The sequence below is a fragment of the Pseudomonas sp. M47T1 genome (assembly GCF_000263855.1).
GTDB lineage: Bacteria > Pseudomonadota > Gammaproteobacteria > Pseudomonadales > Pseudomonadaceae > Aquipseudomonas.
The window spans coordinates 1-114411 of record NZ_AJWX01000017.1 but is presented as its reverse complement, the minus strand read 5'-3'; the positions used below and the strand labels follow the sequence as shown (position 1 = coordinate 114411).

The 114411-nt window shown below is 62.5% G+C and carries 98 protein-coding genes and 5 tRNA genes (1 of these 103 only partly in view); 50 read left to right on the top strand and 53 right to left on the bottom strand.

All coding sequences use genetic code 11. The features are described from left to right. The 3 genes in view from PMM47T1_RS18220 to thiO are tightly spaced (at most 24 nt apart) and all read left to right on the top strand, a layout consistent with a single transcriptional unit that may run on beyond the window. Positions 1 to 3052, top strand: the 3' portion of a protein-coding gene (locus tag PMM47T1_RS18220; protein ID WP_238536633.1) for a pilus assembly protein. It extends 95 nt beyond the left edge of the window; 3052 of the gene's 3147 nt are visible here — the last part of the coding sequence; its start codon lies off the left edge, out of view; its stop codon occupies positions 3050 to 3052. A 13-nt stretch (positions 3053 to 3065) separates the two neighbouring features. After that, positions 3066 to 3467 carry a type IV pilin protein gene (locus tag PMM47T1_RS18215; protein WP_008371566.1) on the top strand — a complete coding sequence of 134 codons (402 nt, stop codon included), beginning with the start codon at positions 3066 to 3068 and terminating at the stop codon, positions 3465 to 3467. A 24-nt stretch (positions 3468 to 3491) separates the two neighbouring features. Beyond that, positions 3492 to 4595: a glycine oxidase ThiO gene (gene thiO / locus PMM47T1_RS18210; protein ID WP_008371564.1), complete on the top strand. Its 1104-nt coding sequence runs from the start codon at positions 3492 to 3494 to the stop codon at positions 4593 to 4595. A gap of 120 nt (positions 4596 to 4715) precedes the next feature. Here thiO and PMM47T1_RS18205 read toward each other — a convergent pair whose 3' ends face one another. From PMM47T1_RS18205 to PMM47T1_RS18190, 4 genes are all read right to left on the bottom strand, one after another. Beyond that, positions 4716 to 6056: a sigma-54-dependent transcriptional regulator gene (locus PMM47T1_RS18205; protein ID WP_008371562.1), complete on the bottom strand. Its 1341-nt coding sequence runs from the start codon at positions 6054 to 6056 to the stop codon at positions 4716 to 4718. Between the two features lie 2 nt (positions 6057 to 6058). Then, complete coding sequence (locus PMM47T1_RS18200) at positions 6059 to 7651, bottom strand: sensor histidine kinase (RefSeq protein ID WP_008371561.1); 1593 nt, start codon at positions 7649 to 7651, stop codon at positions 6059 to 6061. After that, positions 7641 to 7874 (bottom strand): PP0621 family protein, encoded by a 234-nt coding sequence (locus PMM47T1_RS18195; RefSeq protein WP_008371559.1) that lies wholly within the window; start codon positions 7872 to 7874, stop codon positions 7641 to 7643. The genes PMM47T1_RS18200 and PMM47T1_RS18195 overlap by 11 nt, the downstream gene beginning before the upstream one ends. 286 nt (positions 7875 to 8160) lie before the next feature. Further along, positions 8161 to 9186, bottom strand: a complete 1026-nt coding sequence (locus PMM47T1_RS18190; protein ID WP_008371557.1) for an outer membrane protein assembly factor BamD — start codon at positions 9184 to 9186, stop codon at positions 8161 to 8163. Positions 9187 to 9335: 149 nt separating this feature from the next. On the opposite strand from PMM47T1_RS18190, the gene rluD reads away from it, so the two are divergent. From rluD to PMM47T1_RS18155, 7 genes are all read left to right on the top strand, one after another. Continuing rightward, on the top strand, positions 9336 to 10298 hold the full coding sequence (gene rluD, locus PMM47T1_RS18185; RefSeq protein ID WP_008371556.1) for a 23S rRNA pseudouridine(1911/1915/1917) synthase RluD: 963 nt from the start codon (positions 9336 to 9338) through the stop codon (positions 10296 to 10298). Beyond that, positions 10295 to 11029 carry a peptidoglycan editing factor PgeF gene (pgeF, locus tag PMM47T1_RS18180; protein WP_043301237.1) on the top strand — a complete coding sequence of 245 codons (735 nt, stop codon included), beginning with the start codon at positions 10295 to 10297 and terminating at the stop codon, positions 11027 to 11029. Before rluD ends, pgeF begins: the two co-directional genes overlap by 4 nt. A gap of 278 nt (positions 11030 to 11307) precedes the next feature. Next, entirely contained in the window at positions 11308 to 13872 is a 2565-nt protein-coding gene (gene clpB, locus PMM47T1_RS18175) for an ATP-dependent chaperone ClpB (RefSeq protein WP_008371554.1), read from the top strand. Positions 13873 to 14225: 353 nt separating this feature from the next. After that, positions 14226 to 14301: transfer RNA gene (locus tag PMM47T1_RS18170), tRNA-Asn, on the top strand. Between the two features lie 10 nt (positions 14302 to 14311). Further along, a tRNA-Pro gene (locus tag PMM47T1_RS18165) sits at positions 14312 to 14388 on the top strand. Positions 14389 to 14393: 5 nt separating this feature from the next. Next, positions 14394 to 14469, top strand: a tRNA-Lys gene (locus PMM47T1_RS18160). A gap of 97 nt (positions 14470 to 14566) precedes the next feature. Beyond that, positions 14567 to 14643, top strand: a tRNA-Pro gene (locus PMM47T1_RS18155). A gap of 164 nt (positions 14644 to 14807) precedes the next feature. Here PMM47T1_RS18155 and hutC read toward each other — a convergent pair. The 5 genes from hutC to PMM47T1_RS18130 all read right to left on the bottom strand — a co-directional run bounded on the left by hutC (position 14808) and on the right by PMM47T1_RS18130 (position 19798). Next, a complete protein-coding gene (hutC, locus tag PMM47T1_RS18150; RefSeq protein WP_008371553.1) occupies positions 14808 to 15524 on the bottom strand; it encodes a histidine utilization repressor in 717 nt (238 codons plus the stop codon). Continuing rightward, complete coding sequence (gene hutH, locus PMM47T1_RS18145) at positions 15521 to 17056, bottom strand: histidine ammonia-lyase (RefSeq protein ID WP_008371552.1); 1536 nt, start codon at positions 17054 to 17056, stop codon at positions 15521 to 15523. Before hutH ends, hutC begins: the two co-directional genes overlap by 4 nt. A 388-nt stretch (positions 17057 to 17444) precedes the next feature. Next, positions 17445 to 18740 carry an NAD(P)/FAD-dependent oxidoreductase gene (locus tag PMM47T1_RS18140; RefSeq protein WP_008371550.1) on the bottom strand — a complete coding sequence of 432 codons (1296 nt, stop codon included), beginning with the start codon at positions 18738 to 18740 and terminating at the stop codon, positions 17445 to 17447. Positions 18741 to 18803: 63 nt separating this feature from the next. Continuing rightward, positions 18804 to 18977 carry a DUF3094 domain-containing protein gene (locus tag PMM47T1_RS18135; RefSeq protein ID WP_008371549.1) on the bottom strand — a complete coding sequence of 58 codons (174 nt, stop codon included), beginning with the start codon at positions 18975 to 18977 and terminating at the stop codon, positions 18804 to 18806. 191 nt (positions 18978 to 19168) lie between these two features. Beyond that, a complete protein-coding gene (locus PMM47T1_RS18130) occupies positions 19169 to 19798 on the bottom strand; it encodes a DUF1780 domain-containing protein (protein ID WP_008371546.1) in 630 nt (209 codons plus the stop codon). Between the two features lie 111 nt (positions 19799 to 19909). On the opposite strand from PMM47T1_RS18130, the gene PMM47T1_RS18125 reads away from it, so the two are divergent. Both PMM47T1_RS18125 and PMM47T1_RS18120 read left to right on the top strand, forming a co-directional pair. After that, complete coding sequence (locus PMM47T1_RS18125) at positions 19910 to 20377, top strand: hypothetical protein (RefSeq protein ID WP_008371544.1); 468 nt, start codon at positions 19910 to 19912, stop codon at positions 20375 to 20377. Then, positions 20374 to 21051 (top strand): energy-coupling factor ABC transporter permease, encoded by a 678-nt coding sequence (locus PMM47T1_RS18120; protein WP_008371542.1) that lies wholly within the window; start codon positions 20374 to 20376, stop codon positions 21049 to 21051. The genes PMM47T1_RS18125 and PMM47T1_RS18120 overlap by 4 nt, the downstream gene beginning before the upstream one ends. A gap of 127 nt (positions 21052 to 21178) precedes the next feature. Here PMM47T1_RS18120 and yacG read toward each other — a convergent pair whose 3' ends face one another. From yacG to pilB, 5 genes are read right to left on the bottom strand one after another with little or no spacing between them, the layout of a single operon-like run. Further along, positions 21179 to 21382 (bottom strand): DNA gyrase inhibitor YacG, encoded by a 204-nt coding sequence (gene yacG / locus PMM47T1_RS18115; RefSeq protein WP_008371540.1) that lies wholly within the window; start codon positions 21380 to 21382, stop codon positions 21179 to 21181. Next, entirely contained in the window at positions 21379 to 22002 is a 624-nt protein-coding gene (coaE, locus tag PMM47T1_RS18110; protein WP_008371538.1) for a dephospho-CoA kinase, read from the bottom strand. The genes yacG and coaE overlap by 4 nt, the downstream gene beginning before the upstream one ends. Continuing rightward, positions 22002 to 22871: a prepilin peptidase gene (locus tag PMM47T1_RS18105; protein ID WP_008371536.1), complete on the bottom strand. Its 870-nt coding sequence runs from the start codon at positions 22869 to 22871 to the stop codon at positions 22002 to 22004. Before PMM47T1_RS18105 ends, coaE begins: the two co-directional genes overlap by 1 nt. Before the next feature lie 3 nt (positions 22872 to 22874). Continuing rightward, positions 22875 to 24098 carry a type II secretion system F family protein gene (locus PMM47T1_RS18100; RefSeq protein WP_008371535.1) on the bottom strand — a complete coding sequence of 408 codons (1224 nt, stop codon included), beginning with the start codon at positions 24096 to 24098 and terminating at the stop codon, positions 22875 to 22877. Between the two features lie 3 nt (positions 24099 to 24101). Then, complete coding sequence (gene pilB, locus PMM47T1_RS18095; protein WP_008371533.1) at positions 24102 to 25802, bottom strand: type IV-A pilus assembly ATPase PilB; 1701 nt, start codon at positions 25800 to 25802, stop codon at positions 24102 to 24104. Positions 25803 to 26027: 225 nt separating this feature from the next. On the opposite strand from pilB, the gene PMM47T1_RS18090 reads away from it, so the two are divergent. From PMM47T1_RS18090 to PMM47T1_RS18080, 3 genes are all read left to right on the top strand, one after another. Beyond that, a complete protein-coding gene (locus tag PMM47T1_RS18090; RefSeq protein WP_008371532.1) occupies positions 26028 to 26435 on the top strand; it encodes a pilin in 408 nt (135 codons plus the stop codon). Between the two features lie 56 nt (positions 26436 to 26491). After that, positions 26492 to 26938, top strand: coding sequence for a pilin (locus PMM47T1_RS29165; protein ID WP_337999158.1), 447 nt, complete (start codon positions 26492 to 26494; stop codon positions 26936 to 26938). Between the two features lie 68 nt (positions 26939 to 27006). Next, positions 27007 to 27082, top strand: a tRNA-Thr gene (locus PMM47T1_RS18080). A gap of 30 nt (positions 27083 to 27112) precedes the next feature. Here PMM47T1_RS18080 and PMM47T1_RS18075 read toward each other — a convergent pair. Continuing rightward, entirely contained in the window at positions 27113 to 27502 is a 390-nt protein-coding gene (locus PMM47T1_RS18075; protein WP_008371528.1) for a hypothetical protein, read from the bottom strand. Between the two features lie 290 nt (positions 27503 to 27792). Between PMM47T1_RS18075 and PMM47T1_RS18070 the strand changes: the two genes are divergently transcribed. After that, positions 27793 to 28569, top strand: a complete 777-nt coding sequence (locus tag PMM47T1_RS18070) for an EAL domain-containing protein (RefSeq protein ID WP_008371527.1) — start codon at positions 27793 to 27795, stop codon at positions 28567 to 28569. 104 nt (positions 28570 to 28673) lie between these two features. On the opposite strand, the gene PMM47T1_RS18065 is transcribed toward PMM47T1_RS18070, so the two are convergent. Both PMM47T1_RS18065 and nadC read right to left on the bottom strand, forming a co-directional pair. Further along, positions 28674 to 28937 (bottom strand): hypothetical protein, encoded by a 264-nt coding sequence (locus PMM47T1_RS18065; RefSeq protein ID WP_008371526.1) that lies wholly within the window; start codon positions 28935 to 28937, stop codon positions 28674 to 28676. 43 nt (positions 28938 to 28980) lie between these two features. Then, complete coding sequence (gene nadC / locus PMM47T1_RS18060) at positions 28981 to 29829, bottom strand: carboxylating nicotinate-nucleotide diphosphorylase (protein WP_008371525.1); 849 nt, start codon at positions 29827 to 29829, stop codon at positions 28981 to 28983. 365 nt (positions 29830 to 30194) lie between these two features. On the opposite strand from nadC, the gene PMM47T1_RS18055 reads away from it, so the two are divergent. From PMM47T1_RS18055 to ampE, 3 genes are all read left to right on the top strand, one after another. Next, on the top strand, positions 30195 to 32414 hold the full coding sequence (locus PMM47T1_RS18055) for a DUF1631 domain-containing protein (RefSeq protein ID WP_008371524.1): 2220 nt from the start codon (positions 30195 to 30197) through the stop codon (positions 32412 to 32414). A gap of 93 nt (positions 32415 to 32507) precedes the next feature. Continuing rightward, on the top strand, positions 32508 to 33071 hold the full coding sequence (gene ampD, locus PMM47T1_RS18050; protein ID WP_008371523.1) for a 1,6-anhydro-N-acetylmuramyl-L-alanine amidase AmpD: 564 nt from the start codon (positions 32508 to 32510) through the stop codon (positions 33069 to 33071). Beyond that, positions 33068 to 33904 carry a regulatory signaling modulator protein AmpE gene (gene ampE, locus PMM47T1_RS18045; protein WP_008371522.1) on the top strand — a complete coding sequence of 279 codons (837 nt, stop codon included), beginning with the start codon at positions 33068 to 33070 and terminating at the stop codon, positions 33902 to 33904. The genes ampD and ampE overlap by 4 nt, the downstream gene beginning before the upstream one ends. A gap of 40 nt (positions 33905 to 33944) precedes the next feature. Here ampE and PMM47T1_RS18040 read toward each other — a convergent pair whose 3' ends face one another. Together PMM47T1_RS18040 and cra are read right to left on the bottom strand one after the other, a co-directional pair. Further along, on the bottom strand, positions 33945 to 34727 hold the full coding sequence (locus PMM47T1_RS18040; RefSeq protein WP_008371521.1) for a TatD family hydrolase: 783 nt from the start codon (positions 34725 to 34727) through the stop codon (positions 33945 to 33947). Between the two features lie 3 nt (positions 34728 to 34730). Further along, positions 34731 to 35726, bottom strand: coding sequence for a catabolite repressor/activator (gene cra / locus PMM47T1_RS18035; protein ID WP_008371519.1), 996 nt, complete (start codon positions 35724 to 35726; stop codon positions 34731 to 34733). Positions 35727 to 36076: 350 nt separating this feature from the next. Here cra and ptsP point away from each other — a divergent pair, with 350 nt between their 5' ends. The 3 genes from ptsP to PMM47T1_RS18020 are packed head-to-tail and all read left to right on the top strand — an operon-like array spanning position 36077 to position 41636. After that, the gene (gene ptsP, locus PMM47T1_RS18030; protein ID WP_008371517.1) at positions 36077 to 38950 is read left to right on the top strand and encodes a phosphoenolpyruvate--protein phosphotransferase; all 2874 of its coding nucleotides are present in this window, start codon (positions 36077 to 36079) and stop codon (positions 38948 to 38950) included. After that, positions 38950 to 39891 (top strand): 1-phosphofructokinase, encoded by a 942-nt coding sequence (gene pfkB, locus PMM47T1_RS18025; RefSeq protein WP_008371516.1) that lies wholly within the window; start codon positions 38950 to 38952, stop codon positions 39889 to 39891. Before ptsP ends, pfkB begins: the two co-directional genes overlap by 1 nt. Before the next feature lie 11 nt (positions 39892 to 39902). Continuing rightward, on the top strand, positions 39903 to 41636 hold the full coding sequence (locus PMM47T1_RS18020; protein WP_008371515.1) for a PTS fructose-like transporter subunit IIB: 1734 nt from the start codon (positions 39903 to 39905) through the stop codon (positions 41634 to 41636). Positions 41637 to 41672: 36 nt separating this feature from the next. Here the strand turns inward: PMM47T1_RS18020 and PMM47T1_RS30395 are convergent, their stop codons facing one another. The 4 genes from PMM47T1_RS30395 to PMM47T1_RS18000 all read right to left on the bottom strand — a co-directional run bounded on the left by PMM47T1_RS30395 (position 41673) and on the right by PMM47T1_RS18000 (position 47498). Continuing rightward, positions 41673 to 41786: a toxin ChpB gene (locus PMM47T1_RS30395; protein ID WP_008371514.1), complete on the bottom strand. Its 114-nt coding sequence runs from the start codon at positions 41784 to 41786 to the stop codon at positions 41673 to 41675. 91 nt (positions 41787 to 41877) lie between these two features. Then, complete coding sequence (locus PMM47T1_RS18010) at positions 41878 to 42267, bottom strand: hypothetical protein (protein WP_008371513.1); 390 nt, start codon at positions 42265 to 42267, stop codon at positions 41878 to 41880. A gap of 419 nt (positions 42268 to 42686) precedes the next feature. Next, a complete protein-coding gene (locus tag PMM47T1_RS18005; RefSeq protein WP_008371512.1) occupies positions 42687 to 45068 on the bottom strand; it encodes a PepSY domain-containing protein in 2382 nt (793 codons plus the stop codon). Positions 45069 to 45194: 126 nt separating this feature from the next. After that, positions 45195 to 47498 (bottom strand): TonB-dependent receptor, encoded by a 2304-nt coding sequence (locus PMM47T1_RS18000; protein WP_008371511.1) that lies wholly within the window; start codon positions 47496 to 47498, stop codon positions 45195 to 45197. Positions 47499 to 47706: 208 nt separating this feature from the next. Between PMM47T1_RS18000 and PMM47T1_RS17995 the strand changes: the two genes are divergently transcribed. Next, positions 47707 to 48387, top strand: coding sequence for a Fe2+-dependent dioxygenase (locus PMM47T1_RS17995; protein WP_008371510.1), 681 nt, complete (start codon positions 47707 to 47709; stop codon positions 48385 to 48387). Position 48388: 1 nt separating this feature from the next. Beyond that, complete coding sequence (locus PMM47T1_RS17990) at positions 48389 to 49135, top strand: tetratricopeptide repeat protein (protein ID WP_008371509.1); 747 nt, start codon at positions 48389 to 48391, stop codon at positions 49133 to 49135. 44 nt (positions 49136 to 49179) lie between these two features. Here the strand turns inward: PMM47T1_RS17990 and PMM47T1_RS17985 are convergent, their stop codons facing one another. The 5 genes from PMM47T1_RS17985 to PMM47T1_RS17965 form a co-directional block, all read right to left on the bottom strand. Beyond that, a complete protein-coding gene (locus tag PMM47T1_RS17985) occupies positions 49180 to 50343 on the bottom strand; it encodes a type III PLP-dependent enzyme (protein ID WP_008371508.1) in 1164 nt (387 codons plus the stop codon). A gap of 395 nt (positions 50344 to 50738) precedes the next feature. Continuing rightward, positions 50739 to 51905: an osmoprotectant ABC transporter ATP-binding protein OsmV gene (locus PMM47T1_RS17980; protein WP_008371507.1), complete on the bottom strand. Its 1167-nt coding sequence runs from the start codon at positions 51903 to 51905 to the stop codon at positions 50739 to 50741. Further along, on the bottom strand, positions 51902 to 52555 hold the full coding sequence (locus PMM47T1_RS17975; RefSeq protein WP_008371506.1) for an ABC transporter permease: 654 nt from the start codon (positions 52553 to 52555) through the stop codon (positions 51902 to 51904). The genes PMM47T1_RS17980 and PMM47T1_RS17975 overlap by 4 nt, the downstream gene beginning before the upstream one ends. Beyond that, a complete protein-coding gene (locus tag PMM47T1_RS17970) occupies positions 52552 to 53466 on the bottom strand; it encodes a glycine betaine ABC transporter substrate-binding protein (RefSeq protein WP_043301236.1) in 915 nt (304 codons plus the stop codon). Before PMM47T1_RS17970 ends, PMM47T1_RS17975 begins: the two co-directional genes overlap by 4 nt. Positions 53467 to 53480: 14 nt before the next feature. Then, entirely contained in the window at positions 53481 to 54167 is a 687-nt protein-coding gene (locus PMM47T1_RS17965; protein WP_177323391.1) for an ABC transporter permease, read from the bottom strand. Between the two features lie 355 nt (positions 54168 to 54522). Between PMM47T1_RS17965 and PMM47T1_RS17960 the strand changes: the two genes are divergently transcribed. The 3 genes from PMM47T1_RS17960 (at position 54523) to PMM47T1_RS17950 (ending at position 57718) form a co-directional block, all read left to right on the top strand. Continuing rightward, positions 54523 to 55113 (top strand): hypothetical protein, encoded by a 591-nt coding sequence (locus PMM47T1_RS17960; protein ID WP_043301234.1) that lies wholly within the window; start codon positions 54523 to 54525, stop codon positions 55111 to 55113. 179 nt (positions 55114 to 55292) lie between these two features. Then, on the top strand, positions 55293 to 56036 hold the full coding sequence (locus PMM47T1_RS17955) for a phosphatase PAP2 family protein (RefSeq protein ID WP_008371499.1): 744 nt from the start codon (positions 55293 to 55295) through the stop codon (positions 56034 to 56036). A 98-nt stretch (positions 56037 to 56134) separates the two neighbouring features. Then, entirely contained in the window at positions 56135 to 57718 is a 1584-nt protein-coding gene (locus tag PMM47T1_RS17950) for a peptide chain release factor 3 (protein WP_008371497.1), read from the top strand. Positions 57719 to 57952: 234 nt separating this feature from the next. Here the strand turns inward: PMM47T1_RS17950 and catA are convergent, their stop codons facing one another. Genes catA through PMM47T1_RS17935 form a run of 3 tightly spaced genes read right to left on the bottom strand, consistent with a single transcriptional unit; the run spans position 57953 to position 60387 of the window. After that, positions 57953 to 58882, bottom strand: coding sequence for a catechol 1,2-dioxygenase (gene catA, locus PMM47T1_RS17945; RefSeq protein WP_008371495.1), 930 nt, complete (start codon positions 58880 to 58882; stop codon positions 57953 to 57955). Between the two features lie 52 nt (positions 58883 to 58934). After that, a complete protein-coding gene (gene catC, locus PMM47T1_RS17940; protein WP_008371493.1) occupies positions 58935 to 59225 on the bottom strand; it encodes a muconolactone Delta-isomerase in 291 nt (96 codons plus the stop codon). 13 nt (positions 59226 to 59238) lie between these two features. Next, entirely contained in the window at positions 59239 to 60387 is a 1149-nt protein-coding gene (locus tag PMM47T1_RS17935; RefSeq protein WP_043301232.1) for a muconate cycloisomerase family protein, read from the bottom strand. A 121-nt stretch (positions 60388 to 60508) separates the two neighbouring features. On the opposite strand from PMM47T1_RS17935, the gene PMM47T1_RS17930 reads away from it, so the two are divergent. Next, complete coding sequence (locus PMM47T1_RS17930; protein WP_008371489.1) at positions 60509 to 61411, top strand: LysR family transcriptional regulator; 903 nt, start codon at positions 60509 to 60511, stop codon at positions 61409 to 61411. A 36-nt stretch (positions 61412 to 61447) separates the two neighbouring features. Here PMM47T1_RS17930 and PMM47T1_RS17925 read toward each other — a convergent pair whose 3' ends face one another. The 13 genes from PMM47T1_RS17925 to PMM47T1_RS17865 form a co-directional block, all read right to left on the bottom strand. Continuing rightward, positions 61448 to 62539: a polyamine ABC transporter substrate-binding protein gene (locus PMM47T1_RS17925; protein ID WP_008371485.1), complete on the bottom strand. Its 1092-nt coding sequence runs from the start codon at positions 62537 to 62539 to the stop codon at positions 61448 to 61450. A gap of 85 nt (positions 62540 to 62624) precedes the next feature. Beyond that, positions 62625 to 64031, bottom strand: coding sequence for an NAD(P)/FAD-dependent oxidoreductase (locus tag PMM47T1_RS17920; RefSeq protein WP_008371483.1), 1407 nt, complete (start codon positions 64029 to 64031; stop codon positions 62625 to 62627). A 47-nt stretch (positions 64032 to 64078) separates the two neighbouring features. Further along, positions 64079 to 64861 carry an AraC family transcriptional regulator gene (locus PMM47T1_RS17915; protein WP_008371482.1) on the bottom strand — a complete coding sequence of 261 codons (783 nt, stop codon included), beginning with the start codon at positions 64859 to 64861 and terminating at the stop codon, positions 64079 to 64081. A 157-nt stretch (positions 64862 to 65018) separates the two neighbouring features. Continuing rightward, complete coding sequence (locus PMM47T1_RS17910) at positions 65019 to 65990, bottom strand: peptide ABC transporter ATP-binding protein (protein ID WP_008371481.1); 972 nt, start codon at positions 65988 to 65990, stop codon at positions 65019 to 65021. Continuing rightward, the gene (locus tag PMM47T1_RS17905) at positions 65990 to 66958 is read right to left on the bottom strand and encodes an ABC transporter ATP-binding protein (RefSeq protein WP_008371480.1); all 969 of its coding nucleotides are present in this window, start codon (positions 66956 to 66958) and stop codon (positions 65990 to 65992) included. The genes PMM47T1_RS17910 and PMM47T1_RS17905 overlap by 1 nt, the downstream gene beginning before the upstream one ends. Positions 66959 to 66968: 10 nt before the next feature. After that, a complete protein-coding gene (locus tag PMM47T1_RS17900; protein ID WP_008371478.1) occupies positions 66969 to 67880 on the bottom strand; it encodes an ABC transporter permease subunit in 912 nt (303 codons plus the stop codon). A 10-nt stretch (positions 67881 to 67890) separates the two neighbouring features. Beyond that, complete coding sequence (locus PMM47T1_RS17895) at positions 67891 to 68901, bottom strand: ABC transporter permease subunit (RefSeq protein ID WP_008371477.1); 1011 nt, start codon at positions 68899 to 68901, stop codon at positions 67891 to 67893. A 77-nt stretch (positions 68902 to 68978) separates the two neighbouring features. Next, positions 68979 to 70574: an ABC transporter substrate-binding protein gene (locus PMM47T1_RS17890; protein WP_008371475.1), complete on the bottom strand. Its 1596-nt coding sequence runs from the start codon at positions 70572 to 70574 to the stop codon at positions 68979 to 68981. A 99-nt stretch (positions 70575 to 70673) separates the two neighbouring features. Continuing rightward, positions 70674 to 72050 carry an OprD family porin gene (locus PMM47T1_RS17885; RefSeq protein WP_008371473.1) on the bottom strand — a complete coding sequence of 459 codons (1377 nt, stop codon included), beginning with the start codon at positions 72048 to 72050 and terminating at the stop codon, positions 70674 to 70676. A gap of 167 nt (positions 72051 to 72217) precedes the next feature. Continuing rightward, positions 72218 to 73819, bottom strand: a complete 1602-nt coding sequence (locus PMM47T1_RS17880; protein WP_008371471.1) for an ABC transporter substrate-binding protein — start codon at positions 73817 to 73819, stop codon at positions 72218 to 72220. Between the two features lie 295 nt (positions 73820 to 74114). Then, positions 74115 to 75728, bottom strand: coding sequence for an ABC transporter substrate-binding protein (locus PMM47T1_RS17875; protein WP_008371468.1), 1614 nt, complete (start codon positions 75726 to 75728; stop codon positions 74115 to 74117). Positions 75729 to 76155: 427 nt separating this feature from the next. Then, positions 76156 to 77757 (bottom strand): ABC transporter substrate-binding protein, encoded by a 1602-nt coding sequence (locus PMM47T1_RS17870; RefSeq protein ID WP_008371466.1) that lies wholly within the window; start codon positions 77755 to 77757, stop codon positions 76156 to 76158. Positions 77758 to 77869: 112 nt separating this feature from the next. Next, on the bottom strand, positions 77870 to 78577 hold the full coding sequence (locus PMM47T1_RS17865) for an SIMPL domain-containing protein (protein ID WP_008371463.1): 708 nt from the start codon (positions 78575 to 78577) through the stop codon (positions 77870 to 77872). A 214-nt stretch (positions 78578 to 78791) separates the two neighbouring features. On the opposite strand from PMM47T1_RS17865, the gene PMM47T1_RS17860 reads away from it, so the two are divergent. The 7 genes from PMM47T1_RS17860 (at position 78792) to garD (ending at position 87465) form a co-directional block, all read left to right on the top strand. Further along, positions 78792 to 80054 carry an ATP-binding protein gene (locus tag PMM47T1_RS17860; protein ID WP_043301231.1) on the top strand — a complete coding sequence of 421 codons (1263 nt, stop codon included), beginning with the start codon at positions 78792 to 78794 and terminating at the stop codon, positions 80052 to 80054. Further along, complete coding sequence (locus PMM47T1_RS17855) at positions 80047 to 80607, top strand: response regulator transcription factor (RefSeq protein ID WP_008371459.1); 561 nt, start codon at positions 80047 to 80049, stop codon at positions 80605 to 80607. The genes PMM47T1_RS17860 and PMM47T1_RS17855 overlap by 8 nt, the downstream gene beginning before the upstream one ends. A gap of 85 nt (positions 80608 to 80692) precedes the next feature. Then, positions 80693 to 82432 carry an ABC transporter ATP-binding protein/permease gene (locus tag PMM47T1_RS17850; RefSeq protein ID WP_008371457.1) on the top strand — a complete coding sequence of 580 codons (1740 nt, stop codon included), beginning with the start codon at positions 80693 to 80695 and terminating at the stop codon, positions 82430 to 82432. A gap of 69 nt (positions 82433 to 82501) precedes the next feature. Next, on the top strand, positions 82502 to 83248 hold the full coding sequence (locus PMM47T1_RS17845) for a FadR/GntR family transcriptional regulator (protein WP_008371455.1): 747 nt from the start codon (positions 82502 to 82504) through the stop codon (positions 83246 to 83248). 264 nt (positions 83249 to 83512) lie between these two features. Next, positions 83513 to 84424 (top strand): 5-dehydro-4-deoxyglucarate dehydratase, encoded by a 912-nt coding sequence (kdgD, locus tag PMM47T1_RS17840; RefSeq protein WP_008371454.1) that lies wholly within the window; start codon positions 83513 to 83515, stop codon positions 84422 to 84424. A 110-nt stretch (positions 84425 to 84534) separates the two neighbouring features. Beyond that, complete coding sequence (locus PMM47T1_RS17835) at positions 84535 to 85899, top strand: MFS transporter (RefSeq protein ID WP_008371452.1); 1365 nt, start codon at positions 84535 to 84537, stop codon at positions 85897 to 85899. Positions 85900 to 85911: 12 nt separating this feature from the next. Further along, positions 85912 to 87465: a galactarate dehydratase gene (gene garD / locus PMM47T1_RS17830; RefSeq protein WP_008371451.1), complete on the top strand. Its 1554-nt coding sequence runs from the start codon at positions 85912 to 85914 to the stop codon at positions 87463 to 87465. Between the two features lie 942 nt (positions 87466 to 88407). Here the strand turns inward: garD and PMM47T1_RS17820 are convergent. Beyond that, entirely contained in the window at positions 88408 to 89382 is a 975-nt protein-coding gene (locus tag PMM47T1_RS17820) for a hypothetical protein (protein ID WP_008371445.1), read from the bottom strand. 9 nt (positions 89383 to 89391) lie between these two features. Then, positions 89392 to 89880: an Hcp family type VI secretion system effector gene (locus PMM47T1_RS17815; RefSeq protein WP_008371444.1), complete on the bottom strand. Its 489-nt coding sequence runs from the start codon at positions 89878 to 89880 to the stop codon at positions 89392 to 89394. 259 nt (positions 89881 to 90139) lie between these two features. On the opposite strand from PMM47T1_RS17815, the gene PMM47T1_RS17810 reads away from it, so the two are divergent. Then, on the top strand, positions 90140 to 91081 hold the full coding sequence (locus tag PMM47T1_RS17810) for an AEC family transporter (protein ID WP_008371442.1): 942 nt from the start codon (positions 90140 to 90142) through the stop codon (positions 91079 to 91081). A gap of 56 nt (positions 91082 to 91137) precedes the next feature. Further along, positions 91138 to 92493 (top strand): amino acid permease, encoded by a 1356-nt coding sequence (locus PMM47T1_RS17805; protein WP_008371440.1) that lies wholly within the window; start codon positions 91138 to 91140, stop codon positions 92491 to 92493. On the opposite strand, the gene PMM47T1_RS17800 is transcribed toward PMM47T1_RS17805, so the two are convergent. The 6 genes from PMM47T1_RS17800 to gatC all read right to left on the bottom strand — a co-directional run bounded on the left by PMM47T1_RS17800 (position 92490) and on the right by gatC (position 97697). After that, a complete protein-coding gene (locus tag PMM47T1_RS17800) occupies positions 92490 to 92867 on the bottom strand; it encodes a carboxymuconolactone decarboxylase family protein (protein ID WP_008371437.1) in 378 nt (125 codons plus the stop codon). The genes PMM47T1_RS17805 and PMM47T1_RS17800 overlap by 4 nt on opposite strands. Before the next feature lie 14 nt (positions 92868 to 92881). Next, positions 92882 to 93934 (bottom strand): calcium/sodium antiporter, encoded by a 1053-nt coding sequence (locus PMM47T1_RS17795; RefSeq protein WP_043301241.1) that lies wholly within the window; start codon positions 93932 to 93934, stop codon positions 92882 to 92884. A gap of 56 nt (positions 93935 to 93990) precedes the next feature. Then, positions 93991 to 94362: a septal ring lytic transglycosylase RlpA family protein gene (locus PMM47T1_RS17790; protein ID WP_008371433.1), complete on the bottom strand. Its 372-nt coding sequence runs from the start codon at positions 94360 to 94362 to the stop codon at positions 93991 to 93993. A gap of 119 nt (positions 94363 to 94481) precedes the next feature. Next, on the bottom strand, positions 94482 to 95927 hold the full coding sequence (gatB, locus tag PMM47T1_RS17785) for an Asp-tRNA(Asn)/Glu-tRNA(Gln) amidotransferase subunit GatB (RefSeq protein ID WP_008371431.1): 1446 nt from the start codon (positions 95925 to 95927) through the stop codon (positions 94482 to 94484). A 12-nt stretch (positions 95928 to 95939) separates the two neighbouring features. Further along, complete coding sequence (gene gatA / locus PMM47T1_RS17780) at positions 95940 to 97391, bottom strand: Asp-tRNA(Asn)/Glu-tRNA(Gln) amidotransferase subunit GatA (protein WP_008371430.1); 1452 nt, start codon at positions 97389 to 97391, stop codon at positions 95940 to 95942. A gap of 18 nt (positions 97392 to 97409) precedes the next feature. Then, positions 97410 to 97697 carry an Asp-tRNA(Asn)/Glu-tRNA(Gln) amidotransferase subunit GatC gene (gene gatC, locus PMM47T1_RS17775; protein WP_008371428.1) on the bottom strand — a complete coding sequence of 96 codons (288 nt, stop codon included), beginning with the start codon at positions 97695 to 97697 and terminating at the stop codon, positions 97410 to 97412. Between the two features lie 222 nt (positions 97698 to 97919). On the opposite strand from gatC, the gene mreB reads away from it, so the two are divergent. The 8 genes from mreB (at position 97920) to tldD (ending at position 109066) form a co-directional block, all read left to right on the top strand. After that, a complete protein-coding gene (mreB, locus tag PMM47T1_RS17770) occupies positions 97920 to 98957 on the top strand; it encodes a rod shape-determining protein MreB (RefSeq protein ID WP_008371426.1) in 1038 nt (345 codons plus the stop codon). A gap of 154 nt (positions 98958 to 99111) precedes the next feature. Beyond that, positions 99112 to 100173, top strand: a complete 1062-nt coding sequence (gene mreC / locus PMM47T1_RS17765; RefSeq protein WP_081492678.1) for a rod shape-determining protein MreC — start codon at positions 99112 to 99114, stop codon at positions 100171 to 100173. Next, positions 100173 to 100664: a rod shape-determining protein MreD gene (mreD, locus tag PMM47T1_RS17760; RefSeq protein WP_008371421.1), complete on the top strand. Its 492-nt coding sequence runs from the start codon at positions 100173 to 100175 to the stop codon at positions 100662 to 100664. Before mreC ends, mreD begins: the two co-directional genes overlap by 1 nt. A gap of 52 nt (positions 100665 to 100716) precedes the next feature. Continuing rightward, the gene (locus PMM47T1_RS17755) at positions 100717 to 101322 is read left to right on the top strand and encodes a Maf family protein (RefSeq protein ID WP_008371420.1); all 606 of its coding nucleotides are present in this window, start codon (positions 100717 to 100719) and stop codon (positions 101320 to 101322) included. 88 nt (positions 101323 to 101410) lie between these two features. Further along, a complete protein-coding gene (gene rng / locus PMM47T1_RS17750) occupies positions 101411 to 102868 on the top strand; it encodes a ribonuclease G (protein WP_008371418.1) in 1458 nt (485 codons plus the stop codon). A 64-nt stretch (positions 102869 to 102932) separates the two neighbouring features. Beyond that, positions 102933 to 106751 carry a YhdP family protein gene (locus tag PMM47T1_RS17745; protein ID WP_008371416.1) on the top strand — a complete coding sequence of 1273 codons (3819 nt, stop codon included), beginning with the start codon at positions 102933 to 102935 and terminating at the stop codon, positions 106749 to 106751. A gap of 18 nt (positions 106752 to 106769) precedes the next feature. Next, positions 106770 to 107621, top strand: a complete 852-nt coding sequence (locus tag PMM47T1_RS17740) for a carbon-nitrogen hydrolase family protein (protein WP_008371414.1) — start codon at positions 106770 to 106772, stop codon at positions 107619 to 107621. Between the two features lie 2 nt (positions 107622 to 107623). Next, positions 107624 to 109066, top strand: coding sequence for a metalloprotease TldD (gene tldD, locus PMM47T1_RS17735; protein ID WP_008371412.1), 1443 nt, complete (start codon positions 107624 to 107626; stop codon positions 109064 to 109066). Positions 109067 to 109147: 81 nt separating this feature from the next. On the opposite strand, the gene yjgA is transcribed toward tldD, so the two are convergent. Then, the gene (yjgA, locus tag PMM47T1_RS17730; protein ID WP_008371410.1) at positions 109148 to 109669 is read right to left on the bottom strand and encodes a ribosome biogenesis factor YjgA; all 522 of its coding nucleotides are present in this window, start codon (positions 109667 to 109669) and stop codon (positions 109148 to 109150) included. A gap of 109 nt (positions 109670 to 109778) precedes the next feature. Here yjgA and pmbA point away from each other — a divergent pair, with 109 nt between their 5' ends. The 5 genes from pmbA to PMM47T1_RS17705 all read left to right on the top strand — a co-directional run bounded on the left by pmbA (position 109779) and on the right by PMM47T1_RS17705 (position 114205). Next, positions 109779 to 111125, top strand: a complete 1347-nt coding sequence (gene pmbA / locus PMM47T1_RS17725) for a metalloprotease PmbA (protein ID WP_008371408.1) — start codon at positions 109779 to 109781, stop codon at positions 111123 to 111125. Between the two features lie 242 nt (positions 111126 to 111367). Then, on the top strand, positions 111368 to 111763 hold the full coding sequence (locus PMM47T1_RS17720; protein ID WP_008371406.1) for a hypothetical protein: 396 nt from the start codon (positions 111368 to 111370) through the stop codon (positions 111761 to 111763). Next, complete coding sequence (locus PMM47T1_RS17715) at positions 111756 to 113132, top strand: class II fumarate hydratase (RefSeq protein ID WP_008371404.1); 1377 nt, start codon at positions 111756 to 111758, stop codon at positions 113130 to 113132. The genes PMM47T1_RS17720 and PMM47T1_RS17715 overlap by 8 nt, the downstream gene beginning before the upstream one ends. A gap of 28 nt (positions 113133 to 113160) precedes the next feature. Beyond that, a complete protein-coding gene (locus PMM47T1_RS17710; RefSeq protein WP_008371402.1) occupies positions 113161 to 113592 on the top strand; it encodes a hypothetical protein in 432 nt (143 codons plus the stop codon). 1 nt (position 113593) lies between these two features. After that, a complete protein-coding gene (locus PMM47T1_RS17705; protein WP_008371400.1) occupies positions 113594 to 114205 on the top strand; it encodes a superoxide dismutase in 612 nt (203 codons plus the stop codon). Positions 114206 to 114411: the final 206 nt, after the last annotated feature.

Here is a 114411-nt window from a genome sequence, read left to right as displayed (position 1 = left end):
CACGCCTATTACCGCGCCCCTGTTGAGTGCTGCCGCGGTAACCCCCAACGTCATGCTGCTGGTGGACAACTCCGGCAGTATGGACAGCATCATTGAGGACTCGGGGTTCGACTCCACGCTCACCTGGCCGGCGGTGTATTCAGCCAGTTATTCCTGCTTCCTGTTTTTCTGCGGGTATTCCTCGGGTAGCCAGATCGGAGGGGGCGCGGACTATGTATTCGTCGGCAACTTGAGCCAGGGTACCTGTAGCAGTGGCCAGTACGCTTTCTACCGCAGCAGCACTGCAGTAACCTGCCTGACCTTGCCCGACCCGCGTGGCAGCGGTCAGACCCGTTACCCGGTGGATTACCTTTCGTACCTGGTGAGCAAGTCCAACGCCGGCAGTGCAATTACCGTCACCAGCAGCACACGCATGCTCACGGCAATCAGCGTGGCCAAGACCCTGGTCACGGCGAACCGCAACCTGCGCATCGGCCTGTCGACCTTCAACCCTCCGACAAATGCCGACCGGGGCCCGGGCGGCAACATTACCCAGGCAATCAGCGATTTGCAGCCTGTTACTGCCTACGGCACCACCGGGCTGGTGCCAACCGTGACGCAAACCCAGGCCAACACCAACTACCAGGCCCTGATCAACGCCATTGGCGGGCTGAGTGCAAGCTCGAACACGCCGCTGGCGGAAACCTATTACGAAATCACCCGCTACATGCGTGGCATGTCGCCGTACTACAACTCGTCACCATCCACCTATACCAGCCCCATCCAGTACCGCTGTCAGAAAAACTTTGGCGTGGTGATCACCGACGGGCTGCCCACCTACGACCGCACCTTCCCCAAGAACGATCCGTTGGGGGGGACCAACCTGCCCAACTGGGACGGTATCAACAACGATGGCAACAACCTCAATGGCGATGATGAAGGGGATACGCTGTACCTGGATGACATTGCCAAGTTTGCCTATGACATCGACATGAAGGCCGTGGCCACCAACAGTACCGACGCCACAGGCAAGAGCTGGGGGGCGGCGGACTTCCCCAAGCAGAACATGTTTACCTACGCCATCGGTTTTACCGCCAGCAACCAGATGCTGATCGACACGGCCAGCTACGGCCATGGCAAATACTACCTGGCCACCGACAACGCCTCGCTGACCAGCGCGTTGTCTTCCGCGCTGAGTGACATTACCTCCAAGGCCGGCTCCGGCGGCTCCGGCACGGTCAGCGCCACTACCCTGACGTCTTCTTCGTTCTACTACCAGACACTCTACGATCCGGTTGACTGGCGCGGCATTGTCGAAGCCTTTCCCCTGAGTAGCACAGGGACGGCCAGTACCACGGCCAGCTGGAATACCAACACCACTATGGCGGTGGGCACGACGGCGCCAACCTTCGAGTCCTACAACACGGTGACGGCCGCACCGATCACCATGGCCTACGCCAACTATGGTGCGGCGCAGCAGACCGTATTGAATGCCAACCTGCCGACCGGTATAACCGGGACTAACCTGGTGAACTGGAGCAAAGGCACCAACATCACCGGGCTGCGCACCCGCACGGTGTTGCTGGGCGATATCATCAATTCGCCGCTGGTCCAGGCCGCCAAGACCGACCAGACGGCGTCGAGCCTGGTAGGGGATTCAAGCTACACCACCTACCTGGCCACGAAGTCAGTAGGGATGACCAACAGCCTGGTGGTCAACGCCAACGATGGCTTCACCAACGTCATCAACGCCAGCACTGGCGTGCGCAGCTATGCCTACATGCCGTCCACGGCGCTGGCATCGCTGTACAAGGTATCGGACACCGGTTACATCAACGGCAACTCTCATGCGTTTCTCAATGACGGCCCTATCGCGGTGTATGACGCCCAGATCAGCAGCGGCTGGAAAACGCTCGCCTTGAGCGGTACGGGGGCTGGCGGCAAGGCCTACTCGGCCATCCAGCTTTACGACGCAACCCTGGGCAACGTGGTCAAGGCATTGTGGGAGCTGCGCCCGGACAGCTTCTCTGCCAGCAGTTCCACCCCCTTTGCTGACTTGGGTTATGCCTACTCGACGCCCCAGGTGGCCAAACTGTCCGACGGTACCTGGGCGGCCTTTATTGCCAACGGTTATGGCAGCACCAAGGGCGTGGCATCCTTGTTCGTGGTCAACCTTGCGACCGGCGCGCTGATCAAGGAAATCGTCGCCGAGAGCAGCAATGGCAGCAACGGTCTGTCCACCGTAGCGCTCAAGGTCAATGCCTCCAACGTTGTACAGGCGGCCTACGGCGGTGACCTGCTGGGGCACATGTGGAAGTTCGACTTGAGCAGCACGTCCACGGCCAGTTGGGGCATGGCGTTTTCGGGCAGCCCGTTGTTCACCGCGCCGGGCGGCTCCAGCCAACCAATCACGGCCGCACCGTTGCTGATTACCAACGCTACCAGCGGCAAGATGGTCTATTTCGGCACTGGCAAGCTGAATGAAACAGCGGACAAGACCACTACCGCCGCCCAGGGCTTTTACGCCGTGTGGGACGCCGATACCAACACCACGGGCAACTACACCACCGCCAACCTGCAGTCCCAGGCCGTCACCGGCATCAACAGTGCGGGGTACGTGATCAGCACCAGCAATACCACGGACTACACCTCGCTGAAAGGCTGGTACCTGCCGTTGGTATTTGGTACTTCACTGACGGGGCATCGGGTTATCTATCAGGCGGCGTACAAGACCAGCCGGATCATCTTCACCTCGGCATTTGTCGATACTACCGACGCCTGCGCCAGCCAGGGTGCGGGTTACACCTTCGAGCTGAACGCGTTGAACGGCAGTATCCTCAGCTACCCTGTGCTCGACACCAATGGCGATGGGGTGGTCAACTCCAGCGACACCATTGTCAGCGGCATCTATATCTCCACGGGCATCCCCAACCTGAACGGCATCATTGATGTGGCTTCAACCAACAGCCAGGTGAAAATCATCAACGATTCGAGCGGCACCATCACCAAGCTGGTGGAGGCGGGCACCGGCACGGCGACCTTGGGGCGGATCCTTTGGCGACAAATTCAATGAGGGAACAGTGAACATGCAACGAAAGATTCTGGGTTTCACGCTGGTAGAGCTGATGGTTGTGGTGGCTATTGTCGGCATCCTCGCTGCAATTGCCTATCCGTCGTACACCAGTTATGTGCAGCGAACGCACCGTGCCGAGATCACCGAGCTGATGTCCGAGACTGCGCAGAACCTGGAGCGCTGGTATTCGAAGTACGGTACTTATGTCAACTTCACCTCCCCGGCCAGCAACGCCTGGTACACCGTGAGTTTTTCCGTTGCGCCTAGCGCTTCAGGTTACACCCTGCAAGCTGTGCCGATTGCCGGTACGCTCATGGCCAACGACGCCTGCGGTACCTTCACCCTTGCGCAGGACGGCACCCGCACCATCACTGGCACTGCCCCCATGACCGTCGCCAAATGCTGGGGCCGTTGAGTGCCCTCTGATCCTGGACCAACCATGCCCACACAACAAGAACTCATCATCATCGGCGGCGGCGTCATCGGCCTGCTGACCGCCCTGAACCTGGCCCCCCACGTGGCCCGCATCACCCTGCTGGACCGCGCAGGCGTAGGCCAGGAATCGTCCTGGGCCGGTGGCGGCATCGTCTCGCCGCTGTACCCCTGGCGCTACAGCCCGGCGGTGACGGCGCTGGCGCACTGGTCCCAGGACTTCTACCCGCAGTTGGGCGCGCGGCTGTTCGCCGACACCGGCATCGACCCCGAGGTGCACACCACTGGCCTGTACTGGCTGGACCTGCCCGATGAAGACGAAGCGCTGGCCTGGGCAGCGCGCCTGAACCGGCCCCTGAGCAAGGTGGATATTTCGGCGGCCTACGACGGCGTGCCGGTGCTGGGCGGTGGCTACCGCAGCGCCATCTACATGGCCGACGTGGCCAATGTGCGCAACCCGCGCCTGGTGAAATCGCTGAAAGCGGCGCTATCGGCGCAGCCGAACGTGACCGTGCGCGAGCACTGCGAAGTGCGCGGCTTCCTGCGTGATGGCCAGGCCATCGTCGGTGTCGACGCGGCGCAGGGCGAGCTGCGCGCCGATCAGGTGGTGCTGACGGCGGGTGCCTGGAGTGGTGATTTGCTGGAAAGCCTGGGCGTGCGTTTGCCGGTGGAGCCGGTGAAGGGGCAGATGATTCTGTTCAAGTGCGAGGCGGACTTCCTGCCGAGCATGGTGCTGGCCAAGGGGCGCTATGCGATTCCTCGTCGCGACGGTCACATTCTGGTGGGCAGCACGCTGGAGCATGAGGGCTATGACAAGACGCCTACCGTCAGCGCGCTGGAAAGCCTGAAGGCCTCGGCCATTGAGCTGCTGCCGGCGTTGGCCAATGCCACGCCGGTCAAGCACTGGGCGGGATTGCGGCCGGGTTCGCCGGAGGGCATTCCATTTATTGGTGCACTGGAGGGTGTCGAGGGGCTGTGGCTGAACTGCGGCCACTACCGTAACGGCCTGGTGTTGGCGCCGGCGTCCTGCCAATTGTTTGCTGACCTGATGCTGGGTCGCGAGCCCATCATCGATCCCGCTCCCTACGCGCCAGCAGGCCGTTTGGCGTAACCCGTAGCTGGCGCAGGCTGCTAAGAGGTTTGCAGGACCTTTGGCGGTGTCAGGTTGATCGCGGGCCCCCTGTGCGGGCCTTCGCAGCCTGGCAGCAGCTCCGGGGCGCAGGTGGGGGGGTTATTCCAGGCCGAGCTTTTTGAGGCGGTAGCGCATCGAACGGAACGACAGGTTCAAGCGCTGCGCCGCTGCCGTGCGGTTCCAGCGGGTTTCTTCCAGGGCCTGCAAGATCAGTTTGCGTTCGATGGTTTCCAGGAAGTCTTCCAGGTTGTCCACGTTGGTCAGGTCCGGCACGCCGTTTTCGGCCACCGGGGCCGATTCGGTGAGGCGCAAGTCGCTGGCTTCGATACGTTCGTTTTCACACAGGGTGTAAGCCCGCTCCAGCATGTTTTCCAGTTCGCGCACGTTGCCGGGGAAGCGATAGCCCTTCAGGGTTTCCAGCGCTGCCGGGCTCAGTTGCGCCGGCGGCAGGCCGCTGCCCTGGGCCAGGCGCTTGAGCACCTTGGTGGCCAGCAGCAGGATGTCCTCCCGGCGTTCGCGCAGCGAGGGCACGCGCAGTTCGATAACGTTGAGGCGGTAGTACAGGTCCTGGCGGAAGCGCCCGGCGGCCACTTCGGCGTTCAAATCCTTATGGGTGGCACACAGTACGCGCACATCCACCACCACTTCGCTCTGGCCGCCAATGCTGCGAATGGCCTTTTCCTGAATGGCGCGCAGCAGTTTGACCTGCATGGCCAGTGGCAGGTCAGCCACTTCATCCAGAAACAAGGTGCCGCCGCTGGCCGCCTGGAACAGCCCTGGCTTGTCCTCCATGGCACCGGTGAAGCTGCCTTTGCGATGGCCGAAGAATTCGCTTTCCATCAGCTCGGAGGGAATGGCCCCGCAGTTCACCGGCACGAACGGCAACTCGGCGCGCGGGCCCTGTTCGTGGATCAGGCGTGCTACCAGTTCCTTGCCGCTGCCCGACTCGCCACTGATGTACACCGGCGCCTGGCTGCGGGCCAGGCGGCCGATCTGTTTGCGCATGGCCAGCATGGGCGGTGAATCGCCCAGCAGCCGGTCATCGATGCTCTGCTCGCTACCCGCCGGGCCTTGCAGGCGCAGGGCGGTGGTGACCAAGTCGCGCAGGCGCGGCAGGTCCACCGGTTTGGTCAGGAAGTCGAAGGCGCCGGCCTTCAAAGCGTTGATGGCGGTGTCGAGGCTGCCGTAGGCGGTAATCATCGCCACTGGCAGTTGCGGAAAGCGTTGCTGCATGTGCTGCACCAGCTCAAGGCCCGTGCCGTCGGGCAGGCGCATGTCGGTCAGGCACAGGTCGAAGGGCTCGCGGGCCAGCCAGTCGCGGGCTTCTTTGACGTTGCGCGCGCTGCGCGTGTCGAGCTTCATCCGGCCCAGGGTGATTTCCAGGAGTTCGCGGATATCCGGTTCATCGTCGACGATCAGGATCTTCTGCCGTTGGCTCATGTTCAACTCAGCTTCCGTGCATGGGCGAACGTGATCCGCAGGCAGCTGCCACCGCGTTCACGTGGTTTGTAGTCTAGGTGCGCCTGGTTGCTTTCGCACAGCTCACGGGAAATGTAGAGGCCCAATCCTGTTCCTTTGGTTTCGGTGGTGAAGAAAGGTTCGAAGATGTGTTGCAGTTGATCGGCCGAAAACCCGGGACCATCATCCAGTACGTCGAGAATAGGCAGGCCGTTGGTCGGTTCCACGAATAGGTTCAGCCACACCTGTGCCTGGCCGTGGGCATGGGCGCTGTAGCGCAGCCCGTTTTCCACCAGGTTGGTCAGCACCTGGGTCAGGTGGTGCGGGTCCATGCGGGTTTCGATCGGCCCGTCGGTGACGTACAGGTGCAGGGCCTGGCGCGGGGTGGCGCTGGTGCGGAAGTGTTCCAGGAACTGTTGCACAAATACCGTCAAGTCCAGCATCTGGGGCTCGGCCTGGCGCCGGCGAGACAGTTGCAGCACGTTCTCGATGATCAGGTTCATGCGCTTGGACTGGTCCTTGATGATCTGGGTCAGGCGCAGGTCGGCCGGGTCCAGGCTCTCTGATTCCTGCAGCAGTTGGCCGGCATGACTGATGGCGCCCAGCGGGTTGCGGATTTCATGGGCAATGCTGGCGGTCAGGCGGCCCAGGGCGGCCAGTTTCAGCTGCTGGGCCTGCTGCGCGATTTGCGACAGGTCTTCGAGAAACACCAGGGTTTGTTGCTGGTCGCCACGGCGAAGGGCGATGAAGCTTGGCTGCACCGAAGGGCCGGTGGGGGTGAACTTGATACTGCGCAGGCGCAACGTGGGGTTGGTGTGCCATTGCAGCAGGCGTTCCACCAGTTCTGGCGAATAGGCAGCGATCAACTGGCCGCTGAGGTGATACTGGCCAATCAGCTTGAGCGCGCCGTCGTTGGCCAGTTGCACGCGGTTGACGGTGTCCAGCACGAGGATGCCGGTGCGCATGCGCTGCAGGATCAGTGCGTTCAGCTCTTCCAGGTTGGTGACGTCGCTGGCGCGTTGTGAGGCCAGGTTTTCGCTGACCCGCAGCAGCCGCGTCAGGGCCTGCACCATCAGCGCCACGGCAAAGCACAGCACGCCCAGGGTGCTGGCCTGTACGTAGTTGGTGACGTTGTTGGGCCGCAGGAAGTTCAGGTAGAAGGTCAGGTAGATGATGCCGATGCTGCCCAGTGCGGCAATCAGCAGGCCATTGCGCCCGCGCAGCAGCAGATTGCTCATGGCCACCGAGGCAATCATCAAGTTGCCGATGCCGCTGGGCGTGCCGCCGCCGGCGTAGAACAGCCCGGACAGCATCAGGATGTCGAACAGCGCCAAGGCGAACACGTGGCCGGGCGGGCGCAGTTTTTCCAGCAGTATCACAGCGGCGATGTTGAGCAGCAGGTAGGCCCAGCTGCCACTGCGGAACCAGACGCCATTGGCCAGCTCCAGCAGCTTGTCGTCCATGTCGCTGGAAATCAGCAGGATCAGGGTAATGCCGATGGTCAGGCGGTACAGGTGATACAGGCGCAGCATGCGCCGCGCCTGGGGGCCGCCGGGCTGGAAGGTCTCAGCGCTCACGTGGGGCCGGGCCCTCGTTGAGGTGAGCCTGGGTGCAATACCAGTGCTGGCCGTTGCTGAGGGCGCGGTCTTGCGGCAAGTGCACACCGCAGTGGGCGCAGCGCACCATCAACAGCGCCTGCTCGGCACCGCGCTGGGCGGGCTGGCGCGGGGTGGGCTTGATCTTGCGCCACAGCCACAACACGGCAAAGACAATGGCGATCCAGAAAATCAGGCGAATCATGGTCAACAGCTCAAGCAGGGAGAGATGCGGCAGTGTAGGAGCGGGTAGGGCGTGGGACAAGCGGCGATGGGTATCGGCGGTGATATCTTTTTGATGGCCTGGGTACGCCGATACCGGTAGCCGCTGCCGCCAGGCTGCGCTGGCCTGGTGCCTCGCTGAAAATCTCCCGTGTAAATGCGGGCCGGCGCAGCCTGGTGGCAGCGACTACAGATATTTCAGGGCGGCAATATATTTCTGCGGATACAAAAAAAGAGGCCCGAAGGCCTCTTTTTTACTGCGGTGCTGTTCAGTCGAACAGGCCGAAGGTCATGTAGCTGAAGATCGAACGGCTTTTCTTCGGCGCGTCGTCTACCGGCTTGGCAGCGTCTTCGGCGGTGCCGCCCTGGTCTTTGGGCAGCAGGTCGCGCGGGATGGCATCCTTGGCGTCCTGGAACTGCTTGACCACGTCCTGGTTGGCTCGGGTTTCACCCGGTGGCAGCGGAGCACTGGTTTCCACCAGGCCCAGCGTGGCCTTGGTCAGCCAGGAGCGGTTGTCCGCTTCCTGCTGCTGAGGCACGAACTTGTCGTCCACCAGTTGCGGGTGGTCCGGGTAGTTCAGCTTCAGGGTTTCCAGGCTGGTGTTGGCCAGATCGTCCAGGCCAAGGCGCTGGTAGGACTCGACCATCACGGCCAGGCCATCACCGACGGACGGTGTTTCCTGGAAGTTTTCCACCACGTAGCGGCCACGGTTGGCGGCAGCGACGTAGGCCTGACGGGTCAGGTAGTAGTCAGCCACGTGAATCTCGTAGGCCGCCAGCAGGTTGCGCAGGTAGATCATGCGCTGCTTGGCGTCCGGCGCGTAGCGGCTGTTGGGGTAGCGGCTGGTGAGCTGGGCGAACTCGTTGTAGGAGTCGCGGGCAGCGCCCGGGTCACGCTTGGTCATGTCCAGCGGCAGGAAGCGCGCCAGCAGGCCACGGTCCTGGTCGAACGAGGTCAGGCCCTTGAGGTAGTAGGCGTAGTCCACGTTCGGGTGCTGCGGGTGCAGGCGGATGAAACGCTCGGCAGCCGACTTGGCCGCTTCAGGTTCGGAGTTCTTGTAGTTGGCGTAGATCAGCTCGAGCTGCGCCTGGTCGGCGTAGCGCCCGAACGGATAGCGGGAGTCCAGCGCCTTCAGTTTGGCGGTGGCGCTGGTATAGCTGTGGTTGTCCAGATCGGCCTGCGCCTGCTGGTACAGCTCGGTTTCGCTCAGGTTTTCGTCGACCACTTCCTTCTTCGACGAACAGGCGGCCGTGAGTCCGAGGATGGCGATCAGCAGCAGGTGTTTCACTTGCATGGCGGCTTGCGTCCCTATGACGGCCGCTGTCTTGGGCGTGACCGTCCTGTTATGATGAGCGCCCCGTGGAAGCCTCGGGGCAAAAGACGCCGTATTTAACCACAAGCGTGCAGCCGAAACCAAAGGCTGTGCCGCCGCCTAGTCCGAGCATGTCCGAGATCATACAACTTAGCGCAGAGGTGCCGTCCGAATTGGGCGGCCAACGCCTCGATCAAGTCGCCGCACAATTGTTCGCCGAGCACTCGCGCTCGCGCCTATCCGCCTGGATCAAAGAAGGCCGCCTGACCGTGGACGGTGGCGTGCTGCGCCCGCGTGACATCGTTCACGGCGGCGCTATCCTGGCCCTTTCCGCCGAACAGGAAGCCCAGGGCGAGTGGATCGCCCAGGACATCGAACTGGACATCGTCTACGAAGACGACGACATCCTGGTCATCAACAAGCCTGCGGGCCTGGTGGTGCACCCGGCTGCCGGCCACGCCGACGGTACCCTGCTCAACGCCTTGCTGCACCACGTGCCGGACATCGTCAACGTCCCGCGCGCCGGCATCGTGCACCGCCTGGACAAGGACACCACCGGCCTTATGGTGGTGGCCAAGACCATCCAGGCGCAGACAAAACTGGTTACCCAGCTGCAAAGCCGTACCGTCAGTCGGATTTATGAGTGCATCGTGATCGGTGTGGTGACCGCCGGGGGCAAGATCAACGCGCCCATCGGTCGCCACGGCCAGCAGCGCCAGCGCATGGCGGTGATGGAAGGTGGCAAGCCTGCCGTCAGCCACTACCGCGTGCTGGAGCGCTTCCGTTCCCACACCCATGTGCGGGTCAAGCTGGAAACCGGCCGTACCCACCAGATTCGCGTGCACATGTCACACATCAACTTCCCGTTGGTGGGCGACCCAGCTTACGGTGGTCGCTTCCGCATTCCGCCGGCGGCCAACCCGAGCATGGTCGACGCGCTCAAGACCTTCCCGCGCCAGGCCCTGCACGCACGCTTCCTGGAGCTGGAACACCCCACCACCGGTGAGCGCATGAGCTGGGAATCGCCGCTGCCGGACGACTTCGTCTGGCTGCTGTCGTTGCTCAAGCAGGACCGCGAGGCGTTCATCGGGTGAGTGAGTTGATGCAGGACCTGATTTTCCCCGATTGGCCGGCACCGGCCAACGTCAGGTCCTGCGTCACCACTCGGCAGGGCGGCGTCAGCGTCGCGCCTTTCGAATCGTTCAACCTCGGTGACCACGTGGGCGACAGCCCGGCGTCGGTGGCCGATAACCGTGCGCGCCTGACCCGCCAGTTTGGTATCCAGCCGGCCTGGCTCAAGCAGGTGCACGGGGTGAGCGTGGCCCATGCCGACCCTGGGGGGATCGCTGAGGCGGACGCCAGCTGGACGTCGACGCCGGGCATTGCCTGCACGGTGATGACCGCCGACTGCCTGCCGGCCCTGTTCTGCGACCGCGCCGGTACCCGCGTGGGCGCCGCCCATGCCGGCTGGCGTGGGCTGGCGGCCGGGGTGCTGGAGGCCACGGCCAACAGCCTGGGTGTGCCGGCCAGCGAGATTCTGGTGTGGCTGGGCCCGGCCATTGGCCCGCGCAATTTTGAAGTGGGGGCCGAGGTGCGCGACATCTTCATGGCCAGCCACCCCGAAACCGCCGAAGCCTTTGTGCCAGGCGCCCAGCCCGGCAAGTACCTGGCCGACATTTACGCCCTGGCGCGCCTGCGCCTGGCGGCCATGGGCATTACTGCCGTGTACGGTGGTGGTGAATGCACCATCGAGGATCTACGCTTCTTCTCTTACCGGCGCGCGCCGCAGACGGGGCGCTTCGCTTCGCTGATCTGGCTGGGATAGTGGGAGCGGGCTTTGCCCGCGAATGTGCCGCCGCCTGACTGCTGGAGTGCGCGGGGTCCTTTTCGCGGGCAGAGCCCACTCCCACAACTAATTCCAAATGCGATCCCTTGTGGGACCGGACGAAGCTCGGGAACCAGGCGCCACCGAATCATGACCTGGGTCAAGCCACTGCCGCTTGAATCCTGAACAATCTCCCCCATCTATATCGGTATCTCAGGCAGGTTTTTCTTCATCAGGTGTGTCCATCGCTCCGGCCTGCCCCTATAGGAAGGTGACTCATGCGTATAGACCGTTTGACCAGTAAGTTGCAATTAGCCTTATCCGACTCCCAATCCTTGGCCGTGGGCATGGACCATCCGGCCATCGAGCCTGCGCATTTGATGCAGGCGCTGCTCGACCAGCAGGGCGGTTCCATCAAGCCGCTGCTGATGCAGACCGGCTTCGACGTGAACAGCCTGCGCAAGGAGTTGAGCAAAGAGCTCGACCGCCTGCCAAAAATCCAGAACCCCACCGGCGACGTCAACATGTCCCAGGACCTGGCGCGCCTGCTCAACCAGGCCGACCGCCTGGCCCAGCAGAAAGGTGACCAGTTCATCTCCAGCGAGCTGGTGTTGTTGGCTGCCATGGACGAAAACAGCAAACTGGGCAAGTTGCTGCTGGGCCAGGGGGTGAGCAAGAAGGCCCTGGAAAACGCCATCATCAACCTGCGTGGCGGCGAAGCGGTGAACGACGCCAACGCCGAGGACTCGCGCAAGTCCTTGGAAAAATACACCGTGGACCTCACCAAGCGCGCCGAAGAGGGCAAGTTGGACCCGGTGATCGGCCGTGACGACGAAATTCGTCGCACCATCCAGGTCTTGCAGCGCCGCACCAAGAACAACCCGGTATTGATCGGTGAGCCTGGAGTGGGCAAGACCGCCATTGCCGAGGGCCTGGCCCAGCGCATCATCAATGGTGAAGTGCCCGACGGCCTGCGTGGCAAGCGCCTGCTGTCCTTGGACATGGGCTCGCTGATCGCCGGCGCCAAGTTCCGTGGCGAGTTCGAAGAGCGCCTCAAGGGCGTGCTCAATGATCTGTCCAAGCAGGAAGGCCAGATCATTCTGTTCATCGACGAGCTGCACACCATGGTGGGCGCCGGCAAGGGCGAAGGCTCCATGGACGCCGGCAACATGCTCAAGCCGGCGCTGGCTCGCGGTGAGCTGCACTGTGTGGGCGCCACCACTCTGAACGAATACCGTCAATACATAGAGAAGGACGCGGCGCTGGAGCGACGCTTCCAGAAAGTGCTGGTGGAAGAGCCGAGCGAGGAAGACACCATCGCCATCCTGCGCGGCCTGAAAGAGCGCTATGAAGTGCACCACAAGGTGGCCATCACCGACGGCGCGATCATTGCCGCGGCCAAGCTCAGCCATCGCTACATCACCGACCGCCAGTTGCCGGACAAGGCCATCGACCTGATCGACGAAGCCGCCAGCCGCATCCGCATGGAAATCGACTCCAAGCCAGAAGTGCTGGACCGCCTGGAGCGCCGCCTGATCCAGCTCAAGGTCGAATCCCAGGCCTTGAAGAAAGAGGACGACGAGGCGGCCATCAAGCGCCTGGAAAAACTGACCGAGGAAATTACCCGGCTGGAGCGTGAGTACGCCGACCTTGAAGAGGTCTGGACCTCGGAAAAAGCCGAGGTGCAGGGCTCTGCGCAGATTCAGCAGAAAATCGAACAGTCACGCCAGGAACTGGAAGCCGCCCGCCGCCGCGGCGACCTGAATCGCATGGCCGAGCTGCAGTACGGGATAATCCCGGACCTGGAACGCAGCCTGCAAATGGTCGACCAGCACGGCAAGAGCGACAACCAGTTGCTGCGCAGCAAGGTCACCGAGGAAGAAATTGCCGAAGTGGTGTCGAAGTGGACCGGCATTCCTGTCTCGAAAATGCTCGAAGGCGAGCGCGAGAAGCTGTTGAAAATGGAAAGCCTGTTGCACCAGCGCGTCATCGGCCAGGACGAGGCGGTGGTGGCGGTGGCCAACGCGGTACGGCGTTCGCGCGCCGGGCTGTCCGACCCTAACCGCCCAAGCGGTTCGTTCATGTTCCTGGGCCCTACCGGCGTGGGCAAGACCGAACTGTGCAAGGCGCTGGCCGAGTTCCTGTTCGACACCGAAGAGGCCATGGTGCGCATCGACATGTCCGAGTTCATGGAGAAACATTCCGTGGCTCGCCTGATTGGTGCCCCACCAGGCTACGTCGGTTACGAGGAGGGCGGTTACCTGACCGAAGCCGTGCGTCGCAAACCGTACTCGGTGGTGCTGCTGGACGAAGTCGAGAAGGCGCATCCGGACGTGTTCAACGTGTTGCTGCAAGTGCTGGACGACGGACGCCTGACCGACAACCAGGGGCGCACCGTGGACTTCCGCAACACCGTGATCGTGATGACTTCCAACCTGGGCTCGGCGCAGATCCAGGAGTTGACCGGTGACCGTGAGGCTCAGCGTGCGGCCGTGATGGACGCGGTGAGCTCGCACTTCCGGCCGGAGTTCATCAACCGTATCGACGAGGTGGTGATCTTCGAAGCGCTGGCCCGCGATCAGATCGCCGGCATCACGCAAATCCAGCTTGGCCGCCTGCGCAGCCGCCTGGCCGAGCGCGAGTTGAACCTGACGCTGAGCGACGAGGCGTTGGACAAGCTGATTGCCGTGGGTTACGACCCGGTGTACGGCGCTCGGCCGCTCAAGCGCGCCATTCAGCGCTGGATCGAGAACCCGCTGGCGCAGCTGATACTGTCGGGGCAATTCCTGCCCGGCAGCACCGTGACCGCCTCGGTGGAAGGCGACGAGATCGTCTTCGCCTGACGGCATAGGCTACTGCTTTCGTGGGAACTGGCTTGCTGGTAAGCCAGCGCCCACAGGGGCTTGCCAGCGCTCTTCAAATTTTTTGAGCTAAATGCATGTTTCTATTTGCATTTCTCAAAAGCCTTTAGTAAAGTTCGCCCCGCTGTAACGGCAACCCACAGATCACCAGGCAACACGGCGGTCTGAAAATAGTTTGAAATTCAGTAAGTTGAATGAAAATTAGGGGTTGACAAGGGTTTTGAAGGTTGTAGAATAGCGCGCCTCAGAGGCACTAACGTAGCGATACGGGAAAGCCAACGAGTTCGAAGCGGTAGGAATACAGCTTAGAAACTTGCAGTACTGAAATTGATAGTTCCGTGATAGCTCAGTCGGTAGAGCAAATGACTGTTAATCATTGGGTCCCAGGTTCGAGTCCTGGTCACGGAGCCAAATTTCATATCGGGGTATAGCGCAGTCCGGTAGCGCGCCTGCTTTGGGAGCAGGATGTCAGGAGTTCGAATCCCCTTACCCCGACCATTTTTGGGTCGTTAGCTCAGTTGGTAGAGCAGTTGGCTTTTAACCAATTGGTCGTAGGTTCGAGTCCCACACGACCCACCATTTTTGACTCCAGTTCGCTGGGTCAGATCTTAAAAAGACCTGTCGAGTAACACCGCCAGGCATCAAAAAAGGCGCCTTATGGGTGCCTTTTTTGTACCGGGGTATAGCGCAGTCCGGTAGCGCGCCTGCTTTGGGAGCAGGATGTCAGGAGTTCGAATCCCCTTACCCCGACCATCTTCAGAAAAAAGGCGTCCCTTGTGGACGCCTTTTTTTATGCCTGCTGGTTTTGTTTTTTGCCTCTGTGGGGGCGAGCTCTGCCCGCGAAAACCACCATGCGGTCTGCCAGCGGGTTCGCAGTGCGGCCTTCGCGGGCAGAGCCCGCTCCCACAACACAAGAATCAGACTGACATGCGGCTACCCAGCCGGTACCGCGACGACGGATGCACCAACCGCACGTAGGTCACCGCCCGTTCCGCGTTCCAGGTGCGCCGCCGCAGCACCAGGCACGCCTCTTGCGCATCCATCTGCAACAGCCTCGCTTCCTCTTCGCCAGGGTGCCCGGCTTCGACAATATGTTCCATCTCGTCGGGCCGAATCACCTGCAACAAGTAACGTGCCGGTTGCAGTTGCGCACCGAAGTCCTGTTCCAGCAACTTCGGTATCAGCTCCGGGTTCACGTAGCGGTCTTCCAACTGCACCGGCACACCTTCTTCCAGATGCACGCACAGCAGATGAAACACCGATGCCCCCGTGGCCAGGCCCATGGCCGCGGCAACGGTCATCGACGCAGCTTCGCGGCCCATGTGCAGCATGCGGCACTCATAGGCATGGCCGCGGGCGAGAATCTCGTCGCCGATGTTGCTGATGCGCATCAGGTTCGACTGCGGCTTGTTTTCGGCGACGAAGGTGCCCACGCCGTTCACCCGTACCAAGCGACCTTCGTCCGCCAGCTCGCGCAGGGCGCGGTTGACGGTCATGCGCGACATGCCCAGGGTTTGCACCAACTGGTTTTCCGAGGCAATCAGGTCGCCGGGTTTCCATTGCCCGGCGTTAACCTTGTCCAGCACAAAGTCCTTGGCCTTCTGGTACAGCGCCTGTGCGGGGCGGCAGCTCATCCCTGGTACAGCTCGGCAAAGGCCAGCCAGCGGCCGAACGCGCCATCTTCCACCCAACTGCGAGCAGCGGCGATGTCGGGGGCGAAGTAGCGGTCTTCGTGGTAATGGGCCACGCCTTCACGAATGAAGACCATCACTTCGGTGAGCTTGGGTGAGGTTTTCAACGGTGCCAAGAGGTCGATGCCCTGGGCGGCGCCCAGCAGTTCGATGGCCACCACGGCGCTGCTGTTGCCAGCCATGTCCAGCAGGCGGCGGGCGGCGAAAGTGGCCATGGACACGTGGTCTTCCTGGTTCGCCGAGGTGGGCAGGCTGTCGATGGACGCCGGGTGGGCCAGGGTCTTGTTTTCCGAGGCCAGGGCAGCGGCGGTGACCTGGGCAATCATGAAGCCGGAGTTCAGGCCGCCTTCACGCACCAGGAAGGCCGGCAGGCCGGACAGTGCCGGGTCTACCAGTTGCGCGGTGCGTCGCTCGGACAGCGCGCCGATTTCGGAAATGGCCAAGGCCAGCACGTCAGCGGCCATGGCCACGGGTTCGGCGTGGAAGTTGCCGCCCGACAGTACGTCACCGTCGGCGCTGAACACCAGCGGGTTATCGGACACGGCGTTGGCTTCGCGCAGGAACACACCGGCGGCGAAGCGCATATGGTCCAGGCAGGCGCCCATCACCTGGGGCTGGCAGCGCAGGGAGTAGGGGTCTTGCACGCGCTTGCAGTCGGCGTGGGACTGGCGAATCTCGCTGGTGGCGCCCAGCAGGTCGCGGTAGTAGGCCGCGGCAGCAATCTGCCCCGGCTGGCCGCGCACGGCCTGGATACGCGGGTCGAACGGCACGGCCGAGCCTTTCAGGGCTTCAACGGTCAGGCTGCCGGCCACCACGGCGGCGCTGAACAGTTTTTCGGCGGCAAACAGGCCGCGCAGAGCCAGGGCGGTGGACACCTGGGTGCCGTTGATCAGCGCCAGGCCTTCTTTCGGGCCCAGCTCCAGCGGCGTCAGGCCAGCGATGGCCAGGCCTTCCACGGCGTCCATTTCACGCCCTTCATGACGCACGCGGCCCACACCGATCAACACGGCAGACATGTGCGCCAGTGGCGCCAGGTCACCGGACGCGCCCACCGAACCCTGGGACGGAATACACGGGAACACCTTGGCGGTGTACAGGCTGCGCAGCGCCTCGATGAGCTCCCAGCGCACACCGGAAAAACCACGGGCCAGCGACGCAACTTTCAGCGCCATGATCAGGCCCACACTGGCGTCATCCAGCAACGGGCCGGTGCCGGTGCAGTGGGACAGCAGCAGGTTGCGTTGCAGCTTGGCCAGCTTGTCGGTGGCAATGGAAGTGCGCGCCAGCAGGCCGAAACCGGTATTGATGCCGTACACCGTGCGTTCATTGGCGATGATCTGGCTGACGGTATTGGCGCTGGCCGCCACCACATCCCGGGCCGACGCGTCGAGCTCGAAGGGAGCCTGGTGCTGATAGATGGCGCGCAGTTGGTCGAGGTCGAAATGGCCGGGCAGGATGTGCAGGGTGGCGGGCATGGCGGTGTCCTGATGTCAGGTTGAGAGGGTAGCTATATAATCCTGTATATACAGGTATAGCAAGCACTCTGTGGCCGGTAAAGCGCAGCCTGTCGCAACTAAGACAGCAGCCACTGTCTTTGTGGGGGCGGTGTAGCAACTGTCTTCATGTGGGAGCGGGCTCTGCCCGCGAAGAGGACGGCGTGGTGGTTCAGATACTTCGCGGTGCTGTTTTCGCGGGTAGAACCCGCTCCCACAGGTGCGGGGTGGTGTCACGATGAATAGCGGTGCCTGTAGCAAGCTGCCGAAGGCTGCGTTGCGGCAAACGCGGGGTGTCAGAAAATACGGGGGAGTGACGCGGCCTGCGGCCGCTGCTACAGGGTAGTGGCGGCCGCAGGTTGGGCTGGGGTTAGTGCAGTTTCAGGCGCGGTTCGGTGCCGCGACCGATGCGGCTGCCCAGCATCAACATCATGGTTTTGAAGGTGCCATACAGCGCCATCTGGTGCATGCGGTACAGCGACACGTAGAACATGCGCGCCAGCCAGCCTTCCAGCATCACGCTGCCGGTCAGGTTACCCATAAGGTTGCCCACGGCCGAGAACTTGGACAGCGAGATCAGCGAGCCGTAATCCTTGTAGGTGTATTCCGGCAGATCCTTACCTTCGATGCGCAGCTTAAGCGACTTGGCCAGCAGCGAGGCTTGCTGGTGAGCGGCCTGGGCGCGCGGCGGCACGTTGCGGTCGGTGCCTTTCTGCGGGCAGGCCGCGCAATCACCGAAGGCGAAGATGTTCTCGTCGCGGGTGGTCTGCAGGGTCGGCAGCACTTGCAGCTGGTTGATGCGGTTGGTTTCCAGGCCGTCGATGTCCTTGAGGAACGCCGGCGCGCGGATACCTGCCGCCCACACTTTGAGGCTGGCCGGGATGACCTTGCCGTCGGCGGTCTTGAGGCTGTCGGGAGCCACTTCGCTGACCGAAGCGTTGGTCAGCACGGTAACGCCGAGTTTTTCCAGGGTCTTGTGCACCGGCCCGCCGATACGCTCGGGCAGGGCAGGCAGCACCCGTGGGCCGGCTTCGATCAGGGTGATGCGCATGTTTTCCGGCTTGATCTTGTTCAGGCCGTAGGCTGCCAGCTCGTGGGCCGCGTGATGTAGCTCGGCGGCCAGTTCCACACCGGTAGCGCCGGCGCCGACAATGGCTACGCTGATCTGGCTGTCCAGATCGGCAGTGGCGTGGGCGCGCAGGTAATGGTTGAGCAGTTGCTGGTGGAAGCGCTCGGCCTGCTTGCGGGTGTCCAGGAACAGGCAGTTCTGTGCCGCGCCCAGGGTGCCGAAGTCGTTGGTGGTACTGCCCACCGAAATCACCAGGCTGTCATAACCCAGGGTGCGTGCAGGCAGCAGCTCCAGGCCGTTCTCATCGAGGGTGGCGGCCAGTTGGATCTGTTTGGCGGCACGGTCAAGGCCGCTCATGCGCCCCAGCTGGAATTCGAAGTGGTTCCACTTGGCCTGGGCCACGTAGTTGAGTTCGTCTTCCGAGGAGTTCAGGGAGCCTGCGGCCACTTCGTGCAACAGCGGTTTCCAGATGTGCGTGAGGTTGGCGTCGACCAGGGTCACGCTGGCAGTGCCACGCTTGCCCAGGGTTTTACCCAGGCGGGTCGCCAACTCCAGGCCGCCGGCGCCGCCGCCGACAATCACGATACGGTGTGTCATTTAAAGTACTCATAAGGTTTACGGAATTCTGTGGGTCAGTGGGAAGGGCGAGCGCAAGGCAGCTCAAAGCACCAGGTAACTGATCAGGCGGCTCAACAGGCCAAGTCCTACGGTCACGGCCACCGTCAGCACCAGGAGCATCCACGGCCGAAAGGGCCGGCGCTCGACTTTGTGCTGGGGCAGTTGCAGGTATTCATCCACGCGTTGCTGATCTTCGGGATTCAGACGGCTGCTCATCGTGACCTCTTAAGGTAGACGCTTCTGACTGTGGGAAAAGTACAGTGTTCCCTGCGCAAATCATAACAGCCCAACCCCCTTGTAGCAGCTCTTGTGGGAGCGGGTTCTACCCGCGAAAAGAGCGCCACGGAGTATCTGAAGCACTGCGGTGTCGTCTTCGCGGGTAGAACCCGCTCCTACATAAAGCAGTGCTACAGGCTGATGCCCACATCAAACACAATACTGCGCCCCAGGTTGCTGCGCAGAAAATCCGGCGCATCGGGGTGGGCGAACAGCACGCGGGCGAAGGTGGGCCCCACCAGCGACAGCGAGCGCCAGCCCTGGCGAAGGTACTCGGTGGGCGGCGGGAAATGGCTGTTGAGGTCCAGCACCTCGCGCTTCAGGCTGGCGAACGCAATGATGTCCAGCTCGCCCAGGTCCAGCCCGCGTTCCTTGTAGTTGTGGGACTTCTTGCGCAGGGTTGGCGCCAGGCGCTGCAGCAGTTCCGGCGCCCCGATGCGCTTGGGCCGCGCTTCGCGACGCACCAACTGGGCCAGAGAGAAGGCGCTGCGGCGCCGCTGCAACTCCTCGCGCCATTCATCGTTGAGCCGCCGGCCCTCGTCGAGCACGAAGAACACCTCGAAGCTGGCCTCGCGGAACAGCACGTCGGGCGGCTCCTGGTTGGCCGGGTTGAACTCCTCGTTGCGGTAGGGGATGTTCAGCCCTTGCAGCAGGCGCTGGCAAACCCAACGCTCGCGCTCCCATTTGCGGGCATTGGACAGGAACGCATTGGCTTGTTCGGCCTGGATGGTAAGCAGGCGCAGGTAATCTGAGTCATCCATGCACACAAGCTTAGCGGGTCAAATGCGCTTTGCCGTGAATGACTTGCACACGCTGTGTCACGGTGTGGGGTGTAAACTGCCAACAAGCACATTCGCCAGAGGAACCTGCACATGAAGTTCTGGACCCTGTTGCTCCTCAGCCTGCTGCCCTGCTGGGCCATGGCCCTGGAGGTAGGTGAACGGTTGCCGCCGTGGACGCTGCTGGACCAGTTCGACGCGCCCTACAGCCTCAACGAAGACGCGCGCATTTTGCTGGTGGCGCGCGACATGGGCGGCGCCAAGCTGGTCAACGCCGCGCTGCAAGGCCAGCCCAAGGGCTACCTGGAAGGGCGCAAGGCGGTGTTCCTGGCGGACATCCAGCGCATGCCGGCCTTGATTGCCAGGATGTTCGCGCTGCCGTCCATGCGTTCCTACGACTACCGCGTGGTGCTCGACCGCGAAGGCCGCATCGCTCCCAACTACGGCGTGGCCGATGACTCGGTGCTGTGGCTGGAACTGGACCACCAGCGGGTGGTGGCCCAGCACGCGTTCACCGACGCCGCTGCGTTGAAGACGGCGTTGGAACAGGCGCAAAAATGATCAGCGCGCAGGTGCTGTCCGGCGCGACGCTAAGCGTGGGCTGGTGCCTGTATATACCGGTGTTGGGCTGGGCCGCCTGGCGCGCGCCCTGGGTTGAACTGGTCAGTGACAGCCGCCGCCAGCACCTGCTGTTCGGCACGGTGCTGGCGCTGTTCCTGCTGTGGCTGGTGCGGCGCGATTTCGACACCGGGGTGTCCTACCATTTCATCGGCATGACCGCCGTGACCCTGCTGCTGGACTGGCCGCTGGCGCTGCTCGGCGGCCTGGCCGCGCAGATGGGCCTGGTGCTGCTGGGGCGCCAGGACCTGCTGGCTGCCGGCATCAACGGCCTGCTGCTGATCGGCCTGCCAGTGCTGGTGACGGAAGTCTGTGCCGTGCTGGTGGAGCGCGCGCAGCCGAAGAATCCCTTCGTCTACATCTTCTGCTCAGGGTTCTTTCCTGCCGCGTTGGCGGCGTTGCTGTGCGTGTTCGCCGGGCTGGGGCTGTTGTGGCTGGACGGGCGCTTCGCCCTGCCGGAGTGGATCTGGGACTTTGTCGGCTATCTGTGGCTGGTGATCTTTCCCGAGGCGTTCATCAACGGGGTGATCGTCACGGCGCTGGTGGTGTTCTGCCCCGAGTGGCTGGAAACCTTTAACCGCACGCGGTACCTGGCGGCGCCGTGGAAGGATGAGTGATGCCCCCCGGATGGCGCGCGGAGTTCTGTAGCCGCTGCCGCCAGGCTGCGCTGGCCGGCGTGAACCCTGAAGATCTACAGTGGGGCACGAGGCCAGCGCAGCCTACGGCAGCGGCTACAGGGGTATGTCAGTGCTCGCTATAGGGCAGGTCACCCGAAAACAGCTCATCCTCTGCATCCGGCGCCACCGGGATCTTGTGCTCCTCGGCGGCCCAGGCGCCCAGGTCGATCAGCTTGCAACGGTCGGAACAGAACGGCCGGGTTGGGGTGGCCGCGGTCCATTCCACCGGCGCCCCGCAAGTGGGGCATTGTACGGTCAGGGGTTGGCTCATGATTGGCCTCCAGTCAACGTCAGGTAAAAATCATGCAGCCGCTCGACTTCGGCGCGCAAGGCGCCCAGGTCGCGGTCATTGACCAGCACATCATCGGCGTGGCGCAGGCGTTCCTCGCGGGTGGCCTGGGCCTTGAGGATGGCCTGCACCTGCTCAAGGCTGGTGTTGTCACGGCGCAGGGTACGCTCGATCTGCAGCGCCTGGGGCACATCGATCACCAGCAGGCGCTGGGCGAGCCGGTACTGGCCCGACTCCACCATCAGCGGCGAGACGAACACCGCATAGGGCGAAGTGCCCCTGGCCAGCGCCTGGGCAATCTCGGTGGCAATCAACGGGTGCAACAGGCCTTCCAGCCAGCGCCGTTGCTCGGCGTCCTCGAAAATCAGCCGGCGCAGCGCCGCGCGGTCCAGCGTGCCATCGGCCTGCAACACCCCGGGCCCGAAGTGCCGGGCAATCTCGGCCAGCGCCGGGCGCCCCGGCTCGACCACCCAGCGCGACGCCTGGTCGGCGTCCACCACGTGCACGCCCAGCTCGGCGAAGCGCTCGGCGGCGGCACTCTTGCCGCTGCCGATACCGCCGGTAAGGCCCAGGATCCAGGGCGTCGAAGAAGCTGTAGTCATCAGAAACCAGCAAACTGCATGTAGGAAGCGGTTATTTGACCACCCCACAGCAATGCGATCCAGCCCGCAATGGCCAGATACGGCCCGAAAGGGATCGGCGTGCTGTGCGCAGCATTGCGCAGGCGCAGCAGGATCACCCCGAGAATGGCGCCCACCAGCGACGACAGCAGGATGGTCAGCGGCAGCACCTGCCAGCCACCCCAGGCGCCGAGCATCGCCAGCAGCTTGAAGTCGCCATGGCCCATGCCTTCCTTGCCGGTCACCAGCTTGAACAGCCAGAACACCAACCACAGCGCCAGGTACCCGGCCACCGCGCCCCACAGTGCGTCGGGCAGCGTGGCAAACAGGCCGAACGCGTTGACGATCAAGCCCAGCCACAGCAACGGCAACACCAGCGTGTCAGGCAACAGCTGATGGTCGGCATCGATTATGCTCATGGCCAGCAGGCCCCAGGCCAGCAGCATCATTGCCCCGGCGGCCCAGCCAAAGCCGAAATGCCAGGCAACGAACGCGCTCAACAGGCCGCTGGCCAGCTCCACCAGCGGGTAGCGCTTGCTGATGGGGGCTTTGCAATGGCTGCACTGGCCCTTCAGCGCCAGCCAGCTGACCACGGGGATGTTTTCCCAGGCGCGGATCTTGTGCTCGCAGTGCGGGCAGGCCGATGCGGGGAGCATCAGGTTGTAGCGCGGGCCTTCGGGCTCGGCCGGCAAGCCAAGGATGTCACGGGCCTGGGCTATCCAGTCGCGCTCCATCATTTTCGGCAGGCGGTGGATGATGACGTTGAGGAAACTGCCCACTACGAGGCCCAGGATCAGGGCGCAGAGGGTGAAGGCCACGGGGGAGGTGGCCAGGTATTCGGATAGGGGCATGGGTTAGACGACTGAGCCGAGTTGGAAAATGGGGAGGTACATGGCTACAACCAGCCCTCCGACAACGACGCCGAGGATAACCATAATCATTGGTTCCATGAGGCTTGTTAGGCTATCGACCATGTTATCAACCTCTGATTCGAAGTAACTGGCGACCTTATCCAGCATGTCATCAAGGGCGCCAGATTCCTCGCCAATTGCAGTCATCTGAATTGCCATGCTTGGAAAAATTCCAGTGCTGCGCATGGAAAAGTTCAGCTGCATGCCAGTCGATACATCTTGCTTGATTTTGTTGACGGCATTCTTGAAAACGACATTGCCGGTGGCACCAGCAACCGAGTCAAGTGCCTCAACCAAGGGCACGCCAGCGGCGAATGTGGTCGACAAGGTCCGGGCATAGCGGGCCACGGAGGATTTGTAGATGATGCTTCCGACAATAGGGACTTTGAGTAAAAATCGGTCGATACCATCGCGCATCTTTTGGCTGCGTCTGTAGCTGTAGCGAAAGCCGAAAATGGCCCCAGCAATGACCGCCACCACGATGTACCACCACTCCTGAAGCATCTCCGAGAGGTTGATGACCAGTTGGGTAAATGCCGGAAGCTCAGCGCCAAACCCCTTGAATACATTCTGGAATTGAGGCACTACTTTAATGAGAAGAATGGCGGAGACGATAAAGGCAACTACAAGTACGGCAATAGGGTAGGTCATCGCCTTTTTTATTTTTGATTTTAATGCTTCGGTTTTTTCCTTGTAAGTGGCGACCCTATCAAGGAGTGCCTCTAATGCGCCTGCTTGTTCGCCCGCGTCGACAAGGTTGCAGTAAAGCTCGTCGAAATGTTTTGGTTGTTTGCGTAGGGCAGTCGCAAAACTGTTGCCCGAGGAGACTTCTTGTTTTAAATCGTCCACCAGTTTTCTCATGTTGGGGTTCTCGAAACCTTCCCCAATGATATCGAAGGACTGCAGGAGCGGCACGCCTGCCCTCATCATGGTGGCCATCTGTCGAGTGAATAGGGCGATATCCATCGGTTTGATGGATTTCCCCCTACTAAGTATTGAGGTGGATTTTTTCTTGATTTTACCTGGGGTTACACCTTGCTTTCGCAATTGTGCCTTCACTAACGGAATGCTTTGCGAATTTATTTCACCCGTGACTTTAGAACCTTTGCGGTCAATGCCCTCCCATGAGTAGGTATTGGTCTTGATTGCCGCCGCTTTCACCGCCATTGTTTAGTCCTTGGTCACCCGATTGACTTCTTCCAGACTCGTAACACCCTGCATGACTTTAATGAGTCCGGATGTTCGAAGATCGTTGAACCCTTCCTTTTTTGCCTGTTCTGCAATCTCGATGGAGTTGCCCTGTTCCATGATCAGTCGTTGGAGCGCCTGGGTATTGCGCACCACTTCATAGATGCCCTGCCGGCCCTTGTACCCGTGGTTGCATAGCTCGCACCCCACAGGTTCGAATATCTTGAAGGTGCCAATCCTGTTTTCGGGGAAGCCTTCTTGAAGAAGCGCTTCCCTTGGAATGTCAGCTTCTTTCTTGCAATGCGGGCAGAGCTTTCTTGCCAGCCTCTGCGCAATGATCAAGCTCACGGACGTGGCGATGTTGAAGCCGGCAACTCCCATGTTTTGCAATCGCGTCAGCGTTTCGGCTGCGCTGTTTGTGTGTAAGGTTGACAGGACCAAGTGCCCTGTCTGGGCCGCCTTGATAGCGATTTCCGCTGTTTCGAGGTCGCGGATTTCACCCACCATGATGACGTCAGGATCTTGCCGAAGGAATGAGCGTAGTGCCTGAGCGAAATCCAGGCCCTGTTTCGGATTCACGTTGACTTGGTTAATCCCCTCCATGTTTATTTCTACGGGGTCTTCAGCAGTGGAGATGTTGATGTCGATGGTGTTGAGGATGTTGAGGCCTGTGTAAAGCGAGACGGTTTTGCCTGACCCAGTCGGCCCAGTGACCAAAATCATACCTTGAGGCTGGCTTAATGCCTTTAGGTAAAGTTCTTTTTGCTCGGGCTCATACCCTAGCGCGTCGATCCCCATCTGTGCGCTGGACGGATCGAGAATACGCATGACAATTTTCTCGCCCCACAGGGTGGGCAAGGTATTGACGCGGAAATCAATGGATTTGCTTTTGGATATCCGCATCTTAATGCGACCGTCTTGCGGTTTGCGTCTTTCGGAAATATCCAGACTTGCCATTACTTTTAGGCGTGCTGCGATTCGGCCCGCAAGGTTTATGGGAGGTCTGGCGACCTCCCGAAGAATTCCATCCGTCCGCAGCCTTACTCGATAAATCTTCTCGTAGGGTTCGAAGTGAAGATCGGACGAGCCGCCGCGAATCGCATCAAGCAGCATTTTATTAACAAAACGAACCACCGGGGCATCATCGGCATCTTGTCCGGCAATCGCCTCGTCCCGGTCCGGATCGACTGACTGAACGTCCAATCCATCCAGATCGACGTCTGCCATCTCTTCCAGGCCCGTATTGCCACTGTCGAAAAACTTTTCGATGGCGTCCACCAGCTTGTCATCCTCGACAAGGATAGCCTCGGTGGTCAGCCCAGTGCTGAACTGGATATCAGTAATAGCTTGATGGTTGGTAGGGTCGGAAACGCCAACGAAAAGTTTGTTGCCACGGCGCCAGAGCGGCAGTGCATGATGCTGGCGCACCAGTTTTTCGCTGACCAGGCCTTTTGGTTGGCTCTCTTTATCCAGCATGGACAGGTCCAGGAATGACACCCCGAACTGCTCGGAGGCCACCTCAGCAATTTCTCGACTTTTTACCAGCTTGTTTTGTACCAGAAAATGAACAAGTGGTACGCGATTGCGTTGGGCCTGTTGATACGCCTGTAGCGCACCCTTTTCGGTAAGCAGTTCAGCTTGGACCAATTGTTTGGCCAAGCCGGTGAGGGCGATATCGTTCATTGGGGCACCGGTCATCTAGTCGGTGTTTTATAGCGTAGTCAGGCTTTACTGCCAAATCGAAGGAGATGGGGTGACAAAAAATGTCATAAAATGGCGGCAGCAGGCAGTGTGTTGGCGGCCTCAGTGCCCATTTGGTTCGATTTTATGGCTGTGATCATACTGGCACGCTGCTTGCTGAATCCCTTTCAGGTCTATCGGCCTCCTTGCACACCTGGAGACATACGTATGAAAGGGCAGAAAGGTTTTACCTTAATCGAACTGATGGTGGTGGTAGCCATTATCGGGATCTTGGCCGCGATCGCGATCCCGGCTTACACAAACTATCAAGCCAAAGCCAAGGTTACCGCTGGCCTGGCCGAAGTTTCCGCTCTGAAAACTCCCTTCGAAGATTTGATCAACCAAGGGACAGACGTCACTGCGGCTAACCTCGGCGCCAACGCCTCTGGTAACTGCAACTACACGACCACCACCGGTACGGCCTCTACAGGCGCTGGTACTCTGACCTGTACTCTGGTCAATGCCCCGCCCGCTGTTTCCGGCGTTACCGTGACCCTGACTCGAGCTTCCGGTACTGGCCTCTGGACTTGCGCCACAACTGCCGCAGCTACTTACAAACCGAAAAACTGCACGTAGTTGTTGCTCTGCAGGAGTGCTGGCCCCCCGGATTGTCGAGGGGCCTGCAACCCAGTATGGATGACGGGGGCTGCTTGCTTGCATGGATGAATAAAAGTAGAGGCTTCACCTTATCTGAGTTGATGGTGGTAGTTGCAATTGTTGGGTTGCTTTCCGCATTGGCTTTACCGCTATATTCTCGATATCAGGCTCGCTCCAAAGTATCGGCCGGGCTGTCGGAAATTTCTGCACTGAAAGTAGCATTGCAAATTAATCTTGATCAGGGAGTGGATACCGCCTCCCCGGCCGAGTTGAGCGGGGCTCTATCAAGCGGAAATTGCAGCAGCATTTCGGCGATTGCTGTGGCGGCGACAGGGGCCGCTTCAATCTCTTGTACCTTCACTAACGCCCCGGCGACTGTGAACGGGCAAACGATTACTTGGACCCGAACTCAAGCCTCAGGTTGGTCCTGCGCAACTACCGCACCCGCGGGCTTTGCACCTCAGAGTTGCCCGGGCATCTAAAGGCTGAGAGTAGGAGCATCGGTTGATGGCGAGGGTCCTGAGTGATAACTTAACGTTTAGGTATACCCGCCGGTGTAGCTCAGTCGGTAGAGCAGCGCACTCGTAACGCGAAGGTCGTAGGTTCGATTCCTATCCCCGGCACCATCTCCCCCGCGTCACCAGCACCTTCCTCCCTCAATGCCGCGATATGCGATTGTTCGTGGTCATGTTCGTGGTATCGATCAACCAGATCCACTGGTCATCCGCCTTCACGTTGTTGCACTTGTTGCCATACGCCGCGTAGTTCACGCACAGGGTGCTTTCGGTCACTTGCCAGCTGCCTTTCTGGGGCCCGGTGCCGCCCATGCTCAGTACGGCGGTGCCGTCGGGTTGGAAGGTCTCGCTGTAGGGTTGGCCGTCACGGTTGATGCCGCGGTGCGGGCGGCCTACCAGTGCGCTGCTGATGGCGTCGCCCTTGAGCTCCATGGCGTTGGCCGAAGGGTCGCGGGGGTCGTTGGTGCGTTCGTCGTGCATGGCGCAGCCGGCGAGCAGGATGACCAGGGCGGTCAAGCAGATCCCTTTCATGGTGAAGTACCTGTATTGGCTGGAGGGCCCACTGAGGGGAGATTTGCATATTCCAGCGTAGTCAGGGGAAGGGGCGGGGCTATGTTGATTGGCGATAGGGCGCGGGGTGGTGATGCGCAACGGTTCTGCATGTTTTCGGAACTAATCAGGGCGCGTGCGGTTCGGCAATGCGATGGCATTGCTATCGAGTTGATTGAAGAAAATTGCGCGCTGAACGTTAGTCAAATGCGAGGATGGCCAAGTGCTCCAGCTGCAAAATTATCCACGTGCCACGTTTTCAGGGGGGGCCTATGACCCGTACCTTTTTCCCGACGCCTTTCGAGCCCGCCAGCTGCGCCCAATGCCGCAACCTGGAAGCGCTGGATTTTGACTTCACCATGGCCTTCCAGCCCATCGTCAACGTGCGGACGGGCCTGCTGTACGCCTACGAGGCGCTGGTGCGCGGGCCCAATGGTGAGTCGGCGGCCAGCGTGCTGGGCCAGGTCAATGACGGCAATCGCTACCGCTTTGACCAGGCTTGCCGGGTCAAGGCCATCGAGACGGCTGCCAGGCTGGGCATAGTGGCTATCCCCGACTGCAAGTTGAGTATCAACTTCCTGCCCAACGCGGTGTACCGCGCCGAAACCTGCATCCGCGCGACGCTGGAGGCGGCCCGGGCCTCGGCGTTTCCGTTGGAGCGGCTGATGTTCGAGGTGACCGAGGGCGAGAAGGTGGAAGACCCGGAGCATTTGAAGTCGATCTTCAAGGCGTATGAACGCCAGGGGTTTACCACCGCCATCGACGATTTCGGTTCGGGTTATTCGGGGCTGAACCTGCTGGCGACGTTCCAGCCGCAGGTGTTGAAGCTGGACATGGCGCTGACGCGCAATATCGACAGTGACGGCGTGCGCGAGGCGATCGTGGCAGGGATCGTGCTGGTCGCGCAGCGGCTGGGGATAACCTTGCTGGCCGAGGGCGTGGAGACGGATGGCGAGCGCGATGCGCTGCTGGCGCTGGGCATTGAGTTGATGCAGGGCTATCTGTTTGCGCGGCCGCAGGTGGCTGTGCTGCCGCTCAAGCCACTGTAGCCGCTGCCGCAGGCTGCGCAGGCCTCATGCCTCATGCCTCGCTGGAAATCTCCAGCGTATATGAGGGCCAGCGCAGCCTGGCGGCAGCGGCTACGGGGGTGGCGTCAGCCTTCCTGGCGCCAACGCACGGTGTAGTGCGCCGCCACGCTGGTCATCTGCGGCTGGAAGTGGGTGTTGGTGATCAGGTACTTGTCCACCTGGCCGTCTTCACGGTGGTGCTCCAGGGTGTCGCCGGCGCCGGCGTTGAGGGTTACTTCGTAGATCAGCGCCTTGTTGGGTTCGACCCGGGTCTGGAAGGGCCCCAGGCGGGTGCCGTCGATGCGGATGATGTAGACCTTGTCGGCCCCGGGGTTGAGCGTGTTCGTCACAGCGAGTACTCCAATACCTTCGTTCATCTCGTGGGGTGGGGTGTCACAGACTCAGGCGCATCGACAGGTCGATGGCCTTGACGTCCTTGGTCATGGCGCCGATGGAGATGTAGTCCACACCGGTCTGGGCAATGGGCAGCAAGGTGGTTTCGTTGATGCCGCCGCTGGCTTCCAGCTTGGCCTTGCCGGCGTTCAGGCGCACGGCTTCGCGCATGTCGTCGTGGCTGAGTTCGTCGAGCATGATGATGTCGGCACCCGCGGCCAGGGCTTCCTTGAGTTCGCTCAGGCTTTCGACCTCGATCTCCACCGGCTTGCCGGGGGCGATGCGGTGCGCGGCGCTGATGGCCTGGGCAATGCCGCCGCTGGCGGCAATGTGGTTTTCCTTGATCAGGAAGGCGTCGTACAGGCCGATGCGGTGGTTGTGGCAACCGCCGCAGGTCACGGCGTACTTCTGCGCCAGGCGCAGGCCGGGCAGGGTCTTGCGGGTGTCGAGCAGCTTGACCTGGGTACCGGCGACCTTGTCGGCCAGCGCCTGGGCCTGGGTGGCCACGGCGGACAGCATCTGCAGGAAGTTGAGCGCGGTGCGCTCGCCGCTCAGCAGCGAACGGGCCGGGCCTTCCAGGTGGAACAGGGCCTGGTTGGCGGTGGCGCGCTGGCCGTCGACGACCTGCCAGTGCACGGCCACCCGTGGGTCGAGCTGACGGAACACCGCGTCTACCCAGGCGGTGCCGGCCACCACGCAATCCTGGCGGGTGATGATGGTGGCTTTTGCCAGGCGCTCGGCCGGGATCAGCTGGGCGGTGATGTCGCCGCTGCCCATGTCTTCCAGCAACGCACGGCGCACGTTGGCTTCGATCTCGGCAGTCAGGTCGGCGAGGCGTAGGTTCGGCATAGCAGGCTCCACAAGCAAAGTGGCCGGATTATAGGGCAGGCGATGCCCTGGCGCGAAGCCTTGCGAATGCGTTGTTGCCCGACGGCAGAAGGTGGCGAAATAGCGGCGCCTTGGGGAGCTTTTTCCCTATTTTGTTGTCCACTTGGCATCGAGTTGTAAATAACTCGTTCAGCAGCCCTAGCACTGTCACATGGTTTTGCAGATAATGAGCGCCTTGTAATTGGCGTCATGTCTTTGACGTCGGTCCCAATTGTTCTGGTTTTGCGTGCTGACGCTTACAAAGGCGATGCGCCATATAGCTGTGGGCGCGTGCTGCGAACCTGCATACTAGAGCAAGTGGGACCTCATTCTTTCAGGAGGACGGGATGCACAACGATGGGAAAGTCGTGCCCTTGAACAAGGCGGCTGCTGATCAAGCCAATCAGACGCCTTTGGCACGCCTGCCCGTTGTCCTCCTGCAAGTGCGTGACAAGGCCGCGCAGCAGCTCAAGCAAGGCTTGCAGGCACTGTTCGACAATGCCGACGATACCCTGTTCGAAATGGCCGACCGGGCCTGCAACAACGTCGAGCAGAACACTTTTTTCGAAGCCATGCGCGACCTGCGCCTCAAGCGCAAGAGCATCGAGCGCGGCTTTCTGGAAAGGCTCTACGAAGCCTTTGTTGCCATTGGCCAGTACGAGATCGTCGAGCCGGTGCTTGCCCAGCCCGTCAATTACGACAAGCTGGAACTGGTGGGCAACGACGACCTGGAGCGCACCGTGGCCCTGGACGCCATGGTGGGCAAGGTGCTGGCCCGTGACGGGTTCGCCTTGGGGCAACTGACCACGCGCCTGAACGCCCTGGTGCTCAAGCGCCTGGAAGACGCCAGCAACCCGCTGGGCCCGGCCATGTTGTGCGACTATTTTCTGCAGGCCGGGCGTAACCTGGGCGTGGAGATGAAGGTCAAGCTGATCGTGCTCAAGCTGTTCGAGAAGTACGTGCTCAGCGACAGTGACCAGTTGTACGCCGAGGCCAATCAGTTGCTGATTGCCACGGGCGTGCTGCCTGAACTCAAGGCCGCGCCGGCCCGTCGCAGTGCCGACCGCGCGCCGCCGCGCAGCCCTCGCCGTGAAGAAGCTGGCGGCAGTGGCGCGCAGAGCGCCGCGCACCTGGACGCCAACGGACAGGAAGTGTTCGGCGCGCTGCAAGAATTGCTGGGCCAGTTGCGCGGCAGCGTGGCGCCCAAGCTTGAGGCCGGCCACGAGGCGCAGCCCATTTCCACCAACGACCTGATGCGCCTGTTGTCGCACCTGCAACAGTATGTGCCGTCGTCCCAGGCGGCCCACGACGACTACGACCTGCGCCACCAGTTGGAACAACTGCTGACCCGGGTCAGCGTCAAGAGTGGCAAGTTCCGCGTGATCGGGGTGATGGACGAAGACGTCATCAACCTGATCGCCATGCTGTTCGAATTCATTCTCGACGACCGCATCCTGCCCGACTCGCTGAAGGCACTGATTGGTCGTCTGCAAATCCCCATGCTCAAGGTGGCGGTGCTCGACAAAAGCTTCTTCAGCCGTGGCAGCCACCCGGCCCGCCGCCTGCTCAATGAAATTGCCTCGGCGGCCATGGGTTGGGGCAACCGCGATGATTATCAGCGCGACAGCCTGTACCTGCGCATCGAGCAGATCGTGCAGCGCCTGCTGAATGACTTCGTCGACGACCCGGCCATTTTCGCCGAGCTGCTGGCCGATTTCCTGGCGTTTACCGCCGACGAGCGCCGCCGCAGCGAACTGCTGGAACAGCGCACCCGTGACGCCGAGGAAGGCCGCGCCAAGGCCGAGCTGGCTCGCCACCGGGTGCAGCAGGAACTCAATCGTCGCCTGCTGGGCAAGGTGTTGCCGCAGGTGGTGGTGCGCTTGCTGGAGGAGGCCTGGAGCAAGGTGTTGCTGCTGGTGTGCCTCAAGCATGGGGACGGTTCCAGCCAGTGGCAGGAAGGCCTGGCGACCATGGACGACTTGATCTGGAGCGTTGAGCCCCACGATGAGCCCGACGCCCATCAACGCCTGCTGGAGCGGGTGCCGGGGTTGCTCAAATCGTTGCGAGACGGCCTGACCAGCTCGGCGTTCGACCCGTTTGCCACCAGCGAATTCTTCAGCCAGCTGGAAATCCTGCACGTGCAGGCGCTCAAGCGCGACACCCTGAACCCCATGCCGCTGGCCGCAGGGCAGGAGGCGCCGACGCTGGTGGCGGTGGTGGAGGAGATTGTCCTGGCCGGCCACGGTGATGGCCCTGACGAACCTCAGTTGGTGCTGCCTGCGGACGATCCGGGTTTGTTGCAAGTGAACAAGCTGTACCCAGGCTGCTGGGTCGAAATTCAGGAAGATGAAGACCACAAGCTGCGCTGCAAACTGACGGCCATCATCGAGGCCACCGACAAGTACGTGTTCGTCAACCGCACCGGTATGAAGGTGCTGGAGAAGACCCGCATGGGCCTGGCCGTGGAATTCCGTCGCGGCTCGGTGCGCATCCTTGACGATGCCCTGCTGTTCGACCGCGCGCTGGATTCGGTGGTCACCAACCTGCGCCGGCTGAAAAGCAAATAGGTTGCCGGCGACACTCTTTCATACGTCATGGCTGCCCAGTGGTCTCGCGGCGGGGCATACTGGGTTATCGACGTGCGTTGCCAAGGAACCCTGATGAACATCGATCCCGCCACTGGCTGGTGCCAGCAGGCGCAGCACTGCCCCTCGCCGAACTTCAACGAGCGCCCCGAGGCGGAAATTTCCCTGTTGGTTATCCACAACATCAGCCTGCCGCCGGGCCAGTTCAACACCGGGCGAGTGCAGCAATTCTTCCAGAACCAGCTCGATACCAGCGCCCACCCGTTTTTCGGAGCCATCGCCGAGCTGCGGGTATCGGCGCATTTCCTGATAGAGCGTGACGGTGCCGTCACCCAGTTCGTCTCCTGTCTGCAGCGTGCCTGGCATGCCGGCGTGTCCAGTTTCGAGGGGCGCGAGACCTGCAACGACTTTTCCATCGGCATCGAGCTTGAAGGCACCGATTTCGAACCCTTCACCGACGCGCAATACCTGGCACTGGCACAATTGACCCGGCAACTGCAGGCGCGATACCCGGCCATTACCCCATCACGCATCTGCGGGCACAGCGACATCGCGCCGGTGCGCAAGACTGATCCAGGGCCGCATTTCGATTGGGCGCGCTACCGCGCCAGTGTGGCGGCCAACGAGGGCGAGCAATGAGTTTTTTGGTGTTGGTACTGGTGTTGTGGGTCGAGAAGTTCTCTGCCTTGCGCCACCGCCTGCAACGCGACCGCGTGTGGCTGGCCGAGTTGACGCGCTTGGAAGCCAAGCCACGGCTGGCCAGGGAACCCGCGCTGATACTGGCCCTGTGGGTGCTGTTGCCCGCCATAGTGCTGGGGGGGGTGTTGCTGGCGCTGAAGCCGGTGGCCTATGGGTTGTTGGCGTTCCCCATTCATTTATGGGTGGTGATCTACAGCCTGGGCCGTGGCGATATCAAGGCTTCCCTGGGGCCGTTCCGTGACGCCTGGCGCCGGGGTGACGAACAGGCTGCCGTGCACGTGGCCGAACGTGACCTGGGCCTGACCGGCGACGACGAGGCCAGCCTGCTGGCCAAGGTGCAGAACCACCTGTTGTGGCAGGCCTATCAAAGCTTCTTTGCGGTGATTTTCTGGTACGTGTTGCTCGGGCCGGTGGCGGCGTTGGTTTATCGCTTGCTGGCGTTGGCGGTTGCCCATTCCACGCACCCCGGCGTAGTGGCTCGCGCGGGCAGCATCCGCCATGCCTTTGACTGGTTGCCGGTGCGGGTGCTGGCGGCCAGCTTTGCCCTGGTGGGCAACTTCGTGGCGGTGGGCAAGGTCATGCTGCATGAACTGCTGCACTGGCACATTGGCGCCAAGCAGCTGATCGCCGACGTCGGTCGCGTGGCGGGCGAACTGCCCAGCTCGGCGGCAGGCGATGCCGGTGTGGCCAGCCTGGACAGCCTGTGGGAACTGCTGCTGCGCTCGGCGGTGCTGTGGTACGCCGTGATTGCGCTGTGGACGGTGTTGTTCTAACCCTACGGGCTGGCGGCAGCTCGTACGGGCGTTACATGGCTCACAGCGGCCACGCAAATACTTCGCAGGCATTGGCCGTGCTGGCCTGTGACAACGCCGCCACATCAACGTCCATCACCTTGGCCAACGCCTCGGCAATCTTCGGCAAATGCTCCGGGCTGTTGCGCTGCCCGGCGAACATCACCGGCGCCATGTCCGGCGAATCGGTTTCCAGCACTACGCCATCCAGCGGCAAGCGTGCCACGGTCTTGCGCAGCTTTACCGCCTGGGGCCAGGTGGCTGCGCCGCCCAGGCCCAGTTTGAAACCCAGCTTCAAGTATTCGCAAGCTTCTTCGTAACTGCCGGCAAAGGCATGGATGATGCCTGCGCGTTTCAGCTTGAAGCGCTTTAGCGCCGCAATGATCGGCGCATGGCTGCGGCGCACGTGCAGCAACACCGGCAACTCGAATTCGGCCGCCAACGTCAGCTGGGCCTCGAACAGTTGTTGCTGGCGCTCGCGGTCCAGGTCTTCCAGGTAATAGTCCAGGCCAAACTCGCCCACGGCGCACAATTGCCGATGCCCGGCCAGGCGTTCAAGCCAGCCGCGCAGCTGTAGCAGGTGTTCGGGCCGATGTTCTTCCAGGTAAACCGGGTGCAGGCCCAGGGCGGCGAACAGCTGCGCATCGCTTTGCACCAGGTCCCACACCCGCTGCCAGTTGGCCTGGTGCACGCCCAGCACCACCATGCGCCGCACCCCCAGGGCGCGGGCGTTGGCCAACAGGGCAGGGCGATCGACGTCGAAATCTGGAAAGTCCAGGTGCGTGTGGGTGTCGATCAGCCCCATGGCTCAGGCCTCGTGGATACGCTGCTTGAAGGTACGCGCGATAGCGTGCACGCCTGGCTGGTACTCGTTGCGCTCCACCGCCGCCAACGCCAGCTCCAGGGCCTTGCTGGCGATCAGGTCATGCTGCTGGCCCATGGCATTTATGGGCAGGGGGAGGAAGTCCAGCAACTGCGTGTCACCGAAGGTGGCCAGGTGCAGTGAGGGGAATTCGGACTGGTGGCCTTGCAGCACGTCAAACACGCCCTGCAGCAGCACATAAGAAGTGGTCACCAGCGCCTCGGGCAGGTGGCCCAACTGTTCAACCAGTTCCAGCATGGACTGGCGGCCGCATTCACGGCTGAACGATTCGCCTTCGGACACCAGTACCCTACCGCTGAAGCCTTCCACGGCCTGGTGGAAACCGGCGGCGCGCTCGCGGCTGATGCTCAGCTCGGGGCGCGCACCAATCAGAGCGATGTCTTTCGGCGCTGGGCGCAGGATGCTGCTGGTCAGTTGCAGCGCCGCATGGCGGTCGTCGCTGACCACCGAGCAGAACTGGCTGCTGTCCATTTCCCGGTCGATGGCGATGACGGGCACGCCCTTTTTCTGCAATTCCAGGTAACTGGTGTCGGTGGCCGGCAGGCAACTGGCGACGAACAGCGCGTCACAGCGGCGGGCCTTGAACAGCTGCTGCAGTTGCAGTTCGCTGGCCGGCTCGTCGTCGGAGCTGGCGATCAGCAACTGGTAGCCGTGCTCGCGGGCACGTTTTTCCAGGCGCTTGGCAATGCGCGCGTAGCTGGGGTTTTCCAGGTCGGGCAGGATGAAGCCCAAGGTGCGCGTGTGGCGGCTACGCAGGCCGGCGGCCTGGGGGTTGGGCGTGAAGCCATGCTCCTGCACCACTGCCTGGACGCGTTCCACGGTAGCCTTGCTGATGCGCTGTTGTTGCGCCTTGCCGTTGATGACATAGCTGGCGGTGGTCACCGACACACCGGCCAGGCGGGCGATATCACTGAGTTTCAACCGAGTATTCCTTGTTTTACGAAGCGCGGCACCGGGTCTGCAGGCGCTGCCCGGCGCATTCTTCACCATCTTTGCTGGCGGCGGCAGGCGACTATTGTCGCAGTGCCACCGGTAGGTTGGGCTTCAATGCCTGAAGATTATCGGGTAACGTGCCTGTCATTCTAGGTTAAACGATTCAGCTTGCAGGTTTTCTGCCGAAAAAAATCTGTCCGGTCCGTCAGGTAACGGTCCGCAGTGAGTGAGCTGATGGCGACACCCGGCCTGGGGCTGAACGGGCGATGATTTCAGCCCTATGCTGAACCCTTAAAACAAGACTTCTGCATCCACTGGATGCTGCAAAGGAGATTGCCATGCTCGAGCTCACTATAGAGCAGATATCCATGGGCCAGAGCGCTGTGGATAAGTCCGCGGCCCTGCACTTGCTCGCCGAGAAGCTGGTTGCCGATGGCCTGGTGGCCGACGGTTACCTGGCTGGCCTGCAAGCCCGTGAGGCCCAGGGCTCGACGTTCCTGGGGCAGGGCATTGCCATTCCCCACGGCACCCCCGAAACCCGCGACCTGGTGTTCGCCACCGGCGTGCGGTTGTTGCAGTTCCCCGACGGCGTGGACTGGGGCGACGGCCACATCGTGTACCTGGCCATTGGCATTGCGGCCAAGTCGGACGAGCATTTGCGCCTGCTGCAACTGCTGACCCGTGCCTTGGGCGAAACCGACCTGGGCCAGGCGTTGCGCCGCGCAGGTTCGCCCGAAGCGCTGCTGAAACTGTTGCAGGGCGCGCCACAGGAACTGGCCCTGGACGCGCAGATGATCAGCCTGAGCGTGCCCGCCGAAGATTTTGAAGAACTGGTGTGGCGTGGCGCGCGCCTGCTGCGCCAGGCCGACTGCGTCAGCAATGGCTTTGCCGCCGTGTTGCAGCAGGTAGAAGCGCTGCCGCTGGGCGATGGCCTATGGTGGTTGCACAGCGAACAGACCGTGAAAAAACCGGGCCTGGCGTTCGTCACCCCGCAGCAGCCGCTGCGTTACCTGGGCCAGCCACTGACCGGGCTGTTTTGCCTGGCCAGCCTGGGCGAGGCCCACCAAGCCCTGCTGGAGCGCCTGTGCGCCTTGCTGATCGAAGGCCGGGGCCAGGAACTGGGCCGCGCCACCAGCACCCGCGCGGTGCTGGAAGTGCTGGGCGGCGAAGTGCCGGCCGACTGGCCCAGCGCGCGCATCGCCTTGGCCAACGCCCATGGCTTGCACGCCCGCCCGGCCAAGGAGCTGGCGCAGTTGGCGAAAAGCTTCGAGGGCGAGATTCGCCTGCGCCTGGTGGACAGCCACGCACCGGCGGTGTCGGCCAAGAGCCTGAGCAAGCTGCTGAGCCTGGGCGCCCGACGCGGCCAGGTGCTGGAATTCATTGCCGAACCGACGGTTGCCGATGATGCCCTGCCGGCCTTGCTGGCAGCGGTGGCGGCGGGGCTTGGCGAGCACGTCGAACCGTTGCCGCCCATGGTCGAAACCACGGTGGTGCGGGTTGAAGAAACGCTGGTCGTCACGGCCAAGGTTCAGGCGCCGGTGGCGGGCCAGCAGATCAACGGTATTGCCGCCGCGCCTGGCATCGCCATGGGCCCGGCCCATGTTCAAGTGTTGCAGGCATTCGACTATCCGCTGCGTGGCGAGTCTCACGACGTCGAGCACCAGCGCCTGCAAAGCGCCCTGGTGCAGGTGCGCGAAGACATCGAAGGCTTGATCCGCCGCAGCCAGGCCAAAGCCATCCGCGAGATCTTTGTCACCCACCAGGAAATGCTCGACGACCCGGCGTTGACCGACGAAGTGGCCGCCCGCCTGAAGCAGGGAGAAAGCGCCCCGGCCGCCTGGATCAGCGTGATCGAAGCCGCCGCTGTGCAGCAGGAAAGCCTGCAGGACGCACTGCTGGCCGAGCGCGCCGCCGACCTGCGCGACATCGGCCGCCGCGTGCTGGCGCAACTGTGTGGCGTGGAAAGCGCCGATGAGCCGGACCAGCCCTACATTCTGGTGATGGACGAAGTGGGCCCCTCCGACGTCGCCCGCCTGGACCCGGCGCGAGTGGCCGGCATTCTCACCGCCCGCGGCGGCGCCACGGCCCACAGCGCCATCGTCGCCCGTGCCTTGGGCATCCCGGCCATTGTCGGCGCCGGTGAAGCGGTGCTGCTGCTCAAGCCCGGTTGCCCGTTGATGCTTGATGGCCAGCGCGGCCAATTGACTGTCGACCCCAGCGATGAGGTGCGTCAGCAGGCCATTGAAGAGCGTGAACAGCGTGCCGTGCGCCAGGAGGCGGCCAATGCCCGCCGCCTGGAAACTGCCGTCACGCGTGACGGCCATGCCGTGGAAGTGTTCGCCAACATCGGCGAAAGCGCCGGCGTCAAAGCCGCAGTGGAGCAGGGCGCCGAAGGCGTGGGCCTGTTGCGCACCGAACTGATTTTCATGGCCCACTCCCAGGCCCCGGACGAAGCCATCCAGGAAGCTGAATACCGCCGCGTGCTCGACGGCCTGGCCGGTCGGCCGCTGGTGGTGCGCACCTTGGACGTGGGCGGCGACAAGCCGTTGTCCTACTGGCCGATTGCCAAGGAAGAAAACCCCTTCCTCGGCGTGCGCGGCATTCGCCTGACCCTGCAACGCCCCGACGTCATGGAAAGCCAACTGCGCGCGCTGTTGCGCGCCGCCGACAACCGCCCGCTGCGCATCATGTTCCCCATGGTGGGCGGCGTCGAAGAGTGGCGCCAGGCGCGCGACATGACCCAACGTCTGCGTCAGGAAATACCGGTGGCCGACCTGCAACTGGGGATCATGATCGAAGTGCCGTCGGCGGCCTTGCTGGCGCCGGTGCTGGCCAGGGAAGTGGACTTCTTCAGCGTCGGCACCAACGACCTGACCCAGTACACCCTGGCCATAGACCGCGGCCACCCCACCTTGTCGGCCCAGGCCGACGGCCTGCACCCGGCGGTGCTGCAATTGATCGACATCACCGTGCGCGCCGCCCATGCCCATGGCAAGTGGGTGGGCATTTGCGGCGAGCTGGCCGCAGACCCGGTGGCCGTGCCGTTGCTGGTGGGCTTGGGCGTGGATGAATTGAGTGTCTCGGCGCGCAGTATCGCCGAGGTAAAAGCCGGGGTGCGTGAATTGACCCTGAGCCAAGCGCAAAGCCTGGCGCAGACTGCGTTGGGCCTGGGCAGCGCCGCCGATGTGCGCGCCCTGGTGGAGAAATCGTAATGGCCAAGATTCTGACCCTCACCCTGAACCCGGCGCTGGACCTCACCGTGGAGCTCAACAGCCTGCTGGTGGGCGACGTCAACCGCAGCACTGCCCTGCACAGCCATGCAGCTGGCAAGGGCGTCAACGTGGCCCAAGTGCTGGCCGACCTGGGTCATCAACTGACCGTGACTGGTTTTCTGGGCCAGGACAATGCCTTGCCGTTCGAGGCGCTGTTCAAGGCCCGTGGCTTTGACGATCAGTTTATCCGCGTGCCGGGCGAAACCCGCAGCAACATCAAGCTGGCCGAAAGCGGTGGGCGTATCACCGACCTCAACGGGCCGGGCGCTTTCGTTGATGAAGACGCCCAGGCGGCGTTGCTCGCCCGCCTGGAACAGATTGCTCCCGGCCACGACGCCGTGGTGGTGGCCGGCAGCCTGCCGCGCGGCATCACTGCGCAGTGGCTCCAAGCCCTGCTGGAGCGCCTGCGCGCCATGGGCCTGAGAGTGGCGCTGGACACCAGCGGCGCCGCCCTGCGAGCTGGCCTGGCCACCCAGCCCTGGCTGATCAAACCCAATACCGACGAGTTGAGCGAAGTGCTCGGCGAGCGCGTCGACACCCCCCAGCAGCAGGCCACCGTGGCCCGTCGCCTGCATGCCCAGGGCGTCGAGCATGTGGTGATTTCCCAGGGCGCCCAGGGCGTTACCTGGTTCAGTGCCCAGGGTACCTTGCAAGCGCTGCCACCCACCGTGGACATCGCCAGCACCGTGGGCGCCGGTGATTCGCTGCTGGCCGGCATGGTCCACGGCCTGCTGACGGGCACCACGCCAGAACAGGCGTTGGCCACCGCCACGGCCATCGCCGCCATGGCGGTCAGCCAGATCGGTTTCGGTATCAGTGACCACGCCTTGCTGGCGCGGCTCGAAAGCGGCGTCTGCGTACGCACGCTGACAGAACAATAAGAGGGATTGCGATGAAACTTGCCATTGTCACGGCCTGCCCCAACGGCCGCGTTTCCAGTGTGCTCAGTGCCCGCCTGCTTGATGCGGTAGCGCAGCGTCAGGGCTGGAGCACCAGCGTTGAAGTGCACGACCCGCAACGTCCGGAAAACCGCCTGTCGCCAGCGGCCATCGAGGCGGCCGACTGGGTGCTGGTGGTGAACACCGGCCCCATCGACCTCAGCCGCTTTGTGGGCAAGCGCCTGTTCCAGAGCACCCCGGCCGCCGCCCTGCAGGATGCCGAAGGCTTTCTGCGCCAGGCCGCCGAGCAAGCGCGTGTACATGAGCCTTCGCAGGCCACCACTGTGCCCGCGGCCGTTAGTGAGCGTGCCCCGCGCATCGTTGCCATCACCGCCTGCCCCACGGGCGTGGCGCATACCTTTATGGCCGCTGAGGCCTTGCAGACCGCCGCCAAGCAAATGGGCTACGACCTGCAAGTTGAAACACAGGGCTCGGTAGGTGCGCGCAACCCGCTCAGCGCCCTGGCCATCCAGGACGCCGACGTGGTGTTGTTGGCGGCTGACATTGATGTGGCCACCGAGCGTTTCGCCGGCAAGCGCATCTACCGTTGCGGCACCGGCATTGCCTTGAAACAAGCCAGGGCCACCCTCGACAAGGCGCTGGCCGAAGGCAAGCCTGAGGCGGCGGCCAACGCGGGCACAGCGCCGGCCAAACAGGAAAAGACCGGCGCCTACAAACACCTGCTCACGGGCGTGTCGTACATGCTGCCGATGGTGGTGGCGGGCGGCTTGATGATTGCCCTGTCGTTCGTGTTCGGCATCACCGCGTTCAAGGAGCCCGGCACCCTGGCCGCTGCCCTGATGCAGATCGGTGGTGACAGCGCCTTCAAACTGATGGTGCCGCTGCTGGCCGGCTACATTGCCTATTCCATCGCCGACCGGCCGGGCCTGGCGCCGGGCATGATCGGCGGCCTGCTGGCCAGCACCCTGGGGGCGGGCTTCATTGGCGGCATTGTCGCAGGCTTCATTGCCGGCTACGCCGCCAAGTCCATCAACCGGTACGCGCGGCTGCCCACCAGCCTGGAAGCGCTGAAGCCGATCCTGATCATTCCGTTGTTCGCCAGCCTGTTCACGGGCCTGGTGATGATCTACGTGGTGGGCAAGCCGGTGGCCGGCATGCTCGAAGCCCTGACCCACTTCCTTGACAGCATGGGCACCACCAACGCGATCCTGTTGGGTGTACTGCTGGGCGGCATGATGTGCGTGGACCTGGGCGGCCCGATCAACAAGGCCGCGTATGCGTTCTCGGTGGGCCTGCTGGCGTCACAAAGCTACGCGCCGATGGCGGCCACCATGGCGGCCGGCATGGTGCCGCCCATTGGCCTGGGCATCGCCACCTTCCTGGCTCGGCGCAAGTTCGCCCAAAGCGAGCGCGAAGCCGGCAAGGCCGCGCTGGTACTGGGCCTGTGCTTTATCTCTGAAGGCGCCATCCCGTTCGCCGCCAAGGACCCGCTGCGCGTGATCCCGGCCAGCATCGCCGGTGGTGCGCTGACCGGGGCGTTGTCCATGTACTTCGGTTGCAAGCTGATGGCGCCCCATGGGGGGCTGTTCGTGATGCTGATCCCCAATGCCATCAACCATGCGTTGCTGTATTTGCTGGCGATTACCGCAGGTGCGGTGGTCACGGCAGTGGTGTATGCGGTGATCAAGAAGGCTGAAGTGGTGGAACTGACGGCCGAGCCGGCTTAAACAAACCGAAACTAGCCGCGGCCGCCAGGCTGCGGCTTATTCAACGATGGCCTGCATTCGCGCCAAGGCGTCGTCAATGATCGCCTGCGGCACTTTTTCAATTCGCCTTGCCCCACGTGCATCCAGGTCCAGCGTGCGGACCTGGTTCACCCGTATTGCCCCCTGTGTGCCGCAACCGCTGCCGGCCAGCGGTGGGGGAGCCTTCTGAAAACCGCGTAGGCAGATACTCGCAACGTTAGGCTTATGGCAACGCCGTCTCCTGCAAATACAGCCACAGCGTCGCCGCCTCGGTCACCCGCAGCACCGCCACGGATAACCGCGCCCCGCGCTGGCCGTTCAGGTGCTGGATCTCGGTATAGCGCAACGTCACGGTCTGCCCGTCCACGGCCACGGTGCGAAAGTCCTCCAGCACAATGTCCAGCCCTGCGCGTGCGCCGATATTGGCGTTGAAGAATACCTCGGTCTGGGGGCGTGTCAGTTCCATGCCCTTGGGCGTGACCATGGTGAACTCGGGCGCGAAGCGGCTCATGAGTTCGGGAATGGCGACACCGTCCTTGCCGAGCACCTGCTGGATCAGTACGTGCACGTCGATGACGCTCTGGCGGGCTTTTGCGATCAATGTGTCCTGCATTGTTTCCTGCTCCTGCATGGTTGTAAGGCCTTGAGAATCGAAGTCAGACTTCATACCCAGCGCCAGCAACTGTACCTCAAACCCCGTGCTTTTCGTCGACGCCAGCGCACCGCTGCCCGACCTTCGCGACTGGCTGTTACCTGTGGCTTGAAACGGGGTGTGATACCTTGAATCTGTATGAGCAACCCATGCAAAGTGGAGAGATGTCCCGTTAAGCGTTCTCTTTGAAAACCCTCGCCGTTCCCACCCGCTGGCTTCACCCTCCCTACATCCCGATGCATATCGCAGGCTCGACCGTTGCGAGGCCCCTGCACGAATAGCTGCAGCCAACGGTATCGGCTACAGAGGTTTCGTACAGCAGCCAAAGGCTGCGTCTTGAGACTCGGTGTGTGACGCGGCCTTTCGGCCGCTGCTACAGGTCAATAAACGTCTCGGCGGTAACGTGCCTGCTCGGTGAGGGAGTCCACGGTGTCGTTGCCCAGTACTTCGCGCAGCACTGCGTCCACGCCGCCGGCCATGCCTTGCAGGCTGCCGCACACGTAGATAACCGCGCCGTCGGCGACCCATTCACGTAGCTCGCGGGCGTTTTCGCGCAGGCGGTCCTGGACGTAGATTTTCTTCGCCTGGTCGCGCGAAAAGGCCAGGTCCAGGCGTTGCAGGTTGCCATTGGCCAGCCAGCCTTGCAGTTCGTCCTGGCACAGGAAGTCGTGGGCGAGGTGGCGTTCGCCGAAGATCAGCCAGTTGCGCGCCTGGCCCTTGGCGATGCGCGCCTTGAGCAGGCTGCGCAGGCCGGCCAGGCCGGTGCCGTTACCGATGAGGATAACCGGCGCGTCGGGCTTGGGCGCGTGGAAGCCGGCGTTGCGCCGCACGTGCAGCCTGATGGCCGCGCCCAGCGGTGCATGTTCAGTGAGCCAGCCGGAGCCCAGGCCCAGGCTACCATCAGGGTGGCGTTCCTGGCGCACGATCAGTTCCAGTGGACCGTCGGCGGGCAGGGAGGCGATGGAGTATTCACGCGCCTGGGTGCTCAGCGGCACGTCGGTGCTCAGGCGCGGCATCATTTCAACCAGGTCGCCGGCTTCCCAGCTGTGCGGCGCCGGTGGCGTCAGGCCCAGCAGGAACACCGGGGCGCCTTGGCTGCCGGGGTTCAGCAGGCGCCGTTCGCTCAGCGTCCAGTTTTCATACAGCGGCGCCTGCCAGGCCATGATCGGCTGCGCGCCGGTGAGCTGGCCCAGTTGTTCCTGCCAGTGTTGCAGGGGCAGTGGATCGGCGCTATCGACTTCCACCGGGGCAAACGCGCTGCGTGCACCGCGCTCGGTCAACCAGTGGTGCAGGCGTTGGCCAAAGCCGCAGAAGTGCTGGTACTGGCGGTCGCCCAGGGCCAGCACGGCGTAGTTCAGGTGCGACAGCGACCAGGCTTGGCCGAGTACCTTGCGCTCGAAGCTGCGGGCGTGGTCTGGCGCTTCGCCGTCGCCGAAGGTGCTGACCACAAATAGCGCATGGCTGGCCTGGCGCAGGTCCTGTTCGGTGAGGCGCGCCAGGGGTTCCACGCGCACGGCAAGGCCGGCGGCCTGCAACTGACCGGCGCTTTGCCACGCCAGTTGTTCGGCGAAACCACTCTGACTGGCGAAGCCGACCAACCAGGCATTGCCTTGGGCCGCACCGCCATCAAGGCCTTGGCGCGCCACGCGCACCTGGCGCTTCTTGCGGCGGCGGTCCAGGTACAGCAACCAGCCAGTGATGAAGAACAGCGGCATGCTCATGGCCGCCACGGTGTTGAGGATACGCCCGGTCAGGCCGAAATAGCTGCCCACGTGCAGGGCGTAGACGCTGTCCAGCAACTGCCCGCCCAGGGCCTTGTCGGCGAAGCGTTCGCTGTGGCGGACCTTGCCCGACAGCGGCTCGATGATCAGGCTGTTGTAGGCGCGATCATGGGGTGCGTCGTTCAGCAGGTAGAACACCGTCAGCGGCTGGCCTTGCGGTGCCAGGCGCAGGTTGTAGGCGCGAAGCTCAGGGCCGGCCTGGTCGCGGATGCTGTCCCAGACTGCGTCGTAGTTGACTTCCACCGGGCCACTGGGCGGCATGGGGCGCTTGCCCCGGCCGCGCTGCTGGCCTTGTTCGTGTGCCTTGGGGGCATCGGTCAACAGTGAGGTCAGGCCCTCGCGCACCCAGTCATAGGACCAGCACAGGCCCGTGATCGACAGCAGCAGGTAGAACAGCAGGCACCAGGTGCCGGCCACGGCGTGCAGGTCCCAGTTGAAGGCACGGCCTTTCTTAGCCCATTCAAGCGTGAGCCAGGCGCGCCAGTTCAGTGCTTGGCGCGGCCAGCGCAGGTACAGGCCCGAGAGGCAGAAAAACACCAGTATCAAGGTGCAGGCGCCGGTGATGTTCTTGCCGATTTCACCCATGGCCAGGAAGCGGTGCAGTTGCAGGGTGAAGCCGAAGAAGCCGTCGCCGATCACATCGCCCAGCATTTCGCCGTTGTAGGCATTGAAGTAACGCAGCTCGCCCCGGCGCTCGCCCGGTGGCGGGGTGAAGAAAACACGTGATGCCAGGCCGGTGTCGGCTTCCACCCACAAGGCGGCGATGGACTTACCCTGGGCCGCTTCCAGCTTGGGCACCAGTGCCGCAGGCGGCAGCACGCCGCTGTCCTGCATCTGCACCTTGAGGGTGGTGGGGTTCAGGGCTTGCAGTATTTCATCCTGAAAAGACACCAGCGCGCCGGTCACGCCCATCAGGGCCAGGACCAGCCCTGCGGTGATACCGAAAAACCAGTGCAGTTGGAACAGTGTTTTCTTCAACACCTGAGATCACCTTGCTAAACCTGTGGCGCGAAACGCGGCGCGTAGTATGCCGCATTGGTTGCGAATAAGTCTCAAACACAAAAGCCCCGCTCAATGGGTGAGCGGGGCCTGGGCCACTTCTACGGGTTAGAAATGGAAGTTGGTGCTGAACAACACGGTGCGGCCGGCTGCCTGGTTGGCGAAGTGCGCGGCGTAGGCCTTGTCGTAGTAGACCTTGTCGGTCAGGTTTTGCACGTTGAGCTGGAAGTCGACGTTCTTGCTCAGCTTGTACGCGGCCATGGCGTCATAGCGGGTGTAGGAGGGTACGTACACGGTGTTGGCGGTGTCGCCCCACACTTCACCCACATAGAACGCACCGCCGCCGATGGTCAGCTTCGGCACCACCTGGTAGGTGGTCCACAGGCTGGCGCTGTGTTTGGGTGTGTTGGGCAGTTCTTTGCCGTCGGTGGTGGCGCCGCCGGTGACGGTGCCGCTGCGACCGGCCAGGCCACCGCTGACAATTTCGCTGTCCAGGTAGCTGTAGCCGGCGAACACTTGCCACTTGGCGGTGAGCTTGCCGGTGGCAGACAACTCGAAACCGTCGACGCGGGTCTTACCGGCGTTTTCGTAGGTGTTGGTGGCGGTCAGAACGTGGGTGTTTTCTTTCTCGGTACGAAACACGTCAGCGGTCAGCGACAGGCGGTCCTGAAGGAAGTCCCATTTGGTGCCCACTTCGTAGTTCTTGGTGGTTTCCGGTTCCAGGTCACTCTGGATGGCGCTGGTGCCAGCAGGCAGCGAGTTGTTGTCCACACCTTCGTTGAGCATCGAACCCGGCGGGGTGGCCGAGGTTGCGAACGAGGCGTAGAGGCTGCCGTTGTCGGTGGGCTTGAATACCAGGCCGGCTTGCCAGTTCCAGAAGTTGGAATTGTTTTTGGTCTTGCCGGTGGTGTCGCTGTCAGCCTTGGTGTCGAAACTGTCGTAGCGCGCGCCCAGGTTCAGCAGCCATTGCGGGTCCAGCTCGATGGTGTCGAAAGCATAGAGCGCGCGGGTGGTGCCGGTGGTCTTGGTGCCCAGGTAGTTGCGGGTGATGGTGCCGGTGTAGTCGTCGTTCGGATTAGGGTCGCTCAACGAGGTACAGGTGCCGCCGTTGGTTTCGCCTGGCTGGCAACCGGTGCCGCCTGGCGAGGTGGCGCCGGGGTTGCTGTTGGCCGGGTTGGCGAAGGTGTAGCCGGTTACATGGCTGACTTCACGGGTGAACTCAACCCCGGTGGAGTAGTTGTTCTTGAAGCCCAGCACGTTGAACTCGCCAAACAGGTCGGTCTGGTTGGTGGTGGTCTCGGTGGTGCTGACCCGGGCGTTGGCTCGGCGCCATACGGTGCCGTATTTGTTGACGTTCTTCTGGCTGTCGTCCGGCTGGGTGAGGACGTAGTCCTGGCCGGTGTTGCCGTGGCGCAGGGTGTTCTTCAGGGTCATGGTGTCGCTGAAGTCATGCTCGAACGAAAGGGTGCTGATGTCGGCGCGGGTCTTGCGGAAGTCGCGGTCTTTCAGGCCATAGAAGTTGTTGCTGTCGCCGCCGTCGGTGGGCTTGTCGTGCACGTGGGCGGTGGCGGCGGCGGAGCTGTAGCCGTAGGGAATGCCCGAGTCCGGCAGGTCGTTGCTTTCCACGTGGTAGTAGCTGAGGTTCAGGCGGTTCTCGGTGCCCAGGCCGAAGGTCACCGACGGTGCCACGCCCCAACGGTCATAGTTCACCGAGTCACGGCCAGACACATTCTGCTCGTGGCTCATCAGGTTCAGACGGAAAGCGGCGGTGTCGAGGAACTTGCGGTTCACGTCCAGGGTGTAGCGGCGAGTCTGGTCGGAGCCATAGGTGAAGCCGCCGTCGATGAAGTCGTGGTCCTTGGGCAGCTTGCTGATCAGGTTGATGCTGCCGCCGGCCGAGCCGCGGCCGCCGAACGCCGAGTTCGGGCCTTTGCTGACTTCCACCGATTCGATGTCGAAGATTTCCCGGGTCTGGGCGCCGGTGTCGCGCACGCCGTCCAGGTAGGTATCGCTTTGGGCGTCGAAGCCGCGGATGAACGGGCGGTCGCCTTGCGGGTTGCCGCCTTCACCGGCACCGAAGGTGATGCCGGGCACCGTACGCAGGGCATCCTGCAGCGAGGTGGCGGCAGTGTCCTTGATGACCTGTTGCGAGATGACGGTGACCGAGCGTGGCGTGTCGGTGAGCGGTGCAGTGTATTTGCTCGATGCCGATTTCTCGACCTGGTAGGAAGGCTCCTGCGCCTCACCGGTAATGCTGGTGGCGCCTAGCGAAATGGCACCGGCCTGCTTGGCATCGGTGTCTTCGGCAGCCTGAGCGAACTGGGCCACCGAGGCGGCGCCCAGGGCCATGCCGATGGCGGAAACCAGCAGGCGTGGCGAGCTGGCAGGAACGTAAACGTGTTGGCGTGACATTGTTTTTGGCCTTCCCCAAGGAGTTCGAGGCGGCGGAATGTAGGGTAAATGAAATTTGGTATCAATTGCGACAAGGTGCTATCTGCACTGAATTTACGTTCTTTACACTTTTGCCTTACGGTTTTTACACTTTCGAACGTCACAGGGTTGTACAGAGTCAATAAGAATCAATATCATTGGCATCTTTTCGCCCGCAGGTGCCTTTGCCATGCTGTTGCACATCCCCGGAATCTTCTCCGCAGACGAAGTGAGCCGCATTCGTCAGGCCCTGGAAGGTGCCGACTGGGCCGACGGTAAGGTCACCGCCGGGCATCAGTCGGCCAAGGCCAAGCACAACCTGCAATTGCCCGAAGGCCACCCGCTGGCAGTGGAAATAGGCGCGGCGATGCTGGAGCGCCTGTGGAAAAACCCGCTGTTCATGTCGGCGGCGTTACCGCACAAGGTATTCCCGCCGTTGCTGAACTGTTACACGGCCGGTGGCAACTTCGACTTCCACATCGACAATGCGGTACGCCAGGCACGCGGCAACCCGGAACGGGTGCGCACCGACCTGTCGTCGACGCTGTTCTTCAGCAACCCGGACGAATACGACGGCGGCGAGCTGGAAATTCAGGACACCTTCGGCACTCAGCGCGTGAAGCTGCCGGCAGGCGACCTGGTGCTGTACCCCGGCACCAGCCTGCACAAGGTCAACGCCGTGACCCGTGGCGCTCGCTACGCCTCGTTCTTCTGGACCCAGAGCCTGGTGCGCGAAGACAGCCAGCGCGCGCTGCTGTTCGAGATGGACGGCGCCATCCAGGGCCTGAGCCAGGATGTACCCGACCACCCCTCGCTGGTGCGCTTGACCGGCACTTACCACAACCTCTTGCGCCGCTGGGTGGACGTCTGACATGGGCTTCGAGCTGCGCCGCGAGGAAATCCTCGACGCCGAGCGCCTGAGCGCCCTGCTCAAGGACAACCCGGCGAGTGCCGCCCAGGCCATCCTCACCGCCGCCGGTGCGGGGTTGGCCGATGCCCAGGCGTTGCTGGGGCAGATCCTGCTAGACGGCCAGGGTATCGAGCGCGACCCGTCGCTGGCGCGCACCTGGTTCGGCATTGCCGCCGATGGCGGGCACCCCATGGCGCGCAACATGCTGGGACGCTGCCATGAACACGGCTGGGGTGGCCCCCAGGACGTTGAGCAGGCGGCGGTGCATTATCGAGAAGCGGCCGCCGCGGGGCTGGATTGGGGCTTGTACAACTACGCCAACCTGTTGGGCACTGGCCGCGGCGTGCCACTGGATCATGAACTGGCGCTGGCCTGCTATCGGCGCGCGGCGGACATGGGGCATGCCAAGTCCATGAACTTGCTGGGGCGCTACCTGGAAAACGGCATGGCCTGCGAGGTCGACGCGGCCCAAGGCCATGACTGGTACCGGCGCTCGGCGCAGGCGGGAGATTTTCGCGGCCAGTTCAGCCATGCGGCGGTGCTGGCGGAGGCGGGCAGGGTGGACGAGGCGTTGCATTGGCTGCAGGTGGCGCTGGACGGCGGCAACCTGAATTTCCTGCGGGTGAGCGGGCCGGCGCTGTTGCAGGCGACCGACCCCCGCATCCGCGCGATGGCCGCACAATATGCGGCCAAGGCGCAAACGCTGTAGGAGCGGAAACCGGACATCGCCCGGTTTTTCATTGCTGCGGCTTATTAGATGTAGAACGACTTCAGCGGCGGGAAGCCGTTGAATTCCACGGCGCTGTAGCTGGTGGTGTAGGCGCCGGTGGACAGCCAGTACAGGCGGTCACCGATGGCCAGGTTCAGGGGCAGGCCGTACTTGTAGTTCTCGTACATGATGTCGGCGCTGTCGCAGGTAGGGCCGGCGATGACCACTTCTTCAACCTCGCCTTTCTTCTCGGTCCAGATCGGGAACTTGATGGCTTCGTCCATGGTTTCGATCAGGCCGCTGAATTTGCCCACGTCGGTGTATACCCAGCGCTCGACGGCGGTGCGCGACTTGCGAGCAACCAGTACCACCTCGCTCACCAGGATACCGGCGTTGGCGATCAGCGAACGGCCCGGCTCCAGGATGATTTCCGGCAGGTCGTCGCCGAAGTCTTCCTTCAGGAAGCGGATGATTTCTTCAGCGTAGGTTTCCAGGCTGTTGGTACGGGTGATGTAGTTGGCCGGGAAGCCGCCACCCATGTTGATCAGCTTCAGGTGGATACCGTCTTCTTCCTTCAGGCGTTCGAAGATCACCTTCACCTTGGCGATGGCGGCATCCCACACGCTGATGTCGCGCTGCTGCGAACCCACGTGGAAGGAGATACCGTGCGGCACCAGGCCCAGGTCACGAGCCAGGATCAGCAGGTCCATGGCCATGTCGGTCTGGCAGCCGAACTTGCGCGACAGAGGCCAGTCGGCAGTGGTGGAGCCTTCCGTGAGGATACGCACGTAGACTTTCGAACCGGGCGCTGCCTTGGCGATGTTGCGCAGGTCGGCTTCGGAGTCGGTGGCGAACAGGCGCACGCCCTTCTCGTAGAAGTAGCGGATGTCCTTGGCTTTCTTGATGGTGTTGCCGTAGCTGATGCGCTCAGGGCCAACGCCCTGGTTCATCACCTTGTCCAGCTCGTAGATGGAGGCGATGTCGAAGTTCGAGCCCTTGTCACGCAGCAGGTCGATGATTTCGACGGCTGGGTTGGCCTTCACGGCGTAGTAGACCTTGGCGAATTCGAAACCGGCGCGCAGGTCATCGTAGGCCTGGCTGATCATCTGGGTGTCGATGAGCACGAAAGGGGTTTCTTGCTTGTCGGCGAACGCCTTCATTTTCTGAAAGGTTTCGCGCGCGAAATAGTCTTCGACCTGGATCGACATGCTGGGGACTCCTGCTGGCAAACGTAAAAATATTCATGGGTGAAGGTGGCACCCGGTGCACACCTCTCTTGACCGCCCTCCGTATCCCCACTTTGGTTCGCCTACTTCCCAAGGCATGTCGCCGAAAGCAAAAAGGCCATAGCAAAGCTGCTTGCCCATGGCCTGCTGTCTCGTCGTCAGTACTTGAGCCGGATGGATCGTTTCCAGCATGGACGGTCGGCGCGAACTTTAGGACGTGAGGGGCTCAAGATCAACAAAAAATGTCGCGTTTTGACACGCGTTCGTCGCTGAGCCTTGGGTACACCCTTATTAACCGACCTGCATGACAGGCTGATGTTCCCCTGGCGGGTGCGGTCTATGTGGCAGCGGGCTCTGCCCGCTCCCACAAAGGCCCATCAGGCGGTGGCCTGCTCCACAAGCTCGGCAGGCGAGACGATATTGGTCTTCATGCCGCGCGAACGGCCGGAGCTCAGGTACGCGGCGATGGACTCCTGGGTCACCTCACCCAAAAACACATTCTCTGCATTGAGCACCGGCAACCACGCGCGGTTGAACTCGTACATGCGCGACAGCAGGATGCGCAGGTGCTCGTCGTAGGCGGCGGTGGCGTTGAACGGGCGCAGGTAGTCCTGGCAGGTGCCCTGCTGGCGGTGCAAGTCGCGGCGGCGCACGTAGCCCATGGCTTTGTTCTGCGCGTCGGTCATCACCACGTAGCGGCGGTCGTGCTCGTCCATCAGCTCCAGGGCGTCGGCCACCGGGGTTTGCGGGCTGACGGACGGGGCGTTGTCGGCGGCATCTTCGGCTTTCACCAGCAGCAGGCGCTTGAGGGTGCTGTCCTGGCCCACGAAGTTGCTGACGAAGTCGTCCACCGGATGGGCCAGCAGGGTGTCCGGGTGGTCGATCTGCAGCAGTTTGCCGGCGCGGAAGATGGCGATCTTGTCGCCCAGCTTGATGGCCTCGTCAATGTCGTGGCTGACCATGATCACGGTCTTGTTCAGCGCACGCTGCATTTCGAAGAACTCGTTCTGGATCATCTCGCGGTTGATCGGGTCGACCGCGCCGAACGGTTCGTCCATCAGCAGCAGCGGCGCGTCGGCCGCCAGGGCGCGGATCACGCCGATGCGCTGTTGCTGGCCGCCCGACAGTTCGCGCGGGTAGCGGTGCAAGTACTGCTTGGGCTCCAGCTTGATCATGCTCATCAGCTCGCGGGCACGCTCGTGGCATTTGTGCTTGTCCCAGCCCAGCAGGCGCGGCACCACGGTGATGTTTTCCTCGATGGTCATGTTCGGGAACAGGCCGATCTGCTGGATCACATAGCCGATGTTGCGGCGCAGGGTCACTTCGTCCAGGCCCGTGGTGTCTTCACCGTTGATCAGTACCTTGCCCGAGGTAGGCATGATCAGGCGGTTGATCATTTTCAGTGTGGTGCTCTTGCCGCAGCCCGATGGCCCCAGAAACACGCAGATCTCACCTTCGTTGACGGTGAGGCTCACGGAATCCACGGCCTTTACGTCTTTGCCGTTGCTGGTGAAAGTCTTGGTCAGGTTCTGAAGTTCGATCATTTGAGTAATCCTTTTGGAGTCAGGGCGCGTTGCAGCCATTGCAGGGCGAGGTCGGCGATGATCGCCAGCACACTCACCAGCACGGCGCCGACGATAAGCATCGACATATCGCTGCGGCTGATAGAAGTGAGGATAAGTACGCCCAGGCCACCGGCACCGATGGTGGCGGCGATGGTCATGACACCGATGTTCATGACCACGGCGGTGCGCACGCCGGCCAGAATCACCGGTACGGCGATGGGCAGCTCGACCATGCGCAGACGCTGGCCGAAGGTCATGCCGATGCCGCGCGCGGCTTCGCGGATGCCCGGTTCCACGCCGGTCAGGGCCAGGTAGGTGTTGCGCATGATGGGCAGCAACGAGTACAGGAACACCGCCGTGATGGCCGGCAGCGGCCCCAGACCCTGGCCGAACTTGGAATAGAACGGCAGCAGCAGGCCGAACAGGGCAATCGACGGAATGGTCAGCAGTACTGTGGCGCTGGCCTGCATCACGCCGGCGGCGGACGGAAAGCGGGTCATGACGATGCCCAGGGGCACGCCCACCAGAATCGCCAGGCTTACGGCCACGCCCACCAGGGCAATGTGCTGGCCGGTCAGGTGGATGACCTGTGCCCAGTCCAGGTGTGAAAAGGTGTCGATAAAATTCATGGTTGCTCCTTCGCGGCGGCAGGAACCGGGTGATCACGCAGGAACTCTGTAGCCACGGCGTTCGGGCTCAGGTGCTGGACGTCGACCTTGGCGTTGAGCTGGCGCATGGTTTCATCGTCCAGCAGTTCGGCCAGGGGCTTGAGGTCTGCGGCCAGGTCCGGGTGCTTGTCGAGAAAGTCCTTACGCACTACGGGCGCTGCGGTGTAGTCCGGGAAATAGTGCTTGTCGTCTGCCAGCAGCTTGAGGTGGAAGGCATTCAGGCGGCCGTCGGTGGTGTACACCAGGCCTGTGAATACCTGGCCGTTGCGCAGGGCGGTGTACACAAGGCCCGCGTCCATCTGGCGGATGTCGCGGCGGGTGAACTTCAGGTCGTAGGTCTGGGTAAGGCCCACCAGGCCGTCGGAACGGTTGGCGAACTCGGTGTCCAGCGCCAGCACGTGGCCTTTGTCGGGCTCACTCATCAGCACCTGGTTGAGCTGGGTGATGGTGTTGACCTGTGGGTAAGCCTTGGCGATTTTCTCCGGCAGGGCCAGGGCATAGGTGTTGCTGAATTTCGAGGGGGTCAGCCACACCAGGCCCTTTTTGGCGTCCAGTTCCTTGACCCGCTGGTACGTCGCGGCGCTGTCGAGTTTCTCGGTGACGTGGTTGTAGGACACCAGCGACACACCGGTGTATTCCCACACCATGTCCAGTTGGTTGGTTTCCTGGGCACTGCGCGCCAGGTTACTGCCCAGGCCACTGGTGACCTGCACGTTGTAGCCTTTGGTGTTGAGGTATTGCGCGGTGATGGCGGCCAGCACCGACTGTTCGGTGAACACCCGGGCGCCCAGGCGGATCACCGGTTTCTCGGCAGCGTGGGCAGCGCCCGCGCACAGCAGGGCCAGGCCCAGCAGCATGCTTGATACTTTCATGAAGAATCCTTCGCTCAGCGAGTCAGACCGCGTTCCAGCCACAGGCGGCTGGCCATGGACACCATGCCGTCGAGCAGCAAGGCCAGCAGGGCGGTGCAGGCAGCACCCAGCAGCAGTTGCGGCTGGTTGTTCAAGGCAATGCCAGGGAATATCAGGCTGCCCAGGCTGTTGGCGCCGATCAGGAACGACAGCGGGGCGGTACCCACGTTGATGGCCAGGGCCACGCGCACGCCACCGATGATGATGGGTACGGCGTTGGGCAGTTCGACTTGAAAGAGCACCTGGCGCGGTGTCATGCCGATGCCGACGGCGGCTTCCTTGAGTGAGCCCTGAACGTTTTTCAGGCCTTCGTAGGTGTTGCGCACAATGGGCAACAATGACGCGAGAAACAGGGCGAAAATGGCCGGGCCGCTGCCGATGCCAAGTATGCCTAGGGCGATGGCCAGTACGGCCAAGGGGGGGACGGTGTTACCGATGTTGAAGATCTGCATGAAGCGTTCGGCGCGGCCAACCATGTTCGGTCGGCTCAGGGCAATGCCTGCGGGGATCCCCACCACCAATGCCGCCGCCATTGAGGCCACGACCAGTATCAAATGCGCTTGCAGGTAAAACAGTAAATCTTCACGGTACTGCTCGATAGTGCTGATGCCGATCCAGTGGACCAGCAGGGCCAGGATGACGACGACTGCCGCACATCCCATCAGCCCTTTGCCATAGCGAATAGCCACAGGCGGACTCCTTTATTTCAGTCGGCGTACGCACCGTGTGTGGCGACCGGCCATTCCTGGCGGTCAACGGTGGGTTCGCGAGAAGCAGCGCGCAGACAGCGATGAAAACAGTGTCGATGCGCGCCATAAGCGCAGCCTCGTCAGGCTGACTTGCCGGTGTTGCAACGCCCTGACGAATGGTCATATCAGGGGAATGGACGCCTCCACTTCCTGAAAGGTTCCCATGCACGACAGCATTTGGCCACCCTTGGGGAGGATTTTCCGATTTATACCGGTTTAATCAGCGGCGTACCGTAGGCCTTCAATCAATTGGCAGGGAGCCATGCTGATGCTTACATACCTACCGGAAAAATCGTTTGTCGCCACCGTAAAGTGCACTACGCCGGGGTTCGAAGGGTTTTGGGACCGCCATGAAGTCGAAGCTCACCCAGGAGGTGACGAGTTTGAAGGCGCGCGCTTGCGCTCGTCCCATTTGGTACTGAACAACTTCTACAGTTTTCCGGATGTGGGGGAGGAAGAACGATGCCGCTTTTTCTTCAAGTGTTACGTGCAGGGCGACGGCCCGCCGGTTTACAAAATCTGGGTGCGGGACGGTGACCGATATTTGCAACTGGACGTGACCAGAGAATTTGGAGCCCTGCGCTTTTACCCCACCGAACAGGCCACCGCACACTGGCATATTTACGTGAACGGCGAGCCTGGCGGACCGGCGGAGGAAGGCACGTATCAGCGCTTCAGCATCAGGTCGGCGATGAGCGGCATACCCTGGACTTATCTAGGGCAGCGCCGTCGGGACGGCAAGCTGACACCCACCGGGCGGCGGGACAGCGGCAAGTACTGGCATGCCTATGTAGATGCCGACGGAGGGCCAAGGGACGCTGAATTGATTGGCGACCTGCACGTGCTGAAGTTGGGCTGAGGTTCCTTAGCGGCCCTGCAATCCATGACATAGGATTGCAGGGCTTGCTTCTTTGACGCTTTTTTCACGGCGTGTTGACACGCTGTCCATGTCCAGGGGTTCACGCTGCGGCCCGCCCGCATCATTTTGAACTTCATCGCCAACGCGACGAAGTGCCGTCAATTCAATCTGGACCCCTCATGCCACCTACTGCGCTGCGTACCACGTCACGCCCGCTCAACCTGTGGATCTGCCTGGGCATTCCCGCCCTGATCGCCATTGCGTTGTGCCTGCTGGAACTGACCAACATCGACATGGACCTCGAAAAGCTGTTCTACAGCCCGGTCGAGCATGCTTTCGCTGGCAAGCACAGCTACTGGCTGGAAACGGTGTTGCATGACCAGGCCAAGCGTGTGGTGATTGCCATCGGCGTATTCGGTGCGCTGGGCTACTTGGCCAGTTTCTTGGTCAAGCGCCTGTTGCCGATCCGTCGCGAGCTGGCGTGCCTAGTGGTGGCCATGACACTGTCTACCAGCTACACCAACCCGTTGAAGACGCTGACCGGCGTGCAGTGCCCCTGGAGCCTGACCGAGTTCGGCGGCCATGAAACCTACAGCAAGCTGTTCGAACACCGTCCGGTGACCGCCGACCCAGGCCGCTGCTGGCCAGGTGGCCATGCGGCCACCGGCTTCACCCTGTTCTCGCTGTTTTTCGTGCTGCGTGACCGTCGTCCGCGCATGGCTCGCGCCGGCCTGATATTCGCGTTCGGCCTGGGCACGGTGTTCTCGGTGGGGCGCATGATCCAAGGCGCACACTTCCTCTCGCATAACGTGTGGGCGGCGATCTTCTGCTGGCTGATCTGCCTGGGCACCTACTACGTGATGTTGTACCGCCCGCAGGCGCAGACGGAAAAGTCGCCCGAGGCGGCGCTTGTCGCCACCTGACGAAGCGGCGACGGGTGAGTTGGACGCATGGTTCCAGCTCGCCCGCGCTTCAGCTATAATCGGCGCCCTTTTTTGAATCACCTCGCAGGCGATTTCCCATGACCCAACAGGCCGCCGAAGTCGCGAAACGCCGCACTTTCGCCATTATTTCCCACCCGGACGCCGGTAAAACCACCATCACCGAGAAACTCTTGTTGATGGGCAAGGCCATTGCCGTGGCCGGTACCGTGAAGTCGCGCAAGTCCGACCGCCACGCCACGTCCGACTGGATGGAGATGGAAAAGCAGCGCGGTATCTCCATTACCACCTCGGTCATGCAGTTCCCGTATCGCGACCACATGGTCAACCTGCTCGACACCCCTGGTCACGAAGACTTCTCCGAAGACACCTACCGCACCCTGACCGCAGTGGACTCGGCGTTGATGGTGCTCGACGGCGGTAAAGGCGTTGAGCCGCGTACCATCGCGCTGATGGACGTCTGTCGCCTGCGTGATACCCCGATCGTCAGCTTCATCAACAAGCTGGACCGCGATATTCGCGACCCCATCGAACTGCTGGACGAAATCGAAGCGGTACTGAAGATCAAGGCTGCGCCCATCACCTGGCCGATTGGTTGCTACCGCGACTTCAAGGGTGTTTACCACCTGGCCGGCGACTACATCATCGTCTACACCCCGGGCCACGGCCATGAGCGTACCGATGTGAAAATCATCGAGAAGCTGGATTCCGATGAAGCCCGCGCGCACCTGGGTGACGAGTATGACCGTTTCATCGACCAACTGGAGCTGGTGCAGGGCGCATGCCACACCTTCAACCAGGAAGAGTTCATGAACGGCCAGATGACGCCGGTGTTCTTCGGCACGGCGCTGGGCAACTTTGGTGTCGACCACGTGCTGGACGCCGTGGTGGACTGGGCGCCTCGCCCGCTGGCCCGCGTGGCCCGCGAGCGTACCGTGGAGCCGGTCGAAGAAAAGTTCACCGGTTTCGTGTTCAAGATCCAGGCGAACATGGACCCCAAGCACCGCGACCGTATCGCCTTCATGCGCATCTGTTCGGGCAAGTACGAGAAAGGCATGAAAATGCGCCACGTACGCACCGGCAAGGACCTGCGCATCGGCGACGCCCTGACGTTCTTCTCCTCCGAGCGTGAGCAACTGGAAGAGGCGTTTGCCGGCGACATCATCGGCTTGCACAACCACGGCACCATCCAGATCGGCGACACCTTCAGTGAAGGTGAAGCGCTGGGCTTCACCGGTATCCCGCACTTCGCCCCGGAACTGTTCCGCCGCGTACGCCTGCGTGACCCGCTGAAATCCAAGCAACTGCGCCAAGGCCTGCAGCAGCTGGCCGAGGAGGGCGCCACCCAGGTGTTCTTCCCAGAGCGTAGCAACGACATCATCCTGGGCGCCGTGGGTGTGCTGCAGTTCGACGTGGTAGCCAGCCGCCTGAAGGAAGAATACAAGGTGGAATGCTCCTACGAGCCGATCACCGTGTGGTCGGCCCGCTGGATCGACTGTGCCGACAAGAAGAAGCTTGAGGAATTCAAGACCAAGGCGGTGGAAAACCTGGCGCTGGACGGCGGTGGCCACCTGACGTACCTGGCGCCTACGCGAGTCAACCTCGCGCTGATGGAAGAGCGCTGGCCCGACGTGAAATTCCGCGCTACGCGCGAGCATCACTAAGCACAAGAGGGCAGCCCACGGGCTGCCCTTTTCATTACGCCGCATCCCCGCCTGTAGGAACAGCGCTTGTGGGCGATGGTGCCATGCCTGACCCTGCGCTTTTGTAGGAGCGGGTTCTACCCGCGAAAAGCACACCGCGCTGTACCTGACTCAACGCGCCGCGTGCTTCGCGGGCAGAGCCCGCTCCCACACGAGCATCGCGCGCAAGCGCTGCTCCTACGGGTTACATGTAAGTTACTCCTCCAGGGCGCGCACGCGCTCGCTGCGCTGTTGGGCCTTGGGCACTTCGGTGGATTGCAGGGTGAAGTCGAAGTCGATCTCGGCGAACCGCCCGCTCACGCCATGTTTCTGCGCTTGCACCGGGTCATCGCTGAAGCAGATCTCGGCCACCAGTTCGTCACGGGTGGCGTAGGCGAAGTCGTCGTACAGGTACTTGTCGCCAGCCAGGTTGATCTGGGTGGTGAGGTGACGATGGCCCGGTGCCGAGATGAAAAAGTGAATGTGCGCCGGACGCTGGCCGTGGCGGCCCAGTTGATCCAGCAGATGCTGGGTGGGGCCGTCCGGTGGGCAGCCGTAGCCCGAGGGCACGATGCTGCGGAAACGGTAGCGGCCTTCGCTGTCGGCCTCGATGCGGCGGCGCAGGTTGAATTCCGATTGCGATGGGTCGAAGTAGGAGTAGGTGCCGCCGGTGTTGGCCTGCCACACGTCGACAATGGCACCGGGCACCGGCTTGCCGTCGACGTCCTTGACCTGGCCCTGCATGAACAGCGCAGTGCCAGGGTCGGTGCCGTCGTCCAGGCGCGCCTCATATTTGCTCAGCGGCGCACCGGCCACGTACAGCGGCCCTTCAATAGTACGCGGGGTGCCGCCCAGTTGGCCGGCGAGTTCGTCCTGAGCGTCCAGTTGCAGGTCCAGGTAGTGTTCCAGCCCCAGGCCTGCTACCACCAGCCCGGCTTCCTGGCGAGCGCCCAGCACGTTGAGGTAGTTCACTGCGGCCCAGAACTCCTCGGGGGTAACGTCCAACTCTTCGATGATTTTCACCGAGTCGGTGAGAATGCGGTGGATCAGCGTCTTGACCCGCGGGTTGCCGGCGTCGTTGAACACGCCGCTGGCTTGCTTGAGAAAATGTTGTACCGGTTCGGTGTGCGCGATTTTGACAGTCATGGTTATGGCCTCATCTTATATTTATTAGTCAGTACGCCGGTTCGAGGGTTACTCAGCGGTCGTCTTCGTGGATTGAGGAGGGGTGGCGGCACAGCGCGTTCACCTCGATCGCCATGTAGGGGAACAGCGGCAACTGCATCAGGGTGTCGTGCAGTTCCTGCACGCTAGGCACGTCGAACACGCTGTAATTGGCGTAGAGCCCGGCAATGCGCCACAGGTGGCGCCATTTGCCTTCCTGCATCAGGCGCTGGCACAGCTCTTTCTCATCGGCCTTCAGGCGGGTGGCCTTGGCCGGGTCCATGTCCAGCGGCAGGTTAACGGTCATCTTCACGTGGAATAGCATGGCAGGCGTCTCCTCAACGGTGGCTATAGGCTTTGGTAGCCTTGTCGCGGCGGAAAAACGCCACGCGTTCTTCGTCCAATTCCAGGCCCAGGCCGGGAGTATTCGGCACGTGCAGCTGGAAATCCTTGTACAGCGGCGGGTTGGCGAGGATGTCCTCGGTGAGCAACAGCGGGCCGAACAGCTCGGTGTCCCAGGCCATTTTCGGCAGGGTAATGTAAGCCTGGGCCGACGCCAAGGTGCCGATGCCGCCCTCCAGCATGGTGCCGCCATACAGGCCGATACCGGCGGCGTCGGCGATGGCGGCGGCGCGCAGGGCGGCGCGCGGGCCACCGGTCTTGGCAATCTTCAGGGCGAAGATGGTGCCAGCGCCCAGGCGCGCCAGGTTGTAGGCATCTTCCACCGACTCGATGGCTTCGTCAGCCATGATCGGGATCGGGCTGCTGGCACTCAGGCGTGCCAGGCCCACGGCATTGCTGCGGTGAATGGGTTGCTCCACCAGATCGATGCCGTTGTCGCCCAGGATGCGGCAGGCGCGCAGGGCCACGGCTTCATCCCAGGCCTGGTTGACGTCCACGCGTACGCTGGCGCGATCACCCACAGCCTGCTTGATGGCGATGACGTGGGCCAGGTCCTTGCTGACCTCACCGGCGCCGATCTTGAGTTTGAAGATGCGGTGACGGCGCACGTCGAGCATCTTTTCTGCTTCGGCGATGTCACGGCCGGTGTCGCCACTGGCCAGGGTCCAGGCCACGGGAAGGCTGTCGCGCAGGCGGCCGCCCAGCAGCTCGCTGACCGCCAGGCCCCGGCGTTTGCCCTGGGCGTCCAGCAGTGCGCTTTCGATGCCGGATTTGGCGAAGGTGTTGCCGCGCACGCTGCGCTCGATACGCTGCATGGCCGCGTTGATGTTGTCGGCAGCCTGGCCAATCAGCAACGCAGTGATGTGCGTGTCGATGTTCACCTTGATGCTGTCGGGGCTTTCGTTGCCGTAGCTCAGGCCACCGATAGTGGTGGACTCGCCGATGCCTTCGATGCCATCGCTGCAGCGCAGTCGCAGCAGTACCAGGGTCTGGTGCTGCATGGTGTGCATGGCCAGCTTGTGCGGGCGAATGGTTGGCAAATCGACAATGATCGTTTCGAGAGACTCGATCGTGGGATGACTCATTTCGATACCCGTCAGGTTGTGTTCTTGTATGACCTGATAGTGATACGGCGTTTTCTTTCAATCCAATATAGAATTGGTCTGGCTTGATACCTGTTGGGTATTGTCGATCAAGAGGTTCATGATGGAACTCAGGCATCTTCGCTATTTCCAGGCGCTGGCCCAAACCCTTAACTTCACCCGTGCCGCCGAGCGCCTGCATATCGCCCAGCCACCGCTGAGCCGGCAGATCCAGCAGTTGGAGGAGGAGTTGGGGGTGAGCCTGATGGAGCGCGGCCGGCCGTTGCGGCTCACCGAGGCGGGCCGTTATTTCTTCGAGCACAGCGGCGCGCTGCTGCATCAACTCGATACCCTGTGTGAAAACACCCGGCGCATTGGCCTGGGCAAGAAAACCTGGCTGGGTATCGGCTTCGCGCCGTCGACCCTGTACGGCGTGTTGGCGGAAATGATCCGGCGCTTGCGCGGTGATGATGCCGAAATCGAGCTGGAACTGGGGCTGTCGGAAATGACCACGGTGCAGCAGGTAGAAGCCTTGAAGGCCGGGCGCATCGACGTGGGGTTTGGCCGTATCCATATCGACGACGCAGCCATCACCCAGACCGTGTTGCGCGAAGACCGCTTGATCGCCGTGCTGCCTGCCGGCCACCCGCTGTTGGGGCAGACCGCGACGCTGGCCCAACTGGCCCGCGAACCCTTCGTGCTCTACCCCGGCAACCCGCGGCCCAGTTACGCCGACCACGTATTGGCGCTGTTCTCGGCCCACGGCCTGAGCATCAAGGTGGCGCAGTGGACCAACGAACTGCAAACGGCCATTGGCCTGGTGGGGGCGGGCATCGGCATCACTTTGGTGCCCGAGTCGGTGCAGATTCTGCATCGCGATGACATTGGCTACAGCCCGCTGCAGGAGGCCAACGCTACCTCGCCGATCATTCTCAGCCGGCGGGTGGGGGATGTGTCGCCGGCGGTAGGGTATTGCCTGGCGGTCATCGAAGAACTCGTGGGAGCTGGCTCGCCAGCGAGCTTTTAGGGCTTCAACAAGCGCCCACAGGTGCGGCGGCCGGTGCTACAGGTGTTCGCCTGCCATCACCCTGGTCCATACCTGTGTCCGAATGCGGTCGATATCCGCCGGCATGGCCTCCAGTGCAAACAGCCGGCTCATGGTGTCTTCGTCCGGGTACACCACGGTGTTGCCATGCAGCGCCGGGTCGATCAGCGCATCGGCCTTTTCATTGCCATTGGCGTAGTGCACGTAGTTGCTGATGCCGGCGATGACCTTGGGCTCCAGCAGGTAGTTCATGAAGGCATAGCCGGCCTTTGGGTTGGGCGCATCCGCCGGCATGGCAACCATGTCGAACCACAGTGGCGCGCCTTCGCGAGGCACCGAGTAGCCGATGTTGACGCCTTTGTTCGCCGCCGTGGCGGTGGTCTGGGCCTGCAGCACGTCGCCGTTGTAGCCCACCACCACGCACACGTCGCCGTTGGCGAGGTCGTTGGTATAGCGAGCGGTGTCGAAGTAGGTCACGTAAGGCCGGATCTTCATCAGCAGTGCCTCGGCCTTTTTGTAGTCGTCGGGGTTCTTGCTGTGAGGGGGCAGCCCCAGGTAGTTGAGCGTGATGGGCAGCAGTTCCGGCCCGCTGTTGACGAGGGCGACGCCACAGGCCTTCAGCTTGCTGATGTTCTCGGGCTTGAAGATCAGGTCCCAGGAGCCCACCGGGGCATTGTCGCCCAGCACGGCCTTGACCTTGTCGATGTTGTAGCCAATGCCCGTGCTGCCCCACATATAAGGGAAACCATGGCGATTGCCCGGGTCGTTCACCTCAAGCATCTTGAGCAGCACCGGGTTGAGGTTGTCCCAGTTGGGCAATTTGCTGCGGTCCAGGTCCATCAGCGCCTGGGCCTGTACCTGCCTGGCCATGAAGTGGGTAGAGGGGAACACCACGTCGTAGCCGGAATTGCGGGCCATCAGCTTGTCGTTCAACACTTCATTGCTGTCGTACAGCTCATAGACGGGAACGATGCCGGTGCGCGCCTGAAAGTTCTTCAGGGTGTCGGGAGCAATGTATTCGGACCAGTTGTAGACCTTGACCGTCTCGGCGGCCTGGACGGTGCAAGCGGTGGCGGCCAGCACCAGGGTAGCAATGATCTTTTGCAGCATCAGGACGAGCCTTGCATGAAAGGGCTGCTACAGCATATGCCACGCTGGCGCGATTGGGCCAGCCGCTGCCGCCAGGCTGCGCTGGTCAGCGCATCAGGCTTTCCATGGCATTCGCCAGTTGGCTGGCCAGCCGCCGGCGCCACGGTGCCGCGCCGGGGTTGGCCAGGGTCTGGTCTTCGTGCACGAAGCTCTTGATGATGGCGTTGTAACCCAGCCAGCGGCAGGGTTCGGGTTCCCAGGTGCTGAGGTTGGCCAGCCCACCCTGTTGCCTGACCCACGGTTGGCGTACCAGTTCGTTGGGTTGTTGCAAGATGAGTGCGGCCAGGGTGCGGCCCCCCAGGTTGCTGGCGCCGACGCCCTCGCCGCCGTAGCCGCCAGACAGGGCCAGGCCGCTCTGGTGGTCGCAGAGCATGTGTGGGTGGAAGCGCCGCGCCATGCCCAGGTTGCCGCCCCAGGCGTGGCTGATGCGCACGTCCTTGAGCTGCGGGAACAGTTCGCCGAACAGGTAGCGGCGCAGGCCGATCTCGCTGTCGGTCAGGTTGAAATCCTGGCGCAGCCGCCCGCCAAACTGATACCCGCCGCGGGCGCCGAACACCAGGCGGTTGTCGGCGCTGCGCTGGCCGTAGGTGACCTGGCGGCTGGCCTCGCTGAACGCCTGGCCATGCTCCAGGCCGATGCTCTGCCACTGGGCGCAGGTCAGCGGTTCGGTGGCAATCAGCAAGCTTTGCACCGGCAGGTGATAGCGCCCCAGCGGTGGCAGGCTGACGCCGTAGCCTTCGACGGCCGGCACCACCCAGTGGCTGCGCACCGTGGCCTTGGCGGTGCGCACTTGGCGCGGTTGCCAGTGGGTGACCGGGCTGTTTTCGTACAGGCGAACGCCCATGCGCTCCACGGTGCGCGCCAGGCCACGTACCAGGCGCGCGGGTTGGAGGGTGGCCACATGCGGCGTGAAGATACCCCCGTAGGGGCGGGCAATGCGCAGCTGTTCGCTGAGTTCGGCGGCGCTTAGCCAGCGGTAATCCTGATGGGTCAGGCCCAGGCTGTGCAGGTGGCGCAAGTAGTCGCGCTGGCTGGCTTCCTGTTCCGGGTAGCGGGCCGCGCAATACAGCGCGCCGCCCTTGCGGTAGTCGCAGTCGATGCCTTCGAAGGCAATGACCTGGCCCACTTCATCGGGGATGCCGTGCAGCAGGTCGAACGAGGCACGTCGCTGTTCGGCGGGCAGTTTGGCCAGCAGGCGGTCGTCGTTGAGCAGATTGCCCATCAACCAGCCGCCATTGCGCCCTGAGGCGCCGAAGCCGGCGGTCTGTGCTTCGAGAATGGCGATATTCAGGGTGGGCGCCTGCAGCTTGAGGTAATAGGCGGTCCACAAGCCCGTGTACCCGGCGCCGATGATGGCCACGTCGACGTCCAGGTCATGCTCCAGCGCGGCACGCGCCTTCAAGGGTTCATCAAGCTGGTCCATCCACAGGCTGATGTTGCGCCACGCCGTCATGCCGTCACTCCAGTCGATGTTCGATAGCTCAATCGTAGTGGGTAAATTCAGGCTGTGTCGTGTGTGCGTGTCCGCGAAGAAAGCTGTTTCACATAAGCGGTGGGCGACAGGCCGGTGTGCTGGCGGAAGCACTTGTAGAACGCCGACAGCGAATTGAAGCCGGCGGCGAATGCCAGTTCGTCGATGCGCGCTTCAGGGGTGCTTTCCAGGGCGCGCAGCAAATGCCGCAGGCGTGCCTGGTTGACGTAGGGGTAGAAGCGTTGCCCCAGCACCTGGTTGAGCAGGTAGGACATCTGGTTGCGGCTGTAGCCACAGGCGCGGGCCACTTCCTGCAAGTCCAGTTCGGGGTTCAGGTAGGGTTGCTGGCGGTGGAAATACTGCTGCAGGTCTTCGGCCATCAACCCCAGTTGCCGGGGGGACAGGCCCAGGCGTGCGGTGGCCGGGCGCGGGGTGTCGGTAACGGCTTCGCGCACCAGGGTGGCGTATTCGTTGACTCGCCAGATCAGCCCGTCACGCACGGTGATGGCTTCGCTGGCGCGAAACGACACCAGGTCGGCGGCGCCCCGCAGGGTCAGGGTGTACTGGATGAAGGCGGTGTCGCCGTCCACGCGAATGCGGTCGCTGTGCTCCAGCGCCTCATCGGCGTTGCGCGGCAGGCTCGATTGTACGTAGTCACGCAGCTCGCCCAGGGCCAGGGTGCGGTGCTGGAAGAAGTCGTGGTACTGGATGTCCGGATGGTACAGCGCCATGACGCCGTCCAGGTCGCGGTGCTTCCAGCACAGGTGGTAGCGGGTGACGGTTGCGAGGGTAAGGCTGGAGTCGGTTTGCATCGATGCTCCGGTGATGGGTCTGACGCGGCAATGGCCTTCACACTGCCCCTGTAGGAGCGGACCGTGTCCGCGAAGGCCACACCGCGCAGTAGCTGATGCACTGCGGCATATGGTTCGCGGGCACGGCCCGTTCCTAAAGGGGGGGCACTACTTCCGGTCAGTTCAGGAATTGCTCGGCATAGTGGCAGGCCACCTGCCGGGTATCAACCTGGCGCAGTTCCGGCACTTCGCTGGCGCAGCGCTCGGTGGCGTACGGGCAGCGCTTGTGGAAGGCGCAGCCGGACGGCGGGTTGAGCGGGTTGGGCAGCTCGCCGACGATCTTGATCTTCGGCTTGGCCGGGTCAGGCTTGAGCGTTGGCGTGGCCGACAGCAGCGCCTGGGTATAAGGGTGCAGCGGACGCTTGTAGATATCCTCCTTGGGGCCCATTTCCGCCGGGCGGCCCAGGTACATCACCAGCACGTCATCGGCCACGTGGCGCACCACTGCCAGGTTGTGTGAGATGAACACGTAGGCGGTGTTGAACTCTTGCTGCAGGTCCATGAACAGGTTCAGCACCTGGGCCTGGATGGAAACGTCCAGCGCCGAAGTCGGCTCGTCCGCCACCAGCACCTTGGGTTGCAGCATCATGGCGCGGGCCAGGGCAATGCGCTGGCGCTGGCCGCCGGAGAACATGTGCGGGTAGCGCTGGTAATGCTCGGGGCGCAGGCCCACCTGCTGCATCATCGCCTGCACTTTCTCGCGGCGCTCGGCCTTGGTCAGGTTGGTGTTGATCAACAGTGGTTCGCCCAACTGATCACCGATTTTCTGCCGCGGGTTGAGCGAGGCATAAGGGCTCTGGAACACCATCTGCACGTCCTTGCGCAGTTGCTTGCGCTCGGCTTTGCTGGCGCCATGCACTTCCTGGCCGGCGATCTTCAGCGAGCCTGCGGTGGGCTCCTCGATCAGCGTCAGGGCGCGGGCCAGGGTGGATTTGCCACAGCCTGACTCGCCGACCACGGCCAGGGTCTTGCCGGCTTCCAGTTCAAATGACACGCCATTGAGGGCGCGCACCAGGGCGTGGCCTTTGAACAGGCCGCGGGACACTTCGTAGTGACGGGTGAGGTCGCGAGCGGTAAGTACGACGGCCATCAAGCCACCTCCTGATTCAGCGGGTAGAAACAGCGCGCCAGGCTGTGGGCTTTGGGGTCAAGGCCGGGGCGCTGGCTGCGGCAGTTGTCCTGGGCATAGGGGCAGCGCGGCGACAACAGGCAGCCCTGGGGGCGGTCGTAGCGGCCGGGTACGATGCCGGGCAGGGTGGCCAGGCGGGCGGCGCCTTCACTGTGCTCTGGAATGGCGGCCAGCAGCGCTTCGCTGTAAGGGTGGCCCGGCAGGTCGAACAGTTGCGGTACGTGGCCCACTTCCACGGCCTGGCCGGCGTACATCACGCACACCCGCTGGGCGGTTTCGGCCACCACGGCCAGGTCGTGGGTGATCAGGATCAGCCCCATGTCCTGCTCTTTCTGCAGGGCCAGCAGCAGCTCCATGATCTGCGCCTGAATGGTCACGTCCAGGGCGGTGGTGGGTTCGTCGGCGATCAGCAGCTTCGGCTCGCCGGCAATCGCCATGGCGATGGCCACGCGTTGGCTCATGCCTCCCGACAGCTGGTGCGGGTAGGCGTCCAGGCGGCTTTCGGCGCCCGGGATCTCCACCTTCTTCAGCAGCTCAAGGGCGCGCTGGCGTGCCTGTTTGTTGTTCATGCCCAGGTGCTGGCGCAGCACTTCCTGGATTTGAAAGCCTACGGTGTAGCTGGGGTTGAGGGCGGTCATGGGGTCCTGGAAAATCATTGCCAGGTCCTTGCCCACCACTTGCCGGCGTTGGCGCGCGCTGAGCTTGAGCATGTCGCGGCCATCGAAATTCAGCGAGTCGGCGGTAATGATGCCGGGGTGATCGATCAGGCCCATCAGCGCCATCATGGTCACGGACTTGCCCGAGCCCGACTCGCCGACGATGGCCAGCACTTCGCCTTTTTCCACCGACAGGTCGAGGCCATCGACCACCGGCACCGCCTTGGCATCGCCAAAGCGCACGTTCAGATTCTTGATATGCAACAGAGACATGGTCGTTCCCTCAGGCGGCATTCTTGAGTTTCGGGTCCAGCGCATCGCGCAGCCCGTCGCCCATCAGGTTGATTGCCAGCACGCTGAGCAAAATGGTCAGGCCAGGCAGGCTCACCACCCACCAGGCACGTTCGATGTAGTCACGGGCCGAGGCCAGCATGGTGCCCCACTCAGGGGTGGGCGGTTGTACGCCCAGCCCCAGGAAGCCCAGCGCCGCAGCGTCGAGGATCGCCGAGCTGAAGCTCAGGGTGGCCTGCACGATCAGCGGCGCCATGCAGTTGGGCAGCACGGTGACGAACATCAGGCGCAGCAGGCCGGCGCCGGCCAGGCGTGCGGCGGTGACGTAGTCGCGGTTCATTTCGCCCATCACGGCGGCGCGGGTCAGGCGCACGTAGGACGGCAGCGAGACCACGGCAATGGCGATCACGGTGTTGATCAGGCCAGGGCCGAGGATGGCGACGATGGCCACGGCCAGCAGCAGCGACGGCAGGGCCAGCATCACGTCCATCAGGCGCATGATGGCCGGGCCCATGATGCGCGGGAAGAAACCCGCCACCAGGCCCAGGAAGATCCCCGGGATCAGCGACATCACCACCGACGACAGGCCGATCAGCAGCGACAGCCGCGAACCGTGGATAAGCCGCGACAGCAGGTCACGGCCCAGCTCGTCGGTGCCCAGCAGGTATTGCCACTGGCCGCCTTGCAGCCATACCGGCGGGGTCAGCAGGGCATCGCGAAACTGCTCGCTGGGGTCGTGCGGCGCCACCCAGGGGGCGAACAGCGCGCAGAACACAATCAGCAGCATGAACGCCAGGCCGGCGACGGCGCCCTTGTTTTTGGCGAAGGCTTGCCAGAACTCTTTGTAGGGCGATGGGTAAAGCAGGCTTTGGTCGACAACGACCGGGGTAGTTGGGGTAGTCATGTCGGGAGCCTCAGCGCTGATGACGGATGCGTGGGTTGGCCAGGCCGTAGAGGATGTCCACCACGAAGTTGACCAGGATCACCAGGCAGGCGATCAACAGGATGCCGTTCTGCACGACAGGGTAGTCACGGGCGCCGATGGCTTCGATCAGCCATTTACCGATGCCCGGCCAGGAAAAGATGGTCTCGGTCAGTACCGCACCGGCCAGCAACGTGCCCACTTGCAGGCCGAACACGGTCAGTACCGGGATCAGCGCGTTGCGCAGGCCATGCACGAACACCACGCGCGCTGGCGACAGGCCTTTGGCCCGGGCGGTGCGCACGTAGTCTTCGCGCAGCACTTCGAGCATCGATGAACGGGTCATGCGCGCAATCACCGCCAGCGGGATGGTGCCCAGCACGATGGCCGGCAGGATCAGGTGGCGCAGGGCGTCGAGGAACGAGCCTTGCTCGTCGCTGAGCAGGGTGTCGATGAGCATGAAGCCGGTTTTCGGCTCGATGTCATATAAGAGGTCGATGCGCCCGGACACCGGGGTCCAGCCCAGGCTCACCGAGAAGAACATGATCAGTATCAGCCCCCACCAGAAAATCGGCATCGAATAGCCGGCCAGGGAGATGCCCATGACCCCATGATCGAACAGTGACCCCCGCTTGAGTGCGGCAATCACCCCCGCCAGCAGCCCGAGGATGCCGGCAAAGATCAGCGCGGCAATCGACAGCTCCAGGGTGGCCGGGAACAGCGACAGGAATTCGTGCCACACGCTTTCGCGGGTGCGCAGCGATTCGCCCAGGTTGCCATGCGCCAGGTTGCCGATGTAGTCCAGGTACTGGGCATAGAGCGGTTTGTTCAAGCCCAGGCGCTCCATTGCCTGGGCGTGCATTTCAGGGTCGACGCGACGTTCGCCCATCATCACTTCTACCGGGTCGCCCGGAATCAGGCGTATCAGTGCAAAGGTCAGCAACGTGATGCCGAAGAAGGTGGGGATCAGCAATCCCACACGGCGGGCTATAAAACTAAACATCTTGGGTGGTACCTCGTCAGCCGGTTAGGCAGTTCCCGCCCGCTGCCCGTTTGGGGCGCGGGTGGGCGTTTTTCTTGTTACTTCACCAGGGTGGTGGCGAAGTTGTTATTGGTCAGGGGGCTAATGTGATAACCCTCGACGTTCTTGCGTACTGCGGTGAACAAGCGTGGGTAGGCCAGGCTCAGCCAGGGAATGTCCTTGGCAAAAATGGCCTGGGCCTGCTTGTAGTCTTCAGCGCGTTCGGCCGGGTCGCTGCTGGCGCGAGCCTTGGCCAGCAAACCGTCGAAGTCCTTGTTGCACCAGCGCGCCGAGTTCTCGCCACTCTGTGCCGCTTCGCAGCTCAGGTTGGGGGTAAGGAAGTTGTCCGGGTCGCCGTTGTCGCCGGCCCAGCCGTAGAACGTCAGGTCGTGCTCGCCCAGTTTGATGCGCTTGACCATTTCGCCCCATTCGAGCACGCGAATATCGAGCTTGAGGCCAATCTTGGCAAGGTCTGCCTGCAATAACTGCGCCGCCAGCGTGGGGTTGGGGTTGGTGGCGGCGCCGCCGTTGCGGGCAAACACGGTGAAGGTGGTGCCCTCTGGCACACCGGCTTCCTTGAGCAGGGCGCGGGCCTTGTCCAGGTCGCGGGGCGGGTCGCGCAGGTCCTTGTCGAAGCCCAGCAGGGTCGGCGGGTAAGGGCCGGTGCCGGTGGTCGCGCCGCCTTCGCCGAACAGGGTCTTGACCAGGGTGGGCTTGTCCAGCGCCAAGGCGATGGCCTGGCGCACGCGGATGTCGCCCAGGTATTTGTGCGAGGTGTTGATGGCCACGTAGCTGGTCATCAGCGCTTCCATCTCGTCGATGCGCAGGTTCGGGTCGGCCTTGATGCTGGGAATATCGTCAGGCTTGGGGTAGACCGCGATCTGGCATTCGTTGGCGCGCAGTTTCTGTAGGCGCACGTTACTGTCGGTGGTGATGGCGAAAATCAGTGCTTCGCTGGGTGGCACGCCCTTGTAGTAGTCGGGGTTGGCTTTGTAGCGCACCATCGCGTCCTTGCTGTAGCGCACCAGAATGAACGGCCCTGTGCCGATGGGCTTGCTGTTGATATCGCCGGTTTTGCCGGCCTTGAGCAACTGGTCGCCGTATTCGGCGGAGTAGATCGACGCAAAGCCCATGGCCATATCCCGTAGGAAGGGTGACTCGGGACGCTTGAGGTTGAAACGAACAGTGTAGTCGTCGACCTTGTCTATGCTGGCGATCAGGTCTTTCATGCCCATGGCTTCAAAGTACGGGAAGCCCATGGGCGCCTTGTCGTGCCAGGGATGCTTGGGGTCGAGCTGGCGCTCGAAGCTCCATATCACGTCATCGGCGTTGAATTCGCGGTGGGGCTTGAAGTAGTCCGTGGTCTGGAACTTCACGCCGTGGCGCAGGTGGAAGGTGTAGGTCTTGCCGTCATCGCTGATGTCCCAGCTTTGCGCCAGGTCCGGCTCGATGTCGGTGGTGCCGGGCTTGAAGCTGGCCAGGCGGTTGAAGAGGGTTTCCGAGGAGGCGTCGGCGGTGACGGCCGCCGTGTACTGCACAATGTCGAAACCTTCCGGGCTGGCTTCGGTACAGACCACCAGGGGCTTGGCCGAAATGCCGACGGCGACGCTGAACAGTGCTGCCGCGACTGCGGCACGTAGGGGAAGCGCTTTCATATAGACCCTCCGGGAGTTGGAAGCTTTAAGCTGCAAGCTGCAAGTAAAAGCACACCGCGAACGGCTTCAGCTTGTAGCTTGCAGCTTGAAACTTGACGCTTAGAGAATGTTGAACGGAACCGTGGTAACGATCCGCAGTTCATCCAGGCTGCCATCAGCCTGGTTGGCACTGGCGCGGTGGGCGGTGTAGGTCGCCCGCACGCTGGTGTCTTTCAAGGCGCCGCTCTGAATCACGTAGGAGGTACCCACGCCGTATTCATAGTGATGCTCGCCGTCCATCTGGTTCACTTTGTAGGCAGTACCGGTGTAGTGGGTGCCGTCGATGCCCCAACCGCGGGCACTGTAGACATTGAACTTGAGGCCCGGCACGCCGTATTGCGCCATGTTCAGGCCGTAGGCCACCTGGAATGACTTCTCGTTCGGCCCGTTGAAATCCGAAAGCAAGGAGTTGGCCAGAAAGATGCCGTTGGTTTCGTGCAGGTAGTCGAAGTACTCGTTGCCGTTGATTTGCTGGTAGGCGAACGTGAGGCTGTGGGCCTGGTGGGTGGCGGTCAGCGACAGGCTGCCGGCCTGGTTATCGATCTCGCCCATTTTGCGGGCGCCGGTGTCGCGGGTCTTGTAGTAGTTCAGGCCGGTGGTCAGGCTCACCACCGCGCTGTCACCCACCACGTGGTTGGCGCCGAAGTAGTACTGGTTCCAGAAGTCTTCGACCTGGGTGGCGAACAGCGTGGTGGTGACACTTTCGAACGGCTGATAATTGACCCCGGCGGTGGTGACTCGGTCGGTTTCAACACCGGTGGCGCCGTATTCGGAGCGGAACTTGCTCAGGCTCTGTTCGGTACGCGGCGACACGCGGTCGAAGGTGCCCGCCTGGAACGACAGGTTGTTGAACTCTTTGCTGTCGATGGCCACGCCTTCGAAGCTGGAGGGCAGGGCGCGGTTGCCGATGGTGGCGACCATGGGCGTGTCCATGGCCTGGCGGCCGAAGGTCAGGGTGGTGTTTGACACTCGCGCCTTGAGGTTACCCAGGCCCAGCTTGCTCCATTGGCCAATGGTGTCGCCGTCGCTGTCTGCCAGGGTGCGGTTGTTGGAACCGCCATTGCGCGCGCTGCCACGCTCCAGCGCCACCACGTTGTACAACGCCGCTTCCACGCCGAAGCCCACCGTGCCCTGGGTAAACCCGGAGGTGTAATTGACGGTGGTGCTTTGCAGCCAGTTGGTGCGGTTGTTCATGGGCTCGCGCGTACCGTCCTTGCTATGGGTGAACAGCGGCCCACGTTTGGACTGTTCGCGGGCGTACCAGTTGCGGGTCCAGCCCGTCAGGCTCTGGTCCTCGACAAACCCCTTGGCATCGGCCTGGGCGCTGCTGGTCTGCAGCGAGGTGGGCGTGAATGCCTGGCTGGCATCCTCCGCGTTCGCCATGGCCGACAGGCTGCTGATGGACAGGGCAAGCATGGTTTTTCTTGTTAGTTTCATGGGTGAAGCTCCTTGGTATTTTCTTTTTTTTATGCCGAACACATTCAGGTGCTCGGTCAACTTCTGGGTACAACTATGTTTGCAAACGTTTGGCTTGGTTCAATTGGCCGAAGTTTGCCTTTGCGGTGATGCGTGCAAGCCAAAGCTTGGGCATCGCTGCGCTGGGGTCAGTCGATCAGGGACACTCCGGAGAAAACGCTGCGCCCGAACGGGCTGACCTTGAAATCCTGCACCTTGGTGCTCAGGGGCTGGCTGACAGTGGAGTGGGCGATCGGGGTGATCGGCACCTGTTCCTTGAGGCGTTGCTGGGCCAGGCGGTACAGCCCGCTGCGGGCTTCGCGGTCGTTGAGGGTCTTGGCCTTCTTCACCAGGCCGTCATAGGTGGCGTCGCACCACATGGCGGTGTTGTTGCTGCCAATGGCGTCACAGCTGTACAGCGTGCCCAGCCAGTTGTCGGGGTCGCCGTTGTCACCGGTCCAGCCCATCAGTGCCACGTCGTGTTCGCCGCTCTTGATGCGCTTGAGGTATTCGCCCCACTCGTAGCTGACGATGCGCGCCTTGATGCCTACCTTGGCCCAATCGGCCTGGAGCATTTCGGCCATCAGCTTGGCGTTGGGGTTGTAGGGGCGTTGCACGGGCATGGCCCACAGGGTGATCTCGTGGCCCTCCTTCACGCCGGCTTCCTTGAGCAACTGGCGAGCTTTTTCCGGGTTGTACGGCGCGTCCTTGATGCTGTCGTCATAGGACCACTGGGTCGGCGGCATGGCATTCACGGCCAATTGCCCGGCACCCTGGTACACCGACTGCAGGATGGCCTGCTTGTTCACGGCCATGTCCATGGCCTGGCGCACCTTGAGCTGGTCGAAGGGCGGGTGCTGCACGTTGTAGCCGATGTAGCCGAGGTTGTAGCCTGGGGTCTGGATGACCTGGAGCTTGTTGTCGGCCTGCAGTTTTTCCAGGTCGGCGGGACGCGGGTTGAGGGTGACCTGGCACTCGTTCTTGCGCAGCTTTTGCACGCGAACCGACGGGTCGACGTTGATCGAATACACCAGTTGCGCCACCTTCACCTGGTCGGGCGCCCAGTAGTCCTCGTTGGCCTTGTAGCGAATCTGCGAGTCTTTCTGGTAGCGCTGCAGCACGAAGGGCCCGGTGCCGATGGGCTTGTGATTGATGTCGCTGGCAGTGCCGGTGGCAAGCAAGTGGTCGGCGTATTCGGCAGACAAAATGGCGGCGAAGCTCATGGCGATATTCTGCACAAAGGCGGCGTCCACCGAGGCCAGGGTGAAGACCACGGTCATGGGCCTGCTCTTGGTCACGCTGACGATGTTCTTGTCCAGGCTCATGGAACCGAAGTAAGGGAATTCGGTGGGGTAGGCCTGGGTGAACGGGTGGTTGCGATCCATCATGCGATGGAAGGTGAACAGCACGTCGTCGGCATTGAAATCACGGCTGGGGCTGAACCCCTTGTTGCTGTGGAACCGTACGCCTTCACGCAGGTGGAAGGTGTAGGTCAGTCCGTCCTCGGACACGTCCCAGCGGGTGGCCAGGGCTGGCTCTACGGCAGTACCGCCGCGCTGGAACTGGGTGAGGCGGTTGTACAGCGGTTCGGCGGCGTCGTTGTCGATGCCCCCGGTGAATTGGGCGATATCAAAGCCCCCCGGGCTGCCTTCCGAGCAGAACACCAGGGTCTTGCTGTTGGCGTGGCTCAGCGGTATCTCGGCCAGCAGGCCGAGGCTCAGTAGCGATGCAACCAGATGGTGTTGACGCATAACGGTCGTTTCCTTGGTGTCTGGATCGAAGTGCCCGCGAATTGCTGTGGGCCGGGCTTCGAAACTAGGGGTGTCAGCCTTGACCGTAAATGCGCGAAATCTCTGCGACTTGTAGGAAAAATCTGAAATGTGCGAAGGCCCTGCGTGAAAATGCAGTAATCGATGTCTTCAGGGGATTCCTACATGTCGTCGTGGGGGCGTTGGCTTGCCAGCGAGCTTTTCAGCGCTGCCAAAGGCTGGCGGACAAGCCAGCTCCCACAAGCGCCTGCTGCCACCGGGCAGCAGGCGTTCACGGCTACTTTTTGCTTTCGTCGATGCCCACGCCGTAGAACGAGTTCAGGCCGAAGGGGCTGATCTTGAAGTCCACGACGTTGTTGCGCATCGGCTGGTAGACCGTGGAGTTGGCGATCGGGGTGATCGGCACCTGGTCTTTCATGCGGTGTTGAGCCTGCTTGTACAGGTCAATGCGCTTGTTCTGGTCGGAGGTGGCCTTGGCCGCCTTGATCAGCTTGTCAAAATCGGCGTCGCACCATTTGCCGAAGTTGTTGCCGTTGATGGCGTCGCAACCCAGCAAGGTACCCAGCCAGTTGTCCGGATCACCGTTATCACCGCTCCAGCCGATCAGCATGGCATCGGTTTCGCCGTTGTGAGCGCGCTTGATGTACTCGCCCCACTCGTAGCTGACGATGTTGGCCTTGATGCCGATCTTGCCCCAGTCCGACTGCAGCATTTCGGCCATCAGCTTGGCGTTGGGGTTGTAAGGCCGTTGCACCGGCATGGCCCACAGGTTGATGGTGGTACCTTCCGGCACGCCCGCTTCCTTGAGCAGGGCCTTGGCCTTGTCGGGGTTGTACGGTGCGTCCTTGATGGTCGGGTCGTAAGACCACTGGGTGGGCGGCATGGCGTTCTGCGCCAGCTGGCCTGCGCCCAGGTACACCGACTTGATGATCTGCTCCTTGTTCACGGCCATGTCCAGGGCCTGGCGGAACTTGAGGTTGTCGAACGGTTTGTGGGTCACGTTGTAGGCGATGTAGCCCAGGTTGAAACCGGCCTGTTCAGGCATTTTCAGGTTTGGGTCGGCCTTGAGCGGGTCGATGTCGGCCGGGCGCGGGTAGGCGGTGATCTGGCACTCGTTTTTCTTCAGCTTCTGCATGCGCACCGAGGCGTCGGTGGTGATGGCGAAGATCAGGTTGTCGACTTTGACGTCTTCAGGCTTCCAGTAGTCCTTGTTGCCCTTGTAGCGGATCTGCGCGTCTTTCTGGTACTTGCTGAACACGAAAGGCCCAGTGCCGATGGGCTTCTGGTTGAGGTCCTGGGGCTTGCCTTCCTTCAACAGCTGGGCGGCGTACTCGGCCGACTGGATGGAGGCGAAGCTCATGGCCATGTCCTGGATGAACGCGGCGTCCACGGTCTTCAGGTCGAACCGGACGGTGTGGTCGTCGACTTTCTCGACCTTGGTGATGTTGTCGTTCATCCCCATGTCGGTGAAGTATGGGAACTCGGTGGGGTAGGCCTTGCGGAACGGCATGTCCTTGTCGAGCATGCGGTTGAAGGTGAACAGCACGTCGTCGGCGTTGAAATCACGCGTTGGTTTGAAGTAGTCGGTGGTGTGGAACTTGACCCCTTCACGCAGGTGGAAGGTGTAGGTCAGGCCATCCGGGGACACGTCCCAGCTGGTGGCCAGGCCAGGAACGACGGCGGTGCCGCCACGTTCGAACTGGCTAAGGCGGTTGAAGATGGTCTCGGCCGAAGCATCGAAGTCAGTGCCGGTGGTGTACTGGCCCGGGTCGAAACCCGCCGGGCTGCCCTCGGAACAGAACACCAGGCTGGTGGGTGCTGCCAGGGCAAAAGGAGCGCTGGCGAGCATGCCGGCGCCGATCAGAAACGGAATGACCGCGTGTTTGAGCATGGTGGCCTCAGTTGTTGTGTTTTTTGATTGAGGGGACCTTGTGGGTCGACTCACTGATACTTATGCAGGCGGCATACCCAAAGCAATACTTTGGCGTCAGTGAAAGTACAAACAGTGGAACTGACGTACAAGAATGTCGCGTGGATATAAAAAACCATCCATTTGAACGTTTGCGTACGTTTTTAATGGTGCACAAAGCGCCCGAAAACTGATCATTCGGTCAGGTATGCGCACCAATATGGTGCCTTGGCGGTTTCGTAGGCGCTGCCGACAGGCAGGGGGAAGGTTTGCAGGGCCTTGGGCGGTGTGATGTTGATCGCGGGCCCGCTGCGCGCGCCTTCGCAGCCTGGCCGCAGCTCCTTGGCCTGGCGGCAGCTACGGCCTGGCGGCAGCTCCTTGCCCGGCGGTAGCTCCGAGTAGGGGGTGGTTACGGCTTTACGCTCACGCCATAGAACGGCGTCAGGCCGAACGGGCTGATGCGGAAGTCCTGCACTTCCTTGCGCATGGGCTGGAACACCGTGGAGTTGGCGATCGGGGTGATCGGCACTTGCGCCTTGAGGATGTGCTGGGCCTGCTGGTACAGCTTGACGCGCTCGTCGCGGTTGCTGCTCAGCTTGGCCTGCTGGATCAGCTTGTCGTAGGCAGGGTCGCACCATTTGGCGTAGTTGCTGCCCTTTACCGCCGCACAGCTGTAGAGCACGCCCAGCCAGTTATCAGGGTCACCGTTGTCGCCGGTCCAGCCGTAGATCATTACGTCATGCTCGCCGGCCTTGGCGCGCTTGATGTACTCGCCCCATTCATAGCTGACGATGTTGGCCTTGATGCCGATCTTGGCCCAGTCGCTCTGGATCATCTGCGCCGACATGCGCGCGTTGGGGTTGGACGCCCGTTGCACCGTCATGGCCCACAGGTCAATGCTGGTGCCTTCTTTAACCCCCGCCTCCTTCAGCAGTTGCCGAGCCTTGTCGGGGTTGTAGGGCGCGTCCTTGATGGTCGGGTCGTAGGACCATTGCGCAGGCGGCAAGGCGTTTTGCGCCAGTTGCCCGGCGCTCTGGTACACCGCCTTGATGATGGCCGGCTTGTCGATGGCCATGTCCAGGGCCTGGCGCACCTTTAGTTGGTCCAGCGGTTTATGGGTGACATTGTAGGCCAGGAAACCGAGGTTGAAGCCCGGCTGGCTGAGCACGCGCAGGTTGGGGTCCTGCTTGGCCACTTCGATGTCTTCGGGGCGTGGGTAGCCGCTGACCTGGCACTCGCCGCGCTTGAGCTTCTGCAGGCGCACGGCGGCGTCCGGGGTGATGGCGAAGATCAGGTTGTCGAGCTTCACGTCCTCCGGCTTCCAGTAGTCCTTGTTGCCCACGAAGCGAATCTGCGAGTCCTTCTGATAGCGCTTGAACACGAACGGGCCGGTGCCCACCGGCTTCTGGTTGATGTCGGCGGCCTTGCCTTCACGCAGCAACTGGTTGGCGTATTCGGCCGACTGGATGGAGGCAAAGCTCATGGCCAGGTTCTGTACAAAGGCGGCGTCGATGTGGCTGAGGGTGAACACCACGGTGCGGTCGTCGGCCTTGATCACCGACTTGATGGTGGTGTTGAGGTCCATGTCGTTGAAGTACGGCGACTCGGAGGGGTAGGCCTGGCGGAACGGCTGCTGCGGGTTCAGCAGGCGCTCGAAGGTGAACAGCACGTCATCGGCATTGAAGGTGCGCGTCGGGGTGAAATAGTCGGTGGTGTGGAACTTCACCCCATCGCGCAGGTGGAAGGTGTAGGTCAGGCCGTCCTTGGACACGTCCCAGGAAGTCGCCAGGCCAGGCTCCACCTCGGTACCGCCGCGCTTGAACTGGGTCAGGCGGTTGAACACGGTTTCGGCGGAGGCATCGAAGTCGGTACCGCTGGTGTATTGGCTGGGGTCGAAGCCGGCGGGGCTGGCTTCCGAGCAGTAGACCAGGGTGCCGGCGGCCTGTGCCAGCGGCGCGCCGGCCAGCAAGGCGGCGGCGAGCAGCAGCGGGGTGAAGGCAGATTTGTCCATGAAAGCCTCTAGGGTACGTTGTGAGGCTGATGGTACACACCCCGTGGCCGCTGCCGCCAGGCTGCGCTGGCCGGCATGAGCGCTTACGCTATCGCGCACACGGCCGCAGGCGTCAGGGCATCTGCACTTCGATGGTGCCGTCGGCGTTCATGCTGACCTGGCTGGTGCCGGCTTCGACTTCAGGCGTTGGCGCCGAGTCGGCCATGGCGGACTTCATCATCATGGCCGCCCGCGGGAACGGCTGCTGATAGCCGCTACTGTTGAGGTTCATGCTAACCACCTTGTAGCCCTTGCCACCCAGCGCCTCGGTGGCCAGTTGCGCGCGCGCCTTGAAGGCGGCCACGGCGTCCTTGAGCAGGGCGTCTTCGCTCTGGGTGCGGGTCTTGGGCGAGATGGTGAAGCTCATGCCGCCCATTTTCAGGTCTTGCAGCAACTGCCCGGTCAAGGTGGACAGGGCCGGGAAATCGGCACTTTCCAGGCGCAGCTCGGCGCGCTCGCGCCAGCCGGTGATCTTCTGGCCCTTGTCATCGTAGATAGGGTAGCTGTTACGGCTACCCTGGCTGATCTTCACTTCCTTGACCGCGCGGGCCTTGCCCAGCGCCTTGTTCATGGCCTCGGTGACCTGTGCGGCCAGCTTGGCCGGGTCGGCGTTCTGTTCTTCGCTGTACAGGGTGACCAGCATCAAATCACGTGGCACCTCCTGGCTGACCTCGGCGCGCAGGGAAATCTGGTTATAGCGCGGCTCATCGGCCAGGGCGGGCAGGCTGACCAGCAGACCGGCGCCCAGGACAAGGGCGGCGCTGCGACTGAGGGTGTGCATGGGGGGACTCCTTGTGGGCAAACCGATGAGACTGTAGTACCAGCGTGCCAGTTCACCACGCATGTGTAACCGTTTGTGCCTCAACCGGCCGGCAGCGGTTCCGAATTTTACGGAGCCTGTGGGCGCTGTGGCGCTTTGCCGCACATTTGTCTGTGCGGGCCGCGAGTTTGTTACACTTGTAACGATCTGCCTGGAGCGCTCATCAGGAGAGCTCATGCTCGCCCCATCTATGCCGTTGTCCGCTACCCGCCAGAATCTCTGGCGTCTGACTTTTATTCGAATTCTGGTGCTGGCCGCCCAAGCCGGCTCGGTGGGTTTTGCCTACCTGACTCATCTGTTGCCGCTGCCCTGGCTACAGCTCAGCGCCACCCTGGCGGTGTCGCTGGTGCTGTGCACGGTCACGGCACTGCGCGTGCGTGCCTCGTTGCCGGTGACCGAGCAGGAATATGCCCTGCAACTCACCTGCGACCTGCTGCTGCACAGTGCGCTCCTGTATTATTCGGGCGGCTCTACCAACCCGTTCGTGTCCTACTACCTGGTGCCGCTGACCATTGCCGCGGTGACGCTGCCGTGGGTGTACTCGGTGGTGCTGTCCGGTATCGCCCTGGGCTGCTATTCGGTACTGATGGTGCGCTTCTATCCGCTGCCAACCTTGCCGATTGCCCGGGAAAACCTGCAGAACTATGGGATGTGGCTGAGTTTTGCCATGACCGCCGGGGTGATCACCTTCTTTGCCGCGAAGATGGCCGAGGAGCTGCGCCGCCATGAACGCATGCGGGCACAGCGCCGCGAGGAAGGCCTGCGCGACCAGCAATTGCTCGCCGTGGCCACGGAGGCGGCGGGCGCCGCCCATGAACTGGGCACGCCGCTGGCCACCATGAGCGTGCTGCTCAAGGAAATGCAGCAGGACCATCCCGACCCGGCCTTGCAGGAAGACCTGTCGGTGCTTCAGGACCAGGTTAAGTTGTGCAAGGAAACCTTGCAGCAACTGGTGCGCGCCGCCGAAGCAAACCGCCGCATGGCGGTGATGGAGCAGCCGGTCACCAGTTGGCTGGACGAAGCGCTGAACCGCTGGCACCTGATGCGCCCCGAAGCCACCTACCGCTTCCAGCGCCTGGGCCAGGGCGAAGTGCCCGAGTTGGCGCCACCGCCCGATTTGACCCAAGCGCTGCTCAACCTGTTGAACAACGCCGCCGATGCCTGCGCCGAAGGCCTGGAAGTGCACCTGGACTGGGACGCTGAAGATATCTTCATCGTGATTCGCGACCACGGCCCCGGTGTGCCTCTGGCTATCGCCGAGCAAATCGGCAAACCTTTCTTTACGACCAAGGGCAAAGGCTTCGGCCTTGGCCTGTTTTTGAGCAAGGCCAGCGTGACACGCGCGGGCGGCTCGGTAAAACTCTATAGTCATGAGCAGGGCGGTACACTCACCGAGTTGCGCCTGCCCCGTGACGCCCGAGGAGACAGACATGAGTGATGAAAACCAGGTCGAAGGCGAAGAGCTGCCGCATCTGTTGCTGGTAGACGACGATTCCACCTTTACCCGCGTGATGGCCCGCGCCATGGCCCGTCGCGGCTTTCGCGTGAGCACTGCCGCCAGCGCCGACGAAGGCTTCAAGCTGGCTCAGGACGATATTCCTGACTACGCCGCCCTGGACCTGAAAATGGAAGGCGACTCGGGCCTTGTGCTGCTGCCCAAGCTGCTTGAACTGGACCCGGAAATGCGCGTGGTGATTCTCACCGGTTATTCGAGCATTGCCACTGCGGTGGAAGCCATCAAGCGTGGCGCCTGCAACTACCTGTGCAAGCCGGCCGACGCCGACGACGTACTGGCAGCCCTGCTGTCCGAACACGCCGACCTGGACACCCTGGTGCCGGAAAACCCGATGTCGGTGGACCGCTTGCAGTGGGAGCATATCCAGCGCGTGCTGACCGAGCACGAAGGCAACATTTCCGCCACTGCCCGCGCCCTGGGCATGCACCGGCGCACCCTACAGCGCAAACTTCAGAAGCGCCCGGTTCGTCGCTGAGTCGCCGACCCCATGAGTCATTTCTCCGCGCCGGTGGATCAGGATCGATCTGCCCTGCGCGGCTATTCACCATCGAGCCTGTCCAATGAATCAGAACGCTGAATATTCCGCGGTCAACGATGCCGTGCGTGGTCATTTTTTTCGAAGGGTTTGGCAACTGATCTGGCCTTACTGGCGCAGTGAAGAGAAGGGCAAGGCCTGGCTATTGCTGGCGTCCGTGATTGGTCTGTCGCTGTTCAGCGTATGGATTTCGGTGTGGATGAACAGTTGGTACCGTGACTTCTACAACGCCCTGCAGAAGAAGGATTTTGCTGCCTTTACCCACCTGATCCTCTATTTCTGCGGCATAGCCGCCGTGGCGATCCTGGGGGCGGTGTACCGGCTGTACCTGACTCAGATGCTGACCATTCGCTGGCGCCGCTGGCTGACTCAGCGGCATTTCAACCGCTGGCTCGACAACAAAAGCTATTACCAGATGGAGCAGGGCGGCTACACCGACAACCCTGACCAACGGATCAGCGAAGACCTCAACAACTTCACCTCCGACACCCTGAGCCTGGTGTTGGGCCTGATTCGCACCGTGGTTAGCCTGGTGTCGTTCTCCGTCATTCTGTGGGGCGTGTCGGGCAGCATTGAAGTATTTGGCGTAACTATCCCGGGCTACATGTTCTGGTGTGCACTGGTGTACGCCATTGTCGGCAGTTTCCTGACCCGCTGGATTGGTAGCAGCCTGATCCCACTCAACAACCAGCAGCAGCGGTTTGAAGCCGACATGCGTTTTTCGTTGATCCGCGTGCGTGAGAATGCGGAAAGCATTGCGCTCTACAACGGCGAACCCAATGAGAAGGAACGCTTGACCAGCCGCTTTGGCAAGGTATGGAGCAACTACTGGTCGCTGATGAAAGTCACCAAGCGCTTGACCTTCTTTACGGCGGGCTACGGCCAGGCGGCGGTGATTTTCCCCTTCGTGGTGGCGGCGCCGCGTTATTTCGCGGGCAAAATCGAACTGGGCGAGCTGATGCAGATCAACTCGGCGTTCGGCAATGTGCAAGGCGACATGAGCTGGTTCATTGACAGTTTTTCGACCATCGCCGGCTGGAAGGCCACCTGCGATCGTTTGATCAGTTTCCGCCAGGCCATGATCGACAACGAGGGGCATAAACCCGCCATTGGCGTGGAAGAGCAGGGCGAGTCATTGAGTGTGGATAACCTCAACCTGGACCTGAACGACGGTCGCAATCTGCTGGCCGGTGCAAACCTCAGCGTGGCGGCCGGTGAGCGCTTGCTGCTCAGCGGCCGCTCGGGCAGCGGCAAGAGTACCTTGCTGCGCGCCATGGGCCGTCTGTGGCCGACCGGCCATGGGCACATTCGTCTGCCGGCAGGGCGTTCACTGTTCCTGCCGCAAAAGCCTTACCTGCCTATTGGCACCTTGCGCGATGCGTTGAGTTATCCACAGCCGGGCGATACCTATAGCCAGGAACGTTACGTGCAAGTGCTGCAGGCATGCCGCCTGCCGCACCTGATAGACCGCCTGGACGAGGGCAATCACTGGCAGCGCCTGCTGTCGCCTGGCGAGCAGCAGCGCCTGGCGTTCGCCCGTGCCTTGTTGTTCGCGCCCAAGTGGCTGTATATGGACGAAGCCACATCGGCCATGGACGAAGAAGATGAGGCAGCGCTGTACCAGGCCTTGATCGATCAGATCCCGGGCTTGAGCATCATCAGCGTCGGTCACCGCAGCACGCTCAAGCGTTTCCATTCGCGGCACGTGCGCATCGAGGGCGGACATCTGGTGAATCAAAATGCCAGCGCGCCGTCAGCGGTGTGACCTGTGGTCGTACGACTGGAATGCGCTATGATGCGTCAATCAACGTGATTTCGAGATAAGAAGTTCGCCATGGATACCCCAACCGCCGCGCCGCGCGGGCGCCGAAAGCCCCGCAGTCTTGCTCAGGAACTGGTTACCGTGCTGACCGAGCGCATCCTCAAGGGTGAGCTCAAGCGCGGCGACAAGTTGCCCACCGAGTCGGCGATCATGCAGGAACAGGGGGTCAGCCGCACGGTGGTGCGCGAGGCCATCTCGCGCCTGCAAGCGGCGGGGCAGGTGGAAACACGCCATGGCATCGGTACTTTCGTGCTCGACACGCCGAGCCCCAGCGGCTTTCGCATCGACCCGGCCACCATTGTCACACTGCGTGATGTGCTATCGGTGCTGGAGTTGCGCATCAGCCTGGAAGTGGAGTCGGCAGGCCTGGCGGCCCAGCGTCGTTCGCCCGAACAGCTGGCGGCCATGCGTGCCGCGCTCGATGCGCTGGCTGAAAGCGCGGCCCACGCCTCGGACGCGGTGGCCTCGGACTTCCAGTTCCACCTGCAGATTGCCCTGTCCACGGGTAACCGCTATTTCACCGACATCATGACCCACCTGGGCACCAGCATCATTCCGCGCACGCGGTTGAACTCGGCGCGCCTGGCCCATGATGACCAGCAGCACTACATGAACCGGCTGAGCCGCGAGCACGAAGAGATCTATGAGGCTATCGCCCGTCAGGACTCCGACGCTGCCCGCGCGGCCATGCGCCTGCACCTGACCAACAGCCGCGAGCGGTTGCGCCAGGCCCATGAAGAGGCGCAGGCCACGGCCTGACCGTGTAGGTTCTTCGCTGGCAAAGTGGGGGCGGGCTCTGCCCGCGAACAGAACACTGCGCAGTAGTTGATGCACTGCGGCGCGTTTTTCACGGGCAGAGCCCGCTCCCACATTGCCTACTCGAAACCAATTTTTGCTCCGTACTGCCGCCCCATGACATTTCGTCGCATGCCCTATTGAGCATTCATCATTACAGTTGTACGATGACGTACGACATCAGCGAAGGCTGAGCGCACATTCCACGCAAACCAGGGTGTTCGAATAATGAATCCACAAGAACTGAAGTCCATCCTCTCCGCCGGCCTGCTGTCTTTCCCGGTGACCGATTTCAATGCCCAGGGCGACTTTGATCGCTCGGGTTACATCAAGCGCCTGGAGTGGCTGGCCCCGTACGGCGCCAGCGCGCTGTTCGCCGCTGGCGGTACCGGTGAGTTCTTCTCCCTGGCGGCCAGCGAGTACTCGCAAGTCATCAAGACTGCCGTTGATACCTGCGCCAAGAGCGTGCCTATCCTGGCCGGCGTCGGCGGTGCTACCCGCCAGGCCATCGAATACGCTCAGGAAGCCGAGCGCCTGGGCGCCAAAGGCCTGCTGCTGCTGCCGCACTACCTGACCGAAGCCAGCCAGGACGGCGTTGCCGCCCACGTGGAAGCCGTGTGCAAATCGGTGAACATCGGCGTTATCGTGTACAACCGCAACGTCTGCCGCCTGAATGCCACGCATCTGGAACGCCTGGCCGAACGCTGCCCGAACTTGATCGGTTACAAAGACGGCCTGGGTGACATCGAACTGATGGTGTCCATCCGCCGTCGCCTGGGCGACCGCTTCAGCTACCTGGGCGGCCTGCCAACCGCCGAAGTCTATGCCGCTGCCTACAAGGCGCTGGGCGTGCCGGTGTACTCCTCGGCGGTGTTCAACTTCATCCCGAAAACCGCGATGGACTTCTACCACGCCATTGCCCGCGACGATCACGCCACCGTTGGCAAGATCATCGATGACTTCTTCCTGCCGTACCTGGACATCCGTAACCGCAAGTCGGGCTACGCTGTCAGCATCGTCAAGGCCGGCGCCAAGATCGCCGGCTACGACGCAGGCCCGGTGCGCACGCCGCTGACCGACCTGACCGGCGAAGAGTACGAAATGCTGGCTGCGCTGATGGACAAGATGGGCCCGCAGTAAGCTGGAGCGCTCCTGCAAAGGGCCTGTGGGGGCTGGCAAGCCAGCTCCCACTGTTACACCGTGAATGAAAGACCCGCGTTAAAAAAAATAATCAGTGGGAGTACATCTTCATGCAAGCCGCCAAGCAGACGCACGTCCGCTATTTGATCCTGCTCATGCTGTTTGTGGTGACCACGATCAACTACGCCGACCGTGCGACCATCGCTATTGCCGGTTCCAGCCTGCAAAAAAGCCTCGGCATTGACGCCGTAACCCTGGGTTTTGTCTTCTCCGCGTTCGGTTGGGCCTATGTGGCCGGGCAAATCCCCGGTGGCTGGTTGCTGGACCGTTTCGGTTCGAAGAAGGTGTATGCACTGAGCATTTTCACTTGGTCGCTGTTCACCGTGCTGCAAGGCTTCGTCGGTGATTTTGGCGTATCCACGGCCGTGGTCGCGCTGTTCATGCTGCGCTTCCTGGTGGGCCTGGCCGAAGCGCCATCCTTCCCCGGCAACGCGCGGATCGTCGCCGCCTGGTTCCCCACGGCTGAACGCGGCACCGCCTCGGCGGTGTTCAACTCCGCGCAATATTTCGCCACCGTGCTGTTCGCGCCGCTGATGGGCTGGATCGTTTTTACGTTCGGCTGGCAGCACGTGTTCATGATCATGGGCGGCATCGGCATCGTCTTTTCGTTGGTGTGGCTCAACGTTATCCACAGCCCGCGCCAGCACCCCATGATCAACCAGGCCGAGCTTGAGCACATTGCCAGTAACGGCGGTATGGTCGACATGGACGACAAGCCCAAGGGCAAGCGCGAAGGCCCCAAGTGGGACTACGTGCGCCAGTTGCTCACCAACCGCATGATGCTGGGCGTGTACCTGGGCCAGTACTGCATTAACGGCATTACCTATTTCTTCCTGACCTGGTTCCCCGTGTACCTGGTGCAGGAGCGTGGCATGACCATTCTCAAGGCTGGTTTCGTTGCCTCGCTGCCGGCCATCTGCGGTTTCATTGGCGGCGTGTTGGGCGGCATCATTTCCGACTGGCTGCTGCGCCGTGGCCACTCGCTTACTTTCTCGCGCAAGGCCCCCATCATTGGCGGCCTGTTGCTGTCGACCACCATCGTGGCCTGCAACTACGTGGACATTGAATGGATGGTGGTGGGCTTCATGGCGCTGGCATTCTTCGGCAAGGGCGTGGGCGCTCTGGGCTGGGCGGTGGTGTCCGATACCTCGCCCAAGCAGATCGCCGGCCTGAGCGGTGGCCTGTTCAACATGTTCGGCAACATCGCCTCGATTACCACGCCAATCGTCATTGGCTACATTATCAGCACCACCGGCTCGTTCAAATGGGCCCTGGTGTTCGTCGGCGCCAACGCGCTGGTGGCGGTGATCAGCTACCTGGTGATTGTCGGCCAGATCAAACGGGTCGAGCTGACCGAGCCGCCGAGCAAAGGCTCGCGCAAGCCGGTAGACCAGCTGTCCCCAGCCAAAATTTGAGGAGCGCGTTTCATGCAGTTAATTGAGCACGCTGACTCGCCGCGGGTGATACGCCTGCACGAGCGCGACAACGTTGAAGTGATCGTCAATGACCAGGGCGTACCGCAGGGCACCGAGTTGCCTGGCGGCCTGGTGACCCTGGAGCACGTGCCGCAAAGCCACAAGGTCAACCTGGTGGACATCCCCGAAGGCGGCGAGGTTATTCGTTATGGCCAGGTGATCGGCTATGCGCTCAAGTTCATCCCGCGCGGCACCTGGGTGCGCGAAGACCTGCTGCGCATGCCCACTGCGCCGGCGCTCGACAGCCTGCCCATGTCCGACAAGGTGCCTCAGGCGCTGCCGCCGCTGGAGGGCTTTACCTTCGAGGGCTACCGCAACGCCGACGGCACCGTGGGCACGCGCAATATCCTCGGCATCACCACCACCGTGCAGTGCGTGACCGGGGTGCTGGACCATGCGGTCAAGCGTATCCGCGATGAGCTGCTGCCCAAGTACCCCCATGTCGATGATGTGGTTGCCATTACCCACAGCTACGGCTGCGGCGTGGCCATTACCGCCACCGACGCGTATATCCCCATTCGTACCGTGCGCAACCTGGCGCGCAACCCCAACCTGGGCGGCGAAGCGCTGGTCATCAGCCTAGGCTGCGAGAAGTTGCAGGCCGGGCAGGTGATGCACGAGAACGACAGTTCGGTGGACCTCAGCGAGCCGTGGTTGTACCGCTTGCAGGACTCCAGCCACGGCTTCACGGAAATGATCGAGCAGATCATGGAGCTGGCCGAGACGCGCTTGAAGAAACTCAACGAACGCCGCCGCGAAACTGTGCCGGCCAGCGAGCTGATCCTGGGCATGCAGTGCGGCGGCAGCGATGCCTTCTCCGGCATCACTGCCAACCCGGCGCTGGGCTATGCCAGCGACCTGCTGCTGCGCGCCGGTGCCACGGTGATGTTCTCGGAAGTGACCGAGGTGCGCGACGCCATCTACCTGCTGACCTCGCGGGCCGAAACCCCGGCCGTGGCCGACGCGCTGGTGCGCGAGATGGACTGGTACGACCGTTACCTGGCCAAGGGCGAGGCCGACCGCAGCGCCAACACCACGCCGGGCAACAAGAAGGGCGGGCTGTCGAACATTGTCGAGAAGTCCTTGGGCTCTATCGTCAAGTCGGGCAACAGCGCCATCAACGCGGTGGTGGGGCCAGGCGAGCGGGTGCAGCGCAAGGGCCTGATCTTCTGTGCCACCCCGGCCAGTGATTTTGTGTGCGGCACGCTGCAACTGGCGGCGGGCATGAACCTGCATGTGTTCACCACCGGGCGCGGCACGCCTTACGGCCTGGCCATGGCGCCGGTGGTGAAGGTGTCGACCCGCACCGAGCTGGCCCAGCGCTGGCCGGACCTGATAGACGTCGACGCCGGGCGCATTGCCACCGGCCGGGCAAGCATCGAGGACCTCGGCTGGGAGCTGTTCCACTACTACCTGGACGTGGCCAGCGGCAAGCAGCAGACCTGGGCGGAGAAGCACAAGCTGCATAACGATATCGTGCTGTTCAACCCGGCGCCCATCACCTGACCTGTAGCCGCTGCCGCCAGGCTGCGCTGGCCCTGATGCCCGCTGGAGGTCTCCAGCGGGTAGGACGCCAGCCCCGTCATTTGTGCAGGGTTGGATCAGCTGAACAGCTTTTATTGCTTTGAGTACGTTAATAGAATAGCCACACTACGCTGCCTGCTGGAGATTATTTCAAAGTTTTGTCAATAAAATATCCAGGCTGCAAGTAGTGCTATAGAGTTTAACGTCGTATGATGGGTGATTATTTTTAGGAGTGTTTTAAGTTGGTGCGGTATTTTTTCAATGTCTTTATTGCTGATGAACATATCTCCTTCTCGTTCTGGGTGTTTTAATACCAGCCAAACGGCATTTAGTCGTTGAATTCGAAAGTTTGGGTTTCTTCCGGGAAATATTACTTTGCTTAGTTGGATGAGTGCGCAGTTGTGCATGCATGATTCAATTTTATCCAATCTGAAGTATAGGTAATGCAATAGCATGCATAGGTTGATCGTGAAGGAAATGGCCAGGGCGCCAAAAAGAAATAGGCCAACGGTAGCCTTCGTCACGGGGTTGCCTCAGGTGGTATTGTGTGGGGGGCGTATGTGTTTTAATAAAATATCCATATCGCGATTATAGATGTTAAGTTGATTGCACCTAGATAGTTTATTATGTAAATTTGGGTTTTCAGTGTTTTTGGGATTTTGAGCAGATCCTCCTTGCTTAGATAAATGTCGCCTTTTAGAAATTTGGAGTTCAACAGCACAGTGCATACGGCAGAAAATCTGCGCGATCTGTCAATAGGGTCGCGCCCAGGATAAATCGCTCTACTTTGTTGTATGAAAATGCAGTTCTCCATAAAGGGTTCTATCTTTTCCAGTCTGAAATAAAGGTAGTGGATTAGCAAGGCGAAGTCGATCAGGAGAGATAGAGAGAGTAAGCATGTAATGTTTTGCTCGATGGTCAGACTCAATTTTCAAAGGCCTCGTAAAGAATGGTGCCCATGCGCTCACCTAGTCCTTTTCCTGCTTCTCCTCCAGCCCAGCCACCCAAGGCCCCTCCTATGACGCCGCATCCAATAAGCGAAACTCCTCGCGTGACAGTTGCAAACCGAATACATGCAGCCGTCCCGGCATTGTTCCCGAGTGTCCCTCCACGGGTCCCACCGATTAGCCCGAACATAAGCTTGCCGCCTTCAATGAACTTCGCTTTGCGACATTCACTCTCCCGGCCCGTTGAACACGCCTCCTCAATCTCCAGCGCGCTGCCCACAGTATCCAATAGCCAACCCACCTGAGTACCCAATTTCAACGCGTTGGCCGTCTCAGATATCCTCCTCATCTTTGCTGCATACCGTTTGATTTCGCCCTGATGTTCATAACTGCGCGTGGAAATATTGAGCATCTTCTTGATCGAGTTATTATGCCTCAAGCCCGAGCCATAGCGCGCCATCCCTCTAAGTTGATCCTCAAGCCGGGCGAACAGCTCGGCGCGCTTGGCAAGGAAAGTGTTTCTCGATCCATTGGCCCCTTGGCCAAGGAATGTTTTATGCAGAGCTTCAACCTTTCCTAGGGTTTCATTAATGCCACTCAGGTGTGCGCTCCAGCCACCCGATGCTGCACCCACGCCAAGCGCAGTGTTCCCCAGCATACTCTGCAAAAAATCATAGTTGCGCAGGGCGAAGCCATCGCCGCTGGGGCCGTTGGTCATGATGGAGTGCTTCACTTCCCGCGCATAGCTCATTAGCTGGGCCTCTTGCGCCGTGCACAGTGATGTGGAGGTGTCCGGGACCAGTACAAGTTGCCCGGGCAGCACCACGAGGTTTTGGATATGTGCATTGAGGATGTCGAATTTCGCCCCGGCGCTTTGGCTCAGATCCAGCCGGGATTTGATCGCCATGTAAGTCTGCATGGGTTCATTGATAAATGCATAGGGGGTGGCCATGGGGTCACCTCACGCGAAGATTTTGTTGGCGATGCGATCCCAGCCACCCAGCACGCTGCCGCCTGCGCCGCCATCGCTGCGGGTCTGAAGGGTGTAAACGGTTTTGATGCGGCCAAAATTGAGTTGCACGATCTCCAGTGGCTCGCCCTGCGCGCCACTTTGGGTGTAATCAGACACCATGACTTCCTCGAGCTGGATTTCCATGTATTTCAGCTTGTCGCCGCCCGCGCGATGAAGTTCAACCACCACCTTGGGGATGTGTGTGCCCGCGCAATTGGCTTCAAACAGCTTGGCGCTGGCTTTGTCCAAGACCTTGGTAAAGGAAAAATCGGTGAGGGTCGGGCGGCCTGATGTTGCGCCACCTGCCGAGCTGGCGGTCGCCGAGGTGCGTTGGTGGGAGCCAAACTGGTAGCTGGTGATCTCGATCCAGTCTTGATGGCTGGCGTCGAGGGATTCGCCCGGAATGCCGTCAATGTTGATGTAAGCGTCGAATGCCATGGATGCGCTTCCTTGATGTGAGGGAGGGCACATCGAAGCAGCCTGCGATGCGGTCTGCCTAGAGGAAAAGTCCTGGTTTTGAAAAATCAGATCAGTCCTACCGCCCTGGGTAAACTGTCCTACTGAAATTCCTTTTCCGGCACCCCCGTACAGGGCGAAACGGCCTTTAAAAGAGCCACGCTTACGGTAAAACCCCAGCAGCGCAAGCCTGCAAGGCTTATCATTAGCCCCCTAAAACGGGCAATCAGGTTCCCTTGGCATGCTGGCCATTTTCATACAGACGCTGAACATCACCGCACCGGTGTTCGCCATGCTGTTTCTCGGTGTGTTCCTCAAACGCATCGACTGGATCAACGACAACTTCATTCATATCGCCTCGGCCCTGGTGTTCAACGTCTGCATGCCGGCGCTGCTGTTTTTGGGCATTTACCACGCCGACCTGCACGCGGCCATGAAGCCCGGGCTGCTGGTCTATTTCGTGGTGGTGACCTTCGCCAGTTTCGCCGCCGCTTGGGGCATGGCCCTGTGGCGCAGCCCGCCGGCAGACCGTGGCATCTTTACCCAGGGCGCGTTCCGCGGCAACAACGGTGTGGTGGGCCTGGCGCTGGCGGCCAGTATGTACGGCGACTACGGCATCTCCCTGGGCGCAATCCTCGCCGGCCTGGTCATTTTGCTCTACAACAGCCTGTCCACCGTGGTGTTGGCCATCTACAGCCCCAACATCAAGTCCGACCCCTGGAGCATCTTCAAGAGCGTGCTGGCCAACCCGCTGATCATCAGCGTGCTGGCGGCCGCGCCCATGAATTACCTGCAGATCGGCCTGCCCAACTGGCTGCTGGCCAGTGGTGATTACCTGGCGCAGATGACCCTGCCCCTGGCGCTGATCTGCATCGGTGGCACCCTGTCACTGGCAGCCCTGCGCGAAAGCGGCCAGCTGGCCCTGAGCGCCAGCCTGGTGAAAATGGTCTGGCTGCCGCTGTTCGGCACCCTGGGCGCCTGGTTGTGCGGCTTTCGCGGTGCCGAGCTGGGCATTCTATTCCTGTACATCGGCAGCCCGACGGCGGCAGCCAGCTATGTCATGGCCCGCGCGGCCAACGGCAACCATCAACTGGCGGCGGCGATCATTGTGATTACGACCGTTGGTGCCGCAATTACAACCAATATCGGCATTTTCCTATTGCAGTGGGGCGGCTGGATCTAGATCCTGTGCGCCTTTGTGCTGCCATCATGCAGTCATCCAGGCTCAAGGAAGCTTACATGGACCAGACATCCGCCCCCGAGGGTTTGCATCGGGGCCTCAAGAACCGCCATATCCAGCTGATCGCGCTGGGCGGCGCCATCGGTACCGGGCTATTCCTGGGCATTGCCCAGACCATCAATATGGCCGGCCCATCGGTGATCCTCGGCTACGCCATCGCCGGCCTCATGGCCTTTTTCATCATGCGCCAGTTGGGCGAGATGGTGGTGGATGAGCCGGTGGCCGGTTCCTTCAGCCACTTCGCCAGTCGTTACTGGGGGGGCATGGCCGGTTTCATGTCGGGCTGGAACTACTGGGTGGTGTACGTGCTGGTGGGCATGGCCGAACTGACGGCGGTGGGCATTTACGTGCAGTACTGGTGGCCGGGCGTGCCGACCTGGGTGTCCGCGGCGGTGTTCTTCGTGCTGATCAACCTGATCAACCTCACCCAGGTGAAGGTGTTCGGCGAGATGGAATTCTGGTTCTCGCTGGTCAAGGTGGCGGCCATCATCGGCATGATCGCCTTCGGCGGCTGGCTGCTGGCCAGTGGCAACGGCGGCCCGGACGCGTCGGTGGCCAACCTGTGGCAGCACGGCGGTTTCTTTCCCAATGGCATCGGCGGCCTGGCCATGGCCATGGCGGTGATCATGTTCTCGTTCGGCGGCCTGGAACTGGTGGGCATTACCGCCGCCGAGGCCGATGACCCCAAACACAGCATTCCGCGCGCCACCAACCAGGTTATCTATCGCATCCTGCTTTTTTATGTGGGCGCCCTGGCGGTGCTGTTGTCGCTGTACCCGTGGCAGAAAGTGGTGACCGGCGGCAGCCCGTTCGTGCTGATCTTTCATGCGCTGGACAGCAACCTGGTGGCCACCCTGCTCAATGCCGTGGTGCTGACCGCGGCGCTGTCGGTGTACAACAGCTGCGTGTACAGCAACAGCCGCATGATGTTCGGCCTGGCCGTGCAGGGCGATGCGCCCAAGGCCATGCTCAAGGTCAACAAGCGCGGCGTGCCGCTGGCGGCGCTGGGTGTGTCGGCCATGGCCACTGGCCTGTGTGTGCTGATCAACTACCTGATGCCGGGGCAGGCCTTCGGGCTGCTGATGGCGCTGGCCGTGGCGGCGCTGGTGATCAACTGGGTGATTATCAGCATCACCCACCTGATGTTCCGCAAGGCCAAGCGCCAGGCCGGCGAGGACACCTTCTTCAAAAGCTGGGGTTACCCGGTCACTAATTACCTGTGCCTGCTGTTCGTGGCCGGTATTGTGCTGGTGATGTGGCTGACCCCGGGCATTCGCATCTCGGTGATCCTGATGCCGATCTGGCTGGTCGCCTTGGCGATTGCCTATACCTTGAAGCGCCGCGCTCGCGCTTAAGGTTTCTGATAGCTGTCGATGACTTCCTGCGCCGCACGGAAGGCATCGATGGCCGCCGGCACACCGGCGTACACCGCGCAGTGCAGCAGCGCTTCGCGGATTTCCTCTACCGTACAGCCGTTGTTCAAGGCGCCACGCACGTGGCCCTTGAGCTCTTGCGGGCACTTGAGCGCGGTAAGCGCCGCCAGGGTGATGAGGCTGCGGGTCTTGAGTTCCAGCCCAGGCCGGTTCCACACACTGCCCCAGGCGTGCTCGTTGACGAAGTCCTGAAGTGGCTGGGTGAACTCGGTGGCATTGCCCAGGGCGCGGTCGACGAAGGCGTCGCCCATTACCTGGCGGCGCATTTCGACGCCTGGCTTGTTGTTGTCGGTCATCGGCTTCTCCTTTCTCAATGTTGACGGCGCCAGGCCAGCAGCGTGCTGATCAGCACGAACAGCGCCAGCACTGGCAGTACGTAAAACAGCATCAGGTGTTCCAGCCGGCCGGCCAGGGGCATGCCGGTGGTGAAGGTGATCACGTGCAGGCCATAGGCGGCGAACAGCCCCAGCAGCACCAGGCCTTCGGCGCGGGTGATGCGGTAGCCCGAATAGAACAGCGGCAGGCACAGCACGGCCACGCCCAGCATGACTGGCAAGTCGAAATCCAGGGCATTGGGCGAGACGGACAGGGGTGTCGGCGCAATCACCGCTGTCAGGCCCAGCACCCCTAGCAGGTTGAACAGGTTACTGCCGATCACGTTGCCCACGGCAATTTCCCGTTCGCCGCGCACGGCGGCGATCAGCGAGGTGGCCAGTTCGGGCAACGACGTGGAGACGGCGACGATGGTCAAGCCAATGATGCGGTCGGAGAAACCGAAGTGGGTGGCCAGGTCTACCGCCGCGCCCAGGATCAGATGCCCGCCCCATATCAGCAAGCCCAGCCCGGCGACGGCCATGGCCGCACCGCTCAGCCAGCGCGGCGGGCCCTGGCGCGGCGCCGCCGGCGTGCGCGGGTGGGGCCGGCCGTAATGGCGTGATTGCCGCCACAACAGCACGCAATAACCCAGCAAGGCCAGCAACAACAGCACGCCTTCGCCGCGGCCGATGGTCTGGTTCAGGGCCAGGGCGAACACCAGGGCGCTGGCGCTGATCATCAGGGGTATATCCAGGCGCACCAGTTGGCGCGAGACCCGCAGGGGAATGATCAGCGCACACAGCCCCAGCGTGACCAGCACGTTGAAAATGTTGCTGCCGATGACGCTGCCCACGGCGATGTCCGGGGCATGGCTGATGGCCGCTTGCAGGCTGACGGCCATTTGCGGGGCACTGCTGCCCAGGGCGACCACGCTCAGGCCGATGATCAGTGGCCGCACTTTGTAGCGCGCAGCCAGACGCACCGCGGCCCGCACCATTAGCTCGGCGCCGAGGATCAGCAGCACCAGGCCTGCGGCCAGTTGCAGCAGGTTCAGGGTGGTGGGGGTGTCCAGGGAAAAAATGGTCAAGCTCCAGTCGATTAGGCTCAGTCGCTCAGACTTTGTACCCGCACGCGCGCGGATCCGCTACCGATCATGCCCAATTGTTCTGCGGCGGCATGTGACAGGTCGATCAGGCGCCCACGGGTGTGTGGGCCGCGGTCGTTGATGCGCACTTCTACCTTGCGATTATTGGTCAGGTTGGTGACCAGTACGCGGGTGCCGAACGGCAATTGGCGGTGGGCGGCGGTCATGGCGTGCTGGTCGAAGCGCTCGCCACTGGCGGTGCGTTTGCCCTGGTGCTTGGCGCCATAGAAGGTGGCCATGCCGGTTTCGTCATAACCGCGGGGGTCAATGTCGTGGGTGGCGCAGCCGGCGAGGAAGGTGAGTAGCACAAGGGGCAGGGCCAGGCGCAGCATGCAGCGTTCTCCAGCAGGACAGTGGGCGCGCCATCGCTCAATCGTGGGAGCGGGCAGAGCCCACTCCCACAAGAGGATGTGCACCCGTCCCGTTTAAGGGCAGGTGCAGGCTTGGCAGATCAGCCTTCGAGTTTGCTTTTCAGCAATTCGTTCACCTGTTGCGGGTTGGCCTTGCCCTTGGAGGCTTTCATGGCCTGGCCCACGAAGAAGCCGAACATCTTGCCGCGCTTGGCTTCGTCGGCGGCGCGGTACTGTTCGACCTGCTCGGCGTTGGCGGCCAGCATTTCGTCCAGTACCTTTTCAATGGCGCCGCTGTCAGTCACCTGCTTCAGACCGCGGGCTTCGATGACCTGGTCGGCAGTGCCTTCACCGTTGGCCATGGCTTCGAAGACCATCTTGGCGATCTTGCCGCTGATGGTGTTGTCCTTGATGCGCAGCAACATGCCGCCCAGTTGCTCGGCGCTGACCGGCGACTGTTCGATTTCCACGCCCAGCTTGTTCAGCAGGCTGCCCAGTTCCACCATGGTCCAGTTGGCCGCCAGCTTGGCGTCGCCGCTGATGCCCACTACCTGTTCGAAGTAGTCGGCCTGCTCGCGGCTGGAAGCCAGCACGCTGGCGTCATAGGCCGACAGGCCGAACTGGCTCTGGAAGCGCTCGCGCTTGGCCGGTGGCAGCTCTGGCAGGGTGGCGCGGATGGTGTCCAGGAACGCGTCCTCGATCACTACCGGCAGCAGGTCAGGGTCGGGGAAGTAACGGTAGTCGTTGGCTTCTTCCTTGCTGCGCATGGCGCGGGTTTCGTTGGTGTTCGGGTCGTACAGGCGCGTTTGCTGGATAACCTTGCCGCCGTCCTCGATCAGTTCGATCTGACGGGCGATTTCGCTGTTGATCGCCTTCTCGATGAAGCGGAACGAGTTGACGTTCTTGATCTCGCAGCGGGTGCCGAACTCGACCTGGCCTTTGGGCCGGATGGAGACGTTGCAGTCGCAACGCAGGCTGCCTTCGGCCATGTTGCCGTCGCAGATGCCCAGGTAGCGCACCAGGGCGTGCATGGCCTTGACGTAGGCCACGGCTTCCTTGGCGCTGCGCATGTCCGGCTCGGAAACGATTTCCAGCAGCGGTGTGCCAGCACGGTTGAGGTCAACGCCGGTCAGGCCGTTGAAGTCTTCGTGCAGGCTCTTGCCGGCGTCTTCTTCCAAGTGCGCGCGGGTCACGCCGATGCGCTTGACGGTGCCATCTTCCAGGGTGATGTCCAGGTGGCCCTTGCCGACGATAGGCAGTTCCATCTGGCTGATCTGGTAGCCCTTGGGCAGGTCTGGGTAGAAGTAGTTCTTGCGGGCGAACACGTTGTGCTGGCCGATCTCGGCGTCAATGGCCAGGCCGAACTTGACCGCCATGCGCACCGCTTCCTGGTTCAGCACCGGCAGCACGCCGGGCATGCCCAGGTCTACCAGGCTGGCCTGGGTGTTGGGCTCGGAACCGAACGTGGTGGAACTGCCGGAGAAAATCTTCGACTGGGTGGTGAGCTGGGTGTGAATCTCCAGCCCGATGACGACTTCCCATTGCATACAAGTTTCTCCTTAGAAGCCTTCGGGCGAGCGGGTGTGCCAGTCAGTTGCCTGCTGGTACTGGTGCGCGACGTTGAGCAGGCGGCCTTCCTGAAAGTACGGGGCCAGCAATTGCACGCCCGCCGGCAGACCGTCGACGAAGCCTGCGGGCATGGACAGCCCCGGCAGGCCGGCCAGGTTGGCGGTGATGGTGTACACGTCTTCCAGGTACTCGGCGACCGGGTCGGCGTTCTTGGCGCCGATTTTCCAGGCCGGGTTCGGCGTGGTCGGGCCCAGAATGACGTCCACGTCGTGGAAGGCAGTCATGAAGTCGTTCTTGATCAAGCGGCGGATTTTCTGCGCCTGCAGGTAGTAGGCGTCGTAGTAACCGGCCGACAGGGCGTAGGCACCCACCATGATGCGACGCTGCACTTCAATGCCGAAGCCTTCGCCACGCGAACGCTTGTACAGGTCGGTGAGGTCGGCCGGGTTCTCGCAGCGGTAGCCGAAGCGCACGCCGTCGAAACGCGACAGGTTGGACGAGGCTTCGGCCGGGGCGATCACGTAGTACGCCGCAATGGCGTGCTGCATGTTCGGCAGGCTGATTTCCTTGACCGTGGCGCCCAGTTTTTGCAGTTCCTTGACGGCGTTCTGGATCAGGTCGGCAATGCGCGGGTCCAGGCCGGCGCCGAAGTATTCCTTCGGCAGGCCGATGCGCAGGCCTTGCAGCGAGCCGTTCAGGCTGGCGCTGTAGTCCGGCACGGGCTCGTCAATGCTGGTGGAGTCCTGCGGGTCGAAACCGGCCATGCCTTGCAGCAGCAGGGCGCAGTCTTCGGCGGTGCGGGCAAAGGTACCGGCCTGGTCCAGGCTCGACGCGTAGGCGATCATGCCCCAGCGCGAAACGCGACCGTACGTCGGTTTCAGGCCCGTCAGGTTGGTAAAAGCTGCCGGTTGTCGGATGGAGCCACCGGTGTCGGTACCTGTCGCAACTGGCAGCAGGCGAGCTGCCACTGCAGCGGCTGAACCGCCCGACGAACCGCCCGGTACGTGAGCCAGGTTCCATGGGTTCTTCACCGCGCCGTAGAAGCTGTTTTCATTGCCCGAGCCCATGGCGAACTCGTCCATGTTGGTCTTGCCCAGGGTGACCATGCCGGCCGCGGCCAGGCGCGAGACCACGGTGGCATCGTAGGGGGCGGTGAAGTTGTCGAGCATCTTGGAGGCACAGCTGGTGCGCACGCCCTGGGTGCAGAACAGGTCTTTGTGAGCCAGCGGGGCGCCCAGCAGGGCACCGGTTTCACCGGCGGCACGGCGGGCGTCGGCGGCCTGGGCCTGGGCAATGGCCAGGTCGTCGGTGACGGTGATGAAGCTGTTGAGCTGCGGGTCCAGCTGGGCAATGCGCGCCAGCAGGGTGCGGGTCAGCTCTTCGGCGGAAAACTTCTTGTCGGCGAGGCCACGGGCGATCTCGGCCAGAGTCATTTGATGCATGGCAGGCTCTTTTCCCTTTTAGTCGATGACTTTCGGAACCAGGTACAGGCCGTTCTCGACCGCAGGCGCGATGGCCTGGTAGGCCTCGCGATGGTTGCTTTCGGTGACCTGGTCGGCGCGCAGGCGCTGACTGGCTTCCAGGGGGTGGGCCAGGGGCTCGATGCCGCTGGTGTCGACCGCCTGCATCTGGTCGACCAGACCCAGGATACTGTTGAGTGCATCGGTGGTGCGTGGCAGATCGGCTTCATTCAGGCCCAGGCGGGCCAAATGAGCGATTTTTTCCACGTCGGAGCGATCAAGCGCCATGGGTATCTCCAGTGGAAAACAGCACGGAATCGGATCAACTGCCGGTCCGTGTGTTAGATTGTCGGAACAGAACGCCAATTCTACGGTCATATGGCCGCGATTGAGTGAGGGCCTGCTCGGAAAAACAGCCAATTTAACATATTGGCGCCTTGCCCAAAATCCCCGCCGTTGTTAGAGTTTGCCGCACTTTTTTACCCACGCGTTGCCTAGGGTCACTTTCCCATGTTCAAGAAACTGCGTGGCATGTTTTCCAGCGATCTTTCCATCGACCTGGGCACTGCCAACACCCTTATTTACGTGCGTGAGCGCGGTATCGTCCTGAATGAGCCATCGGTTGTGGCCATCCGGACCCACGGAAATCAGAAAAGTGTTGTTGCCGTCGGTACTGAGGCAAAGCGCATGCTGGGCCGTACACCGGGCAACATTGCAGCCATTCGTCCGATGAAGGACGGCGTCATCGCCGACTTCAGCGTCTGTGAAAAGATGCTTCAGTACTTCATCAACAAGGTTCACGAGAACAGCTTCCTGCAACCAAGCCCGCGGGTGCTGATCTGCGTGCCGTGCAAATCCACCCAGGTGGAGCGTCGTGCCATTCGTGAATCGGCGCTGGGCGCTGGTGCTCGCGAAGTGTTCCTGATCGAAGAGCCAATGGCCGCCGCCATCGGTGCCGGCCTGCCGGTAGAGGAAGCACGCGGTTCGATGGTGGTCGACATCGGTGGTGGTACTACCGAAATCGCCCTGATCTCCCTGAATGGCGTGGTCTACGCCGAGTCCGTGCGTGTGGGCGGCGACCGTTTCGACGAAGCGATCGTGACCTACGTGCGCCGCAACTACGGCAGCCTGATCGGTGAATCCACCGCTGAGCGCATCAAGCAGGAAATCGGCACCGCCTACCCGGGCGGCGAAGTCCGCGAAGTGGACGTGCGCGGCCGCAACCTGGCCGAAGGCGTTCCACGTGCCTTCACCCTGAACTCCAACGAAGTGCTGGAGGCTCTGCAAGAGTCGCTGGCAACCATCGTTCAGGCCGTGAAAAGCGCCCTGGAGCAGTCGCCGCCGGAACTGGCGTCCGACATCGCCGAGCGTGGCCTGGTGCTGACCGGTGGTGGCGCATTGCTGCGTGACCTCGACAAGCTGCTGGCTCAGGAAACGGGCCTGCCGGTGATCGTCGCCGAAGACCCGCTGACCTGCGTGGCTCGCGGTGGTGGCCGTGCCCTGGAAATGATGGACAAGCACACCATGGACCTGCTCTCCAGCGAATAACTTCGCTGGCGGCAACCACGGGGCCCGGTCTACAGTTTGCGCTGTCGACCTCGGGCCTGCGCCTGTCGTTGGCGCATTTTCTGTCAATCTGCATCCGGGCCGGTTTGAAGCCGTATGAATGAGCCAATGAACATCAGCCTGGGAGGAGCGGCTTATTAAACCGCTTTTCTCCAAGGGCCCCTCGCTGGGCGTGCGCCTGTTGGTGCTGGTCGTGCTGTCCATCAGCCTGATGGTGGTCGATGCGCGCTTCACGCTGCTGCAACCCGTGCGCAGCGAGATGTCGCTGGTGCTGATGCGGGCGTACTGGATCACGGACCTGCCCCAGCGTCTGTACCAGGGCGTGGCCAGCCAGTTCGGCAGCCGCACCGAGCTTGTCGCCGAAAACGAAAAACTCAAGACCGAAGCCTTGCTGCTGCAAGGTCGCCTGCAGAAGTTGGCGGCCCTGACCGAGCAGAACGTGCGCCTGCGCGAGTTGCTCAACTCCTCGGCACTGGTCAACGAGAAGGTCGAAGTGGCCGAGCTGATCGGCATGGACCCCAACCCCTTCACCCAGCGCATCCTGATCAACAAGGGTGAGCGCGACGGTGTGTTCCTCGGCCAGCCGGTGCTCGACGCCCGCGGCCTGATGGGCCAGGTGGTGGAGTTGATGCCGTACACCGCGCGGGTACTGTTGCTGACCGACTCCACCCACAGCATTCCGGTGCAGGTGAACCGCAACGGCCTGCGGGCCATTGCCAGCGGCACCGGCAACCCGGAGCGCCTGGAACTGCGGCACGTGGCCGACACCGCCGACATCAAGGAAGGCGACCTGCTGGTCAGCTCCGGCCTCGGCCAGCGCTTCCCCGCGGGTTACCCGGTGGCCACGGTGAAGGAGGTCATCCATGACTCCGGCCAGCCATTTGCCATTGTGCGTGCGGTACCCACGGCCGCACTGAACCGCAGCCGTTACCTATTGCTGGTGTTCTCCGACAGCCGTTCGCCCGAGCAGCGCGCCACCGAGGCCGGCCAGGCCCAGGAAGCCGCTGATCACCAAGGCCAGGTTGCGGCCCCAAGTGCCCCTGCTGTCGCGCCGGCCGTTGCCGCACCAGCCCCGGCGGCCACGCCAGCGCCGGCCATCGAGCGTCCTGCGGCCACGGCCAAACCCGCTGCCGCGCCCGCTGCAGCCCCGGCAAAGCCGGCCGCCAGTGCCCATGGCACCTCTCGGGAGAGACACTGATGGTCAACAGCACCCGCCCGCGTAACGGTTGGTTCGTGTGGTTCACCTTCGTCCTTGGCCTGCTGTTGAGCGTTTCGCCCCTGCCGCAGTTCATGGAAATCCTGCGCCCGCTGTGGCTGGCGCTGTTGCTGACCTTCTGGACCCTGGCCCTGCCCCACAAGGTGGGCATGACCACGGCGTTCCTGCTGGGCCTGGCGGAGGATGTGCTGTGTGGTACCTACCTGGGCCAGAATGCGTTGATCCTGAGCCTGATCAGTTTCCTGATCCTGTCCCTGGCGCAGCGCATGCGCACCTTCCATGTGTGGCAACAGTGCCTGGTGATCCTGGTGATCTTCGGCCTGGGGCAACTGGCGCAGCTGTGGCTCAGCGCACTGACCGGCAACCGCCAGCCCACCCTGGCATTGCTGTTGCCGGCGCTGATGAGCGCCTTGCTGTGGCCGTGGGTCAGTTTCGCCCTGCGAGGCCTGCGACGCCGCCTGGGCATTAACTGACCACGGCGCGGGCCCCCGCCCGGTATCCGACCTTCGACAGGGAGATGTCTTCATGAACCCGCTATACCTGGCCTCTGGCTCTCCCCGCAGGCGTGAACTGCTGACGCAGATCGGCGTTGCCTTTACTCCCCTGAGTGCTTCCATAGACGAAACCCCGCTGGCGGGTGAAAGCCCCCTGGCCTATGTCGAGCGCCTGGCGCGAGGCAAGGCGCTGGCCGGGCGTGCGCAGTTGCAAGCCGATGGCGGTGTGGCGGGCGCAGTCGTGCTGGGGGCCGATACGGCGGTCGTGCTGGACGGTCACATCCTTGGCAAACCGGTGGACGAAACCGATGCGCTGGCCATGCTGGCCGCGCTGTCGGGCCGTGAGCACGACGTGCTGACGGCCATCGCCCTGGTGGATGAGCAGCGCTGCGAAGTGCGCAGCGTTGCCAGCCGCGTGCGCTTTCGCCCCATCAGTGTGCAGCAGGCCCGGGACTACTGGGCCAGTGGCGAGCCGTGCGACAAAGCCGGTAGCTACGCCATCCAGGGCCTGGCAGCCATATTCGTCGAAAGCCTGGCGGGCAGTTATTCTGCGGTAGTGGGCCTGCCTTTGTGCGAAACCGCAGACCTGTTGGGCCATTTCGGCATACCCTGTTGGCAGCGCTTGCAGGCACGCTGAGCGTCTGCCGCCAGCGGCGAGAATGGAAACGTCGACAAGTACGGCGTAATCCATCATTTTCGGTGACTACCTTTGACGAGACCCTGCCATGAGTGAAGAGATTCTGATCAACATCACGCCGATGGAATCGCGCGTGGCGGTGGTAGAGAACGGTGTTCTGCAGGAAGTCCATGTCGAGCGCACTCAGCGCCGCGGCATCGTCGGCAACATCTACAAGGGCAAGGTGGTGCGCGTGCTGCCAGGCATGCAGGCCGCGTTCGTGGATATTGGCCTGGAGCGCGCGGCGTTCATCCATGCCTCGGAAATTTCCCTGCGCGAAGGCTCGGCGGTGGAAACCATCAGCGCCCTGGTGCACGAAGGCCAGAGCCTGGTGGTGCAGGTCACCAAAGACCCGATCGGCTCCAAAGGCGCGCGCCTGACCACCCAGTTGTCCATTCCTTCGCGCTATTTGGTGTACATGCCACGCACCAGTCATGTCGGCATTTCCCTGAAGATCGAAGACGAAGCCGAGCGCGATCGCTTGAAAAAGGTGGTCAGCGACTGCGTGGCGCTGGAAGGCATCAAGGAGGCGGGCGGGTTCATCCTGCGCACCGCGGCCGAAGGCGCTGGTGCCGACGAGATCCTGATGGACATCCGTTACCTGCGCCGCCTGTGGGACCAGATTGGCGCGCAGATCAAGACGGTGGGCGCGCCCACCGAAATCTACGAAGACTTGGGCTTGGCCCTGCGCACGCTGCGTGACCTGGTCAGCCCGAAGATCGAGAAAATCCGCATCGACTCCCGGGAAACCTTCCAGAAGACCACTCAGTTCGTGGCCGAGCTGATGCCGGAAATTGCCGACCGCCTGGAGCATTACCCTGGCGAGCGGCCCATTTTCGACCTGTACGGTGTCGAGGACGAGATCCAGCGCGCCCTGGACCGCAAGGTACCGCTCAAGTCCGGCGGCTACCTGGTGGTGGACCCGGCCGAGGCCATGACCACCATCGACGTCAACACCGGCGCCTTTGTCGGCCACCGCAACCTCGAAGAAACCATTTTCAAGACCAACCTGGAAGCGGCCACCGCCATTGCCCGCCAGCTGCGCCTGCGCAACATCGGCGGCATCATCATCATCGACTTCATTGACATGGAAGATGAAGAGCACCAGCGCCAGGTGCTGCGTACCCTGGAAAAACAGCTGGAGCGCGACCACGCCAAGACCAACATCATCGGCATCACCGAGCTGGGCCTGGTGCAGATGACCCGCAAGCGCACCCGTGAAAGCCTGGAGCAGGTACTGTGCGAGCCGTGCATCAGTTGCCAGGGGCGCGGCAAGCTGAAAACACCGGAGACCATCTGCTACGAGATCTTTCGCGAAATTCTGCGTGAGGCGCGTGCCTATCAGGCCGAAGGCTACCGGGTACTGGCCAATCAGAAGGTGGTGGACCGTCTGCTGGACGAAGAGTCTGGCAATGTAGCGGAACTGGAAGCATTTATCGGGCGAACCATTCGCTTTCAGGTAGAGTCCATGTACTCCCAGGAACAATACGACGTGGTGCTCCTCTGATTTCGTTCACCCCCGCGTGGCTGTGTGCCACTGACCTCACCACCTGTTCCGGGACCCCCTGCGCATGGAGCGTCTGACGCGATTGCTGGGTGCCCTGACCCGCTGGGGGCTGGGCCTGTGCGCGCTGGTGCTGGTGTTGGTGGCGGTGTACGTAAGCCTTGGGCGCCAACTGGTGCCGCTGGTCGACCAGTACCGCTATGAGGTGCAGGACAAGGCCAGCGAAGCGCTGGGGATGCCGGTTAGCATCGGTGGCCTGGAAGGACGCTGGGCGGGCATGGCCCCTGTGCTGATGGCCCACGACGTGACGGTGGGTGAGGGCGACAGCGCCCTGCGCCTGGACCAGGTGCGCGTGGTGCCGGACCTGTGGGCCAGCGTGCGCACCCGCTCGGTGCGCATCGCGCACCTGGAGGTCAGTGGTTTGCAACTGACGGCCGAGCAAGCGCAGGACGGCCAGTGGACCTTCAAGGGCATCCCTTTGCCGCACAGCGACGGCCCCACGGATCCGGGGCAGATTCTTTCGCGCATGCAGCAGGTCAGCAAGGTCTCGGTGCTCGACAGTCAGTTGACCCTGGAGCCCTTCGATCGGGCGCCCATGACCCTGACCTACGTGGGGGCCAGCCTGACCAACGGTTTTGGCCGCCAGCGCCTGGACCTGCGCCTGACCCTGCCCGACGGGCAACCCCTGGCCCTTAACCTGCGCACGCGCATCGACGCAGCCCATTGGCAGGACGCCGAGGCCCAGGCCTACCTGAGCCTGCCCCAAAGCGACTGGTCGCGCTGGCTGCCGCCGCAATTGACGCAACAGTGGAAGCTCAACCGGCTCAAGGCCGGTGGTGAGGTCTGGGCGCAATGGGGCAAGGGCGCCTTGCAAAGCGCGACCGTGCGCCTCAACGCCCCGGCCTTCAGGGGCGCCTATGCCGATCGCGCGCCCATCAGCATCGACAACCTGGCCCTCAACGGCTGGTTCCAGCGCACTGGCGCAGGTTATGACGTAACCCTCGACCCCCTGGCCATGGACCTGGGCAAGAGCCGCTGGGAATCGCACCTGCAACTGCGCGAGTCCGATGCCACCGACTCGACCCTGCAGACCTACCACCTGCAAGCCGACCGCCTCGACCTGGCCCAGGTGACCCCGGTGCTGGATGCCCTGGTGCCCCTGCCGGACAAGGTCGCCGCTGTGGTCGATGCCTTGAAAGTCACCGGCGGGCTGCGCAACGTGCTGCTGGACTACCGCCCCCAGGCCACCGGCGACGAGCGTCTGAGCTTTGCCGCCAACCTGGACAACGTCGGCTTCCAGGCCACCCACGGCGCGCCTGCGGCTGGGGGCGTCAGTGGCGCTGTGAGCGGCAACCTGGGGCAAGGCGAACTGCGCCTGGCCACCGACAAGTTCATGCTGCACCTGTACCCCATCTTCGCCAACCCGTGGGACTACCACCAGGCCAACGCGCGGCTGACTTGGAAAATCAACCAGGACGGCTTCACCCTGGTCGCGCCGTACCTGAAGGTGAAGGGCGACGAGGGCGACATTGCCGGCGATTTCCTGATCCGCCTGCCGTTCCATGATGACGTCGAGCCCTACATGGACCTGCGTGTCGGGCTTACCCAGGGCGACGGCCGCTACACGGCCAAATACCTGCCCCAGGTGCTTAGCCCGGCGGTGGATCACTGGCTGCGCACGGCTATCCTGGAAGGCGCGGTCGACCAGGGTTATTTCCAGTACCAAGGCTCGCTGAGCCATGCGGCCCCCGATCATTCGCGCAGCATCACCTTGTATTTCAAGGTGCATGACGCGCGGTTGGCGTTCCAGCCAGGCTGGCCGGAAGTGTCCAAGGTGGCCGGGGATGTGTTCATCCAGGATGGCGATGTGCGCATCGAGGCCAGCAAGGGCCAGATGCTGGACACCCAGGTCAGCAATGTCGAAGTGACCGTGCCCCACGTGCCGGCTGATCAGCATGCGCACCTGTACGTGAAAGGCGATTTCGCCGGCACCCTGGGCGATGGCGTGAAGATTCTGCAGGACGCGCCCATCGGCACCGGGCCGGTTTTCGCCGGTTGGCAGGCCACTGGCCCGCTGGACGGTAACCTGAATCTGGACATTCCCCTGGTCAAGGGCCAGGAGCCGAAGGTCGTGGTGGACTTCAAGACCGAAGGCGCTACCCTGAAAATCAAGGAGCCGGCCCTGGACCTGAGCCAGCTCAAGGGCAATTTCCGCTTCGACTACGACAAGGGCCTGAGTGGGCAAAACATTGCCGCGCAGGCTTTCGACCGGCCCGTCAGCGCGCAGATCAGCGCCGAGGGCAAGCCGGGCAGTCCCCTCACACGTATCAACGCCAAGGGTGTCATTGGCCTGCGCCGCCTGACTGACTGGCTGCAGGTGAACCCTGACCTGCCAGCCTCCGGTGAGCTGCCGTACCAGTTGCAGGTCAGCCTGGGCAGCAATAACAACCAGTTGAGCATCAAGAGCGACCTCAAGGGCCTGGCCATCGACCTGCCCGCGCCGTTCGGCAAAGGTGCCACCGACACCCGCGACACCCAGTTCCAGATGAACCTGCAAGGCACCGACCGGCGTATAGACGTGAGCTACGGCGACCTGGCGAACCTGGCCTACCTGGCCCCCGGCGGCAAGTTGGCGGACGGCCGCGGCGAATTGCTGCTGGGCTCCGGTACGCCGCAACTGCCGGCGGACAAGGGCCTACGCCTGCGTGGCACCCTGGACAGCCTGGACGTGACGCCGTGGAAGGCCCAGGTTGACCACTACGCCGGCGATGACCCGGGCGGCAGTGCGCGCCAGACCCTCAACAGCGTCGACCTGAAAATCGGCAAGGTCACCGGCCTGGGCTTCGACCTGGATCAGGCGCGGGTGCTGCTCAACCGCAGCGCTACTGCCTGGAACCTGTCGGTGGACAGCAAGCAGGTCACCGGTACTGCGAGCCTGCCCGACACCAAGGGCGTGCCGATTCTGGTGGACCTGCAGACCGTGCGGCTGCCGGCCCCCGACCCCAAGGTCGTGGCCGACGAAAATGCCCCGGACCCGCTGGCCTCGGTAGACCCGCGCAAGATTCCGGCGGTGGACCTGAAAATCCTCAAGATGTACCAGGGCAACGACCTGATGGGCGCCTGGTCGCTGAAAATACGCCCCAATGGCAAGGGTATCGCCCTCAAGGACCTGGACCTGGGCCTCAAAGGCATCAGCCTGGTGGGGCAGGGCAGTTGGGAAGGCCCCCCCGGGGCGTCGGCCAGCTGGCTGAAGGGCAACCTCAAGGGCAAGAACCTTGCGGACGTGCTCAAGGCCTGGGGCTATGCGCCTAGCACCACCAGCCAGGACTTTGAATTGAATGTGGACGGCAGTTGGCCGGGGTCGCCGGCGTGGGCAGCGCTCAAGCGCTTCTCCGGCAGCCTGGACGCCACGCTCAACCGCGGCCAGTTCGTCGAGGTGGACGGCAGCGCCCAGGCCTTGCGCGTGTTTGGCCTGTTGAACTTCAACTCCATTGGCCGTCGCCTGCGCCTGGACTTCTCGGACCTTGTGGGCAAAGGCCTGGGCTACGATCGGGTCAAAGGTCTGCTGGTGGCCAGCAATGGCGTGTACGTGACCCGCGAACCCATCACCATGACCGGCCCCTCCACCAACCTGGAGCTCAACGGTACCCTGGACATGAATCAGGACCGGGTTGATGCCAAGTTGCTGGTGACCCTGCCGGTTACCACCAACCTGCCAATCGCGGCGCTGCTGGTGGGCGCACCGGCGATCGGTGGCGCGTTGTTCCTGGTGGACAAGCTGCTGGGCGACCGCGTTGCCCGCTTCGCCAGTGTGCAGTACAAGGTTCAAGGGCCATGGAAAGAGCCTAAGATTACCTTTGACAAGCCGTTCCAGAAAGCCAACTGACAGCAGCAGGAGCCAGTCATGACGGTGGCAGTGATTCAAATGGTCAGCCAGAGCGACGTGCTCGCCAACCTGGCCAGCGCCCGGCGCTTGCTGGAAGAAGCTGCTGCCGGCGGTGCCCGGCTGGCGGTACTGCCAGAGAACTTCTCGGCCCTGGGGCGTCGCGACAGCGCTGATATCGGTCGCAATGAAGCCCTTGGTCGGGGCCCGATCCTGCCATGGTTGAAACAGGCGGCCCGCGACCTCAACTTATGGATAGTGGCCGGTACTTTGCCGCTGCCCCCGCAAGGGCAGCCCGATGCCAAGGTGCGTGCCTGCTCGCTGCTGGTAGATGAGCAGGGCGAGGAAGTGGCGCGCTATGACAAGCTGCACCTGTTCGACGTTGACGTGGCCGACAGCCGCGGCCGTTACCGTGAGTCGGACGACTATGCTCATGGGCAGGAAGTGGTGGTGGCCGACACGCCGGTCGGACGCCTGGGGCTGACCGTATGTTATGACCTGCGTTTCCCGGAACTGTACAGCGAACTGCGCAAGGTTGGCGCCGAACTGATTACCGCGCCTTCGGCCTTCACCGCCGTGACTGGCGCGGCGCACTGGGACGTGTTGATACGTGCCCGTGCCATTGAAACCCAATGCTACGTCCTGGCGGCGGCCCAGGGCGGAACACATCCAGGGCCGCGCGAGACCTACGGGCACGCGGCCATCGTCGATCCGTGGGGGCGCATCGTCGCCCAGCGTGATCAAGGCGAAGCCGTGCTGCTGGCCGAACGGGACAGCAGCGAACAGGCGTCCATACGGGCGCGGATGCCGGTGTCCAGTCACCGGCGCTTTTTCTCGCAGGGCGCCACGCGGCCTGCGTCTATCGCGGAGTGATTATGAGCGAGATGTTATCCACCGTCAGCGAGCACCTGCTGGCCCCCGGCGGCTTGACCCTGGACAGCCTGCAGTCGGTGCTGGGCGAACTCGCGGGGCCGGGCATCGACGCTGCCGACCTGTATTTCCAGGGGCAGATTTCCGAGTCGTGGTCGCTGGAAGACGGCATCGTCAAGGAAGGCAGTTTCAACCTCGACCAGGGTGTGGGCGTGCGTGCCCAGTCCGGCGAGAAGACCGGTTTCGCCTACAGCAACACCATCACCCAGGACGCCCTGCTGCAGGCCGCCCGTGCTGCGCGCTCGATTTCCCGCGCCGGCCAGAACGGCCGCGTGCAGGCGTTCAGCAGTCAGGACGTGGCCCAGCTGTATGCGCCCGATAACCCCCTGGACGTGCTGAGCCGCGCCGAGAAGGTCGAGCTGCTCAAGCGCGTCGACGTCGCCACCCGCGCCCTGGACCCGCGTATCCAGCAGGTCAGCGTGAGCATGGCCGGTGTCTGGGAGCGCATCCTGGTCGCGGCTGCCGATGGCAGCCTGGCCGCTGACGTGCGGCCGCTGGTGCGTTTCAATGTCAGCGTCATCGTCGAGCAAAACGGCCGCCGCGAGCGCGGTGGCCATGGTGGCGGTGGCCGTACCGACTACCGCTACTTCCTGCAGGAAGACCGCGCCATGGGCTATGCCCGCGAGGCCTTGCGCCAGGCATTGGTGAACCTGGAGGCCATTCCCGCGCCGGCCGGCACCTTGCCGGTGGTGCTGGGTTCAGGCTGGTCCGGCGTGTTGCTGCACGAAGCCGTGGGCCATGGCCTGGAAGGTGATTTCAACCGCAAGGGCAGCTCCAACTACAGCGGCCGCATGGGCGAGATGGTGGCTTCCAAGCTGTGCACCATCGTCGACGACGGCACCCTGGCCGGCCGCCGTGGTTCGCTGAGCGTGGACGACGAAGGCACGCCCACCCAATGCACCACGCTGATCGAGAACGGTGTGCTCACCGGCTACATGCAGGACAAGCTCAATGCCCGCCTGATGGGCATGGCCGCGACCGGCAACGGCCGCCGCGAGTCCTACGCGCACCTGCCTATGCCGCGCATGACCAACACCTACATGCTGGGCGGCGAAAGCGACCCGGCGGAAATCATTGCCTCGGTGAAGCGCGGCATCTACTGCGCCAACCTCGGCGGCGGCCAGGTGGACATCACCAGCGGCAAGTTCGTGTTCTCCACCAGCGAGGCGTACCTGATCGAAGACGGCAAGATCACCGCCCCGGTGAAGGGTGCGACGTTGATCGGCAACGGCCCGGAAGCCATGAGCAAGGTATCGATGGTGGGCAACGACCTGTCGCTGGACAGCGGCGTGGGCACGTGCGGCAAGGATGGGCAGTCGGTGCCGGTAGGCGTTGGCCAGCCGACGCTGAAGATTGATGCGATCACCGTAGGTGGCACAGGCGCCTGACGGCGCCTGGGAGCTGCAAGCTACAAGAGTTGCCAGCCAAGCTGGCGGTGAACAGCTTGCAGCTTGTAGCTTAAAAGCTGCTCAGCGCAACCCGCGCTGAGTCTCGTCAAGCTCACGGATGTACTTGAAGATTTTACGCGTGGCCGCTGGCGGTTTGTTCTGTGCGGTCTCGTGCTGGGCCTGGCGGATCAGCTGGCGCAGGTGCTGGCGGTCGGCGTCGGGGTATTCGCCCACGAACTTCTCCAGCACCTCGTCGTTGCCCACGACCAGACGGTCGCGCCAACGTTCCAGGTTGTGGAAGCGTTCGTTGTACTGGCGCGTGGAGGCATCGAGTTGATCGAGCAATTGCAGGATCGCGTCAGTGTCCTGGTCGCGCATCAGCCGGCCGATGAACAGGATGTGCCGCTTGCGTGCGATGTTGGCCGTGTGCTTCGGCGCTTCGGCCAGGGCACGGCGCAGACCGTCGGTCAGGGGCAACTTGGCCAGTACATCGGCCTTGAGAGTGGTGAGGCGCTCACCTAGATCAACCAGCGCGTGCAGCTCGCGTTTGACCTGAGTTTTGCTTTTTCCCTCGTCGAGGGAGTCGTCGTAAGAATCAACCATGGGGGCAGTCCGCTAATAAACGCCGCCATGATAACCAGTCAGGGGCCGCTTGTCCGGCCCGGTCGTAGCTTGACCCCCTGATGACAGAAGAATTTGAGTGGAGAACACCATGAACGCAATTCAAAGCGTCGGTCCCGCGGCACTGCCGGCCCTGCAGGAGCAGGTCGAGCAAATCGTCGCCGAAGCCAAGCGCCAGGGCGCCAGCGCCTGTGAAGTGGCGGTGTCGCTGGAGCAGGGGCTGTCGACCTCGGTGCGCCAGCGCGAAGTGGAAACCGTGGAGTTCAACCGCGACCAGGGTTTTGGCATCACCTTGTACGTGGGCCAGCGCAAGGGCTCGGCCAGCACCTCGGCCAGCGGCCCGGAGGCCATTCGTGAAACCGTGGCCGCCGCCCTGGCCATTGCCAAGCACACCTCTGAAGACGAGGCCTCGGGCCTGGCTGATGCTGACCTGATGGCCCGTGAACAGCCGGATTTCGACCTGTTCCATGCGTGGGACATCAGCCCGGAGCAGGCCATCGAGCGGGCGCTGGCCTGTGAAGCAGCCGCGTTCGACGCCGATGCGCGCATCAAGAACGCTGATGGCACCACCCTGAGCAGTCACCAGGGCTGCCGTGTCTATGGCAACAGCCATGGTTTTATCGGTGGTTATGCATCGACCCGCCACAGTCTGAGTTGCGTCATGATCGCCGAAGCTGACGGCCAGATGCAGCGCGATTACTGGTATGACGTGAGCCGTCAGGGCGAATTGCTGCTGGATGCCGCCGCCATTGGCCAACGCGCCGCGCAACGGGCCGCCGGCCGCCTGGGCGCGCGCCCGGTGCCTACCTGCGAGGTGCCGGTGCTGTTCAGTGCCGAACTGGCGGGCGGGCTGTTTGGCAGCTTCCTTTCGGCCGTTTCCGGCGGCAACCTGTACCGCAAGTCGTCGTTCCTGGAAGGCGCCATGGGCCAGATGCTGTTCCCTGAGTGGCTGACCCTGGACGAACGGCCGCACCTGATGCGCGCCATGGGCAGTTCGGCGTTCGATGGTGATGGCCTGGCCACGTACGCCAAACCGTTCGTCGAAAACGGTCGCCTGGTGTCCTACGTGCTCAGTACCTACTCGGGCCGCAAGCTGGGCATGCCCAGCACCGCCAACGCCGGTGGCGTGCACAACCTGTTCGTCACCCATGGCGACCAGGACCAGGCGGCGCTGATCAAACAGATGGGCCGCGGCCTGCTGGTGACCGAGCTGATGGGCCATGGCCTGAACATGGTGACCGGTGACTACTCTCGCGGTGCGGCGGGCTTCTGGGTAGAGAACGGCGAGATCCAGTTCCCGGTGCAGGAAGTGACCATTGCCGGCAACATGAAGGACATGTTTCGCCAGATCGTCGCCGTTGGCAACGACTTGGAGCTGCGCAGCAACGTGCGTACGGGCTCTGTACTGATCGAGCGCATGACGGTGGCCGGCAGCTGATCTGATCGCTGCGAATACGTCGGAATGTGTTGTGGGAGCGGGCTCTGCCCGCTAAAAGCTCATGGTGCAGTTCCTGACAAAGCGCGGTAAACGCTTCGCGGGCAGAGCCCGCTCCCACAGTGATCACAGCAGAACAAAAAAAGGCGTGTCGCTTTCAGGCGACACGCCTTTTGTGTTTGCGCTTGTTTTGATTCTCAATATCAATTAATAATAAATATCATTATCGCCATGAGGCCGCGTCGATGAAATCCGCCGTTCAAGAGCAGTCCTACCTGGAAAACTGGCGCTGGTTAAGCCGGCAGATCCGCTGCGCACTGACGCCGAACGATCCGCGCATCATCGAAGACTATATGGCCGAAGGTCGTTTCCTGATCAGCTGCGGCGCCACCTCGGCCTGGACGGCTGCCCGTACCTGCTTCCGCCTGCTGCTGGACACGGCCACCGACCCTGCGCTGCCTTGGCATTGGCGCTGCCTGTGCCTGGACCAGGCCTATCGCCCCCTGCGCGACATGCGCATGGCCGCACGCAGCCCAGAACACCTGCACTTGTGGCACCAGCATGGCCGTCAATTGGCCGTGTGCACGCTGGCGCCATCGATTTCCTTTTCCGATCTGCTGCAAGGACATCCCGATGAGTAATACCCGAATCGAGCGCGACAGCATGGGCGAACTGCAGGTGCCGGAGGCGGCCCTGTACGGTGCCCAGACCCAGCGCGCGGTGAACAACTTCCCCATCAGCCAGCAACGCATGCCCCCGCAGTTCATTCGCGCGCTGGTGCTGGCCAAGGCCGCGGCGGCCAAGGCCAACGTCGAACTGGAGCAGATCAGCGCCGCCCAGGGCGATGCCATCGTCAAGGCCTGCCAGCAATTGCTGGCTGGTGACTTCATGCAGCACTTCCCGGTCGATATCTTTCAGACCGGTTCGGGCACCAGCTCGAACATGAACGCCAACGAAGTGATCGCCACCCTGGCGACCCGAGCCCTGGGCGAGGCGGTCAACGCCAATGACCACGTCAACTGTGGCCAGAGCAGCAACGACATCATCCCCACCACCATCCATGTCAGCGCCGCGCTGGCATTGCACGAACAATTGCTGCCGGCGCTGGAGCACTTGGTGCAGGTGATCGAACGCAAGGCTGAGCAGGTGCACGCCTACGTCAAGACGGGCCGTACCCACCTGATGGACGCCATGCCCGTGCGCATGAGCCAGGTGCTTAACGGCTGGGCTGCGCAGGTGCGCGCCAACATCGCCCATCTGCGCGGCCTGCTGCCCAGCCTGCAAGCCTTGGCCCAGGGCGGCACTGCGGTAGGCACCGGAATCAACGCGCACCCACAGTTCGCCGGGCGTTTCAGCCATCAACTGAGCTTGCTGACCGGCGTGGAATTCACCCAAGGCCAGAACCTGTTTGCGTTGATCGGCTCCCAGGACACCGCCGTGTCGGTGTCTGGGCAGCTCAAGGGCGCGGCGGTGTCGCTGATGAAAATCGCCAACGACTTGCGCTGGATGAACTCCGGCCCGCTGGCCGGCCTGGGCGAAATCGAGCTGGAAGGCTTGCAACCTGGCTCCTCGATCATGCCTGGCAAGGTCAATCCGGTGATCCCGGAAGCCACGGCCATGGTCGCCGCCCAAGTCATCGGCAACGACACTACCATCGCCATCGCCGGGCAGTCGGGCAACTTCGAGCTCAACGTGATGCTGCCCATCGTCGCGCAGAACCTGCTATCGAGCATCGAACTGATGGCCAACGCCAGCCGCCTGCTGGCCGACAAGGCGATCGCCACGTTCAAGGTCAATGAGGCCAAGCTCAAGGAGGCGCTGTCGCGCAACCCGATCCTGGTCACGGCGCTGAACCCGATCATCGGCTACCAAAAGGCCGCCGAGATCGCCAAGACCGCCTACAAGGAAGGGCGTCCGATCATCGACGTGGCACTGGAGCACACGGACTTGTCGCGCAGCCAGCTGGAAACCCTGCTGGACCCGGAAAAGCTCACCGCCGGCGGGATCTGATCCGCCTTCATCGTTTCGGAGGCACACCATGCAGCACTGGAAACGCACCATCGAAATGGCCAACGCCTGTTTCGCCCGCGGCGAGCTGGTCGATGCGCGGGAGTTGTACCTGCAAGCCCTCGCGCTGGCCCAGGTGTTGTTCGAACGCTGGGCGGATGTGGACGAAGCGGTAGCCGCGTGCGTGATCTCCCATCACAACCTTGCTGACCTGCACCTGCGCCTGATGCAGCCGGAAGAAAGCGCCGAGTACCTGTGCGCGATCCACCAGCGGTTGCTGCAGGCTGCCCAGGACGTACGGCTGACGCCAGCCTTGCGCCAGGCAGCGCTGCGCCATAGCAGCAAAACGTACGCCGAGCTGCTGGCCTTCATTAGCGAACATGGCGAATACCCGCGTACCAGCCGGCTGCTGTTTGGCCAGGAGCCACGGGGCCATGCCGCCCCTCACTACGGAGTTCATTGAAATGCCCTATACCTTGCCTGCGCTGCCTTACGCCTACGATGCCCTGGAACCGCACCTGGATGCGGCGACCATGGAGATTCACCACACCAAGCACCACCAGACCTACATCAATAACCTCAATGCTGCTGTGGAGGGCACCGAGTACGCCGAGTGGCCGATCGAAAAGCTGGTGGGTGCGGTCAAGCAACTGCCTGAAAAGCTGCATGCCGCAGTGATCAACCAGGGCGGCGGCCATGCCAACCATTCGCTGTTCTGGGACGTCATGGCACCCAAGGCCGGTGGCCAGCCCCAAGGCACCGTGGCGCAGGCCATCGACAAGGAACTGGGTGGTTTTGACGCCTTCAAGGACGCCTTCACCAAGGCTGCGCTGACCCGCTTCGGCAGCGGTTGGGCCTGGCTGAGCGTGACCCCCGAGAAGCAGCTGGTGGTGGAAAGCAGTGGCAATCAGGACAGCCCACTGATGCACGGCAACACCCCGATCCTGGGCCTGGACGTGTGGGAACACGCTTATTACCTGAAGTACCAGAATCGCCGGCCTGAATACATCAACGCCTTCTACAACGTAGTCAACTGGGCCGAAGTAGAACGCCGCTACCGGGCAGCCATTGCCTGATGAACCGGCGTTTGTTGTTGACCAGGCTGCGCTTGTTCCTGGGCAGCGCGCTGCTGCTGGCGGGCGCGGCGATCATCATCGCCGAAGCCCTGGGCCGCTTCGCCCCGTGATGATCCTGAAGCGTCACTGATGCTGCGTAATACCTGATACACCGCGCCCCCCGTAGGCGCGTGTTCTTTGAAGATGGCCCAACAAAAAAGCCGCGC

Coding starts and splice junctions, on each gene's coding strand:
- PMM47T1_RS18215 (WP_008371566.1), top strand. CDS start 3,066: ATGCAACGAAAGATTCTGGGTTTCACGCTGGTAGAGCTGATGGTTGTG.
- thiO (WP_008371564.1), top strand. CDS start 3,492: ATGCCCACACAACAAGAACTCATCATCATCGGCGGCGGCGTCATCGGC.
- PMM47T1_RS18205 (WP_008371562.1), bottom strand. CDS start 6,056: ATGAGCCAACGGCAGAAGATCCTGATCGTCGACGATGAACCGGATATC.
- PMM47T1_RS18195 (WP_008371559.1), bottom strand. CDS start 7,874: ATGATTCGCCTGATTTTCTGGATCGCCATTGTCTTTGCCGTGTTGTGG.
- PMM47T1_RS18190 (WP_008371557.1), bottom strand. CDS start 9,186: ATGCAAGTGAAACACCTGCTGCTGATCGCCATCCTCGGACTCACGGCC.
- rluD (WP_008371556.1), top strand. CDS start 9,336: ATGTCCGAGATCATACAACTTAGCGCAGAGGTGCCGTCCGAATTGGGC.
- clpB (WP_008371554.1), top strand. CDS start 11,308: ATGCGTATAGACCGTTTGACCAGTAAGTTGCAATTAGCCTTATCCGAC.
- hutC (WP_008371553.1), bottom strand. CDS start 15,524: ATGAGCTGCCGCCCCGCACAGGCGCTGTACCAGAAGGCCAAGGACTTT.
- hutH (WP_008371552.1), bottom strand. CDS start 17,056: ATGCCCGCCACCCTGCACATCCTGCCCGGCCATTTCGACCTCGACCAA.
- PMM47T1_RS18140 (WP_008371550.1), bottom strand. CDS start 18,740: ATGACACACCGTATCGTGATTGTCGGCGGCGGCGCCGGCGGCCTGGAG.
- PMM47T1_RS18135 (WP_008371549.1), bottom strand. CDS start 18,977: ATGAGCAGCCGTCTGAATCCCGAAGATCAGCAACGCGTGGATGAATAC.
- PMM47T1_RS18130 (WP_008371546.1), bottom strand. CDS start 19,798: ATGGATGACTCAGATTACCTGCGCCTGCTTACCATCCAGGCCGAACAA.
- PMM47T1_RS18125 (WP_008371544.1), top strand. CDS start 19,910: ATGAAGTTCTGGACCCTGTTGCTCCTCAGCCTGCTGCCCTGCTGGGCC.
- PMM47T1_RS18120 (WP_008371542.1), top strand. CDS start 20,374: ATGATCAGCGCGCAGGTGCTGTCCGGCGCGACGCTAAGCGTGGGCTGG.
- yacG (WP_008371540.1), bottom strand. CDS start 21,382: ATGAGCCAACCCCTGACCGTACAATGCCCCACTTGCGGGGCGCCGGTG.
- coaE (WP_008371538.1), bottom strand. CDS start 22,002: ATGACTACAGCTTCTTCGACGCCCTGGATCCTGGGCCTTACCGGCGGT.
- PMM47T1_RS18105 (WP_008371536.1), bottom strand. CDS start 22,871: ATGCCCCTATCCGAATACCTGGCCACCTCCCCCGTGGCCTTCACCCTC.
- PMM47T1_RS18100 (WP_008371535.1), bottom strand. CDS start 24,098: ATGGCGGTGAAAGCGGCGGCAATCAAGACCAATACCTACTCATGGGAG.
- pilB (WP_008371533.1), bottom strand. CDS start 25,802: ATGAACGATATCGCCCTCACCGGCTTGGCCAAACAATTGGTCCAAGCT.
- PMM47T1_RS18090 (WP_008371532.1), top strand. CDS start 26,028: ATGAAAGGGCAGAAAGGTTTTACCTTAATCGAACTGATGGTGGTGGTA.
- PMM47T1_RS29165 (WP_337999158.1), top strand. CDS start 26,492: ATGGATGACGGGGGCTGCTTGCTTGCATGGATGAATAAAAGTAGAGGC.
- PMM47T1_RS18075 (WP_008371528.1), bottom strand. CDS start 27,502: ATGAAAGGGATCTGCTTGACCGCCCTGGTCATCCTGCTCGCCGGCTGC.
- PMM47T1_RS18070 (WP_008371527.1), top strand. CDS start 27,793: ATGACCCGTACCTTTTTCCCGACGCCTTTCGAGCCCGCCAGCTGCGCC.
- nadC (WP_008371525.1), bottom strand. CDS start 29,829: ATGCCGAACCTACGCCTCGCCGACCTGACTGCCGAGATCGAAGCCAAC.
- PMM47T1_RS18055 (WP_008371524.1), top strand. CDS start 30,195: ATGCACAACGATGGGAAAGTCGTGCCCTTGAACAAGGCGGCTGCTGAT.
- ampD (WP_008371523.1), top strand. CDS start 32,508: ATGAACATCGATCCCGCCACTGGCTGGTGCCAGCAGGCGCAGCACTGC.
- ampE (WP_008371522.1), top strand. CDS start 33,068: ATGAGTTTTTTGGTGTTGGTACTGGTGTTGTGGGTCGAGAAGTTCTCT.
- PMM47T1_RS18040 (WP_008371521.1), bottom strand. CDS start 34,727: ATGGGGCTGATCGACACCCACACGCACCTGGACTTTCCAGATTTCGAC.
- ptsP (WP_008371517.1), top strand. CDS start 36,077: ATGCTCGAGCTCACTATAGAGCAGATATCCATGGGCCAGAGCGCTGTG.
- pfkB (WP_008371516.1), top strand. CDS start 38,950: ATGGCCAAGATTCTGACCCTCACCCTGAACCCGGCGCTGGACCTCACC.
- PMM47T1_RS18020 (WP_008371515.1), top strand. CDS start 39,903: ATGAAACTTGCCATTGTCACGGCCTGCCCCAACGGCCGCGTTTCCAGT.
- PMM47T1_RS18010 (WP_008371513.1), bottom strand. CDS start 42,267: ATGCAGGACACATTGATCGCAAAAGCCCGCCAGAGCGTCATCGACGTG.
- PMM47T1_RS18000 (WP_008371511.1), bottom strand. CDS start 47,498: ATGTCACGCCAACACGTTTACGTTCCTGCCAGCTCGCCACGCCTGCTG.
- PMM47T1_RS17995 (WP_008371510.1), top strand. CDS start 47,707: ATGCTGTTGCACATCCCCGGAATCTTCTCCGCAGACGAAGTGAGCCGC.
- PMM47T1_RS17990 (WP_008371509.1), top strand. CDS start 48,389: ATGGGCTTCGAGCTGCGCCGCGAGGAAATCCTCGACGCCGAGCGCCTG.
- PMM47T1_RS17985 (WP_008371508.1), bottom strand. CDS start 50,343: ATGTCGATCCAGGTCGAAGACTATTTCGCGCGCGAAACCTTTCAGAAA.
- PMM47T1_RS17980 (WP_008371507.1), bottom strand. CDS start 51,905: ATGATCGAACTTCAGAACCTGACCAAGACTTTCACCAGCAACGGCAAA.
- PMM47T1_RS17975 (WP_008371506.1), bottom strand. CDS start 52,555: ATGAATTTTATCGACACCTTTTCACACCTGGACTGGGCACAGGTCATC.
- PMM47T1_RS17970 (WP_043301236.1), bottom strand. CDS start 53,466: ATGAAAGTATCAAGCATGCTGCTGGGCCTGGCCCTGCTGTGCGCGGGC.
- PMM47T1_RS17965 (WP_177323391.1), bottom strand. CDS start 54,167: ATGGGATGTGCGGCAGTCGTCGTCATCCTGGCCCTGCTGGTCCACTGG.
- PMM47T1_RS17960 (WP_043301234.1), top strand. CDS start 54,523: ATGCTTACATACCTACCGGAAAAATCGTTTGTCGCCACCGTAAAGTGC.
- PMM47T1_RS17955 (WP_008371499.1), top strand. CDS start 55,293: ATGCCACCTACTGCGCTGCGTACCACGTCACGCCCGCTCAACCTGTGG.
- PMM47T1_RS17950 (WP_008371497.1), top strand. CDS start 56,135: ATGACCCAACAGGCCGCCGAAGTCGCGAAACGCCGCACTTTCGCCATT.
- catA (WP_008371495.1), bottom strand. CDS start 58,882: ATGACTGTCAAAATCGCGCACACCGAACCGGTACAACATTTTCTCAAG.
- catC (WP_008371493.1), bottom strand. CDS start 59,225: ATGCTATTCCACGTGAAGATGACCGTTAACCTGCCGCTGGACATGGAC.
- PMM47T1_RS17935 (WP_043301232.1), bottom strand. CDS start 60,387: ATGAGTCATCCCACGATCGAGTCTCTCGAAACGATCATTGTCGATTTG.
- PMM47T1_RS17930 (WP_008371489.1), top strand. CDS start 60,509: ATGGAACTCAGGCATCTTCGCTATTTCCAGGCGCTGGCCCAAACCCTT.
- PMM47T1_RS17925 (WP_008371485.1), bottom strand. CDS start 62,539: ATGCTGCAAAAGATCATTGCTACCCTGGTGCTGGCCGCCACCGCTTGC.
- PMM47T1_RS17920 (WP_008371483.1), bottom strand. CDS start 64,031: ATGACGGCGTGGCGCAACATCAGCCTGTGGATGGACCAGCTTGATGAA.
- PMM47T1_RS17915 (WP_008371482.1), bottom strand. CDS start 64,861: ATGCAAACCGACTCCAGCCTTACCCTCGCAACCGTCACCCGCTACCAC.
- PMM47T1_RS17910 (WP_008371481.1), bottom strand. CDS start 65,990: ATGGCCGTCGTACTTACCGCTCGCGACCTCACCCGTCACTACGAAGTG.
- PMM47T1_RS17905 (WP_008371480.1), bottom strand. CDS start 66,958: ATGTCTCTGTTGCATATCAAGAATCTGAACGTGCGCTTTGGCGATGCC.
- PMM47T1_RS17900 (WP_008371478.1), bottom strand. CDS start 67,880: ATGACTACCCCAACTACCCCGGTCGTTGTCGACCAAAGCCTGCTTTAC.
- PMM47T1_RS17895 (WP_008371477.1), bottom strand. CDS start 68,901: ATGTTTAGTTTTATAGCCCGCCGTGTGGGATTGCTGATCCCCACCTTC.
- PMM47T1_RS17890 (WP_008371475.1), bottom strand. CDS start 70,574: ATGAAAGCGCTTCCCCTACGTGCCGCAGTCGCGGCAGCACTGTTCAGC.
- PMM47T1_RS17885 (WP_008371473.1), bottom strand. CDS start 72,050: ATGAAACTAACAAGAAAAACCATGCTTGCCCTGTCCATCAGCAGCCTG.
- PMM47T1_RS17880 (WP_008371471.1), bottom strand. CDS start 73,819: ATGCGTCAACACCATCTGGTTGCATCGCTACTGAGCCTCGGCCTGCTG.
- PMM47T1_RS17875 (WP_008371468.1), bottom strand. CDS start 75,728: ATGCTCAAACACGCGGTCATTCCGTTTCTGATCGGCGCCGGCATGCTC.
- PMM47T1_RS17870 (WP_008371466.1), bottom strand. CDS start 77,757: ATGGACAAATCTGCCTTCACCCCGCTGCTGCTCGCCGCCGCCTTGCTG.
- PMM47T1_RS17865 (WP_008371463.1), bottom strand. CDS start 78,577: ATGCACACCCTCAGTCGCAGCGCCGCCCTTGTCCTGGGCGCCGGTCTG.
- PMM47T1_RS17860 (WP_043301231.1), top strand. CDS start 78,792: ATGCTCGCCCCATCTATGCCGTTGTCCGCTACCCGCCAGAATCTCTGG.
- PMM47T1_RS17855 (WP_008371459.1), top strand. CDS start 80,047: ATGAGTGATGAAAACCAGGTCGAAGGCGAAGAGCTGCCGCATCTGTTG.
- PMM47T1_RS17850 (WP_008371457.1), top strand. CDS start 80,693: ATGAATCAGAACGCTGAATATTCCGCGGTCAACGATGCCGTGCGTGGT.
- PMM47T1_RS17845 (WP_008371455.1), top strand. CDS start 82,502: ATGGATACCCCAACCGCCGCGCCGCGCGGGCGCCGAAAGCCCCGCAGT.
- kdgD (WP_008371454.1), top strand. CDS start 83,513: ATGAATCCACAAGAACTGAAGTCCATCCTCTCCGCCGGCCTGCTGTCT.
- PMM47T1_RS17835 (WP_008371452.1), top strand. CDS start 84,535: ATGCAAGCCGCCAAGCAGACGCACGTCCGCTATTTGATCCTGCTCATG.
- garD (WP_008371451.1), top strand. CDS start 85,912: ATGCAGTTAATTGAGCACGCTGACTCGCCGCGGGTGATACGCCTGCAC.
- PMM47T1_RS17820 (WP_008371445.1), bottom strand. CDS start 89,382: ATGGCCACCCCCTATGCATTTATCAATGAACCCATGCAGACTTACATG.
- PMM47T1_RS17815 (WP_008371444.1), bottom strand. CDS start 89,880: ATGGCATTCGACGCTTACATCAACATTGACGGCATTCCGGGCGAATCC.
- PMM47T1_RS17810 (WP_008371442.1), top strand. CDS start 90,140: ATGCTGGCCATTTTCATACAGACGCTGAACATCACCGCACCGGTGTTC.
- PMM47T1_RS17805 (WP_008371440.1), top strand. CDS start 91,138: ATGGACCAGACATCCGCCCCCGAGGGTTTGCATCGGGGCCTCAAGAAC.
- PMM47T1_RS17800 (WP_008371437.1), bottom strand. CDS start 92,867: ATGACCGACAACAACAAGCCAGGCGTCGAAATGCGCCGCCAGGTAATG.
- PMM47T1_RS17790 (WP_008371433.1), bottom strand. CDS start 94,362: ATGCTGCGCCTGGCCCTGCCCCTTGTGCTACTCACCTTCCTCGCCGGC.
- gatB (WP_008371431.1), bottom strand. CDS start 95,927: ATGCAATGGGAAGTCGTCATCGGGCTGGAGATTCACACCCAGCTCACC.
- gatA (WP_008371430.1), bottom strand. CDS start 97,391: ATGCATCAAATGACTCTGGCCGAGATCGCCCGTGGCCTCGCCGACAAG.
- gatC (WP_008371428.1), bottom strand. CDS start 97,697: ATGGCGCTTGATCGCTCCGACGTGGAAAAAATCGCTCATTTGGCCCGC.
- mreB (WP_008371426.1), top strand. CDS start 97,920: ATGTTCAAGAAACTGCGTGGCATGTTTTCCAGCGATCTTTCCATCGAC.
- mreD (WP_008371421.1), top strand. CDS start 100,173: ATGGTCAACAGCACCCGCCCGCGTAACGGTTGGTTCGTGTGGTTCACC.
- PMM47T1_RS17755 (WP_008371420.1), top strand. CDS start 100,717: ATGAACCCGCTATACCTGGCCTCTGGCTCTCCCCGCAGGCGTGAACTG.
- rng (WP_008371418.1), top strand. CDS start 101,411: ATGAGTGAAGAGATTCTGATCAACATCACGCCGATGGAATCGCGCGTG.
- PMM47T1_RS17745 (WP_008371416.1), top strand. CDS start 102,933: ATGGAGCGTCTGACGCGATTGCTGGGTGCCCTGACCCGCTGGGGGCTG.
- PMM47T1_RS17740 (WP_008371414.1), top strand. CDS start 106,770: ATGACGGTGGCAGTGATTCAAATGGTCAGCCAGAGCGACGTGCTCGCC.
- tldD (WP_008371412.1), top strand. CDS start 107,624: ATGAGCGAGATGTTATCCACCGTCAGCGAGCACCTGCTGGCCCCCGGC.
- yjgA (WP_008371410.1), bottom strand. CDS start 109,669: ATGGTTGATTCTTACGACGACTCCCTCGACGAGGGAAAAAGCAAAACT.
- pmbA (WP_008371408.1), top strand. CDS start 109,779: ATGAACGCAATTCAAAGCGTCGGTCCCGCGGCACTGCCGGCCCTGCAG.
- PMM47T1_RS17720 (WP_008371406.1), top strand. CDS start 111,368: ATGAAATCCGCCGTTCAAGAGCAGTCCTACCTGGAAAACTGGCGCTGG.
- PMM47T1_RS17715 (WP_008371404.1), top strand. CDS start 111,756: ATGAGTAATACCCGAATCGAGCGCGACAGCATGGGCGAACTGCAGGTG.
- PMM47T1_RS17710 (WP_008371402.1), top strand. CDS start 113,161: ATGCAGCACTGGAAACGCACCATCGAAATGGCCAACGCCTGTTTCGCC.
- PMM47T1_RS17705 (WP_008371400.1), top strand. CDS start 113,594: ATGCCCTATACCTTGCCTGCGCTGCCTTACGCCTACGATGCCCTGGAA.